Source organism: Streptomyces eurocidicus, from assembly GCF_002891295.1.
In the GTDB taxonomy this organism is placed as follows: Bacteria; Actinomycetota; Actinomycetes; order Streptomycetales; family Streptomycetaceae; genus Streptomyces; species Streptomyces eurocidicus.
Genome location: NZ_LGUI01000014.1, coordinates 1 through 113,929, shown reverse-complemented (window position 1 = coordinate 113,929; position 113,929 = coordinate 1). Strand labels below are relative to the sequence as shown.

Genomic DNA, 113,929 nt, shown 5'->3' with positions numbered 1-113,929 from the left:
CGCAGGTGCAGCACCAGGCCGGGGGAGTACTTGGCGAACGCCGGGTCGTACGCCGGGAACCAGCAGGCGAGCACCGACCGCGAGCGCAGCCCGAAGTGGGCCGCGAGCGGGCGGTCGCCGGCGTAGAGGACCGAGAGCAGCCCCGCGAAGGACTCCGTGCGGGTGTGGAAGAGCTGCTCGACCAGGAGCGATATCCAGGGCCGCGCGAAGCGGTCGCTGCGCCCCGTTCTTCGGTACTGGGCCGACTTCCAGCCGACCAGGGTGCGCAGCACGTCCGGATCGCGCTCGTCGTGGACGTAGCGCACCTCGCCCAGGTCCCGGCTCATCCGGCGCTCCTTGGCGAGCGTGGTGCGGGTGAACTTGGGCGACTGCTTGCGCAGCGTCGCGAGGTAGGGGCCGAAGCCCTGCTCCACGTCGACGACGGGGGAGGCGTACGAGCCGGAGGCCCCCGCCTCGAACGGCTTCTGGCCCTCCACCAGGTGGTCGAACTCCCATACCGACAGGCCGCAGGCGAGCAGCAGCTCGCGGGCGTCCCACTGGAACCCGGGGCCGTGCACCAGTCCCTGTGCGTCCGAGACCCCGAGCCCTATCGCCCGGCCGACGCCCAGCGGGGTCCGCTGGTAGGGGAAGAAGCCCACCGGCTCGCCCTCCTCGCGGACCACCGCTATCCGGGCGGAGGCCCGGCAGCGGCCCACGGCCAGGGCGAACTCCGGTGCGAGGAAAGGATTCGCGAGCTGCGGCGAGCCGTCCGCCGCCGCACGTGACTGCAGGGCTGTCCATGCCGCCCGGTCGGCTGCCGTGAGCTCGCCCGGGCGGTACACGCTGATGTTCACCTCAGGACGTCCGACTTCTCTCCGTGCGACCCCGGTGGCGCCGCGCGTGTGCCAGCAGGAACAGAAGGAGGCTGACGGCCGCGACCGCGGCCACACCGCCCCGCACCGTCCAGACGTGCAGCGCGAGCATGGTCTGCGCGATCAGCAGATCGACGGCCACGGCCCCGCCGACCGCCACCACCGAGCGGCTGAGCGGGTCGAGTCCCCGCAGCGCGGCCCCCACCGCGCACGCGGGCGCGACGATCAGGAAGAACAGGGTGAGCGGTGCTCGCAGAGCTGAGCCGATGTCGGCGAGCGCGAGCACGGCACCGGTCCCCGCGATGGCCGCGGCGGCCCCCGCCAGTACCGGGAGGGAATCCCCGGCCGGCGGTCTCCTCCCGGTGTCGCCGCATTCGTCGATCGAAGGTTCGGACGGACTATTGGGATCGGTGAGACCGGTGGGATCTGTGAAGCTCTGCATTGGCGACTTTGCCCCCCGAAGCGCCGGATGCCGAAGCCTTCAATGTCGCGCAATCGGCGGAGGCCCGTCAAGATGTGAAGGCCGTGCAAACAGGCTCCGGTTACTGCATCCGGGTGGAACCGGAGTCTTTCCGTCGAATGAACTTCGGCGGAAAACTGGCGCCTCGTCAGAAACCCCGCCCGTCGCGAAGTCGATCACTTCCCTTTCCCTGTTGTTTTGACATGGACACTTCCGGCAGCCTTCCGTGGCTGCTATCCAGGACACACCGGAAAACCCTGGTAAAGGAGAGTCCATGAAACTGTCCTGGTTCGTGAGTTCCGTATCGGCGCTCGCTGTGACCGCCGCCCTCGCCCTCGGTGCGGGCGGGTCCGCGCACGCCGCGGAGAGAGCGGCGCAGAGATCCGCGGCCACCGGCTACGTGGCCCTCGGCGACTCCTACTCCTCGGGCGTCGGCGCCGGCAGCTACTACGCGAACAGCGGCGACTGCAAGCGCAGCGCCAAGTCCTACCCCGCCCTGTGGGCCGCGGCCCACACCCCGTCGAGCTTCGCCTTCACCGCCTGCTCGGGCGCTCGTACGGGTGATGTGCTGAGCGCCCAGCTCGGCCCGCTGGGCGCCTCCACCGGACTCGTCAGCATCAGCGTCGGCGGCAACGACGCCGGATTCGCCGACACCATGACGACCTGCGTGTTCAACAGCGACAGCGTCTGCCTCGACCGGATCCAGCAGGCGCGTACGTACATCGCCGGTACCCTGCCGGGGCAGCTGGACAAGGTTTACTCCGCCATCTCCGCCAAGGCCCCCGCCGCCAGGGTCGTCGTCATCGGCTATCCACGCTTCTACCATCTCGGCGGTGGCTGTCTGGGCGGGCTGAGCGAGAAGAAGCGCGCCGCCATCAACGCCGCGGCCGACCACATCGACACCGTCATCGCCAAGCGCGCCGCCGACCACGGCTTCGCCTACGCCGACATCAACGCCACCTTCACCGGCCACGAGATCTGCTCCGGCAAGCCCTGGCTCAACAGCGTGACACTGCCCGTGGACGAGTCCTACCACCCCAACGCCGACGGGCAGTCGGGCGGCTATCTGCCGGTCTTCACCTCAGCCGCCTGAGCGGCCCGCTCCCACGGTGCCGCCGTAGGTCGCACCTCCGTCCGCGCCTTCCGAACGCGCCGCGCCCGACGGCGTGCCCGCCGACGCCGACGGCTTGCCCTGGCCGCTCGGTGAGCCGGGGCGTGAGGGCGAGGCCGGTGGTGAGGCGGCGTCCGTCGGTGCCTTCCCGCAGTCCACCGTGAACGAGACAGGAGAGGAGGTCAGTCGCTGGGGGCTCCTGATCTCGACCGCGATCCAGTCCTTGCCCGGGTCCGACGCGCGGCGCCCGGATTCCGTGTGCCGTACGGTCGTGCGCTGCTCGGTGAAGCGTTCGGTTCGCCAGTCGCCGTCGGTGACTTTACCGCTGCCCGTCACCCAGCGGTAGGTGACCTCCACCGGCACCCGTCCGGCGGTGACGGTCGCGGAGAAGGCCGGCGCGGACGCCTCCGGCGGCGGGCAGGGGCCGGTGTAGCGGTCGCGCACGGCCTCGAGCGCGACCCGCACCGAACCGTCGGCGGAGGTGGCCCCGGCGGACCGGGACGCGCCGGCCCCGGCGTCCTTGCCCCCGCCGCCGGACGAGGTGTCGCCGGACGAGCCGCCGTCGCCGGTGAGCGCCCATATCAACCCGCTCGCCAGCGCGGCGGCGACCAGGACCGCGGCGGCCACCACAAGACCGGTCCGCTTGCGGCCCCCGCCGGCCGGACCCGGCGGGGACGCGGGGCCGACCGGGCCGGTGATGCCGGTGGTGCCGGGGCCGGGCGGCGCGTCCCCGGCGGCGTGTGCCGTGCCCGGCGCCGGGGACGCGGGACGGGTGAGAACGGTCGGGGCGTACGGGACGTCCGGGGCGGGGGCGGCGGGGGGGGCGCCCGCCGCCACGGCGCGCAGCATCCGCTCCGCCTCCGCCGCGCCGAGCCGCTCCGCCGGATCCTTGCGCAGCAGCCCTTCCAGTACGGGCGTGAGGGCGCCCGCCCGGCGCGGCGGCGGGAACACCTGGTCCACCACGGCCCGCAGCGTGCTCAGCGGGGTGTCCTGGCGGAACGGCGAGAAGCCCTCCACCGCGGCGTACAGCGTCACCCCCAGCGACCAGAGGTCCGAGGCGGTACCGGGCGGGCGGCCGAGGGCGCGCTCCGGAGCGAGGTACTCGGGGGAGCCCACCAGCTCGCCGGTCCGCGTCAGGGCGGTGTTCCCCGGCACCGTCGCGATGCCGAAGTCGGTGAGGACCACCCGGCCGTCGTTGGCGACGAGGACGTTCCCGGGCTTCACGTCGCGGTGCAACACGCCCACCCCGTGAGCGGCTCGGAGCGCGGCCAGGACCTCCGCGCCGATGCGCGCCGCGCGCGCCGGTGCGAGCTGCCCCTCCGCCTCCAGGACATCGGCCAGCGACAGGCCGGGGACCAGCTCCATCACGATCCAGGGGCGGCCGTCCTCGGTCGCCACGTCGTGGACCGTGACGACGTTGCGGTGCGCGATCCGCGCCGCCGCGCGCCCCTCGCGCTCCAGCCGCGCGTAGAGAAGGCCCACCTCGTGGCCGGGGAGACCGGCCGGCGCGCGGACCTCCTTCACGGCCACCTCGCGGTCCAGCAGCTCGTCACGGGCCCGCCACACCACGCCCATGCCGCCCTGTCCCAGCCGGTCCACGAGCCGGTACCGGCCCGCCACCAGCCGGGATCCCCGGCCGTCCCCGGAAGCCCCGAAATCCCCGCTCATCGCCGGGCCCCCTCCCGTAAGAGAGCGATTCCGGGTGAATGTACCGCAACGGAGCGTGATCACCCCCGGTTACCCGCATTCCGGCCCGGATCAACTCGCCCACAGTGACGGCAGGTTCACGCCAGGTTCGTCAACGCCCTTGACGTAACGGTGAATCCGCACCGCCGATGCGTGGGTGACGGAAAGGGGCGGTAGGGTTACCCTGCCTGGGCCGGGTGCCTCGTACGGGTGGGGAGACTTCGATGGATCAGATAGCAATGCGCGGGCGGGCTCGAGTGCCCGCCATCAACTGCAAAAGCAGCGCCTCCAGCGCGCGGCTCGACCGCCATCTCGCGGTGCTGGGCGGCCCTGCCGTCCCCCAGCGGGAGACCGAGGGCGCGACCCTGCTCATGCGTGAGCTGACCTCGCGTGACCACACGCGTGCCAAGCAGGGCCGGACCGCCAAGGTCTCGCTCTTCGCCCCCTTGAGAAGGCTGCGCCGCTCGCTGTTCGGCAACCACGGCTGACCCGGCCCCCGACCCGGACCGCGGAGCCCGCCGCGCCGATCCGGACCGGCGCCGTCGGCCGCGCACCCTCTCCCCGGGGCGGTCGCACGGCGCCGTCGGCTTCCCGCTTCGAGGCATCATTTCCGCCGCTCGCCGCCCGGACACCTCCCGACGTGCCGTCAGGCAGAGCCGCGCCCGTACCGGGCGGTGAGCGGCGCCGACAGCGGTCATCCCCGCTTCCGTACGCCGCGTGTGCCCCGAGGGGCTCGAAGGCGTCTCCCCGTGACGTGACGACCGGGGATTTTCCGCGACCCCGTGCGGCTCGACCGACGCGGGGCCACCGGGCGCCCGGCGCACCGATCCGCATGCAGGCGCTCGCCGGGCCGACGCACGCCCCGATGTCCCGCCATTCCCGGCTGCTTCGTCTGATGTCGCCCGTCTACGGTCTCGGTCCGAATGCCCTGCGCTGTTTCGCGTACGCGCTGTGGGCGGCGCAGCCGAGACGCGTGGCGGTCCGGGCGGAGCCGCGGTCACGGCCTCGGCCGGGACGGGCCCCGGCCGCCCCGCGCCGACCGGAGCGAACCCCCGTCACCGCGCTCAGTGCGCGTCGAGCGTGACCGTGAACGAGAAGCGGTCGCCCCGGTAGCGGATGCGGGCCACGTCCACCGCCCGGCCGCGGTCGTCGTAGGTGATGCCGGTGTAGTGCAGGATCGGGCTGAGCAGCGGCACCTGGAGGAGCTTGGCCGTCTCCGGGTCCGCGAGACGGGCCTCCACGGTGTCCGTGATCCGGCTGATCGTCACGCCCACGGCGTCGCGCAGCACCTTCGTCATCGGCCAGCGGGTGAGGTCCGCGAGGTCGATGCGCCCGGCGAGCTCGGGGCGCACCAGGTTCTCCGCCCAGTTCGTCGGCTCGCCCGTCGCCCCGTCGCTGCGCAGCCGCCGGTAGGACACCGCCTCCGCCAGGTCCGGGAAGTGCTCGGCCAGCTCCGCCGGGATCCGCTCCGGGCCGTGCTCCAGGATCTCCGTGCGTTCCCCGGACTGCTGCGCCACGATGGTGTCCACCGAGCCGAGCAGCCGCACCGGCGAGCCCCGGCGGGCGCTCGGTTCGATGAACGTGCCGCGCCGCCGGTGACGGGTGATCAGCCCCTCCGCCTCCAGCTCCTTGAGGGCCTGTCGCATGGTCAGGACGCTGACGCCGTAGTGCGCGGCGAGGGCGTCCTCCGTGGGCAGCCGCAAGGGGTCGCCGGCGCGGCGCCCGAGTATGGAGGCGCGCAGCGACTGGGACACCTGGTACCACAGCGGCAGCTTGCGGTTGAGCGCGAGGGAGTCGGGGGCGAAGGTGGTCACGGAAACTCCCTCACTGGCGGAAATGGCGCTCCAGACCCTGCCACACCCCGTCGTAGCGCGCCTGCAGGTGGCGGGCGGTCCGGGCCTGCTCCGTCACCGTGATCGGCCAACGGGTCTCGAACATGAAGGCGAGGCCGTCGTCCACCTTGTGCGGCTTCAGCTCCGCGGCGCTCGCCTTGTCGAAGGTCTCCCGGTCGGGCCCGTGCGCGGACATCATGTTGTGCAGCGAGCCGCCGCCGGGCACGAAGCCCCCCTTGCCGGCGGCCTTGGCGTCGTACGCCCCCTCGATCAGGCCCATGTACTCGCTCATCACGTTCCGGTGGAAGTACGGCGGCCGGAAGGTGTCCTCGCCCACCAGCCAGCGCGGCGCGAACACCACGAAGTCGACGCCCGCCAGCCCCGGGGTGTCCGAGGGTGAGGTGAGCACGGTGAAGATGGACGGGTCCGGGTGGTCGTAGCTGACCGAGCCGATCACATTGAAACGGCGCAGGTCGTAGACGTACGGCACGAGGTTGCCGTGCCAGGCGACGACGTCCAGCGGCGAGTGGTCGTAGGTGGCCGCCCAGAGGTTCCCGCAGAACTTGTTGACCACCTCGACCGGGCGCTCCACGTCCTCGTAGGCCGCGACCGGCGCGCGGAAGTCCCGGGCGTTGGCCAGGCCGTTGGCGCCGATCGGCCCGAGGTCGGGGAGGACGAAGGGCTGGCCGTAGTTCTCGCAGACGTAGCCTCGCGCGGTGCCGTCCGGCAGCTCCACCCGGAACCGCACCCCGCGCGGGATCAGCGCGACCTCCCCCGGCGCGGCGCGCAGCAGGCCGAACTCCGTGCGCAGCAGCAGCGCGCCGTGCTCGGGGACGATCAGCAGCTCGCCGTCGGAGTCGCTGAACACCCGGTCCGTCATCGAGGCGTTGGCGGTGTACAGGTGCACGGCCATGCCCGAGCGCTGGGTGACGTCGCCGTTGCCGCCCAGGGTCCACAGGCCGGTCACGAAGTCGGTGCCCTCGGCCGGCTCGGGCAGCGGGTCCCAGCGCAGCCGGTTGGGGTCGGGCACGGCGTCGGCGAAGGGCGCGCCGCCGAGGGCGCCGTTGACGGTCCGGGTGAAGGGCGGGTGGGCGGCGGACGGCCGGATCCGGTAGAGCCACGACCGCCGGTTGTTCCGCCGGGGCTCGGTGAAGGCGGTGCCGCTCAGCTGCTCGGCGTAGAGCCCGAGCGGGGCCCGCTGCGGCGAGTTCCGGCCCTCCGGAAGCGCGCCGGGTACCGCCTCGCTGCTGTGCTCGTTGCCGAACCCGGACAGATACGCCGGCTCCCCGGCCGGCGTCCGCGCGTGTCCGTTGCCCGTGTCGCTCATCGCGTGCTCCCAGCGCCGATGGATTCCTATGGGAGACCGTAGGATTCCGCGCCGGGCGCGTCAATGGATCAGCGTCGGCGGGCCGCGCGTCGGCGCCGACCTGTTACCGGCCGTACCGGAACGGATGCCTCTGGTGTGTCCCGGTCATCCCCATTAGGTTGAGACGGCACGGGGGTTCGGGGTCCGGCAGGGCCCCGGGGACCGACACCGCAAGGAGATGGCCAGTGATCGCGCACGACGGCATGTACATCGACGGAGGCTGGCGGCCCGCCGCCGGCACCGACACGATCGAGGTCGTGAACCCGGCCGACGAGCAGGTCATCGGCACCGTCCCGGCCGGCACCGCGGCGGACGTCGACGCCGCCGTGCGCGCCGCCCGCGCCGCGCTGCCCGGCTGGTCCGCCACCCCGCCCGCCCGGCGGGCCGAGCACCTGATCGCGCTGCGCGACGCGCTCGCGGCCCGCGCGGACGAGATCGCGGCCACCGTCACCGCCGAACTCGGCTCGCCCGCCGGTTTCGCCCGCCGGGTGCACACCGGCCTGCCGATCGCCGTCGCCGGTTCCTACGCCGAGCTCGCCGCCACGTACCCCTTCGAGGAGCGGCTCGGCAATTCGACCGTGCTGCACGTGCCGGTCGGCGTCGTCGGCGCCATCACCCCCTGGAACTACCCGCTCCACCAGATCGTCGCCAAGGTCGCCCCGGCACTGGCGGCAGGCTGCACCCTCGTCCTCAAGCCCGCCGAGGACACCCCGCTCACCGCGCAGCTGTTCGCGGAGTGCGTGCACGCCGCGGGCCTCCCGGCGGGGGTCTTCAACCTGGTCACCGGCCTCGGCCCGGTCGCCGGCCAGGCGCTCGCCGAGCACCCCGGCGTCGACCTGGTCTCCTTCACCGGCTCGACCGCCGTGGGCAAGCGGATCGGCGCGATCGCGGGCGGCGCGGTCAAGCGCGTCGCGCTCGAACTGGGCGGCAAGTCCGCGAACGTCATCCTCCCCGGCGCGGACCTGGAGAAGGCCGTCGCCGCCAACGTCGCCGACGTCTGCCGCAACACCGGGCAGTCCTGCAACGCCCTGACGCGCACGCTCGTCCACGAGGACCGGTACGAGGAGGCCGTCGCCCTCGCGGCCGCCGCCGTCGCCGCCTACGTGCCCGGCGACCCGGCCGACCCCGAGGTCCGCATGGGCCCGGTGATCAACGCCCGGCAGCACGCCCGGGTCCGCGACTACATCGCGAAGGGCGTCGCGGAGGGCGCGCGGCTCGTCGCCGGCGGCGCCGAGGCCCCCGAGGGCCGGGAGAAGGGCTACTTCGTCCGCCCGACCGTCTTCGCCGACGTCACCCCGGAGATGACGATCGCCCGGGAGGAGATCTTCGGCCCGGTCCTCACCTTCATCAAGTACACCGACGAGGACGAGGCCGCCCACCTCGCCAACGACACCGTCTACGGCCTGGGCGGCGCCGTCTGGGCCGCCGACGAGGCCACGGCCGTGGCCTTCGCCCGCCGTATGGACACCGGCCAGGTCGACATCAACGGTGGTGGCTTCAACCTCCTCGCGCCCTTCGGCGGCCACAAGCAGTCGGGCGTCGGCCGCGAGATGGGCCCGCACGGCCTGGCGGAGTACCTGCACACCAAGTCGCTCCAGTTCTGACGGTTTCCCGGCGCACCCGGTACTGAGGGTGCCCCCGCCCCCGCCCCCGCAGGAGAAGGGACCGACATGGTCCGCGCCGTGGTACTGACAGCCGTGGGCGAGCCCCCGCGGACGACCGAGATCGATCTGCCCGCGCCCGGCCCCGGCCAGGTGCGGATCGCCCTGGCCGCCGCCGGGGTGTGCCACTCCGACCTCTCCCTGTCCGACGGCACGCTGCGGCAGCCCGTACCGGCCGTCCTCGGCCACGAGGGGGCGGGCACCGTCACCGCCGTCGGCGAAGGGGTCGGGAACGTGGCGCCCGGCGACCGGGTGATCCTCAACTGGGCGCCCTCCTGCGGCGGCTGTCACTTCTGCGGGCTCGGCGAGCCCTGGCTGTGCGCCGACGCCGCCCGGGCCACCACCACCCCGTACGCCACGCTGGCCGCCGACGGCACCCCGCTCCACCCGGCGCTGGGCACCGCGGTCTTCGCCGAGGAGACCGTCGTCCGGGCGAACGCCGTGCTGCCCCTGCCGGACGGGGTGCCGCTCGCCGAGGCGGCGCTGCTCGGGTGCGCCGTCCTCACCGGCTACGGCGCCGTGCACCACAGCGCCCGGGTCCGCGCCGGCGAGAGCGTCGCGGTGTACGGCGTCGGCGGCGTCGGGCTCGCCACGATCCAGTCGGCGCGCATCGCGGGCGCCGGGGCGATCGTGGCCGTGGACGTCTCGCCGGAGAAGGAGGAACTGGCCCGCGCGGCCGGGGCCACCGACTTCCTCGTCGCGGGCTCCGGCGGTGACACCGCGAAGGCCGTCCGCGCGCTCACCGGCGGCCACGGCGCCGACGTGGCCGTCGAGTGCGTGGGCCGCGCGGAGACGATCCGCACGGCGTGGTCCTCCACCCGCCGGGGCGGGCGCACCACGGTCGTCGGCATCGGCGGCCGGGACCAGCGGGTCGTCTTCTCCGCCCTGGAGCTGTTCCACTTCGGGCGTACGCTCGCGGGCTGCGTCTACGGCAACAGCGACCCGGCGAGGGACCTCCCCGTGATCGCCGGGCATGTGCGCGCCGGGCGCTTCGACCTCTCCGCGCTGGTGACCGACCGCATCGGGCTCGACGGCGTCCCGGCCGCCTTCGACGCGATGCTGGCGGGGCGCGGCGGGCGCTCCCTGGTGGTCTTCCCGCAGCCCTGACGGCCTGTGGTCGTCCCGCGGGCCCTGAGCCTCCGCCGGACGGACCCGGCCCGCCCGCTCAGCGGTCCGGCCCGTCCCGTCCCTCCGGCGAGGGCAGCAGGACCACCACGAGCGCGAAACCGCCCAGCGTGACGTCGCGCGCGGCGGCCGCGAGGCCGTTCCACTTCGCGGACTGCCACATCGCGAACCACTCGCCGCCGATCGCGAGGAACCCCATCCCGAACAACAGCAGCATCATGACCAGCCCCAGCGTGCTGACCCGCCGCGCCGCGCCGAACCCGCGCGGCGGGCCCGTGCGCGCCAGCAGCCCGGGCACCCACAGGGCCGCCCCGGCGAGCAACGCCAGCGCGGTGAGCGTCTCCCAGACGATGACGGCGACATAGGCGGCGTCCTGGATCCACCGGTCCGTGACCGCCCGCCACATCAGGTCCTCGTCCCGGAACGTCGTGTCCATCGCCAGGACGTGCCGGACGAACTCCTGGTTGGTGCCGAAGTCCGTGATGTTGCCGAACGCGACCAGCGCCATGTACAGCGCCGCCGTCGCGGTGAGCGCGGCCGCCGCGAACGGCAGCGCGCGGGAAGCGGGGTGCCGGCCACCGTCGGACATCGTGCCTCCCCGCCCCGCCTCCCCGTCCCGCCGCGCCGCCCGCGCCGGACCCGTCCCGTATGCATGCCCGCGCCGGCCGGGGCGTACGCGCGCCGTCCGGCCCGGCCGGACACGGCGGCTAAGCGCTTGCTCAGGCCGGGGTATGGTGTTCGTCGCGCGGGCGGAGGGCCCGTGGCGGGCCGGGAGAGCGGGGCGTGGGATGGGCGCGGAGCCGAAGCGTACCGAGGAGTGGGCCGACGTCACGCCGGACGCCGCGCGACGGCTGGTGACCGCCGCCGTCGCGGCCTTCGCCGAGCGCGGCTACCACGCCACCACCACCCGGGACATCGCCGGCCGGGCCGGCATGAGCCCCGCCGCGCTCTACATCCACTACCGGACCAAGGAAGACCTCCTCTACCGGATCAGCGCCATCGGCCACCGGCTCGCCCTCGACCTCCTCCGGGGCGCGCAGCGACCCGGCAGCGACCCCGCCACCCGCCTCGCCGACGCCGTACGCGCCTTCGTCCGCTGGCACGCGGAGCACCACACCACGGCCCGCGTCGTGCAGTACGAGCTCGGGGCGCTCGGCGAGGAGCACTACGCCGAGATCGTCGGGCTGCGGCGCGAGACGGACGCGGCCATCCGGGGCGTCATCGAGGACGGTGTCGCCTCCGGCGACTTCGCCGTGCCCGACGTCACCGGCACCACCCTCGCCGTCCTCTCCCTGTGCATCGACGTCGCCCGCTGGTTCAACGCGGAGGGCAAGCGCACCCCGGACGAGGTGGGCGACCTCTACGCCGACCTCGTGCTGCGCATGGTCGGCCACCGCGCGCCCTGACGTAAGGTCGTGACGTGCCGCAGATTTCGATCGATGTCCAGGAACTCACCGTCGGCCAGCTGTCCGCGCGCAGCGGCGCGGCGGTCTCCGCACTGCACTTCTACGAGTCGAAGGGCCTGATCAGCAGCCGCCGCACGGCCGGCAACCAGCGCCGCTTCGACCGCGACACCCTGCGCCGGGTCGCCTTCATCCGGGCCGCGCAGCGCGTCGGCATCCCGCTCGCCACCATCCGGGAGGCGCTCGCCGAGCTGCCCGACGAGCGCACGCCCAACCACGAGGACTGGGCGCGGCTCTCCGAGGCGTGGCGGGGCGAACTGGACGCCAGGATCCAGCAGCTGGGACGGCTGAGGGACCACCTGGACAGCTGCATCGGCTGCGGATGCCTGTCGCTGGAGGGCTGTGTGCTGTCCAACCCGGACGACCGCATCGGCCAGTTCGGCAGCGGCTCGCGGCTCCTGGTCGAGCGGCGCGCCTGAGCGGCGTACGGGCCGCGTACGGGCGGTCCCGGTCACCGGGGGCCGCCCGGCGCGTCACCACATCGCCGGACGGCGGCCCGCCCAGGGCCTGGCCTCCTCCAGCTGCGCCGACAGCGAGATCAGCGTCGTCTCCGCGCCGTACCGGCCACCCAGCATGACCCCGATCGGCAGCCCCTCCGCGGTCCAGTGCAACGGCAGGCTCACCGCCGGCTGCCCGGTCGCGTTGTAGACCGGGGTGAAGGGCGTGAACCGGAGCAGGGCGGCGAACTCCCCCTCCGGGTCCCCGTCGTCACGCAGCCCGCCCACCGGCATCGGCGGGGTCGCCAGCGTCGGGGACAGCAGCACGTCGTAACCGGAGCCCGGCGCCTGGAGCCCGTCGGCGATCAGCTGGGTCACCGCGCGCAGCTGGTACAGGGCGGTGGCGAACTCCGGGCCGCCGACCCGCCGCCCCCGCTCCCGCAGCATGCGGGTCAACGGAAGCAGGAGCTCCTCGCGCTCCTCCGGCACCGGCCGCATCGTGGACAGCACCTCCCAGACGCGGCTGAACGCCTCGCCCAGGGTCGGGTCGTCCGGCAGCGCCACCTCCTCGACCGTGTGGCCGAGCTCCCGCAGCAGCACGGCCGTCTCCTCCGCGGCCCGGACGCACTCGGGGTGCGCCCGGGCGCCCGGTACCGGGGGCCGGGTGAACACGGCGACCCGCAGTGCCCCGGGCGCCCGCCGCGCCGCGGCCGCGAACGTCCCGCCCGGCGGCAGCGAGGGCGCGGCGTACGGATCACCGGGTTCCGTCCCCGCGAGGACGTCCAGGAGCGCCGCCGCGTCCGCGACCGTACGGGCCAGCGGCCCGGAGGTGGTGAGTCCGGTGACGTCGTGCAGGATCGGCCCGGAACTCACCCTGCCCCGGCTGGGCTTGATGCCGAAGAGGCCGCACGCCGACGCGGGGATGCGGATGGACCCGCCGCCGTCGCTGGCGTGCGCCAGCGGCGCGAGGCCCGCCGCGACCGCGGCCGCCGCACCGCCGCTCGAACCGCCCGCCGACCGGTCGAGGTCCCAGGGCGTACGGGCGGGCGGCGCGACGTCGTTCTCCGTGTGCGGGGGCAGCCCGAACTCCGGGGTGTTGGTCTTGCCGAGCAGGATCGTTCCCGCGTCCCTCAGACGCCGCACCACATGGTCGTCCACGGTCGGCACATGGTCGGTCAGCGTCGCCGAACCCATCGTGCACCGGACCCCGGCCACGTGGTGGAGGTCCTTCACGGGCACCGGCACGCCGTGCAGCGGGGACAGCGCCCGCCCCTCCCGGCGGGCGGCCGCCGCCTCGCTCTCGGCGTCGGCCGCCTGCTTGCGGGCGATCTCGGGGGTGACGGTGACGAACGCTCCCAGGGAGGCGTCCAGGCGCTCCACCCGGTCCAGGTAGTGCTCGGTCAGCTCGACGGGGGAGATCTTCCCCGCCCTGATGGCCGCCCCCTGCTCCAACGCGGTCAGATCGTGCAGCTGAGTCATGCCGTCCGCCTTCTCGTCGCCCGATGTCGCCGTGCGCGGGCATCCTCGCACCGCGACCGGGCGGCGGTCACCCCCCTTTCCCGGCGGCCGGCTCACACGGCCGCGTACCGGTCGGCGAACGCGCGGCGCCGGGCCGCGATCAGCGCCCCGCGGGAGAGCGCGGGCACCGGCACCACGATGCCGCAGTCCGCGCAGACGGGGCCCTCCATCGGATACCGCTCCAGATCGCAGCGCCATTCGAGCCGCTCCTGGGAGCACACCGGGCAGGCGTCACCGGGGCCCGCCTCCATCGCGGAGATCACCCGGCGCAGCACATCGGCCAGCCGCGGGGCCGGGAAGACCGTGGGGCTCACACAGGGCACGATGTCACAGCCGCCCCAGGTGTTGCGGTGCCAGTCGTCCAGGGCGCTGGGCTGCCGGATGCCGTCGTGCTTCTCGCGCTTGCGGCGGTCGGCGAAGGACGCCTCGTAGGCCAGCCAGACCGCGCGGGCCTCCTCCAGCTCGGTCAGGGCGGCGATCAGCAGGGCCGGGTCGGGGGCCCGGTCGTCGGGGGCGAGCCCCGCGAGGGCGCACAGGTGGTGCCAGGTCGCCCGGTGCCCGTACGGTGCGAAGCGTTCGAGGCACTTGCGCAGGGAGGTCCGCCGCAAGGCGATGGTGTTCCGTGGATTGCGCACCTCTCGTGCGAGTGCTCTGAAACCTGCCACTGCATCCCACCTCCGACTGCGCGGACTCGGACCGACATGGAAGGGACGTAACGCGCCGCGATTCGGATCCCTCGTGGCCGGATCCCGTCGGCGCGCCACGCGGCCGCCTCCGCTCTGCTACCCCGAAGTCGCGCACAGATGTGGAGAGCTCGCACACACCGGCGGGCTTCGGTCAGCGGACGAGCCGCCCCGCCAGCAGGACGGTCCGCGCCAGTTCCGGGTGGCAGATGTCGCTGTGCGCGCCCGACGGCGGCCCGCCGCGCGCGACCACCGCCGACGCGTCGACGTTCACGCAGCCGTCCGCCGGCAGCCCGCCGCCCAGCGCCTCCCGCAGGGAGAGCCGCGCGCAGCCGCCGACCGCCCGGATGCCGCCGTGCCCGAGCGCGCCCCACCGGGAGTCGTCCAGACCCAGCAGCGAGCCGTCGTCCCCGGACATCCGGGACGCGAGCGGATAGAGGACGCCCAGCGCCGTGTCGTGGCGCGAGTGGCAGCACACCACCGGGCCCCGCACCCGGCGGTGCAGCCCGCCGAGGGCGCCGCCGCGGTCCGAGGCGAACGGCAGCCGGGGCGCGAACGCGTAGTGCGAGAAGGCGCCCTGGAGCAGGGTCAGCGAGGCGACGCACGCCGTGTCCGCCGGCAGCCCGCGCAGCGCGAACGACACCAGGCGCGCGCCGAAGCTGTGCCCCGCCAGATGCACCCGCAGGCCGGGGGCGGACCGGGCGAGCTCGCCGAGCAGCGGCCCCAGCCCCGCCTGCCCGACCGTGCCGGCGCGTCGCTTCATCGTGTAGTACGAGGTCTGGCGGAGCAGCTCGTGGGCGCCGTGCCAGAGCTTCTTCGGCCCGCCCCCGAACAGCTCGGGCGGCAGGGCGCCCACGCTCGCCAGGGCCGCCGTGAAGCTCTCGCACACCCGCCGGGCGTCGTCGGTGAGCATGGCGGGCAGGGTGTCGCCGGGGACGTCCCCGAGGTCGCCGCCGTGCTCCTCGTGCGCCGTGTCGGCCAGCCCGCGGGCGAGGCCCACGAACTCGTCGAGGGAGGCCCGGTCCTCCGGCCTGTCCGCCAGCAGCTCGGCCAGCCGGTCGGCCACCGCCTCCGGGCAGGGCAGGATCTCGATCAGCGCCCGCCGGGTGTCCGGGTCGAGCACGGGCGGGCACCCGGCCGCCACCCGGCCCTCCGGGAAGTCCGGGACGGGCTCGTCGGCGAAGCGCATCGACGGCCAGAACACCCCCGCGTAGCCCACTCGCGCCCCGCCGGCCTCCCCGGCCCCGCCGAGCAGGCCCGGGAACGGCGCGAAGAAGCGGTCGTACAGCCGGGTGGCCGTCGACCGCTCGTTGTTCCAACCGTGTGCGAACACCACCAGATCGGTCAGACCCGTCCGCGCGGACCCGCGTATCAGTGCGTCGCGGTCACCCGGCCGGGCGTCCCCGTCGGCGTCGAACGTCAGCTCCCAGTACGGCTCGACACTCATGCCCGCCATGGCAAGTCCCCCTTGAGGCGGTCCGCTGTGCGCGCATCGTCCCGCTGTCAAGAGGGCCTGTCCAGCCTTCTTCAGAGTGTTCACGCTTCCGTGTGGGGCAGGTTTGCCGCTAGGGGGCCAGCAGCCCGGCCTCCCGGACACGGTGCAGGTGGATGAGGATGTCGTACGAGGACGCCAGCGCCGTCATCCGGTCCGGCTCGGGGTAGGACGTACCGATGTTGCGCGTGGGCCGTGCCTCTTCCAGCCACTTCCGGGCCGGGGCGGGCGCGGTCCGCATGTCCAGCGCGTAGTCGCGGTAGGGCACCCGGTCGAGGGTGTGCTCGTTGCTGCCGGGGCGCGCCGGATCCAGCGTCACCACCCGGGTGCGGCCCTTGTCGTCCATCGCGTTGAACGAGCCCCGGTCGAACGTCAGCCGTACGTTGACGTAATCGCGCCCCAGCCGGTCCCGCAGGAACGCGCCCTGCATCCGCGGGTAGTCCTTCGGGTCGTCGGACACGTACGAGACATGGGCGTTGTGCGCCGACAGCACGACCTTGGCACCCGTCCGCTCGTGCCACCAGGCGGTGTTGGCGGCCATCACCTCGTCCCGGTAGCGCATGGTGTCGGCGACGCCCTTCGGGTCCTCCATGTCGAAGCGGTACATCCCGGCCGCCTGTGAGATCGCCCGCGCGTGCTGCACGGCGAGCTCGAACTCCCGCCGGTCGCCGTCCGGCCGCCGCTCTTCCAGCAGACCGAGGGCGGTGCGCGCGTCGGCGGCCATGGCGCGCCGTTCGGCGAGCGGGCGCTTGAGCATGCCCTGCATGGCGTCGGCCACGCCGGCACCGGGCACGGGCCGCTGCGCCCGGTACAGCTCGGTGAGACGGGGCAGCAGCGCGGGGTGGTGCGCGCGGACGTAGTCCGTCACCCGGTCGAAGGGCTCCGGTCCCGCGTAGGCGGCGTCGTTGCCCACGAAGTGGATCTTCCGCGAGTGCTGTGCGTTGTACGCGCGCATCCACTCGAACAGGTCCAGGTACTCACGGGTGTTCCACAGGCGGTACGCGTCCTGGAACTCCTCTCGCATGATCTTCCGGATGTCGCCCTTGCCGTGGACGACGTAGTCGTCGATCCGCAGCCCTGAGCTCCAGTTCGCCTCCAGGGCGAAGGCGGTGAACCCCTTCTCCTCCACGAGATGGCGCAGGACGCGGTGCTTGTTGGCGAAGAACTCGTGCGAACTGTGAGTGGCCTCGCCGAGCCCGACGACCTTGGCGTCACCGATCATGCGCCCGAGCGGCTGGAGATCGCCGGTGGGGCCGTTGGGTTCGGTGGTACGGAGGGGGTGGGCGATGCGGGTGAGGGTGGGGACGGGGTTGGGGTCGGGGTCGGTGGTGGTGGGCGCGGCTGTCGCGGTCAGTGTGCCCAGGGTGGTCAAGGCGAGGGTGAGGGCGAGCAGGAGGGCGGGGCGGCGCGGGGATCGCATGGGGATCCCTTCTCGGTGGGTGGGCGGATGGCTGTCCTTCCACGGTGCGGGGTGGGGTGGCGGGGGAGCCATCCGGTGGGCCCCCGGGGTGGGGTGGGGGTGTCCCTACCGGTGGGGGTGCGCCTGCGGCGGGCTTGTTCCCCTACCCGCCCCTTCCCGAACGGGGCTCTGCCCCGGACCCCGGTCCTCAATCTCCCCCAGCTACCGCTGGGAGGTGCCCCCAGACGGGCTGAGTTGTTGCCCGGAACCGGGCTGAGAGGTTGTTGCCCGGGCCGGGCGGAAAGCCGAGCTCGGACCGGGCGAAAATCCAGCCCGGCCGGCGATTGAGGCCACCGCGCGGAAGCGCGGAAAGGGGGCCCGGGGCCCTCCCCGGTTACGGGAAGGGGCGGGGCTGGGGAAGACGCCCCGCGCAGCGGCCGTTCCACCCGGCGTCAGTACAACAAATACCGCTCCCGAACCTCCCGGAACCCCGCCAGCCCCTCACCCCACGCCCCCACCACCTCATCCAGAGAAACCCCCGCGTCCACCCCCCGCCGCACGGCCTCCGTCCCCGCCAGCCGGTCCACCCACCCGTCCGCCCGCCACCCGAATCCGCCCCACACCCGCTTCGCCGTCATCAGCAGGGCCACCCCCGTCCGTACGGGGTCGTACACCCGCCGGTCGTACACATGGAGCTGGACGCCACCGATCGTCCGCCCCTGGAACTTGGAGAACACCGGTACCGCGTACGCCTCCCGGAACAGCACCCCCGGCAGCCCCAGGGCATTGGCCGCCTCCGCCCACCGGTGGTCGATGCCCTCCGCGCCGAGCAGTTCGAACGGGCGGGTCGTGCCGCGCCCTTCGGAGAGGACGGTGCCCTCGAAGAGGCAGGTGCCCGCGTAGGCGAGGGCCGTGTCGGGCGTGGGCATGTTGGGGCTGGGCGGCACCCACGGCAGCCCGGTCGCGTCGAAGAAGTCGCCGCGCCGCCAGCCCGCCATCCGCACCGTCTCCGGCCGCACGGCCCCGTCCAGGTACTCCCCGTCGAACAGCAGCGCCAGCTCGGCGACGGTCATGCCGTGCGTCAGGGGGAGGGGCTCGCGGCCGATGCCCGAGGCCAGGGCGCGTTCGAGCACCGGACCGTACGCCCCGCGCCCCGTCAGGGGGTTGGGGCGGTCCAGGACCATCAGGCGGACGCCCGCGAGCGCGGCGGCGGTCATACAGTCGTAGAGCGTCCAGATGTAGGTGTAGCAGCGGGTCCCCACGTCCTGGATGTCGAAGACGACCGTGTCCACCCCGGAGCGGGTGAAGACCTCCGCGAGCTGCCGGGGGCTCCGCCCGTAGGCGTCGTACACCGGCAGGCCCGTCGCCGGGTCGTGGTACGAGCCCTCCGAGCCCCCGGCCTGCGCCGTGCCCCGGAAGCCGTGCTCCGGCCCGAACACGGCCCGCAGGTCGACCCGGTCGTCCTCGTGCAGCACGTCCACGATGTGGCGGAGCCCCGCGGTGACGCCGGTCGGGTTGGTGACGACGCCCACGCGCCGCCCCGCGAGCCGGGCGAACCCCTCCTGGGCCAGCCGGTCGAAACCCGTCCGCACCCGGGGCCGGCGAGCCGCCGCGAGGGCCGGTCCCGGCGGGAGCGCCACCGCGCCGCCGGCCGCGGTGGTCAGGACCTGTCGCCGTGTCAGCGGGCGGGCGTACGGGGGCCGTCCCCCGGAAGAGTGCGGCATGGACAGGAACGCTAGCCCGCCGGCGCCCTGGCGGGCACGATTGCGGAGGGCGCGCCTCCAGGCCCGTCCGACCGGGCCGCCGCACCCTTCCGCTCCCACATACCGACTGGTTAGTCTGCCCGTGGAGCGGATCCGAGCCGAGGGAGCGAGCGTGGGCACAGTGCGGGACGCCGGAGTCGTGGTCACCGGAGCGGGAGGCGGCATCGGTGCCGCCCTCGCCCGCAGATTCGCCGCCGAGGGCGCCCGCGTCGTGGTCAACGACCTGGACGTCACCAAGGCCGAGGCGGTGGCCGAGGAGATCGGCGCGATCGCCGTCCCCGGCGACGCCTCCGGCGTCGTGCCCGCCGCCCGCAAGGCCCTCGGCGGCCGGGTCGACATCTACTGCGCCAACGCGGGCGTGGCCCCGGCGGGCGGCCCCGAGGCCGAGGAGGACCTGTGGGAGGCCGCCTGGGACGTCAATGTGATGGCGCACGTCCGGGCGGCCCGCGAACTGCTCCCCGAATGGCTGGACCGGGGCAGCGGCCGCTTCGTCGCCACCGTCTCCGCCGCCGGGCTGCTCACCATGCTCGGCTCGGCCCCCTACAGCGTCTCCAAGCACGCCGCCCTCGCCTTCGCGGAGTGGCTCTCGCTCACCTACCGCCACTGCGGCGTCGACGTCCACGCCATCTGCCCGCAGGGCGTCCGCACGGACATGCTGCGCGGCACCGGCGCGGCCGGCGAGCTGGTGCTCGTCCCCACCGCGATCGAGCCCGCGCAGGTCGCGGACGCCCTCTTCGAGGGCATGGCGGCGGGCCGCTTCCTGATCCTGCCGCACCCTGAGGTCGCCGACTACTACGCGGCGCGCGCCACCGACCCCGACCGCTGGCTGCGCGGCATGAACCACCTCCAGCGCCGGCTGGAGGAAGTGCCGGGCCAGGGGGTGGGCAGATGACCTCGGCCGGTACCGCCCCGCGCACGGGCGGGGAGGCCGACGGCGGCGGGAGACCGGTGCCGCAGCGGCTGCTGGCCGCCGCCACCCGCCTCTTCGCCGACCAGGGCTACGACCGCACGTCCGTACAGGAGATCGTCGAGGCCGCGGGCGTCACCAAGGGCGCCCTGTACCACTACTTCGGTTCCAAGGACGACCTGCTGCACGAGGTGTACGGGCGCGTCCTGCGCCTCCAGCAGGAGCGGCTGGACTCCTTCGCGGAGGCGGACGCGCCCGTGGAGCGGCGGCTGCGCGACGCCGCGGCCGACGTCGTCGTCACCACCCTGGAGAACCTCGACGACACGAAGATCTTCTTCCGTTCGATGCACCACCTCGGCCCCGAGAAGCTCGCCCAGGTGCGGGCGGAGCGGCGCCGCTACCACGAGCGCTTCCGCGCCCTGGTCGAGGAGGGCCAGCGCAGCGGTGTCTTCACCGCCGACACCCCGGCCGACCTGGTGGTGGACTACCACTTCGGCTCCGTCCACCACCTGGGCAGCTGGTACCACGCGGGGGGCGCGCTGGGCCCGCACGAGGTCGCGGACCACCTCGCGGACATGCTGCTGAGGGTGCTGCGGCCTTGAGGCGGCAGCTCCGCCCGGCTCCTGGAGCTCCGCCCGGCTCCTGGAGCACCGCCCGGCTTCCGGATCTCCGCCTGGCTTCCGGAGCTCCGCCCGGCTTCCGGAGCTTCGCCCGGTTCCCGGCGCCCTGCCCGGGGCGCCGCCCGGAACACCGGCCCCGGGGTTCCTGCCCGGTCTCCGGCGTAGGCCCGGCCGCCGGAACCCCTCCGGCGGCCGGCCCGGCGCACCAAGCGCCCGAGGGGTCGGCCCCTACGCGTACCGCCGCAACTCCCGCCGGGCCAGGGACCGCTGGTGCACCTCGTCCGGCCCGTCGGCCAGCCGCAGCGTCCGGGCCGCCGCCCACAGCTCCGCCAGCGGGAAGTCCTGGCTCACCCCGCCAGCCCCGTGCAGCTGCACCGCCTTGTCGAGGATGCCGGCCACCGTCCGCGGCGTCGCGATCTTGATGGCCTGGATCTCGGTGTGCGCCCCCCGGTTGCCGACCGTGTCCATCAGCCACGCGGTCTTGAGCACCAGCAGCCGCAGCTGCTCCACCGCGACCCGGGAGTCGGCGATCCACTCCTGGACGACGCCCTGCCGGGCCAGCGGCCCGCCGAACGCGGTACGGGACACCGCCCGCCGGCACATCAGCTCGATCGCCCGCTCGGCCATGCCGATCAGCCGCATGCAGTGGTGGATCCGGCCGGGCCCGAGCCGCGCCTGGGCGATGGCGAAGCCGCCGCCCTCCTCGCCGACGAGGTGCGCGGCCGGGACGCGGACGCCGTCGAGGACGACCTCGGCGTGACCGCCGTGGGAATGGTCCTCGTAGCCGTACACCCGCATGGCGCGGCGGACCGTGAGGCCCGGAGCGTCCCGGGGGACCAGGATCATCGACTGCTGACGGCGCGGGTCCGCGCCCTCCGGGTCGGTCTTCCCCATGACGATGAAGATCTCGCACGCGGGGTTCATGGCACCGGAGATGTACCACTTCCGGCCGGTGACGACGTAGTCCGCGCCGTCGCGCTCGATCCGCGTGCCGATGTTGGTGGCGTCCGAGGAGGCGACCTCCGGCTCCGTCATCGCGAAGGCCGAGCGGATCTCACCGGCCAGCAGCGGCTCCAGCCACCGCTTCCGCTGCTCCTCGGTGCCGAACTGCGCGAGCAGTTCCATGTTCCCGGTGTCGGGCGCCGCGCAGTTCAGGGCCGTGGGCGCGAGCTGGGGGCTGCGGCCGGTGATCTCGGCGAGCGGCGCGTACTGGAGGTTGGTCAGCCCTGCGCCGTGCTCCGCGCCGGGGAGGCCGTGCCGGTCTGTGAGGAAGAGGTTCCACAGCCCCTGGCGCCGGGCCTCCGCCTTGAGCTCCTCGACGACCGGCGGGGTGTCCCAGGGGGAGGCCAGGGCGGCGCGCTGCTCCTCCGCGACCGCCTCCGCCGGGTACACATGCGTGTCCATGAAGGCCAGCAGCCTGTCGCGGAGCTCTTCGGTGCGCGCGTCGAATGCGAAGTCCATGGTGCGCTCAGCCTTCCTGGAGGGTGGTGAGGCCGTTGTCGATGAAGAGCGGCACGAGCGCGCCTATCCGGTCGAAGCCCGCGCCGACGGTCTGCCCGAGGGTGTAGCGGTAGTGGATGCCTTCGAGGATCACCGCGAGCTTGAAATAGGCGAAGGCGGTGTACCAGGGCAGCGCCGAGACGTCGCGGCCCGAGCCGGCCGCGTAGCGCTCGACGATCTCCGCGGGCTCGGGGTGGCCCGGGGCGCCCCGGGTGGTGCCGACCGGTGAGCCGGGCACGGGCTCCTGCTCGCTGTACATCACCAGCAGGCCGAGGTCGGTGAGCGGGTCGCCCAGGGTGGACATCTCCCAGTCGAGGACCGCCCGCACCGAGTCGTCGGCGCCGATCAGGACGTTGTCGAGGCGGAAGTCGCCGTGCACGACGGTGGCGGCGGGGGAGTGCGGCAGCGCCTCGCCGAGCGCCGCGTGGAGCGTGTCGATGCCGGGCAGGTCGCGGTTCCGTGAGGCGTCCAGCTGCTTGCCCCAGCGCCGCAGCTGCCGCTCCAGGAAGCCCTCCGGCCGCCCGAAGTCCGCGAGGCCGGCCGCCGCGGGGTCCACCGCGTGCAGCTGGACGAGCGTGTCGGCGAGGCCGAGCACCACCCGGCGGGTGCGCTCCGGGCCGAGCGCGGAGAGCTGCTCGGCCGTGCGGAACGGGGTGCCCTCGACGAACTCCATGACGTAGAACGGCGATCCGAGCACGGATTCGTCCTCGCACAGCAGCAGGGGCTCCGGCACCGGGACGGGCGTCGGGTGCAGCGCGCTGATCACCCGGTGCTCGCGCCGCATGTCGTGCGCGGTGGCCAGCACATGTCCCAGGGGCGGGCGCCGCACCACCCAGCGGCCCACCCCGTCCGTGACCGCGTAGGTCAGGTTGGAACGGCCGCCTTCGATCAGCTCGGCGGTGAGCGGCCCTCGCACCAGCCCCGGCGACTCCCGCTCCAGATGGGCGCGCAGCGCTTCCGGGTCGAGCCCCGGGGGGCCGCTCCCGTCCTTCGGGAGGCCGGCCGGCGCGGGTGTCGCGGGGCTGGACGGACGGCTCGGCGAATGGCTCATCGACTGCTCCTCCAGGGGGGATCGAGCCCGCGGACGGTACCGTTCGGGATCATCATGCCGACCAGTCGGTATGTCGTCCAGAGGGCGTCGCTCGCCGACCGGCCCCGGAGCGCGGGCTTCAGGCGTGGCAGACCATCGGCCGTCCGCCGTTCATGGTCTGCATGTCCCCGAGGACAGTGGGCAGGTCGAGCGGGGAGCCCAGCGGCAGGCCGTCCAGTTCGGCGTACGCGCGGTGGATGTTGGCGACCAGCCGCTCGCCCTCGCGCAGCGCCGCGAACTCGCCGAGGTCCGTGGCGCGGGCGACCTCCAGCGGGGTGCGGCCGGCCGCGCGCCCGTCCCGCGCGAGCTCCTCGACCCAGCGGAAGTAGCGCTCCAGCGTGTCGTACACCCCGGGGTCGGTGACCCGGCCGTGGCCGGGCACGACGGTCGTGGCGTCGAGGCCGCGCAGGATCTCCAGCGAGCGCAGCGAGCCGCTGAGGGAGCCCATGAGGAGGAAGGGGGTGCCGCCGTTGAAGACGAGGTCGCCGGTGAAGACGACGCCTTGCTCGGGCAGCCAGGCGATGGTGTCCCCGACGGTGTGGGCGGGCCCGGGGTGGATCAGCCGCACCTCGGTGTCGCCGAGGTGCAGGGTCATCTCCTCGGTGTACGTGACCGTGGGCGGTGCCACGGTCACGCCGCCGTACTCGACGTCCGGCCAGATGGCGTGCAGCTGGAGGCCCGCGGCGAGCGTCTCGGAGCGGCAGGCCGCGTGCCCGAGGACCGTGGCCTCGGGGAAGACGAAGTTGCCGTAGGTGTGGTCGCCGTGGTGGTGGGTGTTGACGACCGCGGTGGGCGCCGCCGCGCCCTCCGCGAGCGCGGCGTCCCTCAGCAGCCGGGCCCGGCGTTCGGTCGCGGCGGTGTCGATCAGCGCCGTACGGCCGCCGCCCGTGACGATCCCCGCGTTGTTCAGACACCAGCCGCCGTCGGGCTGGATGAACGCGCGGACGCCGGGGGCGAGGAGGACGGTGTAGGGCTCCGTCCCCTCCGCGAGGTCCGTGGTGGCGGGCGTGATGGTCATCGTGGCCTCCCCTCGCCGTCCGCGCGGGATGCGCGGATCGGATTGCCCGTCAGAATACGGGCGCGGTCCGTCCGCTTGTGTAGGTGCCGTGTTGGCGGCGGGCGGCCCGGCGGGGCGGCCGCTCTCAGGCGCGGTGCTCCATGCCCGGTCGCAGTCGCTCCAGCAGTCCGTAGAGCGTGGTGCGCTCGTCCTCGTCCAGGGCGTCGAGGGCCGTGTGGGTGGCCTGCATCTCGGCCCGGACGCGGTGGATGGTCTCGCGGCCCTCCTCGGTGGCCACGACGTTCTTCACGCGTCGGTCGGCGGGGTCGGGCTCGCGGCGGACCAGGCCGCGGGCCTCCAGGCGGTCGACGATGCCGGTGACGTTGGAGGCGTCGCAGACCAGGAGGGTGGCGAGGCCGCGCATCGGGACCGGGCCCTTGAGCTGGGCGAGCAGTTTGGCCTGGACGGAGGTCAGGCCGTGGCGGCCCGCGGCGGCGGCGAAGTCCTGCCACTGGGCGGTGCCGAGCGCCGCCACCAGCTCCAGGAGCTGGGCCTTGGTCGGGGGCTGGGGAGTGGGGGCGGTCATGCCGTGAAGTGTACTCAAGAGGTTGAGGTCTTAAAGCATTAACTTGACTACCTGAAGTATCCAGGCCTAACCTCTCTCAAGTTGCTTGAGTACTTCAAGCATCCATGTGCTGAATTACTTCGGTCGTGAAACAACCCGGTCGTGAAGCAACACGAAGGACCCCACCACCCATGAGCTCCCCAGCCACCGCCACCCAGGGCCGGCCCGCCGACGGGCAGCGCAACGAGACGGTCATCGTCTTCGCGCTGAGCCTCGCCGCCATGGTCGTCTCGATGATGCAGACGCTGGTCGTGCCGATCCTCGGCCTCATCCAGAACGACCTGGAGACGACCTCCTCCAACGTCAGCTGGGTCACGACCGCCACCCTGCTCTCCGCCGCCGTCTTCACCCCGCTGCTCGGCCGCTTCGGCGACCAGCACGGCAAGAAGAAGACCCTCGTCGGCGTGCTGATAGTGATGGTCGCGGGCTCCGTCCTCGCGGCCGTCACCCACTCCCTCCTGTGGCTGATCGTCGGCCGTGTCCTCCAGGGCGCCGCGACCGCGATCTTCCCGCTCGCCCTGTCCGTCCTCCGCGAGGAGGTGCGCCCCGCCAAGCTGCCCGGCGCCATGGCCATGGTCAGCGGCACCCTCGCCTTCGGCAGCGGCCTCGCGCTCGTCGCCACCGGCCTGCTCACCTCGGGCGACAACCCCGACTACCGCAGCGCTTTCTGGCTGGCCACCGGCCTCGCCGCCCTCGCGCTCATCGCCGTCGCCACCCTGGTGCCCGCCACCAAGGAGACCACCGGCGGCCGCACGGACGTCCTCGGCGCGCTCACCCTCGCCGCCACCCTCGTCCTGCTCCTGCTGCCCATCACCCAGGGCCACGAGTGGGGCTGGTCCTCCGCCCGTACGATCGGCTGCTTCGCCGGCGCCGTCGTCATGGCCGCCCTGTGGACGTTCGTCGAGCGCAAGGTCGCAGAGCCGCTGGTGGACATGAAGATGTTCGTCCACCGCCCGGTGCTCTTCGCCAACATCGCCGGCCTGCTCGTCGGCTTCGGCTCCTTCGCCCTCTTCATCGGCGTCTCGTACCTCGTCCAGATGCCGTCGAAGATCACGGGCTACGGCTTCGACGCCAGCGTCCTGCGCGCCTCCGTCGAGTTCCTGCTGCCCAGCACGATCGTCTCGCTGCTCGCCGCCCCGGTCGGCGGCCAGCTCGTCCGGCACAAGGGCCCGCGCCTGGTCCTGCTGCTCGCCTCGCTCATCGGCACCGTGGGCTTCGTCTGGATCGCCCTCGACCACGAGCACGCCTTCTCCGTGATCGCCGCCGGCATGTTCGTCGGCGCGGCCATCAGCTTCGGCTACGCCGCCATGCCCGCCGTGATCGTCGCCAGCGTGCCGCACCACCAGACCGGCATCGCCAACGGCATCAACTCCATCTCCCGCTCCACCGGCAGCGCCATCGGCAGCGCGATGATCACCACGGTGCTGGCCTCCAAGAGCATCGAGCACCTGCCGCCGGGTGCGCCGAAGCTGCCCGCCGAGAGCCAGTTCTCGCTCACCTTCGTCATCGCGGGCACGGCGTTCCTGCTCGTCGCCTTTGTCGCCCAGCTGGGCCTGCGGAAGATCCACGGCCCGCACGCCGGCGAGGTGGCGGGCGGCGCCCCCGCGAAGGACGCTGGGACCGCACCCGCCCGCGCCTGACCCCGCCCACCCCCTACGAGGAGCGCAACCACATGAAGGCCATCAGCTACCGCGCCTACGGCGGCACCGAGGTCCTGGAATTCGGCGAGCTGCCCGACCCCAAGGTCGGCCCCGACGCCGTCCTGATCAAGGTCAAGGCCGCCGCGGTCAACCCCGTCGACTGGAAGGCCCAGGCCGGCTACCTCGACTCCGTCCTGACCCCCGTCTTCCCCGTCGTGCCCGGCTGGGACGTCTCCGGCGTGGTGGTGCGGCCCGGGCCGGACGCCACCGAGTTCGCGGCCGGCGACGAGGTCATCGGCTACGTCCGTGAGGACTTCCTCTCCCGGGGGACCTTCGCCGAGTACGTCGCGGCCCCGGTGCGCACCCTCGCCCGCAAGCCGGCCAACCTGAGCTTCGAGCAGGCCGCCGGACTGCCCCTCGCGGGCCTCACCGCCTACCAGGCGCTGGTCAAGGCGCTGAAGGCCGGGCAGGGCGACACCGTGCTGATCCACGCGGCGGCCGGCGGCGTCGGCTCGATGGCCGTCCAGATCGCGGTCCACCTCGGCGCCCGCGTCATCGGCACCGCGAGCGAGCGCAACCACGACTACCTGCGCGGCCTGGGCGCCGAGCCGGTCGTCTACGGCGACGGGCTCGCCGACCGGGTGCGGGCCCTGGCCCCGGACGGCGTCGACGCCGTGCTGGACCTGGCCGGCGGCGAGGCCCTCACGGTCTCCCCGGCCCTCCTCAAGGACGGCGGCCGCCTCGCGTCCGTCGCCGACCCGGCCGTCCTCGGCCTCGGTGGCCGCTATGTCTTCGTCCGCCCCGACGCGGCCGACCTCACGGCCCTGACCGAGCTGGCGGAGAGCGGCGTGCTCACCGTGGAGGTGGCGCGGACCTTCCCGCTGGAGAAGACGGCGGAGGCCCAGCGCCTGAACGCCGAGGGCCACACCAGGGGCAAGATCGTCGTGACCGTCGACTGACGGGACGGCGGTCCGGGGACGACCCCGGCCGGCGGGCGGCTCTCACGAGCCGGGGGACCCGGCGGCCGGGGTCGCTCTTGCCTTGCCCGCGTCCCGCACGGCGCCCGCCGGGAGCCCGGGCCGGCGCGGCCCATGACGCCCGTACGGTCCCGGCACGAGGCGTGCGGAGCTCCTGCGCCCGCCGGGTCACGAGGCTCGTACGGCCTCCACGTCCGGGACGTGAGGCGGGTGCGGTTCCCGAGCCGGCGGGTCCACGGCGCCCGTACGGTCCCTGGGCCCGCGGGGCGGCCACGCCCGTACGGCCCCTACGCCCGCCCCGCCGCGCGCTCCCGCAGCAAGCGGTACGCCTCGAAGCCGTCCGGCACCCACTCCCATTCCCCGAGCCTGGCCGCCACCTCCGCCTCGGAGAGGAACGTGTGCCAGGCCACCTCCTCCACCTGTGGCTCGACCGGTCCGTCCCACCGCACCTCGTAGACCGCCGACCACCACGACTGCCCCTCGGGCCCCTCGTAGAGGAAGCGGAACAGCGGTGTGGGGGCCGGCAGGCCCGGGGCGCCGAGTTCCTCCCGCGCCTCCCGCAGCGCGGCCTCGTCGTAGGACTCGCCGGCCGCCACCACGCCGCCGACGAACATGTCGTAGCGGGACGGGAAGACGAGCTTGCCCGGTGTGCGGCGATGGACGAAGATCCGCCCCGCGCCGTCCCGGGCCAGTACGAACACGCACCGGTGCCGCAGCCCCCGCGCGTACGCCTCACCGCGCGGCGCTTGGCCCACCACCTGGTCCCGCGCGTCCACGATGTCCAGAACCTCGTCCGCCGGCGAAGGGGCCGGGGGCTGCCGCTGATCGCTCATGGGCCCATCCAACCAGCGGCCCCCGCCGGACGGGACCCCGTCCGGCGACCGCGCCTCAGTGCGGCTGGAGGTTCCGCACCCGGCCCGGCTCCGCCGATCCCGACGGCATCGCCGGATGGCGTCCGATCAGGACGATGCCGAGGACGATCGCGGCCAGCCCCGCCGCCTCCCAGGCCAGCGCCCCCGGCGTCGTCCGCAGCCGGTCGCCCAGGAAGCCGACCCCGCAGACGATGCCCGCGATCGGCTGCGCCGCCGTCAGCGCGGGCAGCGACATCCGCAGCGGCGCCGTCTCGAAGGCGCTCTGCACCAGCACCAGCGCCGCGATCCCGAGCACCAGCACCCCGTAGGGCTGCCAGCTGGTGACGAGCGCGGTCCAGCCGCCCTCCTTCAGCCGCTCGCCGCTGAGCCGGGTCAGCGCGTCCTGTACGCCGTAGAGCATCCCTCCCGCGACGGCCAGCAGGGCCGCCTCCGTGCTCATCCGCAGCCGCTTGGCGATCGCCACCAGCAGCATCGCCCCGCCCACCATGAGACCCACGATCAGCCAGTGACGCAGGGGATCGGTGACGGACTCGCCGCCGCGCGGGCGGCCCGCGACGATGAAGGCCGCCACGCCGCCGGCCAGCAGCCACAGCCCGCACCAGCCCGTACGGCCCAGCCGCTCGCGGGTCTGCCAGCGCGACAGGGCCATCGCGAACAGCAGGTTCGTCGCCATCAGCGGCTCCACCAGCGACACCTCGCCGTGACCGAGCGCGATCGCGCCGAGCACCATGCCGACGATCATCAGCCCGATGCCGACCAGCCAGCGGGGCATGCGCATCAGGTCGAGCAGCAGCCGCAGGGAGAGGAAGTCGCTCATCGGGGCCCGCTGGGCGGCGTTCTGCTGGAACACGAAGCCGATGCCCAGGCAGCAGGCGGCCCCCATGGCGAAGGCGAAGACCATCACGTCGCGCACCTCAAGACCGGGTGGTCGTCGGAGACTTGACAGAAAAACGATAGCCGCCTCGGGGGCGGTGCGACGGCTGGGTACCCTTCTTCGCGCCGTCCATCCCTGGACAACGAGCGTTACGGCGGTGAAGTGCCCGGACGGGGGAGAGGGGATTTCCGAACGGAAATTCGTCGAACGTAAGTCCAGTAATCTCGCGCGGATCATCGCTTCCCGCCCCTCGCGTCACCGCAATCCCAGCCATTCGAACGCCAGTTGACGGATGGTCAGATTCAAGATCGACCTTGACGCGGAGCTGTGACTACCGCTTTGCTGTGCGTGACCGGCAGGGTCGGTCCGCGGGCGCCCGCCCCGGCGACCGGAGGGGACGCACGCGTGGAGGAAGCCCGTAGATGACGCCCCCGCCACTGCCGGGCCGCGCGCGGAGCAAGGCCGGCCCATCCTTCGACCCCGCCCTCGACGACGCCGAGCTCGCCACCGCCCGTGACGCCCTGGCCCGCGGCCGCTGGGCCGACGCCCGCAAGCTCCTCGCGGGGACGGGCGACGACTGGGACCGGCGCGGCCACCGTCTGGTGGTCCTCGCCGGAGCCGCCGGCAGCGCCGCCCGGGCCCGCGAGTGGCAGCTCGCCGAACCCGGCAGCCCCGATGCCGCCGCCCTCCTCGCCTGCGCCGCCGTCCGCCGCGCCGTCACCGGCGGGGAGAGCCCCGGCACGGCCCGTGCCGCCTGCCTCGCCGCCGCCCGGACGGCGCCCGCCGACCCCTCACCCTGGCTGGGCGTCCTCGTCCTCGCGCACCGCACGGGCACCGACGGCGAACGCGTCCGTGCCTTCGACCAGGTGCGCGCCCGGTACCGCGACCACCACCACGCGCACCACCTGATGGTCGCCTGCCTGGCCGAACGGCAGCGGGGCGACCGGGACGACCCCCTCCACGAGGTCTACGACTTCGCCTCCTGGGCCGCCGAGCAGGCACCCGCCGACTCGCCCCTGGCCGTGCTCCCCGTCGTCGCCCACGCCGAGCGCTACCGCGTCCTCGCCCGCGCCGGTCTCGAACCCCGCGACCCCGCGCGCTCCGGCCACTGGACGGGCCGCCGTGCGCGCCAGGTCATGAAGGCCGCCTTCGACTGGTGGCTGGAATGGGACGTCGACGACGGCACGGCACACCCCCGCCGGAAGATCGACCTCAACTACCTGGCGCACGCCAAGCTCCACGAAGGCCGCCCGGCCGAGGCGGCCGCCCTGCTCACCCGCATCGGCCCGCACGCCACGCGCGCCCCCTGGTCGTACCCGGACCGGGATCCCCGGAAGGCGTTCCGGGCCGCGCGCCGCACCACCCTCGGCGCCTCCTGAGACGGTGCGGACCTCGCCGACCGCCCCGGGGCGCTCCCCTTCCTACTCCTCCAGTCCCTTACCCACCCGCCGCGAAGCCGTGAACGCGTACAGATCCAGCACCCCCGGCGGTTCCGCGACCCCCGGGCCGCCGCTCCGTACCCACTCCGCGATGTCCGCCAGCGCGTCGTCGTCGTTGACCAGGCCCAGCCACACCGGCCGCCCGCCCGCCGCGCGCCCGGCCGCCGAGGGCTGGACGACCACGACGTTCGCCTGTTCGCAGACGTCCAGGCACTCCGAGGCCCGTACCCGCGCCGCGTCCCCCACGGCGGCCCGCAGCCGGGCGATCTGCCCGGCGTGGTCGACGCCGGGCACCTTCCGCGGATCGCCGCAGCAGCAGCCCCGGCACACCGTGATCCGGCAGGGCGCGGCGGCGGGTGCGGGTACGGCGCGGCGGGAGCGGTTGGTGATCATCGGGCGATGATACGCAGCGGGAGAAGCGCCTGGATGTGACGTGTCCCCCACGGGAAGCCCGTGGGGGACACGTCACATCCAGGGAGGGCCGGGAAGGGGTTCCCGGCCGTGCGTCAGTCGTGCGCCTCCGCCGTCACCGGCTTCGGGATCAGGAAGGACGTCGCGAGCGCGGCGGCCAGGATGGCGACTCCGGCGATCATGCCGGAGGTGTAGCCGGTGGCCGAGGACGGGTCCGAGGGGGCGGTCGCGGTCTTCACCGCGTAGAGGAGGGCGAAGCTCAGGCCCGCGCCCAGGTTGAAGGCGCCCGCGTTGAGGCCGGGGAGGAAGCCCGGGTTGTCGTCGGGGGAGAGGACGATGCCCAGGCCGTTGAGCACGATGTTCGCCACACCCGCGTAGGTGATGCCGACCAGCAGCGAGGCCACCAGCAGCATGACGCGCGAGTGGGACGGGACGGTGAGGATCATCAGCACGACGGAGGCCGCGGCGCCGACGAGCCCGAGCCGCAGGACGCGGCCGTATCCGTGGGTGGCGGCGAGCCGCCCGGCGATCGGGCCCATCGCCAGCCCGGCGAGGGCGTAGGGCGTCAGGGTCCACCACGCGGACTGTTCGGCGGTCATGCCGAGACCCGCTTCGGCGTCCTGCGCGAACGACGGGATCAGCCCGTTCATGACGGCGAAGACGCCGGTCATGGTGAGCACGGTGGTCAGCAGGGTCGCCCAGGTCGCGCGGCGGCGCAGGTGGTGCGTGGCGACCAGCGGGTGGCCGCTGCGGTCCTCGGTCCGCCAGAACAGGGCGAAGGCGACCGCGGCGACGGCCGTCAGGACGCCGACGAGCGTCCAGTTCGCGGCGCCGAGCTTGCCGGCCTCGTTGAGTGCGACGAGCAGCGAGCCGACCGAGACGACCAGGAGGCCGACGCCGGGCCAGTCCATCCGGTTCGCGGCGGGCACCTTGGACTCGGGGGTCAGGGTCGCGACGAGGACGGTGGCGATGACGGCGACGACGGCCATCGCCCAGAAGACGGCCTGGAAGCCGTGGTTGTCGGCGAGGAAGCCGCCGGCGAGGGAGTCGACGCCGGCGATGCCGCCGTTCACCGCGGTGATCGCGCCCAGCAGGGTGCCGTACCGCTTCGGCTCGGTGACCTCGACCCTCAGCATGATCAGGCACAGCGGGACCGTCGGGCCCGACGCGCCCTGGATCACCCGGCCGACGAAGAGCATGGGCACGCTCTGCGCCAGCGCGGCGACCACACAGCCGACGGCCATCAGGGCCAGCATCCCGGCCAGGACCTTCCGGCGGCCGATGACGTCGCCGAGCCTCGGCAGGAAGAGCGAGAACAGGGCGGCCGAGGTGAAGAACGCGGTCTGGGTGAGCCCGATCTCGGCGGAGCTGGCACCGAGGCTGTCCTCGATGCTCTTGAGCGCCGGGCTGAGCATGCTGGCGTTGAGCTGGAAGGCGACACAGGCCGTGAGCAGTGCGGTGACCAGTACCGCCACCCTGGTGGGGCGGCTGCTGGTCGCGCCGGTGGGCCGGTCGCCGGGGGTGCGGTCAGTAGGGGAAGGGTTCATGCCTCGTGGATCTCTGCGAGCGCAGCGAAGCGGCTGCTACCGGGGTGGTCAAAGATACCGACTCCGGTCAAAAGGGTCGTTTCTTCGGGGTGCTGTTCGCGCGGATGGTCGCACGGGCTCCCAAACACAGAAAAGCCCCAGCAAATGCTGGGGCTTTCCTTCTGTGTCCGAGGGGGGACTTGAACCCCCACGCCCGATAAAGGGCACTAGCACCTCAAGCTAGCGCGTCTGCCATTCCGCCACCCGGACCGGGTGTTTCGTCTTCCGGGGCGTTCCCCTTCCGACGAGGAAAACAATACCAAAGATCTGGGGGTGCTCGATCACCCGCTCGGCCGGACCCCGGCGACCCGTCCCCGAGGCCCCCGGGCGGGCCCGTGACCGCCGCCGCGGCGCCCACTGTGACCGGGGGATGTCGGCAGCATTGCGGCCTTGGGCTGAGGCGGACGGAGAGGGAGGATGGCGGTGGACCACGCCGCGGGCCCGTCCGTGACCCGGGCGGGCGCGCGGCAGCGAACCAGAGGAGGCAGCGTGAGCGAGTCGAAGCCGGCCGGCGCCGGGGCGGGCAGGAGCGCCGGGGACGCCGAGAGGGAGGTCGTCGACCTCTGCCGCGATCTGATCCGGATCGACACCAGCAACTACGGCGACCACTCCGGACCGGGAGAGCGCGCCGCCGCCGAGTACGTGGCCGAGAAGCTCGCCGAGGTCGGGCTGGAGCCGCAGATCTTCGAGTCCCACAAGGGCCGTGCCTCGACGGTGGCGAGGATCGAGGGCGAGGACCCGTCCCGCCCGGCCCTGCTCATCCACGGGCACACCGACGTCGTCCCGGCCAACGCCGAGGACTGGACCCACCACCCCTTCGCGGGCGAGATCGCCGACGGCTGCCTGTGGGGGCGCGGCGCGGTCGACATGAAGGACATGGACGCGATGACCCTCGCGGTCGTCCGCGACCGGATGCGCTCCGGGCGCAAGCCCCCGCGCGACATCGTGCTCGCCTTCCTCGCGGACGAGGAGGCCGGCGGTGTCTACGGCGCCCGCTACCTGGTGGACAGGCACCCCGGGCTCTTCGAGGGGGTGACCGAGGCGATCGGCGAGGTCGGCGGCTTCTCCTTCACCGTCAACGAGAACCTGCGGCTCTATCTGATCGAGACCGCCCAGAAGGGCATGCACTGGATGCGGCTCACCGTGGACGGCACCGCCGGGCACGGCTCGATGACCAACAAGGACAACGCGATCACGGAGCTGTGCGAGGCGGTCGGCCGGCTCGGCCGGCACGAGTTCCCGGTCCGGGTGACCAAGACCGTGCGGTCCTTCCTCGACGAGCTCTCCGACGCGCTGGGCACTCCGCTCGACCCCGAGGACATGGAGACGACGCTCGCCAAGCTCGGCGGCATCGCCAAGATGATCGGCACCACCCTGCGCAACACCGCGGCCCCGACCATGCTCGGCGCCGGGTACAAGGTGAACGTCATCCCGGGCCAGGCCGTCGCACACGTCGACGGCCGGTTCCTGCCGGGGTACGAGGAGGAGTTCCTCGCGGACCTCGACCGGATCCTCGGGCCGCGGGTCAGGCGCGAGGACGTGCACGCCGACAAGGCGCTGGAGACGAGCTTCGACGGCGCCCTCGTCGACGCGATGCAGTCGGCGCTCAAGGCCGAGGACCCGATCGCGCGGGCCGTGCCGTACATGCTCTCCGGCGGCACCGACGCCAAGTCCTTCGACGACCTCGGCATCCGCTGCTTCGGCTTCGCGCCGCTCCAGCTGCCGCCGGAGCTCGACTTCGCCGGGATGTTCCACGGCGTCGACGAGCGGGTGCCCCTGGAGGGCCTGAGGTTCGGCGCACGGGTGCTCGACCGGTTCATCGATCAGTGCTGAAACATCGTAAGTTCGTTTCTTCGCCACCGGAAAGAGTGAATGAATTGAGGGTTGCGTAGCCCGATTACCTCCTCGTCGTTACAGGTGTGCGGTCCGCGGCTGGGGCCGCTTGCCAACTAGGAGGAACCAATGCTCAAGAAGGTTGTCGCTGCTGCAGCGGTCACCGGTGGCGTCGTGCTCGCGGGTTCGGGCGTCGCCATGGCCAGCTCGGGTGCGCAGGGTGCCGCGGTGGACTCCCCCGGCGTCGTGTCGGGGAACGTCATCCAGGTCCCGGTGCACGTCCCGGTGAACCTCTGCGGCAACTCGATCAACGTCGTCGGGCTGCTGAACCCCACCTTCGGCAACAAGTGCGTCAACAACTGACGTTGTGCCTCATCCCGTAAAGGGTGTGAAGGGCGGCTCCGGGGTGCGCTGCGTGCGCGCCTCCGGGGCCGTCCGGTCTTCCTGCGCGTGGGCCTCGTGCGCCCGCGCGTGTTCCGCACGGTAAGGCAAGAGAGGCAGTAACGTCATGCGACAGGTGGCCAAGAAGAGCTTGATCACCGCGGCGGCGGCAAGTGGCGTGATCGCCATGACCGGCGCGTACTCCTACGCGGACTCGGGGGCCCACGGCGTGGCCTCCCACTCGCCGGGTGTGGCGTCCGGAAACACCGTCCAGGTCCCCGTGCACGTCCCGGTGAACGCCTGCGGCAACACCGTGAACGTGATCGGTGCGCTCAACCCGGCCTCGGGCAACCGCTGTGCCAACGGCGGCGACCACGGCCAGGGCGGCCACGGCAAGGGCGGCGGCAACCACGGCGGAGGCGGCGCGCACGGCGCGGCCTCCGACTCGCCGGGTGTCGCCTCCGGTAACACCGTCCAGGTCCCGGTGGACGTGCCGGTGAACGCCTGCGGCAACAGCGTCAGCGTCGTCGGCATCGGGAACCCCGCCACCGGCAACGGCTGCGCCAACGCAGGCGGTCACGTCGGCGGTCACGACCACCAGTGGCCGGGACACCCGGGGCACCAGAACCCGCCCCACCACCCTCCGGGCAAGCCGGGGGAGCCGGGGGAGCACAAGCCCCCCACACACCACAACCCGGGACATGAGCAGCCCGGCCACAAGCCGCCTGCCCACCCCCACAAGCCGGCGGACCACAAGCCCGCCGAGCACCCGGCCGGCCACAAGCCGGGCGAACACCCCGCGGGTCACAAGCCCACCGGGGAGCACGGCGCGCACCTCACCCCCGTTGCGCACCACATGACGCCCGAGGTGAAGGACGCCCACCGTGACGGTGGCGTCCTCGCGGCCCCGGCGGCCAAGGCCGTCGAGCTCGCGCACACCGGTGCGGGTCAGCTGGGCATGGCCGGCGCCGCCAGCGCCGGGCTGCTCCTGGGCGGGGCGGTCATCTACCGCCGTGCCCGCGCCGCGCAGAACTGATCCGGCTCACCCCGGACGGAGTACATACGCACACAGCACGGAGCGGGGCCCGCGGCCGCGGGCCCCGCTCCGTATGCGTTCACCACGTGGCGCGCAGCTGGCGGATGATCCGGCGTCGCAGCCGCACCCGGCGGCTGCCGTCGGGATAGAGTCGCAGTCGGTCCAACTCCCAGTGTCTGTACTCGGCGTGGTCGGTCAGCAGGCGTGTGGTCGCCCCTCGGGAGACCCCGCGAGGCACATACACATCACAGAATTCGTATTCCGGCATCGCATCTATTGTGCGGGAACGGCCCCGGTGCGGATAGCGTCTGCACTATGTCTGATGCTGCGCAGCCAACCGCTGCCGAGGTACGCGCCGCCGCCGAGGCGGTCAAAGCCGCGCTGGACCGTCACCTCGCCGCCGTCGAACGCCGGTCGGGCGAGGACGACCCGGCCGTCTACGCCGCGTTCAACGAGCTGGCCGCGACAGCCGAGGCGTACGACGAACTGCTGTACGACGTCTATGACGAGGTGACCCCCTTCGAGATCCCGGGCGACGACACGCTGCCCGCCTACGCGGGGCCGGAGGAACCCAGCGCCCTGAGCGTCCTGATCCGCCGGGACTACGCGGTGGTCGAGCCCCAGCGGCTCCTCTCCCAGGCCCAGCGGGTCGCCGATCTCGATCCGGACATCGCCGCGGACGCGGGGGTGCCGGGTGGTACGGCGGGCATCGTCGGCAGCAGCGTGCACGCCGCGCTCGGCGTGCTGTTCGGCGAGTACGAACCCGACGAGATCGCTTCCCGGCACAAGGAGTTCGGCCTGGAGGAGGGCGACTCCACGCTCTGGGTCGCCGCCGCCGAGGACCAGGCCGAGCCGGGCGAGTGGCTCGGCGCGCCCTTCGACCAGGCCGACCCGCAGCGGGTCATCTGCCGTTTCGACGTGAGCGCCGTCTTCGACGAGGACCTGGATCTCGACGATGACGGCGACGACGCCGACGACGAGGAGCCGGACGGCGGGGGAGGCCCTGGGGGGCCGGGGCGCTGACGCCGCGGGTCCGGGCTCGCCCGGGTGATACGGGGAGCTCGTCCTGGCGCGCCCCCGGGCCGGGTCCCGGGGGCTCAGGGCGCTGACCTCGTGCGTACGGGCTCGCCCCGGTGGTGGGGGAGCCCGTACGCCCCGGGTGTCACTCCGCCGGGCGGCCCTGTGCGCGCAGCAGGGAGCGGAGCCGCGTCGTCCGCTCCTTTCCGGGGACCTCGGCGACGGCCCGGGGCAGCGCCTGGTCGACCCCGTGCACGACCGACAGATGACGCTCCGCCCTGCCGAACGCGGTGCAGACCCACGACCGCGTGAGCGTACGGGCCGCGTCGCCCGGCAGCACCACCACGGCCGCCGGCCAGCGCGCCCCGGCCGCCTGGTGCGCGGTCACCGCCCAGCCGTGCCGGACCTCCTCGCCCACCCGCTCCCTCGGGATGACGACCGGGGTGCCGCCGCAGTCCAGACGCAGCCCTTCCGCGCCCGCGGAGACCACCGTGCCGGTCACCGTCCGGCCGGGCGCCGGGACGTAGGCGACCCGGTCGCCGGGGTCGAAACCGCCGAACCGGCCGGGGCCGGGGTTCAGCCGCTCCTTGAGCGCCGCGTTGAGCGCGCGGGTTCCGGCGGGACCGCCGTGGCCCGGGGTGATGACCTGGGTCCGCTCCGCCGGCACGCCGATCGCGCGCGGGATGGAGTCCGCGACCAGCTGGACCGTACGGTGCACGGCCTCCGCCGGCTCCCGGACGGGCACGATCACGACCTCCTTGCCGGGCGCCTCGACCTGGTTCAGCTCCCCGACGCCGATCCCCGACACGAGCTCGCCGATCGGGCCCGGGTCCGGGGTGCGCGAGACGACCACCGGGCACGCCTGGGCCGCGAGCACGTCCGCGAAGACCCTGCCCGGGCCCGCCGACCACAGCACGCCCGGGTCGCCGCTCAGGACGAGCCGGGTGCCGTCCGCCAGCGACTCGACGAGCATCGCGGCGGCCTCGACGTCGAGCTGCGGCGCGTCCAGCACGGCGAGCAGGCCGAGCGCGAGCGCGCCGTCGACGTCCCGCCCGGGGCCCTCCCGCCCGGCCAGCAGCCCCGCCACGGTGACGGCCGCGCCGTCACCGAGCTCGGCGGCCCGGCGCTTGCCGTCCTCCGTGTGCACGGCGACGCACGCCCGCACCCCCGCCGCCCGCGCGGCGAGGACCAGCCCCACGACCTCGGCCCGGGAGGCGTCGCCCCCGCTGTGCGCCACGACGCCCGCGCCCGCGACCGCTCGGGTCAGCTCGGCAGCGGACGGCGACGCGGCGGCGCCCGCGAGGGCCTCCCAGTCGGGGGAGGGGGCGGAAGGGGCGGTGCCGGCGTCGGCGTCGGCGTCGGCGGGAGCGGCGCCCGCCCGGGGCCGTTCCGCGGCTTCGGCGGCGGGGTCCGTGTCGGCGGGGTCGGTCGGGTGGGCGTCGCCGTCTCCGGACTCGGGCTCGCCGTTGGTGGGCTCCGGAGAGGCCGCGGCACCGGCCGTGGGCGTCTCCTCGTCCGCCGCGCGGGGAGCGGTCTCCCCGGAGGCGTCGGCCTCGGGAGCGTCCGGAGCGCCGGCGGTGTCCGACGGCGCCGTCCCGGCGGTGGCCTCGGCGGCCTCGGCGGCCTCGGCAGTCACGTACGGCTCGTCGCCCGCGGCCCGGGCGGCGGGCTCCGGCTCGAAGTTGTTGATCAGGCGGCCGAGGCCGTCCGCGAGGCTCTCCTCGGCCATGGCGTAGCGGTCCAGCCCCAGCAGCAGCCGGACCGGGACCTCCGCCTCGGGGTCGGCCTCGCGCGCGGCACGGCCGGTGCCCGGGTTCTCCAGCGCCTCCTCGAAGACCAGGACCGCGCCCTCCGCGAGGGCACCCTGCAGGGCCTCGTCCGGGTCCGGCACCGCGTGCCGGGTGAGGGCGGAGCGCAGGACCGACGCCTCCAGCACCGTGTGCCCGGCGTCCGCCGCGCGCTCCAGCAGCCAGACCGTCAGGGCCTGGGCCCGGCGCTCGTCCGCCGGGCCGCACTCGGCGCCGAGCAGGGCCCGCGCGAAGCCGTCCGCCTGCTCGGGCCGGACGCCCGGGACGGCCAGCAGCTGCCAGGGGTCGGTGCGCAGCGCCTCGGCGGCGTGCTCGCCGAGCGCCTCGGTCACCGGGCCGGTGAGCTGCTCGGGAGCGCCACCCGCGGCCAGCACCTCGCGCACGCTTCCGAGTCCCTCGGCGCTGACGGCGGGCGGGCGGGCCGCTCGGGCACGGGGCGGCCGGGCCGCCGGGCTCACGGGCGCGCTCGGGCGCTGCGGAGCCGGCCGGGCGGGGGCCGCCTGCCTGCGCGGCTCGTTGAAGAAGGCCGTGGCGGGCTTCTCGCCGCTCTCGACGGCCCGCACCGCGGCGGCCAGCGCCTCCGCGACGGCGGACCGCTTGGCAGCGGCGCCGCTCTCGGCGCCCTGCGGGTTCGTGCCCTGCGGGTTCGTGCCCTGCGGGTTCGTGCCCTGCGGGTTCGTGCCCTGCGGGTTCGTGCCCTGCGGGTTCGTGCCCTGCGGGTTCGTGCCCTGCGGGTTCGTGCCCTGCGGGTTCGTGCCCTGCGGGTTCGTGCCCTGCGGGCGTGCGACGTCCGTGTGCGCGTCCTCCGGGGCCACGCCCCGCGAGTGCCCGACCTCCGGGTTCGTGGCCTTCGGGGGCGTGCTCTCGGGGGTCGCGCTCTCCGACCCCGCGTCCTCCGACCCCGCGTCCTCCGGGCTCACGCTCTCCGGGCTCGCCTCTTCCGAGTCCGTGGCCCTCGGGCCCGCGGCTGCCGGGCCCGCGGCTGCCGGGCCCGCGGCCTCCGGCGTCGCGGCGGCCGCGACGTCCTCGGCCGTCAGGACGGTCGCGGTCTTCGCCGCACCCGTGCCCGCGTCCGCGGCTCCCGCCGCATCCGCATCCGCACCTGCGGCTCCCGCTGCGCCGCCGCCAGGCGCCTCCCGCTCGGCGGGCGGCGGTGCGGGGGTGGCCTTCTCCGGCTCCGCCGGGGCGGCGGCTTCGCCGGCGAGGCGATCGGTGCTCACAGGGTGCTCCAGTCCTGATCGGGATAGCGGTGCACAGGGGCCGACACGTCGTCGAGCGCCTGGCAGATCTCGTCCGGAAGCGTAAGCGCCTCCACTGACAACGCCGCCCGCAGCTGCTGGGCGTTCCGCGCGCCGACGATCGGGGCGACCACGCCGGGGCGGTCCCGCACCCAGGCCAGCGCCACCTTCAGGGACGTCGTGGCGAGCCCGTCCGCCGCCGTGGCGACGGCGTCCACGACCCGGCTCGCCGTCTCGTCCAGATACGGGGCGACGAAGGGCGCGAGGCTCTCCGAGGCGCCCCGGGAGTCGGCGGGGGTCGCGTGGCGGTACTTGCCGGTGAGGACGCCGCGGCCGAGCGGCGAGGACGGCAGCACCCCGATGCCCAGGTCGAGCGCGGCGGGCAGCACCTCGCGCTCGATGCCCCGTTGCAGCAGGGAGTACTCCATCTGCGTGCCGGCCAGCCGGGTCCGTATGCCCGGCGCGGCCAGCTGCCAGGTGGCGGCCTTGGCGAGCTGCCAGCCGCTGAAGTTGGAGACGCCCGCATAGCGGGCCCGCCCGCTGCTGACGGCGATGTCGACCGCCTGGAGGGTCTCCTCGACCGGCGTCCAGGGGTCGAAGGCGTGGATCTGCCACAGGTCCACATGATCGGTGCCGAGCCGTTCGAGAGAGGCGTCGAGCGCCGAGAGCAGGTGCCCCCGCGAGCCGTCGAACCGCCGGTCGGGGTCGGGCACGCTGCCGGACTTGGTCGCGATGACCAGATCGCGGCGCGGCACGAGCTCCTCCATCAGCTGCCCCAGGAGATACTCCGCGCCGCCGTCCGCGTAGACATCCGCGGTGTCGACGAGGGTGCCGCCCGCTTCCCAGAACGTCTTGAGCTGCTCGGCGGCGTCGTGCTCGTCGGTGTCCCGGCACCAGGTGAGCGTGCCGAGCCCGATCCGGGATACCCGCAGCCCCGTGCGGCCGAGATGCCTTAGCTCCATGAGCGCTGACCCTACTGGCCGCGGCACACCCCGTGGCGCCCTGTGGACAACGCCGACGATCACCCGGCGGGCCGGCCGGCGGCCCGGCGGCGACCGGGTGCGGACCGGGCGGCGGACGCCGAGGCCCCCGCACACCGATGACGTACTCCGGGTCGGCGCGCTACAGTCCCCGGAACAACGACGTTACTGATCGGTAAGGGGAGTCCGCATGGGGCGAATGAGGCTCGGAATCAACCTCGGCTACTGGGGTGCCGGGATGGACGCCGACAACCTCGCGGTCGCCCGCGAGGCCGACCGGCTGGGCTACTCGGTCTGCTGGGCCGCCGAGGCGTACGGCTCGGACGCCCCCACCGTGCTGGCCTGGGTCGCGGCGCAGACCGAGCGGATCGACATCGGCTCGGCCATCTTCCAGATCCCCGCCCGTACGCCCACGATGACGGCGATGACCGCGGCCACCCTCGACTCGCTCTCCGGCGGCCGCTTCCGGCTCGGCCTCGGCGTCTCGGGCCCGCAGGTCTCCGAGGGCTGGTACGGCGTGAAGTTCGACAAGCCGCTCGCCCGCACCCGCGAGTACGTGGACATCGTCCGCAAGGCGATGTCCCGCGAGCGCGTCACCCACGACGGTGACCACTGGTCCCTGCCGCTCCCCGGTGGCCCGGGCAAGCCCATCAAGCTGACCGTCCACCCCGTGCGCGAGCGCATCCCGCTCTACATCGCCGCCATCGGCCCGAAGAACCTGGAGCAGACCGGCGAGATCGCCGACGGCGCCCTCGTCGTCTTCTTCGCCCCGGAGCACGCCGAGGAGACCACGCTCGGCGCGATCCGCGCGGGCCGCGAGAAGGCCGGCAAGGACCTCGAAGGCTTCGACCTGGTCCCGAGCGTCTCCATCGCCGTCGGCGACGACGTCAACGCGCTCGCCGACATCTTCCGCCCGCACACCGCCCTTTACGTCGGCGGCATGGGCAGCGCCAAGCAGAACTTCTACAACAAGCTCGCCCAGCGCATGGGCTACGAGAAGGCCGCCGCCGAGATCCAGGAGAAGTACCTGGCCGGTGACAAGGCGGGCGCCGCCGCGGCCGTACCGCGCGAGCTGATCGACTCCACCACGCTGCTCGGCCCCGTGGAGCGCATCGCCGACCGGATGCAGGCGTACGCCGACGCGGGCGTCACCACGCTGTCGCTGCTGCCCGCCGGCTTCACCCTCGACGAGCGGATCGCCGCCCTGCGGGCCGGCGTCGAGGCGATGGAGCGCGCCGGCCTGGCGTAGCGGGCGGCGGACCTACGGCCGTGGTGGGGGCTCGGGGTGTCTTCCCCGCCACGGCCGGTACAGAGCACAACGCCTGTACGGGCGCGGAGTTACGCGCCGACGCCCCGGAATCCCGCACGGATTCCCCGGAAGAGCCGCACCCCGGTCCCACCCGTTCGGCCCAGCGGCCGTTACGTCCTGTTGCCGACCCCCCGGGGCACTTTTTCCCCTACCCGCCCCTTCCCGAATGTCCTCAATCGCCGGACGGGCTGATTCGTTGCCCGGACGGGCGGAAAATTCAGCCCGTCCGGGGGCACCTCCTGGGGGCACCCCCAGCGGTAGCTGGGGGAGTCTGAGGACCGGGGTCCGGGGCGGAGCCCCGTTCGGGAAGGGGCGGGGCGGGGACAAAGCCCGCCGCAGGCGCCGCCCCACCCCGTCTCACAGCCAGCCGCGCCCCTTGAAATACCGGTGCAGCCAGAACACCAGCCCCGCCATGACCAGTACGACCGCCGGATAGCCCCACGGCTGGCGCAGCTCCGGCATGCGCTCGAAGTTCATCCCGTAGATACCGGCGATCATCGTCGGCACCGCCGCCATCGCCGCCCACGCGGAGATCTTGCGCATGTCGTCGTTCTGCTGGACGCCCATCTGCGCCAGGTGGGCCGAGAGTATGTCCGTCAGCAGCCGGTCCAGCCCGTCCACGTACTCGTTCGCCCGCGTCAGGTGGTCGCCCACATCCCGGAAGAACGGCCGCATGGGCTCCGGCACGAACGGCACGCCCGAGCCCGACAGCCGCGCCATCGGGTCGGTCAGCGGCGCCGAGGCCCGCCGGAACTCCATCACCTGCCGCTTGAAGGAGTAGATACGGGAGGCCGTGTTCCGGGTGTCTCCGCCCATCGGCGCGAACACCTCCGCCTCCAGCTCCTCCAGGTCCACCTGGAGTTCGCCGGCCACCTCGATGTACTGGTCCACGACCGCGTCGCTCACCGCGTACAGCACCGCCGACGGCCCGTGCCGCAGGACCTCCCGGTCCTCCTCCAGCCGCCGGCGCACCTCGGCGAGCGGCGCGCCCTCGCCGTGCCGGACGGTCACCACGAAGGAGTCGCCGAGGAAGAGCATCAGCTCACCGGTGGTGACCTTGTCCGCGTCGTCGTCGTAGACGACCGGCTTCAGGACGACGAACAGCGAGTCCTCGTACACCTCCAACTTGGGCCGCTGGTGGGCCTTCAGCGCGTCCTCCACGGCCAGTGGGTGCAGCCCGAACTCGCTGGTGACCAGCTCGAATTCCTTCTCCGTGGGCTCGTGCAGCCCGATCCACAGGAACGAGTGGCCGTCGGCCCGCGCCTCGTCCAGCGCGTCGGAGAAGTCGGCGGGGCCCTCGGTGCGGCGTCCGTCCCGGTAGATAGCGCAGTCCACGATCACGCAGGGCATTCTGCCGCCGATCGGCCCCGAGTACACCGCGCGGCGGGCCCCGGACGGGAATGACCCGCCTCGCGCGGACCCGGTCCGGCACCGGCCGGGACGGGCGGAACCGCCCCGACGTAGGCTGCGGGCATGCCCACGCTGATCCTGGTCCGGCACGGCCGGTCCACCGCCAACACCGGGGGCGTGCTCGCCGGCTGGACCCCCGGGGTCGCCCTGGACGAGCGCGGCGCCGCCCAGGCGGCCGCCCTGCCGGGCCGGCTGGCCGGGCTCCCCCTGGCCGCCGCCGTCACCAGCCCCCTCCAGCGCTGCCGGGAGACCCTGGCGCCGCTCCTCGCCGCCCGCCCGGACCTGCCCCTGCACACGGACGAGCGCGTCGGGGAGTGCCACTACGGCGACTGGTCCGGACGCAAGATCGCCGAGCTGGTCGACGAGCCGCTGTGGGAGGTCGTCCAACGGCACCCCAGCGCCGCCGCCTTCCCCGGCGGCGAGTCCGTACGCGCCATGCAGGCGCGCGCGGTGGAGGCCGTGCGCGACTGGAACGCCCGGATCGAGGAGGAGCACGGCCCCGACGCCGTCTACCTCGTGTGCTCGCACGGCGACATAGTGAAGTCGCTGGTCGCCGACGCCCTCGGCCTGCACCTCGACCTCTTCCAGCGGATCGCCGTCGACCCCTGTTCGGTCACCGCCATCCGCTACACCCGGCTGCGGCCCTTCCTGGTGCGCCTCGGCGACACCGGCGAGCTGGACGGCCTCGCCCCGCACATGGAGCCGTCGGCCTCGGCGAGGGGTTCCGGGGCGTCCGAGGCGGACGGCGTCGTGGGAGGCGGGGCGGGAGCACCGTGATCGTCCCGCGCAGTAGGGTGGTGACGCGGCTCCGTCCGCCTTCCCACGTGTGATCAGCATCCGGAACAGTCACTTCCTCGCCACTCCACCACCGAACCAAATGGAGCAGGACGTTGTCCCGTCAGGTGTTCCTCTATGACCCGCCGGACCGTTTCGTCGCCGGTACGGTCGGGCTGCCGGGTCGCCGCACCTTCTTCCTCCAGGCCACCGCGGGCGGTCGTACGACCAGCGTCGCCCTGGAGAAGGCCCAGGTCGAAGCGCTCGCCGAGCGGATCGACGAGCTGCTGGACGAGGTCGTCCGGCGCACCGGCGGCAATGCGGCGGTGCCCGCCGTGGCCCCCGCCGAGCTCGCCGACACCGGGCCCCTGGAGACCCCCGTCGAGGAGGAGTTCCGCGTCGGCACCATGGCCCTGGCCTGGGACGGTGACGGGCAGCGCATGATCGTGGAGGCGCAGGCCCTCGTCGAGCTGGCGGCGGACACCGACGAGGACCTGGTCGAGGCCGAGGAACGGCTGCTCCAGGACGAGAAGAACGGTCCGCCGATGCTGCGCGTCCGGCTCACCGGCACCATGGCACGGGCCTTCGCCAAGCGTGCCCTGGAGGTCGTCGGCGCCGGCCGCCCGCCCTGCCCCCTGTGCAGCCTGCCGCTCGACCCGGAGGGACACGTATGCCCGCGCCAGAACGGATACCGCCGCGGAGCGTGAGCCCGCAGGAACTGCTCGCCAAGGGCGAGCTGACGGTGCGCGGCCGGATCCGCGGGGCGTCCAACGCGGTGCTGTACTGCACGGTCGAGTACGACGGCGTGAGCGCCGCGTGCGTCTACAAGCCGGTGGCCGGCGAGCGGCCCCTGTGGGACTTCCCCGACGGGACGCTCGCCCAGCGCGAGGTCGCGGCCTACGAACTGTCCGAGGCCATGGGCTGGGGCCTGGTCCCGCCCACGGTGCTGCGGGACGGGCCGTACGGGGAGGGCATGTGCCAGCTGTGGATCGAGGCGTCCGAGGCACCTGAGGGCGCGGCGGGCGCGTCCGGGGAGACGGAGACCTCCGAGGCACCCCAGGGCACTCAGGGGCTCGACCAGCCCGAAAAGCCCTCGGCGCCCCCGGGCGCCTCCCGTGCCGACGCCCCCGCCGGGGCCGAGGGCGTCGCCCACGGCCCCCTGCTCGCCCTGGTCGACGGGGACCAGCCCGGCGAGGGCTGGAAGGCCGTGGGCTTCGCCGAGGTGGGCGGCCCGGGGGAGGAGCGCACGGCGCTGCTCGTCCACGCCGACGACGTCCGGCTGCGGCGCCTCGCCGTGCTCGACGCCGTGATCAATAACGGTGACCGCAAGGGCGGCCACCTGCTGCCCGCCGCCGACGGCCGGATCTATGCCATCGACCACGGTGTGACGTTCAACGCGGACGACAAGCTGCGCACCCTGCTGTGGGGCTGGGCGGGCGAGCCGCTGACGGAGGAGGCCCTCGACGCCCTGCGGCGACTTTCAGACGACCTGGCTGAAGACCGCCCCCTCACCGCCCGGCTGACAGAGCTCATCACACCGGCCGAAATCCAGGCGCTCCGCGCGCGTGTCGCGGACCTGCTGCGGACCGGACGGCACCGTGAGCCCAGCGGTCAGTGGCCGGCTATTCCCTGGCCACCGGTCTGATCCACTTCGGCCCGCACCGGAAGCGGGCCGATGCACATCGGGCGGAGCCGGCGCAAGAGGGCCTGTTCGGCCAACACCCGAGTCCGGTTCGTATCCGGAACACCCGTCCGGTTACGCTTCTGAACATGCATGCCTGGCCCGCTTCTGAGGTACCCGCCCTGCCTGGCAGTGGCCGCGACCTCCGGATCCACGACACCGCGACCGGTGGACGGGTGACCCTCGTCCCCGGTCCCGTCGCCCGTATCTATGTCTGCGGCATCACGCCGTACGACGCCACCCACATGGGGCACGCGGCGACCTACAACGCGTTCGACCTCGTGCAGCGCGTGTGGCTCGACACCAAGCGGCAGGTTCACTACGTCCAGAACGTCACGGACATCGACGACCCGCTGCTGGAGCGGGCCGTCCGCGACGGCGAGGACTGGACCGCGCTCGCGGAGCGCGAGACCACGCTCTTCCGCGAGGACATGACCGCCCTGCGGATGCTCCCGCCCCGGCACTACGTGGGCGCCGTGGAGTCGATACCGAAGATCGTCCCCCTGGTGGAGCGCCTGCTCTCCGCCGGGGCCGCCTACGAGCTCGAAGGCGACATCTACTTCTCCGTCGCCGCCGACCCCGCCTTCGGCACCGTCTCCGGCCTCGACGCCGAGGCGATGCGGCTGCTCTCCGCCGAGCGCGGCGGCGACCCCGAGCGCCCCGGCAAGAAGAACCCCCTCGACCCCATGCTGTGGATGGCCGCCCGCCCGGGCGAGCCCAGCTGGGACGGCGCCTCGCTCGGCCCCGGCCGCCCCGGCTGGCACATCGAGTGCGTCGCCATCGCCCTCGACCACCTCGGCATGGGCTTCGACGTCCAGGGTGGCGGCAGCGACCTCGTCTTCCCGCACCACGAGATGGGCGCCTCGCACGCCCAGGCGCTCACCGGCGAGCACCCGTTCGCCAAGACGTACGTCCACGCCGGCATGGTCGCCCTCGACGGCGAGAAGATGTCCAAGTCGCGCGGCAACCTCGTCTTCATCTCCAAGCTGCGCCGTGACGGCGTCGACCCGGCCGCGATCCGGCTGGCCCTGCTGGCGCACCACTACCGCGCCGACTGGGAGTGGACGGACGCCGTCCTGAGCGAGGCCGTCGAGCGCCTCGCCCGCTGGCGCGCCGCCGTCTCCCGCCCCGACGGCCCGTCCGCCGACGCCCTGGTCGAGGAGGTCCGCGAGGCCCTCGCGGACGACCTCGACGCACCGCGGGCACTGGCCGCCATCGACCGCTGGGCCGCCGCCCAGACCGCCGACGGCGGCACGGACGAGGGCGCGCCCGGCCTCGTCTCCCGCACCGCGGACGCGCTGCTCGGCGTCGCGCTCTAGCGGTACCGGGCGGCCGGCGACCCGGCCGCCACGCGCGCTCGCGCGCCGACCTTCAGGGGGCGCTCTCCACCGGAGAGCGCCCCCTTTCGTCCGCCCGGATCCGCGTGTGGCGGGGGTGGGACGGGTAGGGCTGTGCTTCCGTGATCCCGGTCACCTCCACGTCCCGGAAGGACGCACACACCATGGCAGGTTCCCTCGCACGCCGAAGACTGCTCGGGGCCGGCGCGGCGCTCGGCGCCTCGGCCGTCGCAGGACCCCTGGCGTCAACGGCCCGTGCCCATGCTCCCTGGCCCGACCGCTTCCCGCTGCCCGACGGCTTCCGCCCCGAGGGCATCACGATCGGCCCCGGCCCGTACGCCTGGTTCGGCTCCCTCGGCGGCGGCTCGCTCTACCGGGCCGGCCTGGCCACGGGGCGCGGCACGGTGGTCACCACCGGCAGTGACACCCCCACCGTCGGGCTGAAGTCGGACCGCCGGGGCCGGCTCTTCCTGGCCGGCGGGGCCACCCGGCAGCTGCGCGTGGTCGACGGCCGCGCCGGCCGCACCCTCGCCACGTACGAGGTGGGCAAGGCGCCCACGGTCGTCAACGACGTGGTGCTCACCCCCGGCGCCGCCTGGTTCACGGACTCCACCCGGTCCCAGCTCTACGGGCTGCCGTTCGGCCCGCGCGGCGAGCTGCCGCACCCGCGCGACATCGTCACCCTGCCCCTGAGGGGCGAGTGGACCGAGGCCCCGGACAACGGCTTCACCACCAACGGCATCGAACGCACCCCGGACGGCCGCGCGCTGCTCGTCATCAACGTCTTCGCGGACGGCGGGACGCTCTTCCGCGTGGACCCGCGCACCGGGGACGCCCGCCGTGTCGACCTCGGCGGCAAGAAGCTCCCCGACGGGGACGGCGCCCTGCTCCTCGGTCGCACGCTGTACGTCGTCCAGCAGATCCAGAACGCCGTCGACGTCTTCCACCTGGACTCCACCGGCCTGCGCGGCCGCGCCGTGGCCAGGATCACCGACCCGCGCTTCCGGATCCCGACCACCGTGGCCGCCTTCCGCGACCGGCTCTACCTCCCCAACTCCCGCTTCACCGAGGAGCCGAAGCCGGACATGGAGTACGACGCCGTGGCGGTGCCGCGGGTGAGGTAGCCGCGGGGTACGGGCCCGGCGGCGCGCCGTCCCGCCGCCGGGTCGCGCGTGCCGCGCTCCGCGTTCCGCCGAGGAGGCGGTGGCCCCGGCCGGCCACCGGCCGAACCGCCTCGTCACCGGGGCGGAGCCGTCCCGGTGACGAGGGCGCCGAGCGCTTCCCGGAGCGCGCCGTCCGAGGTCGGCGTGTGCCGCCGCTCCCCGTCGGCGTCGGGGAGGACCCACACCCGTTCACCGAGATACCGCCCGGGCGGCGGTACGAACAGCTCGGCGCCCTTGCGGTAGGGGGCGACCCCGGGGGAGCGCCGGACGCGCCGGGCCCCGCCGAGCGGGATCAGCCACCACATGGCGTGCTCCACGCCGCCCATGACATAGGGGCCGATGTGCCGGCCGCGCGTCTTGAGGTGGGAGATGACGGCGGTGGCGAGTGTGAAGTCGAGCCGTACGAGGTCCCATTGCCGGCCTGCGACGAGTGGGGCGGTGGTGTTCTCTTTCCAGAGGGCGATCGCGGCGCGTGGGTCGTCGGCGGCCTGGGCCAGCCATTCGGTTGTCGTTGTCACAGGGTCACCCCCGTGCCGGGGAGGCTGCTCGGGCTGAGCTCCGCTGTGGTGGTGCACCGGCCTGTACGTGAGAACATCGTTGGCTCCCGTGGCTGTGCGCAGGGCCGAGCCCTGCGGAGGTGTCCGGCTTGGACGGCCGGACTGCGCACTGGAATAGTCCACCGGTGGACTAGTCAGGTCAAGCCCTGGGAATGAAAGAGCCCCCGCCAACGGCGGGGGCCCTCAAGGGAGTTGACGAACTTCTAGTCAGTCATCGAATACTCGTCCGTCCTGGTCCAGCGGCCGCCCGCGCTGACGCCGACCTCGTACGTCAACGCGCGCCCCTCGGCGTCGTACGCCACGTGCCGGGCCTCGGACACGGCGGCCGGGCCGTCGAGCCGCAGCAGCTCAAGCTCCTCGTCCGTAGCCAGGCGAGCCGTCCACCAGTCGCGGCCCGTGTGGGGCCGACGGCCGGTCTCCCGCTCCACATAGCGCGTGGTGCCTTCCCGGACCCGCTCACGCTGGAGGAGCCTGGGCGCCGCCGTGACCACGTCGGACGTGAACCATGACCAGGAGGTGGCTGTGGGCGTCTCCCCTTCGAAAGTAACGCGGTGCCGCCTGGCCACAGGGTCGCCGGTGTCGATGCCGAGGGCGGTGGCCACCTCCTCGGGCGCGGGCATCGTCTCCGCGCTGACGATCTCCGCGTATTCCCCGGCGGTGTAGACCTGGCCGGTCTTGACGGCCGTCCGGTACCGCTCCCCGGCCGTGCGGGCGAGGGGAGCGCGCTCGCGCACGATCGAACCCGTTCCCTGCCTGGTCTCGATGAGCCCCTCCTGGCGGAGGACGTCGAGCGCGCGGACGACGGTGGCCCGCGCCACCGACCAGCGCTCCGTCAGTTCACGTTCCGAGGGAAGCGTGTCTCCCGGGCTCATCTCACCGCGAACGATCCGACCCCTGATATCGCCCGCGATCTGGTCGTACTTCGGTAGCGCCATGGTTACCCCTGCTCAACTAGTGGACCAGTCCAGTAGTCATGGTGAGGTTGGCCGCCAACACGGGTCAAGGGTGGGCCGCCCGGCGGGCACGTGTACGAAGAGCCGTGGGGTGTCCGGTGGTTCTCTCCCCGACTCCGCCCCTCCCCGCTCCATACGGTGTGCGGATCCGTGACGGGGCTCCGCCCCGGAGCCTGGTCCTCGATTTCTCCCGGCTACCGCTGCGGGTTGCCCCCGGACGGGCTGAATTTCAACCCGTCCGGGCTGCGGAGGGTGCTGCCGTTGGCTGGGGCCGTGGCCGGGCCGCCGCCACGCATCGGCGACGCGCAGGATCAGGCTGAGACCTGAGCTCCTGAGTCGGCCGCGGCGCTTGCGCGGGGCTTTTCCCCTACCCGCCCCTTCCTGGAACCGGGGGCGAGCCCCCGGGCCCCCTTCCGCGCTTCGCGCGGTGGCCTCAAGCGCCGGCCGGGCTGGATTTTGCCCTGTCCAAGCTCGACTTTCCGCCCGGTTCCGGGCAACGATTCAGCCCGTCCGGCGATTGAGGACCGGGGTCCGGGGCGGAGCCCCCCGCGCGGCGGAGCCGCATATCGGATGCTGCGGGAAGGGGCGGGGCTGGGGAAAGGCGGCCCGCAGGGCACCCCTCCCACAGAGCCCCCACCCCGACCGGCGAGGTCACCGCGCGTTGAAGTACTTCGCCTCCGGATGGTGGATCACGATCGCGTCCGTCGACTGCTCCGGATGCAGCTGGAACTCCTCCGACAGATGCACCCCGATCCGCTCCGGCTCCAGCAGCGCCGCGATCTTCGCGCGGTCCTCCAGGTCCGGGCAGGCGCCGTAGCCCAGGGAGAAGCGGGCACCGCGGTACTTGAGGGCGAACATGTCTTCGACGTCCGACGGGTCCTCGCCGCCGAAGCCGAGCTCGGCGCGGACGCGGGCGTGCCAGTACTCGGCGAGGGCCTCCGCGAGCTGGACGGAGAGCCCGTGCAGCTCCAGGTAGTCGCGGTAGGCGTCCGCCGCGAAGAGCTCGGCCGTGGCCTCGCCGATCCGGGAGCCGACCGTGACGACCTGGAGGCCGACGACGTCCGTCTCGCCGGACTCCTCCGGGCGGAAGAAGTCCGCGAGGCACAGCCGGCGGCCGCGCCGCTGCCGGGGGAAGGAGAAGCGGGTGCGCTCGGTGCCGTCCTCGTGCAGCAGGATCAGGTCGTCGCCCTTGGAGACGCACGGGAAGTAGCCGTAGACCACGGCCGCCTCCAGGAGGTTCTCCGTGTGCAGCTTCTCCAGCCAGCCCCGCAGGTGCGGGCGGCCCTCGGTCTCGACCAGCTCCTCGTACGTCGGGCCGCCCGCGCGGGCCTGCTTCAGGCCCCACTGGCCCTTGAAGAGCGCGCCCTCGTCCAGCCAGGAGGCGTACTCCTTGAGCTGGATGCCCTTGACCACCCGCGTGCCCCAGAACGGCGGGGTGGGCACCGCGTTGTCGACCGAGACGTCCGAGCGGACCGAGCCCTCCGGCTCCTCGTCCTCCACCACCGGGGCCGTGGCCCGCTTGGGGACCCGCCGCTGCTTGAGCTCCGGCAGGGTCGCGCCCGGCACCCCCCGCTTGACGGCGATCAGCGCGTCCATCAGGCGCAGGCCCTCGAACGCGTCACGGGCGTAGCGGACCTCGCCCTCGTAGATCTCGTGCAGGTCCTGCTCGACGTACGCCCTGGTCAGCGCCGCACCGCCGAGGATCACCGGGTAGTCGGCCGCCAGCTTGCGCTGGTTGAGCTCCTCCAGGTTCTCCTTCATGATCACGGTGGACTTCACCAGCAGCCCCGACATGCCGATCACATCGGCGCGGTGCTCCTCCGCCGCCTCCACGATCGCCGAGACCGGCTGCTTGATACCGAGGTTGACGACGTTGTAGCCGTTGTTGGAGAGGATGATGTCGACGAGGTTCTTGCCGATGTCGTGGACGTCGCCCCGGACCGTGGCGAGCACGATCGTGCCCTTGCCCTCCGAGTCGCTCTTCTCCATGTGCGGCTCCAGATAAGCGACCGCCGTCTTCATCACCTCGGCCGACTGGAGCACGAACGGCAGCTGCATCTGGCCCGAGCCGAACAGCTCGCCGACGACCTTCATGCCCTCCAGCAGCGTGTCGTTGACGATGTCCAGCGCGGGCCGGTCCCGGAGCGCCTCGTCGAGGTCGGTCTCCAGGCCGTTCTTCTCGCCGTCGATGATGCGGCGCTGGAGCCGCTCGTCCAGCGGCAGGGCCAGGAGCTCCTCGGCCTTCCCCGCCTTCATCGACTTCATGTTGACGCCCTCGAAGAGCTCCATGAGCCGCTGGAGCGGGTCGTAGCCCTCGGCACGCCGGTCGTAGATGAGGTCGAGGGCGACCTTGACCTGCTCCTCCTCCAGCCGGGCGATCGGCAGGATCTTGCTCGCGTGCACGATCGCCGAGTCCAGCCCGGCCTTGACGCACTCGTCCAGGAAGACGGAGTTGAGGACGACACGCGCGGCCGGGTTGAGGCCGAAGGAGATGTTGGACAGGCCCAGGGTGGTCTGCACCTCCGGGTGGCGGCGCTTGAGCTCGCGGATCGCCTCGATGGTGGCGATGCCGTCCTTGCGGGACTCCTCCTGGCCGGTGCAGATCGTGAAGGTCAGGGTGTCGATGAGGATGTCGCACTCACGGATGCCCCAGTCGCCGGTCAGGTCGGCGATGAGCCGCTCGGCGATGGCCACCTTGTGCTCGGGGGTACGGGCCTGCCCCTCCTCGTCGATGGTCAGCGCGATCAGCGCCGCGCCGTGCTCGGCGGCCAGCGCCGTCACCTTCGCGAAGCGCGACTCGGGGCCGTCCCCGTCCTCGTAGTTCACGGAGTTGATCACGGCCCGGCCGCCCAGCTTCTCCAGCCCGGCCCGGATCACCGCCAGCTCGGTGGAGTCCAGCACGATCGGCAGCGTCGAGGCCGTGGCGAACCGGCCCGCGAGCTCCGCCATGTCCGCGACGCCGTCCCGGCCGACGTAGTCCACGCAGAGGTCGAGCATGTGCGCGCCCTCGCGGATCTGGTCGCGGGCCATCTCCACGCAGTCGTCCCAGCGGGCCTCCAGCATGGCCTCGCGGAACTTCTTCGAGCCGTTGGCGTTGGTGCGCTCGCCGATCGCCAGGTACGAGGTGTCCTGCCGGAACGGCACGGTCTGGTAGAGCGAGGCGGCGCCGGGCTCGGGGCGCGGGCTGCGCTCCGTCGGGCGCATCCCGCGGACCCGCTCGACGACCTGGCGCAGGTGCTCGGGCGTGGTGCCGCAGCAGCCGCCGACCAGCGACAGCCCGTACTCCCGGACGAACGTCTCATGGGCGTCCGCCAGCTCGCCCGGGGAGAGCGGGTAGTGGGCGCCGTTCTTGCCGAGCACCGGCAGGCCGGCGTTGGGCATCGCGGACACGCGCGTCCGGGCGTGCCGGGAGAGGTAGCGCAGGTGCTCGCTCATCTCGGCCGGGCCGGTCGCGCAGTTGAGGCCGATCATGTCGATGCCGAGCGGCTCCAGCGCGGTGAGCGCGGCACCGATCTCCGAGCCGAGGAGCATGGTGCCGGTGGTCTCGACGGTGACCTGCACCAGCAGCGGCAGGTCGATGCCGGCCGCCGCGAGCGCCCGCCGGGCGCCGATCACGGACGCCTTGGTCTGCAGGAGGTCCTGGGTGGTCTCCACCAGGACCGCGTCCGCGCCGCCGGCGACCAGCCCCTCGACGTTCCGCTGATAGGCGTCGCGCAGCAGGTCGTACGAGGTGTGGCCCAGCGTCGGCAGCTTGGTGCCCGGGCCGACCGAGCCGAGGACCCAGCGGGTCCGGCCGTCGCCCGCGGCGAACTCGTCCGCCACCTCGCGGGCGATCCGCGCGCCCGCCTCGGACAGCTCGAAGATCCGGTCGGCGACGTCGTACTCGCCCAGTGCGGCGAGGTTCGCGCCGAAGGTGTTGGTCTCCACGCAGTCCACACCGACCGCGAAGTACTCCTCGTGGACCGAGCGCACGATGTCGGGGCGGGTGACGTTCAGGATCTCGTTGCAGCCCTCCAGCTGCTGGAAGTCCTCCATGCTGGGGTCCTGCGCCTGGAGCATCGTGCCCATGGCCCCGTCGGCCACGACGACCCGGGAGGCGAGCGCCTCCCGCAGTTCGGAGGCTCGGGCGGTGCTGGCGGTCGATGGCGTGAACGAGGCCATGGAAGTGCTCCCGGGGTTGCGACGGCTGTCGGCTTTGCGCCCTCTGGTGGAGGACGCACGCCGCAAGCGTAGCTGGCGGCCCCGGGAAATGGACGGGTGTCCCACCGCTTGATACGGGCCGACCAGGACTCGGCCGCATACTCGGTCAGGTCGTCCGGCACTCCGTCAGGTACGGGGCGCGGGCGGCGGTCCGGGCCCTGGTCCGGGAGCCGCGGCCCGGCCTCCGGCGGCGGCTTGGCGTCGGGTTGGCGTGTCTGCTTGGCGGCGGCTTGTCTGGGGCCCCGTCCGGAGGAGCCCGGCCCATGGGCGGTGCCTCTTTCGCTCCGCCGTCCCGCCGGCCCCGCCGGCTTCCCGCGCCCACTCCCGGCCCGCGTCCGTCCGGGGGACCCACCTTCCTTCGGCACAGGGCCCGTTCGAGGGTCGCGAGGCCCCCGGCAGCGGCGTGACCTGGGCAAGTATTCGCCCCGGCGATGATTCGGCGATCATGAAAAGGCCCGCGGTCAGCTACCTCTCGGTCGGCATCGGCCGATAGTGTTCAGCATTGCCGAACGGCATTGGAGGAGGTTGCACGATGGCACGGACCATCCAGTCGCTCGAACGAGCGGCGGCGATGCTACGGCTGCTCGCAGGGGGAGAGCGACGGCTGGGTCTGTCCGACGTGGCCTCCGCACTGGGGCTGGCGAAGGGCACCGCACACGGCATCCTCCGGACCCTCCAGCAGGAGGGCTTCGTCGAGCAGGACCCCGCCTCCGGGCGCTACCAGCTCGGTGCCGAACTGCTGCGGCTGGGCAACAGCTACCTGGACGTGCACGAGCTCCGCGCCCGCGCGCTGGTCTGGGCGGACGACCTCGCCCGGTCGAGCGGCGAGAGCGTCTATCTGGGCGTGCTCCACCAGCAGGGCGTGCTGATCATCCACCATGTCTTCCGGCCGGACGACAGCCGCCAGGTGCTGGAGGTCGGCGCCATGCAGCCGCTGCACAGCACCGCCCTGGGCAAGGTCCTCTCCGCCTACGACCCGGTGGCGCACAGCGAGGCCGCCGAGGCCGAGCGCGAGGCGTTCACCCCGCACACCGTGACCGGCCTGGCCGACTTCGAGGGGGTCCTGGACCTCACCCGGGCCCGGGGCTGGGCGTCCGACGTCGAGGAGACCTGGGAGGGCGTGGCCTCCGTGGCCTCTCCCATCCACGACCGGCGGCGGATGCCGGTGGGCGCGGTCGGCATCACCGGCGCCGTGGAGCGCGTCTGCGAGAACGGCGAGCTGCGGGCGCAGCTGGTCGCGGCCGTACGGGACTGTGCGCGCGCCGTCTCCCGGGACCTCGGCGCCGGCCGCTTCTGATCTTCGGGCCCGGTGGCCCCACGGGTTCCCGCTGCGCGGGTGGCGGTTCCGACGGGTTGTCGCCGCGCGGGCTTTTCCCCTACCCGCCCCTTCCCGAATGTCCTCAAGCGCCGGACGGGCTGAAATCAGCCCGTCCGGCGCTTGAGGACACCGCGCGGAGCGCAGAAAAGGGGGCCCGGGGGCGGAGCCCCAGGTTTCGGGAAGGGGCGGGGCTGGGGAAAAGCCCGCGCAGCGACAACCCCGCCGTGTCCCCTCCGTCACACCTTCGGCAAGATCCCAGGTCGCGGTTCGGTTACTGCCGGGTATCGATCGCCTACTTTCGGCCCCGTGGCCGGGACTTTTCGGTCTCGGGACCCTTGACGCGCCCTTGACGTTGCAGAAAACTGCCGTTCATCGGTCGGCATTGTCGAACACCTAACGACAATATTCGCTATGGTGGACTCTGCCGCGGGCCGATCAAAGCCCTCTTGGAGGGCGCGGACCACCGGAGGGACCCGGGGTTCGCCTTCCCCTGGACGAAGGACAAAGGAGTCGCGGGTGTCCAGCTCCGACATCTTCACCGGTGAGCTCATCGGTACCGCAGTGTTGATTCTGCTCGGCGGTGGCGTGTGCGCCGCCGTCACCCTGAAGCGTTCGAAGGCACAGAACGCAGGCTGGCTGGCCATTACGTTCGGTTGGGGCTTCGCCGTCCTGACCGGTGCGTACATCGGCTCCAAGTCGGGTGCGCACCTGAACCCGGCCGTCACCCTCGGCCTCGCGATCGACGGCGCCGTCAAGTGGAGCGACGTGCCGCTCTACATCGGCTCCCAGCTGCTCGGCGCGATGATCGGCGCCTCGCTGGTGTGGCTCGCCTACTACGGCCAGTTCAAGGCCCACCTGACGGACCCCGAGCTCGTCGCCTCGCTGAACCCCGCCGAGGGCATGGTCGACCAGACCGCGACCCCGCAGGCCGGTCCGGTGCTGGGCATCTTCTCCACCGGCCCGGAGATCCGCAACGCGATCCAGAACCTGGTCACGGAGATCATCGCTACCGCCGCCCTGGTGCTCTTCATCCTCACCATGGGCCTGACCAAGGGGCTCGCCACCAGTGGCACCGGCACCCTGATGGTCGCCTTCGTCGTCGTCGGCATCGGCCTCTCGCTGGGCGGCCCGACCGGTTACGCGATCAACCCCGCCCGTGACCTCGGCCCCCGTATCGTGCACGCGCTGCTGCCGCTGCCGAACAAGGGCGGTTCAGACTGGGGCTACGCCTGGATCCCGGTGGTCGGCCCGCTCGTCGGTGCCGCGCTCGCCGCAGGCATTCACAAGATCGCGTTCTGAGCACCCGCCGAGACCTTCCGAATCCCAGGAGCACACGACACATGACCACCACCGGCACCCACGGCCAGGGCCCGTTCATCGCGGCGATCGACCAGGGCACCACCTCCTCCCGCTGCATCGTCTTCGACCGCGACGGACGCATCGTCTCCGTCGACCAGAAGGAGCACGAGCAGATCTTCCCGAAGCCGGGCTGGGTCGAGCACGACGCCGCCGAGATCTGGACCAACGTCCAGCAGGTCGTCGCCGGCGCCGTCGAGAAGGCGGGCATCACCGCCGCCGACGTCAAGGCGATCGGTATCACCAACCAGCGCGAGACCACGCTGCTGTGGGACAAGAACACCGGTGAGCCGGTCCACAACGCCATCGTCTGGCAGGACACCCGCACCGACGCGCTCTGCAAGGAGCTCGGCCGCAACGTCGGCCAGGACCGCTTCCGCCGTGAGACCGGTCTGCCGCTGGCCAGCTACTTCTCCGGTCCGAAGGTCCGCTGGCTGCTGGACAACGTCGAGGGCCTGCGTGAGCGCGCCGAGGCCGGCGACATCCTCTTCGGCACGATGGACTCCTGGGTCATCTGGAACCTCACCGGTGGTGTCGACGGCGGCGTGCACGTCACCGACGTCACCAACGCCTCCCGCACGATGCTGATGAACCTCCGCAGCCTCGACTGGGACGAGCGCATCCTGGAGTCGATGGAGATCCCGGCCGCGATCCTGCCGGAGATCCGCTCCTCCGCCGAGGTCTACGGCACCGCCCGGGGCGGCGCCCTGGCCGGCGTGCCCGTCGCCTCCGCGCTCGGCGACCAGCAGGCGGCCCTCTTCGGCCAGACCTGCTTCTCCGAGGGCGAGGCCAAGTCGACCTACGGCACCGGCACGTTCATGCTGATGAACACCGGCGGTGAGCCCGTCAACTCCTACAACGGCCTGCTCACCACCGTCGGCTACCGCATCGGCGACCAGGACCCGGTCTACGCCCTCGAGGGCTCCATCGCCGTCACCGGCTCCCTCGTGCAGTGGATGCGCGACCAGATGGGCCTGATCAAGAGCGCGGCCGAGATCGAGACGCTCGCCAGCTCCGTCGAGGACAACGGCGGCGCGTACTTCGTGCCGGCCTTCTCCGGCCTGTTCGCCCCCTACTGGCGCTCCGACGCGCGCGGTGTCATCGCGGGCCTGACCCGCTACGTCACCAAGGCGCACATCGCGCGCGCCGTGCTCGAGGCCACCGCCTGGCAGACCCGCGAGATCACCGACGCCATGACGAAGGACTCCGGCGTCGAGCTGACCGCGCTCAAGGTCGACGGCGGCATGACCTCCAACAACTTGCTGATGCAGACCCTCTCGGACTTCCTGGACGCACCGGTCGTGCGCCCGATGGTCGCCGAGACGACCTGCCTCGGCGCCGCCTACGCCGCCGGTCTCGCCGTCGGCTTCTGGCCGGACACCGACGCCCTGCGCGCCAACTGGCGCCGGGCCGCCGAGTGGACCCCCCGCATGGACGCGGACACGCGTGACCGCGAGTACAAGAGCTGGCTCAAGGCCGTCGAGCGGACCATGGGCTGGATCGAGGACGAGGAGTAATCATGACAACCCCGCAGAGCGTTCCGACGCTGGGAACGCACCCGGCTGCCGGTTTCAACCCGAGCCGCGCCGAGACCCGGGACCGACTGTCGAACGCGACATACGACCTCCTGGTGATCGGTGGTGGCATCCTGGGCACCTCCGTGGCCTGGCACGCCGCGCAGTCCGGACTGCGGGTCGCGATGGTGGACGCCGGTGACTTCGCCGGCGCCACCTCCTCCGCGTCCTCCAAGCTCGTCCACGGCGGTCTGCGCTACCTGCAGACCGGCGCGGTCAAGCTGGTCGCGGAGAACCACCACGAGCGCCGGGTGCTGGCCAAGGACGTGGCCCCGCACCTGGTCAACCCGCTCACCTTCTACCTGCCCGTCTACAAGGGCGGCCCGGTGGGCGCGGCCAAGCTCGGCGCCGGTGTGTTCGCCTACTCGGCGCTGTCCGCCTTCGGCGACGGCGTCGGCAAGGTGATCTCCCCGGCCAAGGCCCAGGCCGACAACCCGGGTCTGCGCACGGACAACCTCAAGGCCGTCGCGGTCTACTACGACCACCAGATGAACGACTCGCGCGTGGCGGTCATGACGGTCCGCGCGGCCGTCGAGTCCGGCGCGGTCGTGCTGAACCACGCCGAGGTCACCGGGCTGCGCTTTACGCACGGCAAGGTCACCGGCGCGGAGCTCAAGGACAGGGTGGACGGTGCCGAGTTCGGCATCGACGCTCGGGTCGTCCTCAACGCCACCGGCCCGTGGGTGGACCACCTGCGCAAGCTGGAAGACAAGGGCGCCAACCCGAGCATCCGCCTGTCCAAGGGCGCGCACATCGTGATGAAGCGCAAGTCGCCGTGGAAGGCCGCCATGGCCACCCCGATCGACAAGTACCGCATCACTTTCGCCCTCCCGTGGGAGGACCAGCTCCTCCTCGGCACCACCGACACCCAGTACGAGGGTGACCCGGCGGACGTGCGCGCCACGGAGGAGGACATCCAGCAGATCCTCGACGAGGCCGCGTTCTCCATCCAGGACGCCGACCTCGACCGCTCCCTGATGACGTACGCCTTCGCCGGTCTGCGCGTGCTGCCGGGCGGCCCCGGCGACGTGGCCCAGGCCAAGCGCGAGACCGTGGTCTCCGAGGGCAAGGGCGGCATGCTGTCCGTCGCCGGCGGCAAGTGGACCACGTACCGCCACATCGGCCGTACGGTCATGGCCAAGCTGGCGAAGCTGCCCGGCAGCCCGCTGACCGAGGAGATGGAGCCCATCTCCAGCCTGGTCCGCCGGACCCCGCTGCCCGGTGTCGCCAACCCGAACGCGGTCGCCCACCGCCTGCTCGTGGACCGCGAGCCCGGCAGCCGGATGGACCCGCTGACCGCCCGTCACCTGGCGACGCACTACGGCTCGCTGTCCTTCGACATCGCGCGCCTGGTCAACGAGAACCCGGAGCTCGGCGAGCGCATCCACCCGGACGGCCCGGAGATCTGGGCCCAGGTCGCCTACGCCCGCGACCACGAGTGGGCGGAGACGGTGGACGACGTCCTGCGCCGCCGTACGACGCTGACGATCCGCGGTCTGGACACGGAGGACGTCCGTACGCGCGTCAAGGACATGCTCGGCGACAAGGGCTGACGCCTTGAGCCGGTCCGTGTGACCGGGTGATCGCTTGATCGCTCCCCAGGGGAGGGACGCACCGCGCGTCCCTCCCCTCGGTGCGTCCGCCCCGGCTCCGTCCCGGGGCGGCCGGAACTGACCGACCTGCGGTCGCGTCATTTTTGGGAAGAAGAAGGGGCGATTCTTTCCATGAAGCGACCGGATTTGAGCAAAATATTTAGCAAGGTGCACATCCGGCGGCCGAGCAAGCGGCTGGTGAAGCGCCTCGCGCTCGCCCTGACCGTGGTGCTCGTCCTGCCCGTCGCGGTGGCGGGCAGCGCGCTGCGCGCCGCCTACGCCGGGGCGCCCGCCGCCGAGGCGGTCACCCGTGGCAAGGACGCGATCTGGCTGGGACACGCCTGGGTCGACGGCCGTAAGGGTGACGCCGAACTGGCCGGCCTCAAGCGGAAGATGGCCGGCACCGGACTGCGCGACCTCTATGTGCACACGGGTCCCCTGGAGCACGACGGCACCCTCCCCGCCAAGGTCTACCCGCGCGCGTCCTGGCTGATCGAGTCGGTCCACCGGGAGCTGCCGGGCGTCCGCGTCCACGCCTGGCTGGGCGACAAGGTCGTCCGTAAGGGCGAGGGCGACGCCGGCCTGCGGCTGGACTCGGCAGCCGCGCGCACCGCCGTGGTGGCGAGCGCCCGGCAGGTGATGCGGGCCGGGTTCGAGGGCGTCCACCTCGACGTCGAGCCCGTACGCTCCGGGGACGCCTCCTTCCTCGCCCTGCTGGAGGGCCTCCGGCCGGCCGTCCGGTCCGCCGGCGGGGTGTTCTCCGTCGCCGCCCAGCAGATCGACCCGGTGCCGGGCATGCACCGGGCGGCACGGGTGGCGGGCAGCCCCAAGTGGTGGACCCAGGAGTACTTCGGCCAGGTGGCCCGCCGGACGGACCAGATCGCCGTCATGTCCTACGACACCGGGCTCCCCGTGGAGAGCCTCTACGGCGGCTACGTGGCCCGTCAGACGGCGCTCGCCCTCCAGGTGACCCCACGGGACACGGACCTGCTGATGGGCCTGCCCTTCTACCACACGGACTCCTGGGGCCACCACGGTCAGGCGGAGACGGCCGCCGCCGCGGTGCGCGGCGCCCGGCTCGGTCTGAGCAGGGAGGACCGCGACCGGGAGCGGTTCGGCCTGGCGCTGTACGTCGACTTCGCGGCCACCGACTCCGACTGGCGGGCCTATCGCGACGGCTGGGGTGCCAGGGGGTGACGAACGGGTGAGGAAGAGCCCGTACAGGGGCTGCGAACAGGGGGCGCGGAAGTCGTAGTCTTGGGGTCGCACGGCAGAAAGAACGCTGCCGGGAACAACACTGCACAGAACGGCAACCGGTGGTCCGGACACGTCCGCCCCGGTCGGAAGGAGGCGCTGGGTGATCGAGCTTGAGGGGGTTCCCGAGCTGATCGACCCGGTCATGATCTGTGCCTTCGAGGGATGGAACGACGCCGGGGACGCCGCCTCCAGCGCCGTCGCGCACCTGGACCGGGAGTGGAAGGGCGAGGTCTTCGGCGCACTCGACGCCGAGGACTACTACGACTTCCAGGTCAACCGGCCCACGGTCTGGCTGGACGGCGGGGTCCGCAAGGTCACCTGGCCGACCACCCGGCTGTCCGTGGTCCGCACGGGCGGCGGCGCCGAAGGCGCCCCGCAGCGCGACCTGGTCCTCGTGCGCGGCATCGAACCGAGCATGCGCTGGCGGTCGTTCTGCAACGAGATCCTGGGCTTCGCCCACGAGCTCGGCGTGGAGATGGTGATCGTCCTGGGCTCGCTGCTCGGCGACACCCCGCACACCCGGCCGGTGCCGGTCAGCGGCGTCACCTCCGACCCGGACCTGGCCCGCACCATGGATCTGGAGGAGTCGCGCTACGAAGGCCCGACCGGAATCGTCGGCATTCTCCAGGAGGCGTGCACCCACGCCGGGGTCCCCGCGGTGAGCCTGTGGGCGGCCGTCCCGCACTACGTCTCCCAGCCGCCGAACCCGAAGGCCACCCTGGCGCTGCTCAACCGCCTGGAGGACCTGATCGACCTGCGCATCCCGCTGGGTGAACTCCCCGAGGACGCGCGGGCCTGGCAGCTGGGCGTGGACCAGCTGGCGGCCGAGGACAGCGAGGTCGCCGAGTACGTCCAGTCCCTGGAGGAGGCGCGCGACACCGCCGACCTCCCGGAGGCGTCCGGCGAGGCCATCGCCCGCGAGTTCGAGCGCTATCTGCGCCGCCGTGACGGTCAGCCCCCGGCCCCCGGTCAGCCGGGTGGACTGGCGGCCGAGCCGGGCCTCGCCGAGGGCCGCGACCCCTCGTACCTCCGCGACACGACCAGCGGCCGGACCCGCCCGTCGCGCCCGGCCGCCAAGGACGAGGACGCGGCGGCCGCCCCGGGCGAGGCCCGGGAGCCCGCCGCGGAGAAGGACGCCGGGAACGACGCGGGGAACGACACGGACAAGGCCGCGGAGAAGGACGCCGGGAACGACGCGGGCAAGGCCGCGGAGAAGACCCCCGGGAAGGCCGCGGAGAAGGACACCGGGAAGGCTCCGGACAAGGGAGCCGGGAAGGGCCCGGACGGCGACGCCGGGCCCGGCCGGGAGCCGGAGGACCCCCGCGACGGGGAGAACCGCGCGGACTGAAACGGAACGGGCCCGGTGGCGGAAGCCACCGGGCCCGGTTCGTCTCCGCGGCACCCGCGCCGTACGAGGGCGCCGCGCGGGCTACGGGCGGCGGCCGGGCTTGCCGCGCTTACCGCCCTTGGCACCACCGGAGGCGCCCCGGGGGTTCTTGCCGGAGCCTCCGGCGCCGCCCCGGGCCCCCTTGCCGGCGGACTTTCCTGCCGTCCTGCCCGTCGCCTTGCCGACCGCGGGCTTGCGCCGTGCGCCCGCCGCCTCGGGCCGCTTGGGCTTCTGCTCCGGCTGGGGCTGGGTGCGGCCCCGCGAGCTGTTGACCGTCCGCCCCCGGACGATCCCGATGAAGTCCTCCACCAGATCGGTGGTCTTCTCCTCCGGCCACGACAGCGCGACCCGCGACTCGGGCACGTCCGTCAGCGTCCGGTAGGTGAGGTCCTTGCGGTGGTGCAGGCGGGCGAGCGACTGCGGGACGGCGAGCAGCCCGATCCCCGCGGCCACCAGCTCGACGGCGTCCGCCGTCGTGGCGGGGCGCTCGAAGGCGGGCAGCCCCGGCGGGCGCTCCCAGCCCAGGGTGTCGTCGAGGGGGTGCAGCACGATCTCGTCGGCCAGCTCCTCGGCGGACACCTCCTCGACGGCCGCCATGACGTGGTCCTTGGGGATCACGACCACGGTCGTCTCGGTGTAGAGGGGGATCGCGCTGAGGTCCGTACGGTCCACCGGCAGCCGGAGGAAGGCCGCGTCGGCGCCGCCGTCCCGCAGCACGCCGGCCACCTCCGCGGCGGACACCTGGAGGAGGGTCAGGGGGACGTCGGGCAACCGCTCGTTCCAGATCCGCACCCATTTGCTGGGTGTCACGCCCGGGACGTACGCGAGCCGGAACGAAGGGGATGCTTCCGAGCCTGTCACCCGGCCAGATTACCGGTCGTGGTCGGAGGTATCGCACACGCTCGCTACTCTTGACACCATGACGTCGCACCAGAACACCCAGACGATGAAGCCCGCGACCGCGGCGAAGAAGCTGGGTGTGTACCTCGAGGCCACCCCCGCAGAGTTCCAGGAGGGCGTCGTCTCGCGCGGCGAGCTGAACGCACTGCAGGCCGACCCGCCGGAGTGGCTGCAGGAGCTGCGGCGCAACGGCCCGCACCCCCGTCCGGTGGTCGCGGCCAAGCTGGGCGTCTCCATCTCCGGTCTCGCGCGTGGCGGGGTCACGGAGGCCCTCACCACCGAGCAGATCGCCGAGCTGAAGGCGGAGAACCCCGAGTGGCTCCAGAAGGAGCGCGCCACCCAGGCCGAGGTCCGCAAGGAGGCCGTGCGGATCAAGGAGAAGAACGCGGAGCAGGACGACCGCTCCTGACCCCGGTCCCGGGCGCCCGGGACCCGTCGCGCACGCACCGTCGCGGAAGGGTCCCCGGCTGACGGAGCGGGCCCCGTACGGCCCGCCGTGCCCAGGGTTCCCCGGAATATCCGAGCGACGCCGGAGCCCGTCCGCCGTACACTGGTCGGTCCGGTGGAGGCCGGTTCGCCACATCCCCGGAAGAGGGAGTGGCGGGCCGGCCTTCGCGTCCCCTCTGGAGGTGTGCACGGATGACCAGCAGCATCCCCGTGGTCGACACGCGTAGCGCGGCGGGCTCGGCCCTGCAGGCGGTCCTGCTCGACATGGACGGCACCCTGGTCGACACTGAGGGCTTCTGGTGGGAGGTGGAGGTCGCCGTCTTCGCCGAGCTGGGCCACCAGCTGCTGGAGGAGTACCGCGAGGTGGTCGTGGGCGGGCCCATGGCGCGCAGCGCCGCCTTCCTGATCCGGGCCACCGGCGCGAAGATCGCCCTGACCGAGCTGACGGTCCTGCTCAACACCCGCTTCTCCCGGATGATCGGCCAGGGCGTGCCCCTGATGCCGGGCGCCCGCCGGCTGCTGGCCGAGCTGGCCGCGCACTCCGTGCCGACCGCGCTGGTGTCCGCCTCGCACCGGGAGATCATCGACCGGGTGCTCACCACGCTGGGCCGGGAGAACTTCACGCTGACCGTCGCGGGCGACGAGATCGAGCGGACGAAGCCGCACCCCGACCCCTATCTGCTGGCCGCGGCCCGGCTGGGCGTGGAGCCCGGCCGGTGCGCCGTCGTCGAGGACACCATGACCGGGGTGACCGCCGCGGAGGCGGCCGGCTGCCGGGTCGTGGCGGTGCCCTCGGTGGCGCCGATCCCGGCCGCGGCCGGGCGTACGGTCGTCGGGTCGCTGGAGGAAGTCGATCTCGGATTTCTCCGCGGGCTGATGACCTCGCCGGCGACGGGCCGATGACTCGAATGCACCGACGCGGACACTGAGCGTGCCCCGGAGAATGTTCAAGGAACTCTGGGCGTCGGCCCGATTGTTTTCCGTGACGAATGGCCGGTTTAATTACCGAGCCGCGACCGAAGTCGCGTGAGTGAGTTTCGTCACCGGGTCAAGGGGCGACGGGTAGGGAATCGATCACGCTCCAGCATCCTTTTCGGGATGGCAGTGCACCCTTGTGTCCTGATTGATGATCTCCTGCGTGAATCGTTCCGGCGTCCGGATATCGGTGAATCGATGGCCGTTATCAGCGCGTGATATCGCGTCAACTTCGCCGTGTCCCGGGGGCAGTGGTGCCGCGCACTAATCTTTTCGCGAGAACTTCACGGCTGCCCGTGGGCCGACGCGTCAGACGTCGGTATCGTCCCGGGAACCGATCGCATCACAGGGAGAACCCCACACAATGAACCGCAAGACGCTGGCGCTGCCGACCCTGGCAGTCCTCCTGACCCCCGTACTCGCCGCCTGTGGCGGGAGTGACGAGGCGGGGAAGGGCGGCGGCGCCATCGTCATCGGCACCACGGACCGGTTCGAGGAGACGACCGACGCCCCGGCGCCGTTCGACCCGGCGGCGGCGTACGACATCGGCGCCTGGAACGTGCTGCACAGCACCTTCCAGACCCTGCTGCGGCTGCCCCGCTCCGGCACCTCCCCGGTCGCCGACGCGGCGTCCACCTGCTCCTTCGGGGACCGGAAGAACGAGCAGTACCGCTGCACCCTGCGCAGCGGCCTGAAGTTCAGCAACGGGCACGCGCTCACCTCGGAGGACGTGAAGTTCTCCATCGACCGCGCCCGGGCCATCAACTTCGAGAACGGCCCGGTGTCGCTGCTCAGCAACATCGACTCCGTCGAGACCCCGAACGAACTCGAGGTCGTCTTCCACCTGAAGTCCCCCGACGCGACGTTCCCGCAGAAGATAGCCACCCCGGCCGCGGCCATCGTGGACAGCGAGACCTATGGGAAGAAGGAGCTCGGCAAGGGCTTCAAGGTCGTCGGCTCCGGCCCGTACACCCTCCAGACGGAGGAGAAGGACGGCCGTGTCGTCAAGGCCGTCTTCTCGAAGAACTCCGACTACCAGGGGTCGGTGAAGCTGCAGAACGACAAGGTCGAGATGCGCTTCTACGACGACGCGAAGTCGATGGAGAAGGCGCTGAAGGACGGCGACATCGACATCATGAACCGCACCCTGGCGCCCGAGCAGCTCAGCCGGATGCGGGGTGCCGCGGACAGCGGCGTCCGCCTGCTGGAGGCGCCGGGCCAGGAGATCAGCTTCCTCGCCTTCAACACCGAGGACCCGTCGGTGAAGAACAAGTCGGTGCGCCAGGCCATGGCGCAGCTGATCGACCGCCAGGCGCTGGCCCGCGACGGCTACGACCGGACGAGCGACCCGCTGTACTCGCTGGTGCCCAGCGGTATCACCGGCCACCAGAACTCCTTCTCCAACAAGTACGGGGAGCCCAGCGCCGACAAGGCCCGCTCCATCCTGCGGGCGGCGAACATCACCTCCCCGGTGCCGCTGACCCTCACGTACACCGACGACCACTACGGCGAGGCCACGGCCAAGGCGTTCCAGTCGATCCAGAAGCAGCTCAACGACAGCGGGCTGTTCAACGCCAAGATCCAGGGCGTGAAGTGGGCGGACTTCCGGCCCGAGGCCGCCAAGGGCAAGTACGCGGTCTACGGCATGGGCTGGTTCCCCGACTTCCCGGACCCGGACAACTTCGTCGCCCCGTTCTTCGGCAAGGACAACTTCCTCCGCTCGCCGTACCAGAACCCCAAGATCAGCTCGCAGCTGATCCCGGACTCCCGTGAGGCGGCGGAGCGCGACACCGCGGCCAAGTTCTTCCACCAGGCCCAGGACATCGTGGCGGACGAGGTGCCCGTGCTGCCCCTGTGGCAGGGCAAGCAGTACGTGGCCGTCCGCAGCAATGTCACCGGTGCCGAGTGGGCCCTCAACTCCGCCTCCGAGATACAGCCGTGGGAACTGGGCCGCGGCGTGTGAGGCAATAGGTTCGTCAGACCGGTACTGCCGACGATCTCATCAGAGACGACCAAGGAAACTGTGAGGAACGTGCACGTGAGGAAACGTGACCAGTGGCTTGCCGCCCCGCTCGGCGCTGGGCTCGCCGCCGCCCTGCTCACCGGGTGCGGTTCGGAAGACGGCAACGCGGGCGGCACCGGTGAGTCCGTGGTCATGGGGATGTCCGACGAGGTCGTCGCCACCGACCCGGCCTCCGGCTACGACCCGGGCTCCTGGATCCTGTTCAACAACGTCTTCCAGTCGCTGATGAGCTTCCCCAAGGGGGGCATCACCCCCCAGCCGGACGCGGCCGAGAACTGCAAGTTCCAGGACGAGGTCAGCCAGACCTATCAGTGCAAGCTGAAGGACGGGCTGAAGTTCAGCAACGGCCACGACCTCACGTCCGAGGACGTCGCCTACTCCTTCCGTCGCACGATCAAGATCAACGACAAGAAGGGTCCGGCGTCCTCCCTGCTGTCCTCCATCAAGGACATCAAGACCCCGGACAAGCAGACGGTCGTCTTCCACCTCAACCGCTCCGACGCCACCTTCCCGCAGAAGATCGCGTCGGGTGCCGGCTCCATCGTGGACCACGAGGAGTACCCGGCGGACAAGCTCCGCACCGACGGCAAGGCCGTCGGCTCGGGCGTCTACAAGCTCGACTCCTTCGACAAGAAGGAGGCCAAGTTCTCGGTCAACAAGTCCTACAAGGGCACGGCCGCCGCGGTGAACAACCGCGGCGTCACGATGAAGTTCTTCCACGGTGACCAGGCGGAGCTGAAGTCCGCGGTCCAGAAGGGCTCCATCGACCTCGCCTACCGTGGTCTGGCCATGAAGGACATCGCCGACCTGGAGGCCGCGGGCGGCAAGCAGCACCTCAAGGTCGTCGAGGGCACCAGTGCCGAGGTCCAGCACCTGGTCTTCAACACCAAGGACCCGGTGGTCGGCAAGCTCGGCGTCCGCAAGGCCATCGCCTACCTGGTGGACCGCAGCACCCTCGTGCGCGACGTCTACAAGCGCACCGCCGAGCCGCTGTACTCGATCGTCCCGAGCGGCGTCACCGGCCACAAGACCCCGTTCTTCGAGGCGTACGGCGACCGCCCCCAGGTCGACAAGGCCGCCGCGGCCCTGAACTCCGCCGGCGTCAAGGACAAGGTCAAGCTCACCCTGTGGGCCACCCCGATCCGCTACGGCCCGGGCACCGTGCCGGAGTTCCAGGAGATAGCCAAGCAGCTCAACAAGAGCGGCCTCTTCGAGGCGGACGTGAAGTCCGTTCCGCTGGAGGAGTACGAGGAAGGCGTGGCGGCCGGCAAGTACGGCGTCTACGTCAAGGGCTGGGTGCCCGACTACCCGGACCCGGACAACTTCACCGCGCCGTTCTTCGGCGAGGGCAACGTCCTCCTCAACAACTACGAGTCCAAGGACATCACCGGCCGCATCCTGGCCACCGCCGCCGAGGGCAGCCGCCCGGCGACCGTCGGCGACTTCGCCAAGGTGCAGACCACCGTCGCCCAGGAACTGCCCATCCTCCCGCTGTGGCAGGGCAAGCAGTACGCGGTGGCGAGCGAGCGGATCTCCGGTCTCCAGTGGACCCTCGACGCCTCGACCGTCTTCCGGTTCTGGGAGATCGGCAAGGCCGCCAAGGAGTAGCGGGCCGGCGCGCGGCCGGGTGGCACCCCACCCGGCCCGCACGGCCCGGAAAACGGTCCGCCCCGTACCCATGCCCGGGTACGGGGCGGACCGTTTTCCCCCGCCGGACGGCGGGAGGGAAGCCGCTACTGCGCGCCGGGGCGCACCAGACCGCTCTCGTAGGCGTAGACCGCCGCCTGCACGCGGTCGCGCAGACCCAGCTTCGTCAGCACATGACCCACGTGCGTCTTGACCGTGGTCTCGCTCACGAACAGATCCGCCGCGATCTCGGCGTTCGACAGACCGCGCGCGACCAGCTTCAGCACCTCGACCTCGCGGTCGGTCAGCGTGTGCAGGGTGTCCGGCAGCGGCTCCTCGCCCGACGGCAGATGACCCGCGTACTTGTCCAGCAGCCGGCGGGTGATGCTGGGCGCCAGCATCGCCTCGCCGCCCGCCACCACCCGGATCGCCTGGACGAGCTCATGGGCGGGCGCGTCCTTCAGCAGGAACCCGCTGGCCCCGGCCCGCAGCGCCTCCACCACGTACTCGTCGAGATCGAACGTGGTGAGCACCAGCACCTTCGCCGGGCCGTTCCGCTCCGGACCGGTGATCTGCCGGGTCGCCTCGACGCCGTCCATCCGCGGCATCCGGATGTCCATCAGCACCACATCGGGCTGGAGCGCCCGCACCTGGTCGAGCGCCTGCAGACCGTCCCCGGCCTCACCGACGACCGCCAGGTCCTGTTCCGCCTCGAGAATCATCCGGAAGCCGGTACGCAGCAGCGGCTGGTCATCGACCAGTAGGACGCGGATCGCCACGGAAACTCCTTCGTTAGACCGCGTCCATTCTGCCCTGACCCGCCCCGCGGGGGGTCATCCGCCCGCGCGCGGGGCCACGATCGGCAGCGGATAGGGCGGGGGAGTGCCCCCGAATTCCGGACAGACGGCCTGGTGGTCGCACCAGCCGCACAGCTTCGTCGGCCGGGGGCGCCACTCGCCCGTGTCGGTGGCCAGCTCGATGGCCTCCCACAGCGCCCGCAGCTTGCGCTCCACGGCCAGCAGCTCCGCCTCCACCGGGTCGTACGTCAGCACGTCGCCGCTGCCCAGATAGACGAGCTGGAGACGGCGCGGCACCCGGCCGCGCAGCCGCCACAGCACCAGGGCGTAGAAGGTCATCTGGAACAGGGCCTCCGACCGGAACTGCGGGGCCGGGGCCTTGCCCGTCTTGTAGTCCACGATGCGGACGTCGCCGGAGGGCGCCACGTCCACCCGGTCGATGAAGCCCCGCAGCGTCAGCGCCGAGGCGCCCGCGCCCTCGATCACCGTCTCCACGTACAGCTCGCGGTCCGCGGGCTCCAGGCGGGTGGGGTCCTCCAGGGTGAACCAGCGCTCGACCAGCCGCTCCGCGTCCGCCAGCCAGGTCGCCAGCCGGTCCGCGTCGTGCGCGCCGTCCTCGCCGGTGAAGAGCCCGGCCAGCTCCGGCCGGGCCGCCAGCAGCTTCTCCCACTCGCCGGGGACCAGCCCCTTCGCCCGGGGCGGGGTGCGCTCGGCGGCCGGGGCGTCGAAGAGCCGCTCCAGCACGGCGTGCACCACGGTGCCCCGGGTCGCGGCCGCGCTCGGCTTCTCCGGCAGCTTGTCGATCACCCGGAAGCGGTAGAGCAGCGGGCACCGCATGAAATCGGCCGCCCGGGAGGGCGACAGCGCGGCGGGGCGCGCGGGAACCCGCACCCGCTCCCCGGCGGCGGCCTCCGCGGGCGCGCCGACGGCGGCGGCCTCCCCGGCCCCAGGGGACGCGGCAGCCCCGGCAGACCCCTCTGAAACGCCCGGCACGGACGGCTCAGCCGGCTGCCCGGCGCTTTCCTCAGTGGCGATACCCATGACAGGAACCCTACGGCCCGTCACTGACAGTCGGACGCATACCATCGACGACAGACCACCTCGCACTGCATGATCGAGACAGCGCACCGCCGGTGCGAGGGCCGCATCCGACGAGGGGACACCGTGGAGAACAGCGGGCAGGGCCGGTCCGGCGGCGGGGGCGCCGGCACCCAGGACGAGCCCGGGGACCGCAGGCCGAAGCGCCCGCGCGAGGGCGGCGGCATCCTCATGGGCCGCCCCTTCGGCGTGCCCGTCTACGTGGCGCCCAGCTGGTTCCTCGTCGCCGCCCTCATCACCTGGGTCTTCGGCGGCCAGCTCGACCGCGTCCTGCCCGAGCTCGGCGGCGTCCGCTATCTGGTCTCGCTCTTCTTCGCCGTCGCCTTCTACGCCTCGGTGCTCGTCCACGAGCTGGCGCACACGGTCGCGGCCCTGCGCTTCAAGCTCCCCGTGCGCCGTATCCAGCTCCAGTTCTTCGGCGGCGTCTCCGAGATCGAGAAGGAGAGCGAGACCCCCGGCCGCGAATTCGTCCTCGCCTTCGTCGGCCCCCTGCTCTCCCTGGTCCTCGCCGGCCTCTTCTACCTCGGCATGCGGGCCGTCGAGCCCGGCACCGTCCCCGGCGTCCTGCTCGCCGGGCTGATGATCTCCAACCTCCTGGTCGCGATCTTCAACCTGCTCCCCGGCCTCCCGCTGGACGGCGGCCGGATGCTCCGGGCCGTCGTCTGGAAGATCAGCGGCAACCCCATGACCGGCACCGTCGCCGCCGCCTGGATCGGCCGCGCGCTCGCCGTCGCCGTCCTCATCGGCCTGCCGCTCCTCACCCGCGCCGCGGGCGGCTCCGAGGACCTCGGCGGCGTGGACTCCCTCACCGACGCCCTGCTCGCCGCGATCCTCGCCGCGATCATCTGGACCGGCGCCGGCAACAGCCTCCGCATGGCCCGGCTGCGCGAGCGCCTCCCCGGCCTCCGCGCCCGCACCCTCACCCGCCGCGCCGTGCCCGTGGAACCCGCCACCCCGCTCTCCGAGGCCCTGCGCCGGGCCGGCGAGGCCGGCGCCCGCGCCCTCGTCGTCGTGGACCCCCACGGCACCCCCACCGCGCTCGTCCGCGAGGCCGCCATCATCGGCGTCCCCGAACACCGCCGCCCCTGGGTCGCCGTCAGCGCCCTCGCCCAGGACCTCAAGGACGGCATGCGCGTCTCCGCCGAGCTCACCGGCGAGGAGCTCCTCGACACCCTGCGCGCCACCCCCGCCACGGAGTACCTGGTGGTCGAGGAAGGCGGCGAGGTCTACGGGGTGCTGTCGACCTCCGACGTCGAGCGGGCGTTCGTGGCCGCCATGGCCCGGACCCCGTCCCCGGGCCGACCGCCGTCCTGAGCCCGTACGCCCCCCGGCTCGTACGCCGCCCCCGGCCCGTCCCCGCGCGGGCCCGGCCCCGGCGTCGTGTCCATACCCCCGCCGGATGGCGGGTACGCTGGTCACATGTCCGAACCGACCGGTGCCGCCCGTCGTCGCGGCCCCTTCCAGGTCGGGGACCAGGTCCAGCTCACCGACCCCAAGGGACGCCACTACACCTTCACGCTCGAAGCCGGGAAGCAGTTCCACACCCACAAGGGTGCCTTCCCGCACGACGAGCTGATCGGTGCCCCCGAGGGCAGTGTTGTCCGTACCACGGGAAACGTCGCCTACCTCGCGCTGCGCCCCCTGCTCCCCGACTATGTCCTGTCCATGCCGCGCGGTGCCGCGGTGGTCTACCCCAAGGACGCGGGGCAGATCCTGGCCATGGCCGACATCTTCCCCGGCGCCCGCGTCGTGGAAGCCGGCGTCGGCTCAGGCTCCCTGAGCAGCTTCCTGCTGCGCGCCATCGGCGACCAGGGCATGCTGCACTCCTACGAGCGCCGTGCCGACTTCGCCGAGATCGCCACGCAGAACGTGGAGCGCTACTTCGGCGGCCCGCACCCCGCCTGGCAGCTCACCGTCGGCGACCTCCAGGACAACCTGTCCGACACGGACGTCGACCGCGTCATCCTCGACATGCTCGCCCCCTGGGAGTGCCTCGAGGTCGTCCGTAAGGCGCTCGTCCCCGGCGGCATCCTCTGCTGCTACGTGGCGACCACCACCCAGCTCGCCCGGACCGTCGAGTCCATCCGCGAGATCGGCTGCTTCGCCGAGCCGTCGGCCTGGGAGACCATGGTCCGCACCTGGCACGTGGAGGGCCTGGCCGTCCGCCCGGACCACCGCATGATCGGGCACACCGGCTTCCTGCTCACCGCCCGCCGCCTCGCGGACGGCGTCGAGCCGCCGCTGCGCCGCCGCCGCCCCGCCAAGGGCGCCTACGGCGAGGACTACGACGGCCCCGGCAGCCAGAGCGGCTCCGCCGAGCGCTGAGTCCGCAGGGCCCCCTCGGGCCCCGCGGCCGGCCCGCTCCGGCCGCACCACCACCCACGGCGCCGCCGCCGGGAACCGCCTCGCGGAACTCGGTGGCGGCGCCCGTTCGTTGGCCCCGCCCGGCCCGCCGGCGGCGGACCCCGGCGTGCGGCAAACCCCCTGTTCCCCGGCGCGGCCCGGTATGGCACGATGCGGATCATCCCCCGCAGTCACCGCTCACAGGAGTCAGCGCGCGTGCAGTCACCGGCAGGACCCACTCCGTCCACCGCCGCGGGTCCGCTCCCGCACGCCCGCCCGCGCCCCGCGCACTGGGCGGTCACCGCCGCCGCACTGGCCGTCGTGATCGCCGTGGCCACCCTGGCCGGACCCGCCGCGGACGGCACTCCGCAGGCCCCGGCGGGCCCCTCCCGGATCGTGCCCGCCCCCGACCCGGACGCCGCGCGCTATCCCCTGGACTGCGGCGGCGCGCGCCCCGAGGTCGTCCGGCGGGCCTCCGCCGACCTCGACGGCGACGGGCGGCCCGAGACCGCGGCCGTCGTCCGCTGCCGCTCCGGCGCCGGCACGGCCCCCAGCGGTGTCTACGTCCTCGCCCCGGCCGCGACGCCCGGCGAGCCGCCCCGCGTCACGGCGACCCTCGTCGACCCGGCCCGGCGGATGAGCGTCACCCGCTTCGCGGTGACGGGCGGCACCGTTTCGGCCACTCTCCTCGGCTACTCCACCGCACGGGTGCCGCGTTGCTGCCCCGACCTCAGCCGGGCCGTCGAATGGCGGTGGCAGGGCGGCAAGTTCGTACTGACCGCCCTGCCCGTCGCGGGGAGTGTGTGAGTCGTCACTCCGCGTCGGGGCCGTAGACCTCGACCTTGTCCGAAACCCTGCGGACGTGGATGCAGTCCCCGGGGCAGTCCTTCGCGGACTCCCGGACGTCGTTGAGCAGCGGCAGCGGCACCCGGGTGGTGGCGCCCTGCTCCTGGAGGAGCTCGTCGTCCGCGCTCTTCACATAGGCCAGTCCGTCGATGTCCAGCTCGAAGACCTCGGGGGCGTACTGGGCGCAGATGCCGTCGCCGGTGCACAGATCCTGGTCGATCCAGACTTCCAGCTCGCCGAGTCCTTCTTCCTGCACGGTCATCTCGCCTGCCGTTTCCTGCGTACGTGAACCAATTGGAGCCAGCCCTGACGGGTGTTGACCGACTCGACGATACAACCGCCCGCTTTCCGATGTTGATGGGTGGGTATTCCCCTGCTGTGAGGACGTGCGCAAGGGTGAAGATCGGACACACTCCGACCGGGTTTGTGATCTAGGGGTTTCAACCTGCACCGGCCCAGGTAGGGTCAGGAAGCGTCCAGCTCCCCTTGGAGGAGGTGAGGACCGTGGCAGCCCACGACGACGACATGAACCGCGGCATCCGGCCGGGACGAGGGTCTGACGACCTCGCGAGCCAGGTTGCCTATTTCGAGCAGGAGATCGCCGTCCTGCGGCGCAAGCTCGCCGACTCTCCGCGTCACACGAGGATTCTCGAAGAGCGGATCGTCGAGCTCCAGACGAACCTGGCCGGCGTGTCCGCCCAGAACGAGCGGCTCGCCAATACCCTCCGCGAGGCCCGCGACCAGATCGTCGCGCTCAAGGAGGAGGTCGACCGGCTCGCGCAGCCGCCGGCCGGCTTCGGGGTCTTCCTGCAGGCGAACGACGACGGCACGGCCGACATCTTCACCGGAGGCCGCAAGCTCCGGGTCAATGTCAGCCCGAGCATCGATCCGGAGGACCTCCGGCGCGGCCAGGAGGTCATGCTCAACGAAGCGCTCAACGTGGTCGAGGCCATGGAGTACGAGCGGGCCGGGGACATCGTCACCCTCAAGGAGATCCTCGAGGACGGCGAGCGGGCCCTGGTGATCGGGCACACCGACGAGGAACGGGTGGTGAGGCTCGCCGAGCCGCTGCTGGACATCACCATCCGCCCCGGCGACGCCCTCCTGCTCGAACCCCGCTCCGGCTACGTCTACGAGGTCATCCCGAAGAGCGAGGTCGAGGAGCTCGTCCTCGAAGAGGTCCCGGACATCGACTACACGAAGATCGGCGGCCTGGGCAACCAGATCGAGCTGATCCGCGACGCGGTCGAGCTCCCCTACCTCTACCCCGACCTCTTCAAGGAGCACGAACTGCGGCCGCCCAAGGGCGTGCTGCTGTACGGCCCGCCCGGCTGCGGCAAGACGCTCATCGCCAAGGCCGTCGCCAACTCCCTTGCCAAGAAGGTCGCCGAGGTCACCGGCCAGCCCGCCGGGAAGAGCTTCTTCCTCAACATCAAGGGCCCCGAGCTGCTCAACAAGTACGTGGGCGAGACCGAGCGGCACATCCGGCTGATCTTCCAGCGCGCCAGGGAGAAGGCGAGCGAGGGCACCCCCGTCATCGTCTTCTTCGACGAGATGGACTCCCTTTTCCGCACCCGCGGCTCCGGCGTCAGCTCGGACGTGGAGAACACCATCGTCCCCCAGCTGCTCTCCGAGATCGACGGCGTGGAGGGCCTGGAGAACGTCATCGTCATCGGCGCCTCCAACCGCGAGGACATGATCGACCCCGCGATCCTGCGCCCCGGCCGTCTCGATGTGAAGATCAAGATCGAGCGTCCGGACGCGGAGGCCGCCAAGGACATCTTCTCGAAGTACCTCACGGCCACCCTGCCCATCCACGCGGACGACCTCGCCGAGCACGGCGGGGACGGCAAGGCCGCCGTGGCCGGCATGATCCAGTCGGTCGTCGAGCAGATGTACGCGGAGTCCGAGGAGAACCGCTTCCTGGAGGTCACCTACGCCAACGGTGACAAGGAGGTCCTCTACTTCAAGGACTTCAACTCGGGCGCGATGATCCAGAACATCGTGGACCGGGCCAAGAAGATGGCGATCAAGGCGTTCCTCGACCACAACCAGAAGGGTCTGCGCGTCTCCCACCTGCTCGCCGCCTGCGTGGACGAGTTCAAGGAGAACGAGGACCTGCCCAACACCACCAACCCGGACGACTGGGCCCGGATCTCCGGCAAGAAGGGCGAGCGGATCGTCTTCATCCGCACCCTGGTCACCGGAAAGCAGGGGGCCGACACCGGTCGCTCGATCGACACGGTGGCGAATACCGGTCAGTATCTGTAGCGCGTCGTCCGGCCGCGGATGCCCTGTCCCTCCCGCTCCGGCGGGGGGACGCCCGGGGCGTCCGCGGCCGGCCGTGTTTTTCCCGGGATCCCGGTCGTGTTTCCGCCAGGATTCCGCCACGGGGACATCGATCGCCCTGGTACGGCACGAACCGGAGCAATGACTGTAATGATCTCCCCACCGCCGCAAAGCCGTTCTAGGCTCTTCGATACCGCCGCGATGCGCAGCGCGGGATCGGGGGCCGCACAGCGAGCGGACGCGCGGCGGTACTTGAGCGCCGACCCCACCAGGGGGCGGCGCCGGGCAAGGAGGGCCGCATGACCGTACGGCGAGTAATGGGCATTGAGACGGAGTACGGGATCTCCGTCCCCGGCCACCCGAACGCCAATGCCATGCTCACCTCGTCCCAGATCGTCAACGCCTACGCGGCGGCGATGCACCGGGCGCGGCGAGCCCGCTGGGACTTCGAGGAGGAGAACCCGCTGCGGGACGCCCGCGGCTTCGACCTCGCCCGTGAGGCGGCCGACTCCAGCCAGCTCACGGACGAGGACATCGGCCTGGCCAATGTCATCCTCACCAATGGCGCGCGGCTGTACGTCGACCACGCGCACCCCGAGTACAGCTCCCCCGAGATCACCAACCCCCGCGACGCCGTCCTCTGGGACAAGGCGGGGGAGCGGATCATGGCGGAGGCCGCCGAGCGCGCCGCCCAGCTGCCCGGAGCCCAGCCGATCCACCTCTACAAGAACAACACCGACAACAAGGGCGCGTCCTACGGCACCCACGAGAACTACCTGATGAAGCGGGAGACCCCCTTCTCGGACATCGTGCGCCACCTGACGCCCTTCTTCGTCTGCCGGCAGGTGGTCACCGGCGCCGGCCGGGTGGGCGTCGGCCAGGACGGCCACGAGCACGGCTTCCAGCTCAGCCAGCGCGCCGACTACTTCGAGGTCGAGGTCGGGCTGGAGACCACCCTCAAGCGGCCCATCATCAACACCCGGGACGAGCCGCACGCGGACGCCGAGAAGTACCGCAGGCTGCATGTGATCATCGGGGACGCGAACCTCTCGGAGATCTCCACCTATCTGAAGCTGGGCACCACGGCCCTGGTGCTTTCCATGATCGAGGACGGCTTCATCGCGTCCGACCTGGCCGTGGAGCAGCCGGTCCGCACGCTCCACCAGGTCAGCCACGACCCCACGCTGAAGCGGCTCATCACGCTCCGTAGCGGGCGTACACTCACCGCCGTACAGCTTCAGATGGAGTACTTCGAGCTGGCCCGCAAGTACGTGGAGGACCGCTTCGGCGCCGACGCGGACGAGCAGACCAAGGACGTCCTGGCCCGCTGGGAGGACGTCCTGGGGCGGCTGGAGCACGATCCGATGAGCCTCTCGGGCGAGCTGGACTGGGTGGCCAAGCGCGAGCTCCTGGAGGGCTACCGCCGCCGCGACGGCCTGGACTGGGACGCGGCCCGGCTGCACCTGGTCGACCTCCAGTACGCGGACGTGCGCCCGGACAAGGGTCTCTACAACCGCCTCGTGGCCCGCGGCAGGATGAAGCGGCTCCTGGAGGAGTCCGAGGTCGAGCGGGCCCGTACGGCGCCGCCGGAGGACACCCGCGCCTACTTCCGCGGCCGCTGCCTGGAGCAGTACGCGGACGACGTGGCCGCGGCCTCCTGGGACTCCGTGATCTTCGACCTGCCGGGCCGTGACTCCCTGCAACGGGTGCCCACGCTGGAGCCGCTGCGCGGCACCCGCAATCACGTCAAGGAGCTCCTCGACCGCTGTCGCACCGCCGAGGACCTGGTCCGGGTCCTGTCCGGGGGCTGAGCGCCGGGCCCCGTCCGGCGGGGCCCGACAGGGGCCGCCGATGGGGTCTGAGAGGGCTGGGTTCAGGGAATCATCACGGTGGTTCCGGGACGTTGTAGCAAGTACGGGGCCGATGTCGGACCCTGCTTGTAGGGTCGGATCTTGTACGGCCGAGCACGCGAAGTACCTCTGATCTTGTACGTCGAACCGAGCGGGGTGAGGGATATGGCGACCAAGGACACTGGCGGCGGGCAGCAGAAGGCCACGCGATCCACGGAGGACGTGGAGGAGCAGGCGCAGGACGCGCAGGTCTCGGAAGATCTCAAGGAGCGGCAGGAGAAGCTGTCGGACGACGTCGACTCCGTGCTGGACGAGATCGATGACGTCCTGGAGGAGAACGCGGAGGATTTCGTGAGGTCGTTCGTCCAGAAGGGCGGCGAGTAGCCCGCCGCGGACGCCGTGGGCGCGGCCCGGAGCGGGCCGGGCCGCTCGGCCCGGTGAGGTACGCGGGCGGCGCGCGCGTGCTCCGTCCCGCTGCTCCGTCCGGGGATATCTATCACGATCATGGGACGGGTAAGGTCCCTCGCGTACGGTGCCTCGGCCGCGACACGGCGCCGGGGCAGTTCAAGGATCGGGCGGACGCGAAGGGCGGGCCGCCGCATATCTGGAAGGAAACGTGTGGAAGCCAACACTCGTAGCACCGGGCGTCTACCTGCTGCCTTCCTGACACCCGGCTCCTCGTCGTTCATGGATTTCCTCGGCTCCCACGCACCGCAGCTGCTGCCGGGCAACCGGGCGCTGCCGCCGATGCAGGGCGCCGTCGAGATCCCGCACGGTACGACGATCGTCGCGGCGTCGTTCCCCGGCGGTGTGGTGCTCGCCGGTGACCGGCGGGCGACGATGGGCAACGTCATCGCGCAGCGCGACATCGAGAAGGTCTTCCCGGCCGACGAGTACTCCGCGGTCGGCATCGCCGGCACGGCGGGGCTGGCCGTCGAGATGGTCAAGCTCTTCCAGCTGGAGCTGGAGCACTTCGAGAAGGTCGAAGGGGTGCAGCTCTCCCTGGAGGGCAAGGCGAACCGGCTGTCCACGATGATCCGCAGCAACCTCGGCATGGCCATGCAGGGCCTCGCCGTGGTGCCGCTGTTCGCGGGCTGGGACGTCGACCGGCAGAAGGGCCGCATCTTCTCCTACGACGTGACCGGCGGGCGCTCGGAGGAGCACGGCTTCGCGGCCACCGGCTCCGGCTCGGTCTTCGCCCGGGGTTCGCTCAAGAAGCTCTTCCGCCCGGACCTGACGGAAAGTCAGACCACCACCCTCGTCGTCCAGGCGCTGTACGACGCCGCCGACGACGACTCCGCGACCGGCGGACCGGACCTCGCCCGCAGGATCTATCCGATCGTCACCGTCATCACCGACGAGGGCTTCCGGAAGCTGACCGAGGCCGAGTGCTCGGAGGTTGTCCGCGCGATCCACGACCGTCGGCTGGAGGAGCCGGACGGTCCCCGAGCCGCGCTCCTCTGAATGCACCCGCCACTGACAGAAAGGGACGGATAGCCGGTGTCGACGCCGTTCTACGTCTCCCCCCAGCAGGCCATGGCCGACCGCGCCGAGTACGCCCGCAAGGGCATCGCGCGCGGCCGGAGCGTCGTCGTGCTCCAGTACACCGACGGCGTTGTCTTCGTCGCCGAGAACCCGTCCCGCGCGCTCCACAAGGTCAGCGAGATCTACGACCGGATCGCCTTCGCCGCGGTCGGGAAGTACAACGAATTCGAGAACCTCCGCATCGGCGGCGTCCGCTACGCCGACCTGCGGGGCTACACCTACGACCGGGACGACGTCACGGCCCGCGGCCTGGCCAACGTCTACGCCCAGACACTGGGCAACATCTTCTCCAGCGCCGGTGAGAAGCCGTACGAGGTCGAGCTGATCGTCGCCGAGGTCGGGGCCGGCCCCGAGAACGACCAGATCTACCGCCTGCCGCACGACGGCTCCATCGTCGACGAGCACGGCTCCGTCGCGGTCGGTGGCAACGCCGACCAGATCAGCGCCTATCTCGACCAGCGCCACCGGGACGGGATGACCCTCTCCGAGGCGCTCAAGCTCGCCGTCGAGTCCCTCACCCGGGACAACAACGGCGGGGAGCGCACGCTCACCGCGGAGCAGCTGGAGGTCGCGGTCCTGGACCGCACGCGGCCGCAGCAGCGCAAGTTCAAGAGGCTGCTCGGGCGCCAGCTGTCGCGGCTGCTCGAAGGGGCGAGCGGGGCGTCCGCGGCGGACGAGCCGGACGAGCCGGAAGGCCCGGCCGAGGGTGCCGAGGGCTCGGAGAGCCCGGAGGAGTGAGTGTCCGAGGGACCCGGGGTGCCGCCCCGGGTCCCTCGTCCTCGATCGCCGGAGGGGTCCTGCCCGGCCCTCACCGAAGGGCCCGGGCGGGCCCGTCCGGCGATCGGGGCCACCGCGCACGGCGCGGCGAAGAGGAAAGAGAAGGGGAGCGTCAGCCCCCGGCCACCGTCGTCGTCCCCCTGACGACGAGCTCCACGGGGAGCACCCGCGGAGCGACCGGCCCCCCGTCCAGCACCCCCATCAGCGCCCGCATGCCCGCCTCGCCCACGCCCTCCGCCGGCAGCCGGACGGTCGTGAGTTCCGGTTCGACCGCCGTGGCCAGGGACAGATCGTCGAAGCCCGTCACCGAGAGGTCGTCGGGCACCCGGAGGCCCAGCCGCCGGGCGGCCTTGCAGGTGCCCGCCGCCAGCACGTCGTCGTCGCAGACCAGCGCGGTCGGCCGGGGACCCGGGCGGGTCAGCGCGTGCTCGGCGGCGTGCAGGCCGTCCGCGACGGTCAGCGGGGCCCGCACCACGGTCAGCTCCGTGCCCGGCGTCCCCCGCAGTGCCTCGGCGAGGGCCGCGGCCCGTACCCGGAAGGTCCAGGAGTCGATGTCCGCCGCGAGGTGGACGAAGCGGCGGTGGCCGAGGGCGAGCAGGTGCCCGGCGACCTGGCGCATGCCGTCCGCGAGATCGAGGTTGACGGTCGTGGCGGCCTCCGCCCGCTCCGGGTCGCTGTCGAGCATGACCAGCGGCAGCCCGCCCTCGCGCAGCGCGGTCAGCGCCTCCGCCGCCATGGACGAGGCGATCACTCCGTCCAGCGTGGCGCGGGCGGAGGCGAAGGGGTCGCGGGCCGGGCCCACGCCCTCGGGGGAGGGGTAGAGGACCACCCCGATGCCCTGCTCGGCGGCCACCCGGGCGGCCCCGGTGTAGACACGGGCGAAGAACTCGTTGGTGAGCGCGGGCACGACCAGCAGTGCGGTGCGGGTGCGGCCGAGCCGGAGGTTCCGGGCCGCGAGGTTGGGGCGGTAGCCGAGGCTGCGCGCGGCGGAGCGCACGGAGTCGGCGGTGCGCTCGGAGACCCGGCCGCGCCACTTCTCGCCCATGACGAGGGAGACGGTGGCCTGCGAGACGCCCGCGACACGGGCGACGTCCCGGCTGGTGGCGCGGGCCCCGGTGCGGGGACCGCGGATGCTGGGCCAGCGCCCGTCGCCGGAGGCGCCGGACCGCTCACCCGCGCTCTCTTCCGCGACCCCGGCCGACCCGGCCGCCCCGACTGACCCGGCCGCCCCCGCCACCGTGCCCCCCTGGGCCTCGTCACTGCCGTCCGTGCTGGTCACTGGCCTGCTCACTGGCTGTCTCCCCGATCGCCCGCCCACAGGGTTGGACCCGTGGGCTGCGGCCATGGTACGTATAACGTCGCTAGTTATACGTAAAACCGGAATGGCTTGGTCGAAAACGACCCGGCCGGAGTGAGATAGAGAGGCGGACCATGGCGTCGGCGGGTGGCGGTTATGTCGAGATGCTCAGAACGAGGCATGCGGCACGGTTGCTGACCGGCACCCTGGTGGGACGCCTGCCCAACGCGACCGCCGCGCTGGCGATCGTCCTCTTCGTCCGTGCCGAGGGCGGCAGCTACACCCTCGCCGGAGCGCTCTCCGCCGTCTACGGCGTGGCCAACGCCTGCGGCCAGCCGCTGCTCGGCCGCGCCGTCGACCTCCACGGCCAGCCGCGCGTCATCCTGCCCTCGGCCGTCCTGGCCGCGCTCGGTATGACGCTGTTCACCGTGGTCGGCCTGGACCCGCTGCCCCTGGCCTACGTGGCCATGGTCGTGGCCGGCTTCTTCACGCCGCCGCTGGAGGGCGGGCTGCGCGCCCTGTGGCCCTCCGTCCTCAAGAGCGAGGACGACATCCATGCGGCGTACTCCCTGGACGCCATCGCCCAGGAACTGATCTACGTGGTCGGCCCGCTGATCGTGATGCGGATCGTGGCCTTCTGGTCCGAGGCGGGCGCGCTGTTCGTCCTCAATGTGCTCGGCCTCCTCGGCGCGCTCGCGGTCGTCACCTCGCCGCCCTCGCGGAAGTGGCGCAGCGAGGCCCGTGAGGCGCACTGGCTGGGCGCGCTGCGCTCCCGCGGGCTGCTGGTCCTCCTCGGCACCTTCTTCTTCATCGGCTCGGCCCTGGGCTCCATAGCCGTGGCCGCGGTGGCCTACGGCGACGACCACGGTGGCGGCGGCGTCGCCAGCTACCTCCTCTCGGCCCTCGGCGTCGGCGCCCTCGTCGGCGGTTCCGTCTACGGCGCCCGGCAGTGGCCCGGCACGCCGGAGCAGCGGCTGCGGGTGCTCGTGGCGGGCCTCGCCGTCGGCTACGTACCGCTGCTGCTGGTCCCGGGCGTCGTCGCCATGACGCTCCTGGCCGGTGTCGCCGGTGTCTTCCTCGCCCCCGCGCTGGCCTGCGCGTTCGTCGTGGTGGACCGGCACGCCCCGCGCGGCACCGTCACGGAGGCGTTCTCCTGGCTGGTGACGTCCTTCGGCGTCGGCGCCGCCATCGGCACCGCCTTCGTGGGCCCCGCGGTCGAGTACGGCGGCGCGGTGGCGGGATTCGTGGTCGCGGTCGGCAGCGGTGCCACCGCCCTGCTCGTCCTCCTGGTGGCCCGCCGCTCCCTGAGCGCTCCCGAAACCCCGGGGACGGTCGTGGCGCGGTCGGAAAATGATCGGAACGGTGCCGTCGAACCCGGTTTCAGCGCAGGGGTTCAGGCGTAATGTTCAGGCATGGACCGCCGCATTTTCGGGCTGGAGAACGAGTACGGCGTCACGTGCACCTTCAGGGGACAGCGCCGGCTGTCGCCTGACGAAGTGGCGCGCTACCTCTTCCGCCGTGTCGTTTCCTGGGGGCGCAGCAGCAACGTCTTCCTGCGCAATGGTGCCCGGCTCTATCTCGATGTGGGTTCGCACCCGGAATACGCAACTCCAGAGTGCGACAGCGTGATCGAGCTGGTCACCCATGACAAGGCGGGCGAGCGCATCCTCGAGGGCCTGCTCGTCGACGCCGAACGGCGCCTGCACGAGGAGGGGATCGCGGGCGACGTCTATCTCTTCAAGAACAACACCGACTCCGCCGGGAACTCCTACGGCTGCCACGAGAACTACCTCGTGGCCCGGCACGGGGAGTTCTCCCGGCTCGCGGACATCCTCATCCCCTTCCTGGTGACGCGGCAGCTGCTGTGCGGCGCCGGGAAGGTGCTCCAGACCCCGCGCGGGGCGGTCTACTGCGTCAGCCAGCGCGCCGAGCACATTTGGGAGGGCGTCAGCTCGGCCACGACCCGCTCGCGCCCGATCATCAACACCCGGGACGAGCCGCACGCCGACGCCGAGCGGTACCGCAGGCTGCATGTGATCGTCGGCGACTCCAATATGTCCGAGACGACGATGCTGCTCAAGGTCGGCGCCACCGATCTGGTGCTGCGCATGATCGAGGCGGGCACCGTGATGCGGGACCTGACCCTGGAGAACCCGATCCGGGCCATCCGCGAGGTCAGCCATGACACCACCGGAAGACGAAAGGTGCGCCTCGCCAGCGGCCGGGAGGCGTCCGCCCTGGAGATCCAGCAGGAGTACTACGAGAAGGCCGTGGACTTCTGCGAGCGGCGCGGCATCCGCACGGGCACGGTCGAGCGGGTCCTGGAGCTCTGGGGCCGCACCCTGGAGGCGGTGCGCGACGAGGACCTGGACCGGATCTCCACGGAGATCGACTGGGTGATGAAGTACCAGCTCATCGAGCAGTACCGGGCCAAGAACAACATCAGCATGTCCCACCCGAGGGTCGCCCAGATAGACCTGGCGTACCACGACATCCACCGCCGGCGAGGGCTGTACTACCTCCTGGAGAAGCGCGGCCGGGCGGCCAGGGTGTGCAACGACCTCAAGATCTTCGAGGGCAAGTCGGTGCCTCCGCAGACCACCCGGGCACGGCTGCGCGGCGACTTCATCCGCCGGGCGCAGGAGCAGCGCCGTGACTTCACGGTCGACTGGGTGCATCTGAAGCTGAACGACCAGGCGCAGCGGACGGTGTTGTGCAAGGACCCCTTCCGGTCGGTGGACGACCGGGTGGAGAAACTGATCGCCGGGATGTAGTCGGGCGGTGTGCCGCCCGTACGGGCGGATGGCGGTGGGGCCGGTGCGCAGGGGCTCCACCGCCGTTGCGTGCCATGGTTAGAGTGGGCCAGTCCGAATGTGTCCGACCGCTGCCCGTCTTGAGGGATTTCTGTGCGCCGAATCGCAGCCCTGTTGATCGCCCCCTTGCTGCTCGTCACCGCTACGGCGTGCGGCAGCGACGATTCCGGCAAGGCCGGTGAGCCCCCCGCGGTCAGCGGGGCGGCCGACAAGAAGCCCAAGATCGACAAGGGTGAGGGCGACCCGCCCAAGGACCTGAAGATCAAGGTCCTCAAGGAGGGCGACGGGCCGAAGCTGCAGAAGGGCGACGCCCTGACGGCCAATTACCTGGGCCAGCTCTGGGACGGCAAGGTCTTCGACAACAGCTGGGACCGGGGCCAGCCGGCCACCTTCGAGATCGGCACCGGCAAGGTCGTCAAGGGCTGGGACGAGGGCCTGGTGGGCCAGAAGCTCGGCAGCCGTGTCGAGCTGGTCATCCCGCCGGACAAGGGCTACGGCGAGCAGGGCCAGGGCGAGCAGATCCCGCCCAAGTCCACCCTGGTCTTCGTCGTCGACCTGAAGAGCGTCACGCCGAACAAGCCGAGCGGCAAGGCCGTCGAGCAGAAGAACGAGGACCTGCCGAAGGTGGGCACCAACACCGACGGCAAGGCCCCGTCGGTGACGGTCCCGAAGGACAAGGACGCGCCGTCCAAGACGCAGTCCGAGACGATCATCGAGGGCACCGGCAAGACCGTCGGCAAGGACGACACGATCCAGACGCACTTCGAGGCCGTGCTCTGGAAGGACAGCAAGCCGCTGGACAACACCTGGCAGCAGAGCGGCATGCAGGCCGTGGCGCTGAAGAGCCTGCCGGGCTGGCAGGAGGGCCTGGCCGGCAAGAAGGTCGGCAGCCGGGTGCTGCTGGTGGTGCCGAAGAGCGCGCTGACCGAGGCGCAGCAGAAGCAGTTCGACTCGGCCGTGGTCTTCGTCGTCGACATCCTGGGCGTCAACTGACCCGGGCCGCCGCCGCCCCCGGTGGCGCTCCGGCCGGGAACCGACTGGGAACCGACCGGGAATGCGCCGGGAGCGTACGGCGTCGGCCGCCCGCACGGCCGGACATCTGCCAGACTTGCACGGTTGTCTACAAGATTCGTTCGTAGGAGCACTTTCGTGAGCATCGACAAGCCGGAGATCGACTTCCCGGACGGCCCGCCTCCGGCCGACCTCGAGATCAAGGACATCTGGGAGGGTGACGGCGCCGTCGCCGAGGCCGGCCAGATGGTCAAGGTCCACTACGTGGGCGTGGCCTTCTCCACCGGCGAGGAGTTCGACGCGAGCTGGAACCGCGGCACGCCGCTCCAGTTCCAGCTGGGCGTCGGCCAGGTCATCACGGGCTGGGACCAGGGTGTCCAGGGCATGAAGGTCGGTGGCCGCCGCAAGCTGGTCATCCCCGCCCACCTCGCCTACGGCGACCGTGGCGCCGGTAACGCGATCGCCCCGGGCGAGACGCTGATCTTCGTCTGCGACCTGGTCGCCGTGGCCGGCTGAGGCCCCCGCCACCGTGGCCGAGGGCCCATGCCTGCGGGCATGGGCCCTCGGCTTTTGTCAGGGAAGCCGTGAGCGGTACGGTCAGCGGTTGAGAGCACAAGTAGAGAGGGCGTCGATGGCGATCGCCAAGGCCGAGCGGCTGATGAACCTGGCGCTGTGCCTGCTGGGCACCCGCCGACCGCTCAGCAAGCGGGAGTTGCGGACCTCGATCGAGGCGTATCTGGAGGCGTTCGGCCCGGGCAGCGGAGGGGCTTCCACGCCCTCGGACACCGCGACCGGCAGCGAGGACGCCTTCAACCGGATGTTCGAGCGCGACAAGGACGACCTGCGCGAGCTCGGACTGATCATCGAGACGGTCGAGAGCGTCGAGGGCGACATCGGCTACCTCGCCCGCCGCGACAGCAACCGCCTCCCCCCGATCACCCTCGACGTCGAGGAGGCCGCCGCCCTGGGCGTCGCGGCCAGGGTCTGGCAGCAGGCCCGGCTGGCCGGCGCCGCCAGTGGCGCCCTGCAGAAGCTGCGCGCCGCCGGGATGCCGCTCGCCGAGGAGGCGTACGAGGGCCACAGCGCCCTCGAACCGCGGATCCCGGCCCACGAGGCCGCCTTCGAGCCCCTGATGCTCGCCGCCCGCGACCGCCGTCCGGTGACCTTCGACTACCGCAAGGCCAACAGCGCCCGCGCCGAGCAGCGCCAGGTGGAGCCCTGGACCCTGGAGTGCTGGCGGGGCCACTGGTACCTGGCGGGCTGGGACCGCGACCGCGGCGCCGAGCGGGTCTTCCGGCTCTCCCGGATCACCGGCCGGGTGCGCTCCCGGGGCGTCCCGTTCACCGCCCCCGTGCCCGACCACGTCACCGTCCGCGAGACGGTCGAGACCTGGGCGGGCGAGAACGCCACCGGCACCGCCCGGATCAAGGTGCGGGCCGGGCACGGCTATCCGCTGCGCGCCCGCGCGACCGCCACCCATGACCTCGGCGACGGCTGGGACGAGCTGGAGATCCCGTCCGGGCACGGCCTGGACGCCTGGCTGGTCGAGTTCGGGCCCGATGTGATCGTCCTCGAACCCGCCGAGCTGCGGGCCGATGTCATCGACCGGCTGCGCGCCGTGGCCAAGGGCTGACCGAAGCAGAAGGGAACGGACCGACTTCTCATGGCCGGAAACGCCATCGACCAGACCCGGCGGATGCTGTCGCTGGTCACCTATCTGCGGGAGCGCCCCGGCGCCCGGGTCGCCGATGTGGCCCGCGCCTTCGGGATCACCGAGGACGTGCTGATCGGCGACCTCGATGTGCTGCCGATGTGCGGCACCAGCTTCCGCGGCGGTGACCTGCTGGACATCGACACCGACGGCGACCGCATCTGGTGGCACAACCCCGACGCCTCGGGCACCAGCACCGGCGAGCCGCTGCGGCTCGCCGCGGACGAGGCGACCGCCCTGCTGGTGGCCGCCCGCGCCGTCGCCACCCTGCCCGGCCTCCGGGAGAGCGACCGGCAGGCGCTGGTGCGCGCCACCGCCAAGATCGAGACCGCGGCCGGGGACACGGCCGCGGCCAGCTCCCGGCTCTCGGTCACCTTCGAGTCCGAGGGCGGTGTCTTCGCCGACGTCGACCGGGCCATCGCCGAGCGCCGGCGGGTGTGGCTGCGCTACTACTCCCCGGCGCGGGACGAGCTCACCGAGCGTGAGGTGGACCCGATCCGCCTGTTCGCCGTCGGCCACACCTATATGGAGGCGTGGTGCCGCCTGTCGGAGGCGCGGCGTACCTTCCGCCTCGACCGGGTGGCCGAGATCCGGCTCCTGGACGAGCGGTCCGACCCGCCGCCCGTGGAGCCGCGTGACCTGTCCGAGGGGCTGGTGCAGCCCGCCGCCGAGGACCCGGAGGTGGTGGTCGAGGTCGGGCCGGGCGGCCGCTGGGTCGCCGAGTACTACCCGCACGACAGCGCCGAGGAGCTGCCCGACGGCGGTCTGCGGATCACCCTGCGCACCCCCGACCCGGCGTCCCTGCGCCGGCTGGCGCTGCGGCTGGGCCGGGACGGCCGGATCGTCACCCCGCCGGAGCTGGCGGAGAGCGCACGGGACGCGGCCCGCGAGGCCCTCACGGCGTACGGCGAGTGAGCGGGGGAGCGGTGGACGCGCGCACCACGGTCGCCGCCGTCTTCAAGGCGGCCTGCCCGGACTGCCGGGGGTGCTTCGAGCTGGCCGCCGGCGCGCTGCGGCTCGCCATCGGGGCGAGCCACCGCACCACCTTCTACTCCTTCACCTGCCCCGACTGCGGCGCCTCGGTCCGTAAGCCGGCGGGGGAGCGGATCGTCGAGCTCCTCACCGGCGGCGGGGTGAGCACGCTCCGGCTGCACTCTTCGGTGTGACGTCCCGGCGGCCCGAGAAGTGCGGCCGGGGCCGCCCGCGGGCCGTCCCCCGGGTCTTCGGCCGAGGCCGTCATCCAGGGGTCACCGGGGCGTGGCACGGGGTGATCCACCCCGGAATATTCCGTTCCGACCGCTTGTTTCGGCCATTTTTGCCGCGTTCTTCGGTCTCTTTCCGTCTTTTTCCGGCCGTCCCACCCGCCCCCGTGGCCGTCTCCTCGCCCGTCCTCCCCACCGCCGTCCCGATAGGCTCGCCCCATGTTCTGGCCCATGCTCGCCATCGCCCTCGCCTTCGGCGGCATCGCCGTCCTCGGCGTCCTCGCCGTCCGGGTCCTGGTGGAGGTGCGGAGACTGGCCGGGCAGGTGTCCGAGAGCTCCCGGCGGATCACCCGTGCCGCGGAGGACCTCGAACGGGCCGCGACACCGCTCGCCGTACAGGCCGCGAACACCCTGCGACAGGACTGATCGGGGCCCGATCAAGGGGCGATGCGCAACCCAACAAGCTCGGGCACAGTCTTTCCTCGGGTCAAGGGGCGGGCGGTACGCTGTTTCGGGTGACCCTGCTGACGAAGCGGAGGGTCGCATCGGGAGTACGCACAGGGATTGCCTCGCGTTTACCCCTGCGCGTTACGATCGCTGCCGTACGACTGATGGACAAATGTCCGATCGGTCGGGCAGCACCCACACCCATGCCGCTTCGGTGAGAAGGTTACGCATATGTTCGGAAGGCTCGGCGCCCCCGAGATCATTCTTATTCTCGTCGTCATCGTCCTGCTGTTCGGTGCGAAGAAGCTTCCGGACATGGCGCGCTCCCTCGGCAAGTCCGCCCGGATCCTCAAGAGCGAGGCCAAGGCGATGAAGTCCGAGGGCCAGGACAACGCCTCCGCCCCGGCCGACCCGCCGGCCGCCGCCCCCCGGACGATCAAGGCCGCCCCCGGTGACGTCGCCGGCGCCCGCCCGGTGGCCGAGCCGAGCGACCGCACCGCGCAGCACTGACCCGCAGCACCGCTTCAGCACTGACCGAGGGATCGGGCCGGCCGCCCCGGGCGTCCGCCTGCCGCACGAGATAGGGACGTGGGTTGCTCAAGCCTGCCCGCAAGAAGGAGAAGGACCCCGAGGGGCGGATGCCCCTCGCGGAGCACCTGCGGGAACTGCGGAACCGCCTGGCCAAGGCGGTCCTGGCCATCGTGGTCGTCGCCGTGATCGCCGCGTTCTACAACCAGCAGATCGCGGACTTCCTGGCCAGCCCCGTGCCCAAGTGCCCCGGCCGCGACCTGTCCCAGAGCCACGGCGGCAACTGCGCGGTGCTGACGTACAACAGCCTGACGGCGCCGTTCGGCACCGTGGTGAAGGTGGCCCTGCTCGCGGGCGTCACCCTCGCCTCCCCGGTCTGGCTCTACCAGCTGTGGGCGTTCCTCGCCCCCGGTCTGCACAAGAACGAGAAGAAGTACACGGTCGCCTTCGTCGCGACGGCCGCCCCGCTCTTCGTCGCCGGTGCCTACCTGGCCTACCTGATCATGCCCACCAGCATGCGGGTGCTGCTGAGCATCACCCCGGACACCGCGGCCAACACCCTCAGCCTGGCGGACATCCTCGACTTCACGGTCCGGATGATCCTGGTCTTCGGCCTGGCCTTCGAGCTGCCGCTGATACTGGTGATGATGAACATGGTCGGCATGGTCACCGGTAAGACCATGGCCAAGTGGTGGCGCGGCGTCGTCATGGGCATCTTCGTCTTCGGCGCGGTCGCCACGCCCAGCACCGACCCGTTCGGCATGTGCATCCTGGCCGTCCCGATCATCATCCTGTACTTCGGTGCCGTCGGGTTCTCCCTCCTCAACGACAAGCGGCGCGCGCGGAGCAACCCCGACCGCCTGCTCGACGACGACGAGGCCGCCCCGCTGGACCTCACCCCGACGCCGCTCGGCGACTCCGAGCCGATGCCCGCCCTCGGCGACCGGACCGAGCACCCCGCGCGCCGCAACGGCTACGACGACGTCACCTGAGCCGGACCTGACACCCCGCCGGACCCGACAGGGTCCGGCGGGTGACCGGCGGCATCGCCCTTGAGGTCTTCCTCAGGGCGATACGCCTGCTGGGAGCCGCATAAAGATCGGGTGGCTGTCGGAGGTCCCCGGTAGGCTCGTACACAAGATGACCGACGACATGTCCCCTGCTGAGCGCTACGCCCTGTCGAGGGCGCGCGCCGCCGAGCAGGCCACCGCGCTCGCTCCCTTCCGCGAGATGTACGAATTCGAGCTCGACCCCTTCCAGATAGAGGCGTGCAAGGCCCTGGAGGCCGGGAAGGGCGTGCTGGTCGCGGCGCCGACCGGGTCCGGCAAGACCATCGTGGGCGAGTTCGCCGTCCACCTGGCCCTCACCCAGGGCCGCAAGTGCTTCTACACCACGCCCATCAAGGCGCTGTCGAACCAGAAGTACAGCGATCTCGTCAAGCGCTACGGCGCCGCCAAGGTCGGCCTGCTGACCGGCGACAACAGCGTCAACGCCGACGCCCCGGTGCTCGTGATGACCACCGAGGTCCTGCGCAACATGCTCTACGCGGGCTCCCAGGCGCTGATCGGCCTCGGCCATGTGGTCATGGACGAGGTGCACTACCTCTCGGACCGCTTCCGCGGCGCCGTCTGGGAAGAGGTGATCATCCACCTCCCCGAGTCGGTGACCCTGGTCTCCCTCTCCGCCACCGTCTCCAACGCCGAGGAGTTCGGCGACTGGCTGGACACCGTGCGCGGCGACACCGAGGTGATCGTCTCCGAGCACCGGCCCGTGCCGCTGTGGCAGCACGTCCTGGCCGGCCGGCGGATGTACGACCTCTTCGAGGAGAAGAGCGGCGCCCAGGGCGCCGCCGGCACCGGCCGCCGTGAGGTCAACCCCGACCTGGTGCGGCTGGCCCGGATGGAGAACAGCCGGCCCTTCGGCGGCCGGGACAAGCGGCGGGGGAACCTCCGCGAGGCCGACCGCGAGCGCGAGCGGCGCCAGCGCAGCCGGATCTGGACGCCGAGCCGTGTGGAGGTCATCGAGCGGCTCGACGCCGAGGGCCTGCTGCCCGCGATCACCTTCATCTTCAGCCGTGCGGGCTGCGAGGCCGCCGTCCAGCAGTGCATGTACGCGGGCCTGCGGCTCAACGACACCGAGGCCCGCGCGCGGGTCCGGGAGATCGTCGAGGAGCGCACCGCCTCGATCCCCGACGAGGACCTGCACGTCCTGGGCTACTTCGAGTGGCTGGAGGGCCTGGAGCGCGGCATCGCCGCCCACCACGCCGGCATGCTGCCGACCTTCAAGGAGGTCGTGGAGGAGCTCTTCGTCAAGGGCCTGGTCAAGGCCGTCTTCGCCACCGAGACGCTGGCCCTCGGCATCAACATGCCCGCCCGCTCGGTGGTCCTGGAGAAGCTCGTCAAGTGGAACGGCGAGCAGCACGCCGACATCACCCCCGGCGAGTACACCCAGCTGACCGGCCGGGCCGGCCGCCGGGGCATCGACGTCGAGGGCCACGCGGTCGTGCTCTGGCAGCGCGCCATGGACCCGGGCGCCCTCGCGGGCCTGGCCGGCACGCGCACGTATCCGCTGCGCTCCAGCTTCAAGCCGTCGTACAACATGGCGGTCAACCTGGTCTCGCAGTTCGGTCGGCACCGCTCCAGGGAACTCCTGGAGACCTCCTTCGCACAGTTCCAGGCCGACAAGTCGGTCGTCGGGATCTCCCGGCAGGTCCAGAAGAACGAGGAGGGCCTGGCGGGCTACCGCGAGGCCGTCAGCTGCCACCTCGGCGACTTCGAGGAGTACGCCCGGCTCCGCCGCGAACTCAAGGACCGCGAGACCGAGCTGGCCAAACAGGGCGCGACACAGCGCCGGGCCGCCGCCGCGGCGGCGCTGGAGCGGCTCAAGCCCGGCGACGTCATCCATGTGCCGACGGGCAAGTTCGCCGGACTGGCCCTGGTCCTCGACCCCGGCCTGCCCGCGGGCCGCACCGACCGGCACCGCGGCCACGACCCGCAGGACGGGCCGCGCCCGCTGGTCCTCACCGCCGAGCGGCAGGTCAAGCGGCTCGCCGCGATCGACTTCCCGGTCCCGGTCGAGGCCCTGGAGCGGATGCGGATCCCCAAGTCCTTCAACCCGCGCTCCCCGCAGTCCCGTCGCGACCTCGCCTCCGCGCTGCGCACCAAGGCCGGGCACCTCGAGCCCGAGCGGCACCGCAGGTCCCGGGCCGCCGCGGCGGACGACACCGAGATCGCCCGGCTGCGCACGGCCATCCGCGCGCACCCCTGCCACGGCTGCGACGAGCGCGAGGACCACGCCCGCTGGGCCGAGCGCTATCAGCGGCTGCTGCGGGACACCCGCCAGCTGGAGCGGCGCATCGAGGGGCGGACGAACACCATCGCCCGCACCTTCGACCGGATCTGCGCGCTCCTGACCGACCTGGACTACCTCCGGGACGGCGAGGTGACCGAGGACGGTAAGCGGCTCGCGCGGCTCTACGGCGAGCTGGACCTGCTGGCCTCCGAGTGCCTGCGCGAGGGCGTCTGGGACGGCCTCAAGCCGGCCGAGCTCGCGGCCTGCGCCTCCGCGCTGGTCTACGAGGCGCGGGCGGCCGACGACGCGGCGCCGCCGAAGCTGCCCACGGGCCCGGCGAAGGACGCGCTCGGCCAGATGGTCCGCATCTGGGGCCGGCTCGACGCCCTGGAGGAGGAGCACAAGATCAACCAGGCGGAGGGCGTCGGCCAGCGCGAGCCGGACCTCGGCTTCGCCTGGCCCGCCTTCCGCTGGGCGTCCGGCCACGGCCTGGACGAGGTGCTCCGCGAGATCGAGATGCCCGCCGGCGACTTCGTCCGCTGGTGCAAGCAGCTCATCGACGTCCTCGGCCAGATCGCGGCGGCGGCCCCGCCCGGCAGCCCGGTCGCCCGGAACGCCCGCAAGGCCGTCGACGGCCTCCTGCGCGGCGTCGTCGCCTACTCCTCGGTGGGCTGACGGCCCCGCGAGGAACGCGAAGAGCCCGTCCCGCGTGTGCGGGACGGGCTCTCCGTCATCGGGGAGGGCGTCACCAGGAGCGGTCGGCGCCCTTCTTGGCGCGGCGCACCAGCGCGTACGTGCCCACGGCGGTCAGCGCGGCGGCCACGACGGCGGACCCGGCGGCCACCCCGATCACGGCCCCGGTGCCCATGCCGTCCTCGGCCCCTTCTTCCTCGGCCTCCAGCGCGGCCTCGCTGGTCCGGTCGACCGCGTCCTCGTAACTCTTCGGCCCCGCGCAGAAGTCGCGGTTCCCGGGGTCCATCTCCGGGACCACGGTGAGGTCGACGGTGTCCACCGCCTCGCCCTCGCCCTGGTCCTTCAGCGCCACCGGATACGTGCCCGGCGTCAGATCGCAGAGGACCATGCCCGCGGCGTGGGCGTACAGGACGCCGCCCTTGCCCTCCCGGAACCGCTTCGCCTTGAGCGTGACCTTCTTGGCGAAGGCCGGCGATTCGAGCGTCACATAGCCGTTGTTCTCGTCGAGCGTGCCCGGCGTGATCGTGACGGTGAAGGCGGCCTCGCGGCCGCGCTGCGTGGGCGCGGCCCCGGACACCTCCCAGGTGGGATCCGCCGAGGCGCCGGCGGCCGCCGTGAGGACGAGCGCGGCCGCCGCCACGCTCGTCAGGGATATCCGGGCACGGGTCGTCATGGGGGCGAGGATAGCCACGCCCCGGCGGAGGGCGGGTGTCAGGCGGCGGACGGGTCCGCGGGGGCGCCTTCCTGCTCCCGCTCCACCTGCTGGTTCCACTCGCGCTTCGACGCCTGCCAGCCGTCCTCGTCGTGGCCCCGGCGCCAGTAGCCCGAGACCGACAGCCGCTCGCGCGGCACCTCGCGCTCCACCCGGAGATAGCGGCGCAGCTCCTTCACGAAGCCGGCCTCGCCGTGCACGAACGCCTGGACGTCACCGGGCGGGAACTCCAGCGCGCACACGGCCTTCACCAGGGCCTCGCCGACCGGGGCGCCCGCACGGTGCAGCCAGACGACCTCCACGCCCTCGGGCACGGTCAGCGGCTGCTCCTCGGCGGCGTCCGCGACCTCGACGAACGCGTGCACGGGCACGCCCGCCGGTATCGCCTCCAGCGCCGCGGCGATCGCCGGCAGCGCGCTCTCGTCGCCCGCCAGCAGGTGCCAGTCGGCGGCCGGGTCGGGGGCGTAACCGCCGCCGGGGCCCAGGAAGTACAGCTCGGCGCCCGGCTCGACGGACGCGGCCCAGGGGCCGGCCAGTCCCTCGTCGCCGTGGACGACGAAGTCGATCGCCAGCTCGCGCGCCTCGCGGTCGAAGGAGCGCACGGTGTACGTCCGGGTGGCGGGCCACTGGTCGCGCGGCAGGTCCCGGCGGACGGCCTCCATGTCGAGGGGCTCCGGGTAGTCGACACCGGCCACCGGGAAGAGCAGCTTCACATAGTGGTCGGTGTGCGCGCCCGCCCCGAAGTCGGCGAGCCCCTCGCCGCCCAGGACGACCCGCACCATGTGCGGCGTCAGCCGCTCGGTGCGCACGACCCGGGCGCGGTTCTGCCGCGGACCCTTCCGTACGGGACGGTCTGCCATGGCTGTCTCCCCTTGACGCTCCGACGACAACTGATTAAGAAAGCGCTGCCCAACTTAGGCAGCCCTAACTTAACACGGTTCAGGCGGCCAGGACGGTGAGCAGCCGCTGCAGCGAGCCGCCCAGGCCCCACCGCGCCGCCAGCTCCTCCAGCGTCATGGGGTCGCGCGGCTCGGTGGGCAGCGCCGCGTCGAACGGCGCCAGCGGGACGTCCGCCGCGACCCGCACCACCTTGGGCGCCACCGCCAGATACGGGCCCGCCTCCACCAGCCGCCTGCGCTGCACCGGCGTCATCCGGACCGCGGGGTCGGCCGCCGCCGCGACGATCCCCGCCAGGTCGCCGTGGGCGGCCAGCAGCTTCGCCGCCGTCTTCTCGCCGATGCCCGGCACACCCGGCAGCCCGTCGCTGGGGTCGCCGCGCAGCAGCGCCAGATCGGCGTAGCCCGCGCCGTCCACCCCGTACTTCTCCTTCAGCAGCGCCTCGTCGACGACCTGGAGCGTGCCCACGCCCTTCAGCGGATACAGCACCCGCACCCCACGGGCGTCGTCCACCAGCTGATAGAGGTCCCGGTCGCCCGTGACGATGTCCACCGGGCCCGCCGCCCGGCCCGTCAGCGTGCCGATCACGTCGTCCGCCTCGTAGCCGGCCGCGCCGACGCGGGCGATGCCCAGCGCGTCGAGGACGTCCTCGATCACCGGCACCTGCGGCGACAGGGTGTCGGGCACCTCCTCCACGAAGCCCGCACCGCCCCCGAGGCCGCCCGCCGGCGCCTCCTCGGCGACCCGGTGCGCCTTGTACGTCGGGATCAGGTCCACCCGCCACTGCGGCCGCCAGTCGAAGTCCATGCAGGCCACCAGGTCGTCCGGGTGATGGTCCTGGACCAGCCGGGCGATGAAGTCGAGCAGGCCGCGCACCGCGTTCACGGGGGTGCCGTCGGGGGCCCGCACGGTGTCCGGCACCCCGAAATAGGCGCGGAAGTACAGGGAAGCGGTGTCGAGGAGCATCAGGCGTCGCGTCACGGACCGATCATGCCGCATGCCACCGACACCGCCGCACCGGACATGTGAACCACATCACTGTTCCGTTTGCCCGGATTGAACCGGGGCAGGCGCGGCCCCGGAGCGGACGCCGTCACCACTCGGAGAAGCGACGGCGGCCCCGCGGACCGATACCGCGCCGCTCCATGTCCCGGCCCCGGAGGGCTTCCGGAAGGAAGGGGGGAGCCGGGGCATCGCTGAGTTCGACCCGAGAGGTTTATGTGTCCAGGCTTCAGGCCGAGCACCTGTACAAGGTGTTCGGCACCCGACCCCAAGCCGCCGTCGAGCGACTCGAAGGCGGCGCCGGCCGCGACGAGCTGCGCGCCGACGGCACCACCGCGGCGGTCATCGACGCCTCCTTCGAGGTCGAGGCCGGCCAGATCTTCGTGGTGATGGGTCTCTCCGGATCCGGCAAGTCCACGTTGCTGCGCATGCTCAACGGACTGTCGGAGCCGACCGCCGGACGCGTCCTCTACGACGGGCAGGACCTCACCGCCCTCACCCCGCGCGAGCTGCGCGCCGTGCGCTCGCACCGCATCAGCATGGTCTTCCAGCACTTCGCGCTCTTCCCGCACCGCAGCGTGCTGGAGAACGCCGCCTACGGCCTGGAGGTCCAGGGCGTGGAGCGCCCGGAGCGCGAGCGGCGCGCCGCCGAGGCCCTGGAGCTGGCCGGTCTGAAGGGCTGGGAGACCTCCTGGCCCGACGAGCTGTCCGGCGGCATGCAGCAGCGCGTCGGCCTCGCCCGCGCCCTGGCCACCGACGCCGACCTGCTGTTGATGGACGAGTCCTTCAGCGCCCTCGACCCGCTGATCCGCCGCGACATGCAGGACCAGCTGCTGGACCTCCAGACGCGGCTGAAGAAGACCATCGTCTTCATCACCCACGACCTCAACGAGGCCATGCGCCTCGGCGACCGGATCGCCGTGATGCGGGACGGCCGGATCGTGCAGAACGGCACCGCCGAGGACATCCTCATGCGGCCCGCCAACGACTACGTCGCCTCCTTCATCCAGGACGTGGACCGCTCCCGGGTGCTCACCGCCGGAGCGATCATGGACGAGCCGGACGGTGACCGCGGCGCGGCCGAGGTGCTGGCCGCCGCGCCCGCCACCGTCGGCGCCGACACCCCCGTCGCGGAGCTGTTCGCCCCCTTCGCCCGCGGCGGCGGCGCCCCCGTCGCCGTCACCGACGAGCGGGGCGGGCTGGCCGGCGTGGTCACCCGCGACCGGCTGCTCGCGGCCCTCGGCGAGGAGCCCGCGATGCCCGCACCCGCCGCCGCCCGCGAGGTGGAGGTGACCGCCGGTGCCTAGGATCCACCTCGGCCAGTGGGCCGAGTCCGCCGTCGGCTGGCTCCAGACCCACCTCGACTGGCTGTTCGACGCCATCAACACCGTGCTGAGCGGGGCGTACGACGGTGTCGTCGCCGTGCTCGGCGCCCCCCACCCGCTGCTGATGGCGGGCATCCTCGCCGTCGTCGCCTGGTGGCTGCGCGGGCTGCTGCCCGCCGTCCTCACCTACGCCGGGCTCGCGCTCGTCGACTCCTTCGGCCTGTGGGACAAGGCGATGGCGACGCTCTCGCTCGTCCTCGTCGCGAGCCTGCTCACCCTGCTGATGGCCGTGCCGCTGGGCATCTGGGCGGCGCGCAACCGCACCGTCAGCGGGGTGCTGCGGCCCGTCCTGGACGTCATGCAGACGATGCCCGCCTTCGTCTACCTCATCCCCGGCGTGATGTTCTTCTCGATCGGCCCCCTGCCGGGCCTGATCGCCACCGTCGTCTTCTCGATGCCGCCGGGCGTCCGGATGACCGAGCTCGGCATCCGCCAGGTCGACGGCGAGCTCGTCGAGGCCGCGCGGGCCTTCGGCACCACCCCGCGCGACACCCTCACCCGCGTCCAGCTGCCGCTGGCCCTGCCCACCATCATGGCGGGCGTCAACCAGGTCATCATGCTGGCCCTGTCGATGGTCGTCATCGCGGGCATGGCCGGCGCCGGCGGCCTCGGCGAGGCCGTCTACGCGGCCGTCACCCAGGTCGACATCGGCGGCGGCGTCGAGAGCGGTCTGGCCGTCGTCATCCTCGCCATCTACCTGGACCGGATGACCGGTGCCCTCAACCAGCAGGTCTCGCCGCTCGGCCGGCGCTCGCTGGCCAAGGCGGCCGCCGCCGCGCGCGGCTCCGCCTCCGCCACCTTCCTGCGCTACCGCCCCGGCACGGCCGTCGCCACCGTCGGCGTCGTCGTCCTCGCGCTCGTCGCCGGCGGGATGAACCTCGCCGGGACCGGAGACAAGCAGACCGTCGCGGCGGGCAAGAACGTCGGCGACGGCAAGAAGATCAAGCTCGGCTACTTCCCCTGGGACGAGGCCGTGGCCACCACCTACCTCTGGCAGAACATCCTGGAGGACCGCGGCTTCGCCCCGGAGGTCAAGCAGCTCGACCCCGGCCCGCTCTACACCGCGCTCGCCCAGGGCCAGATGGACGTGCAGTTCGACTCCTGGCTGCCCACGACGCACAAGCGCTACATGGACGTCTACCGCGACCGGCTCACCGACCTCGGCGCCTGGTACGGGCCGACGTCGCTGGAGCTGACCGTCCCGTCCTACGTCAAGGACGTCGACTCCATCGAGGACCTCAAGGGCAAGGCCGGGCGGTTCGGCGGGAAGATCGTCGGCATCGAGTCCAGCGCCGGGAACATGGGCCTGCTCAACAGCAAGGTGCTCAAGGAGTACGGCCTCGACGGCGAGTACAAGGTCGTCTCGTCCACCACCTCCACGATGCTCGCCGAGCTGGACCGCGCGTACAAGAAGAAGGAGCCCGTCGTCGTCCCGCTGTGGACCCCGCACTGGGCCTACGCCAAGTACGACCTGAAGAAGCTCAAGGACCCCAAGGGCGCCTGGGGCACCGGCGAGAAGATCCACACGGTGGCGAAGAAGGACTTCGCCCAGGACTTCCCGAAGGTCACCGGCTGGCTGAAGAACTTCAGGATGAGCGAGGAGGAGCTGGCCTCGCTGGAGGCCGAGCTGCAGGCCGGCGGCAAGGGCAGGGAGAAGCAGTCGGCACGGCACTGGCTCGACGCCCACCCCGGGTTCGCGGACCGGCTCGCGCCGGTGGGGGCGTAACCCCCACGCCCGGGGGCCCCGCCGGGACGAGCGATTCCGATCACCGCTCGTTCCGGACGGGGCCCCCGGGTGCGTACCGTGGCCGCATGGCCCTCCGCACCGTACGGCGCGTCGTCTCCCTCGTCCCCTCCCTCACCGAGGCGGTCGCCGCCACCGAACCCGGCCTCCTCGTGGGCGCCACCGACTGGTGCGACCACCCCGCCGGGCTCGACGTCGCCCGCGTCGGCGGCACCAAGAACCCCGACCCGGCACGGATCGCCGCCCTCGCGCCCGACCTCGTCCTCGCCAACGAGGAGGAGAACCGCGCCCCCGACCTGGCCGCGCTGCGCGCCGCCGGGCTGCCGGTGCTGGTGACCGAGGTGCGCACGCTCGGGCAGGCGTTCACCGAGCTGGAGCGGGTCCTGGTGACCGGCTGCGGGCTGGCCCGGCCCGGCTGGCTGGCGGACGCCGAGGACGCCTGGCGGGACGTGCGGGCCGGGGAACCCCCGGTGCGGGCCGTGGTGCCCATCTGGCGGCGGCCCTGGATGGTGCTCGGCCGGGACACCTTCGCGGGTGACGTGCTGGCCCGCCTCGGCGTCGTCACCGCCCACGCCGACCACGCCGAGCGCTACCCGCGCGTGCCGGTCGACGAGCTGAACGCGTGCGGGGCCCGCCTGGCGGTGCTGCCCGACGAGCCCTACCGCTTCACGCGCGACGACGGCCCGGAGGCGTTCCCCGGGCTGCCGTGCGCGCTCGTCAGCGGCCGTCACCTCACGTGGTACGGACCGTCGCTCGCGGAAGCACCGACGGTGCTGGGCGCGGCGCTTCGAGCAGCCGGCCACTGACCAGCCCGCGCAGCGTGCGGGTCGCCGCCACCGCCCAGGCCACCACCAGCAGCGCGTACAGCCCGGTGGCCAGGCCGGTGAAGGCCGCGAGCCCGGTGTGCCGGGCCAGGCCCGCGGCACCGGTGACACAGGTGCCGAGGGGGAAGGTGAACGCCCACCAGGTCATCGCGAAGCCCATGCCCCGCCGGAAGGCGCGGACGACCATGGCGGTGGCGAGCGCCAGCCACAGCAGCGCGAAGCCGATCACCGGGACGCCGTACAGCACCGCGAAGGCCGTCGCCGCGTGCGCGTACGGGGCCGCGACGGTGCCCTGCGCGGCGTCGGCGAGGTTGTTCACGGCGGTGGTGGACTGACCCAGCGGGCCGAGCACGAGGATCAGGGTCGGGGTCAGGGCCAGGGGCAGCGGACCGTGGTGCACGAGCCGGGAGAAGACCGCCGGCAGGATCACCAGGGTGGCCAGCAGGCTCATCCCGAACAGGGCGTAGCAGCCCCACACCATCGCCTCCCGCCACTGGCCGGCCGGCAGGTGCGGCACCAGCGCCGGGCCCAGCGCGGCGGAGACCATGGGCGCGACCACGGGCAGCAGCCACACGGGGGAGGCGCCGTCGGCCGCCACCTTGTGCCGGGTGACCAGCAGATACGGGATCGCCGCCGCGGCGGCCAGCCCGATCACGGTGCCCGTCACCCACAGCACGGCGTCGGCGGCCACGGCCGCCCCCTCGCCGACGACCCCCGAGCCCACCGACAGGGTGGCCCCGCCGACCGCCAGCAGCGCCATCGCCAGGCAGCCGTAGAACGGCGCGACGGCCGGGTCGGCCAGGTGCCGCCGGGCCTGGTCCCCGTGGCGCGCCCAGTGCGTGGCGCGCGCCACGAGCAGGACGAGCAGGGCGAGCGCGGCCAGCGCCCACACCGCCTCGTACGCGTCGCGGAGGAGCGGTGCGCGTACGGGCAGCGCGGCGCCGGCGCTCGCGACGATCGCGGTGCCCATGACGGTGGCGTACCAGTTGGGCCCGAGGTGGCGGACGCCCGGGCGGGGGCGGGTGGTGCGGAACGTGCTCATGCCTCCACGGTCCCCGGCCGGGCGGCCGGACGGCAGAGGCCATATGCCTATGAGGGCATAAGCTGGATTTATGACCGAGGAATGGCAGGCTCCGCTCGCCCACCGGGTGCCCGACCTCGGCGCCCTGGAACTGCTGCTCGCCGTGGCCCGGCTGGGGAGCCTGAGCCGGGCGGCGCGGGAGCTCGGCATCACCCAGCCAGCGGCCAGCGGCCGGCTGCGCGGCATGGAGCGGCTGCTGGGCGTGGCGCTCGTCGAGCGGTCCCCGCGCGGATCGCGGCTGACCGACGCCGGGGCGCTCGTCACGGACTGGGCCGGCCGGGTGGTGGAGGCCGCCGAGGCGTTCGACGCCGGGGCGCGGGCGCTGCGGACCCGGCGGGACTCCCGGCTGCGGGTCGCGGCCAGCATGACCATCGCGGAGTACCTGCTGCCCGGCTGGCTGATCGCGCTGCGCGGGCTGCGGCCGGACACGGCCGTGTCGCTGACCGCCGGGAACTCCGCGGCCGTCGCGGACCGGCTGCGCGCGGGAGAGGCCGACCTCGGCTTCGTCGAGGGCCTGGAGGTGCCGGCCGGTCTGGACGCGGTGGTCATCGGCCAGGACCGGCTGGTCGTCGTGGTGGCCCCGGGGCACCCGTGGGCCCGCCGCCGGGCCCCGCTGGCCGCGGCCGAGCTGGCGGCCACCCCGCTGATCCTCCGCGAACGGGGCTCGGGCACCCGCCAGGTCCTGGACGCGGCCCTGGCCGCGCACGGCGGCGCGGCGCCGCCGCTGCTGGAACTCGCGTCCACGACCGCGGCGAAGGGGGCGGCGGTGAGCGGGGCGGGGCCCTCGGTGCTGAGTGAGCTGGCGGTGGGGGAGGAGTTGGGGGTGCGGCGGCTGGTGGCCGTACCGCTGGAGTTTCCGCTGCGGCGGGAGTTGCGGGCCGTCTGGCCGGTGGGGCAGCGGCCCGCCGGTCCCGCGAGGGATCTGCTGAGCTTGACGCGGGGGCCGTCCGGCTGATCGCCGCCGCGGGCTTTTCCCCAGCCCCGCCCCTTCCCGAACCGGGGAGGTCCCCGGGCCCCCGTTCCGCGCTGACGCGCGGTGTCCTCAAACGCCGGACGGGCTGAATTTTCGCCCGGGTCGGCCTTTGCCGAAAGGCCGGGGTAACCGGTCAGCCGCCACTCGCCGCCCGCACCAGCCCCTCCATCAGCCGTACGTCGTCCCGTGCCTCCGGGTGCCACTGCACCCCCACCGCGAAGCGGTCCCCCGCGTACTCCAGGGCCTCCACCGTGCCGTCCTCCGCGTACGCCGTCGGGATCAGGCCCTCGCCCAGCCGGTCCACCGACTGGTGGTGGTGGGTGGCCACCTGGACCGCCTCGGGCAGCAGGCCGCCGGTGCGGGTGTCCGGGACCGGCTTGACCAGGTGGTCGGAGAAGGTGCCCGGCCGGGGGTTGTGGCCGTCGTGGCCCACCTCGTCCGGCAGGTGCTGGCAGAGCGTGCCGCCCGCGTGGATGTTCATCAGCTGCATCCCCCGGCAGATGCCGAGCACCGGCGTGCCACGCCGCAGGGCGGCGTCCAGCAGCGCCAGCTCCCAGCGGTCGCGCTCGGGGACCGGCCGTCCCGTGCGGGGGTGCGCGCTGTGGCCGTAGAGCGCCGGGTCCAGGTCCTCGCCGCCCGCGAGGACCAGGCCGTCCACCCGCCGGAGCACCGCCTCCGCGGCCGCCGGATCGTCCGGCGGCAGCAGGACGGCCAGGCCGCCCGCCCGCCGCGCGTACCGCGGATAGGTGGCGTGGACCAGGGCCGCCGGCGCGTCCCACGCTCCCCAGCGGGCCTGGACGAGGTAGGTGGTGAAGCCGATCAGCGGCTGCGTGCTCATGTACGTCGTGTCCTTCCTGGTAGGGGTCCGGTCATTCCCGGGCCAGCTCGGCCTCCGCGGCGGCGAGCGCCGCGAACTCCTCCTCCGGCGCGCTCGCCACCAGCCGGTGCCGGCTGTAGAAGCCGAAGTAGCCCGCGGCGAGGGCGTACACGCCCAGGGCGATGAACGCGGCGGTGACGTCCACCAGGAACGTCGCCACCAGCGCCGCGCACGCCAGCGCGAGCGCCACGGACGAGGTCAGCACGCCGCCCGGGGTGCGGTACGGGCGGGGCAGGTACGGCTCGCGCCGCCGCAGCACGATGTGGGAGAGCGCCATCAGCGCGTACGAGATCGTGGCGCCGAACACCGCGACGTTGAGCATGCGCGCCCCGTCGCCGGTCGCCGCGGCCAGCGCGAAGCCCAGCGCGCCGGGCACCAGCAGCCCGAGGTAGGGCGCCTTGCGGCGGCTGGTGAGGGAGAGGAAGCGGGGGAGGTAGCCGGCCCGGGAGAGCGCGAACAACTGCCGGGAGCCGGCGTAGATGAGGGAGAAGAAGGAGGCCACCAGGCCGGCCAGGCCCGCGTAGTTGACGATCCGGCCGAGCGTGGTGGGCCGGCCGTCGCTCTGGAGGGCGGCGACGAGGGGGTTGCCGGCGTCCTTCATGGCGTCCGCGCCGCCCGCACCGGTGGCGGCGAGGAAGGTCAGCAGGGCGAGGAGGAGCAGGATGCCCATCGAGGTGGCCATGGCCTTCGGCAGGGTCCGCGCCGGGTCCCGGGTCTCCTCGGCCGCCAGCGGCACCCCCTCGACGCCGAGGAAGAACCACATGCCGAACGGGAACGAGGCCCAGATGCCCAGCAGCCCGAACGGCAGCCAGGACGAGGCGCCGAAGGCGTCCCGGTCGACCGGGATGTCGTGCAGCCGCCCCGCGTCGAAGTCGGTGAACGCCCCCGCCGCGAAGATCAGCAGCGCGGCGACCGCGACCCCGGTCACCACGAAGCTGAACCGCAGGGCCTCGCCCACGCCCCACAGGTGGATACCGATGAACAGCACGAAGCAGGCCAGGTACACCGGCCAGGACGAGGTGAGCCCGAACAGGCCCAGGGACTCCACGTAGTCGCCGATGAAGAGCGAGATCGCCGCGGGCGCCAGGACGTACTCGATGAGGATCGCGGTGCCGGTGAGGAAGCCGCCCCAGGTGCCGAGGGCGCGGCGCGCGAAGCCGTAGCCGCCGCCCGCCGTGGGCAGCACGGAGGCCATCTCGGCGAGCGCGAAGACCATACAGGTGTACATCAGCCCCATCAGCACCGCGGCGACGGCGAGCCCGCCGAAACCCCCGTGCGCCAGGCCGAAGTTCCAGCCGGAGAAGTCGCCGGAGACGACGTACGCCACCCCGAGGCCGGTGAGCAGCAGCGGTCCCGCGCTGCCCCGCCGCAGGGTGCGCTTCTCCAGATAGGCGTCCTCGGGGGAGCGGGGCGTGGGCGGTGCGTCGGGGATCTCCGTACGGTCGGGCATGGGCCGCTCCTGCCTCGCGAGGGTAAAGGTTGTGCGGCATACCTTTGCCAGGCGGATATGGCCGAAGCAACCCTCTTGCGTAAAAGACTCGTTACTTGTGGCTGCTGCTCGACGGGTGCCCGACGGGTTGCCCGACGGGCGGCCGCCGGAAGCCCGCGCCCGCCCCGTCCCGCTACGAGAGGAAGCCCCGCAGGAGCGCCGCCGTCCCCGAGCAGTGCTCGCGCATGACCTCGCGCGCACCGCCCGCGTCCCCGGCCAGCACCGCCCCCACCAGCGAGGTGTGCTGCGCCTGCGAATGTTCCAAGTTACGCACGAGCAGGGGGATGCAGTCCAGCAATTCATTCACCGTGGCCCGGACGGCGGCGTACTGGGTGGTGAGCGTCGGGGAGCCGGAGAGCTCCATCAGCGTCAGGTGGAACCGGGTGTCCACCCGCCGGTATTCGGCCAACGGGGCGTCGTGCGTGGCGTCCAGGGCCGCCCGCAGCCGGGCCGCGCCCGCCTCGTCCAGGCCGTGCGCGGCGCACAGCCCGGCCGCGCCCACCTCCAGCACCTCACGGAAGCGGAGGGTGTCCTCCAGGTCCACCTCCGCGACCCGCCGCCGCAGTTCGGCCGTGCCCGCCCCGGCCGACGCCGCACGGCCGCACACGAACGTCCCGCCGTAACGGCCCCGCCTGCTCTCCACCAGCCCCTGGTCCTGGAGCACCTTGAGCACCTCGCGCAGCGTCACCCGGCTGATCCGCATCCGCAGGGCCAGTTCCCGCTCGGCCGGCAGGCGTTCGCCGGCCGGTACCAGGCCGAGGCGGACGATCTGGAGTATCTGCTCCAGGGCCTCCTCGAAGCCGCTGCCCACGCGGACCGGCCGCAGCACCGGCGCCAGCCGGTCCGCCGAACTCCCGTCCATCGGGACCCCTTCCCAATCAATGGTCTACGGGCCTACCTTAAGGGCTCCGGTCACACCGACAGGAGGCTTCACTGTGGCAGACCGCACGCCCCCGCTCAGCGTCGACGAGCTCCGCGCTCTGGTCGACAGCGGGGAGATCGACACTGTCGTCCTCGCCTTCACCGACATGCAGGGCAGGCTCCAGGGAAAGCGGTTCGCCGCCAGGTTCTTCCTCGACGACGCGCTCGAACACGGCACGGAGGGCTGCAACTACCTCCTCGCCGTGGACACCGACATGAACACCGTCGACGGCTACGCCATGTCGTCCTGGGAGCGCGGCTACGGCGACTTCGCCATGCGCCCCGACCTCGGCACGCTCCGCCGCACCCCCTGGAACCCCGGCACCGCCCTCGTCACCGCCGACCTCGCCTGGCACGACGGCACCCCCGTCCTCGCCTCGCCCCGGCAGATACTCCGGCGCCAGCTCGACCGCCTGGCCGAGCGGGGCTGGAGCGCCCACGTCGGCACCGAGCTGGAGTTCATGGTCTTCAAGGACACCTATGAGGACGCCTGGAACCGTGGCTACCGCGGTATGACCCCGGCCAACCAGTACAACGTGGACTACTCCGTCCTCGGCACCGGCCGCGTCGAACCCCTGCTGCGCCGCATCCGCAACGAGATGGGCGCCGCCGGCATGACCGTCGAGTCGGCCAAGGGCGAGTGCAACCTCGGCCAGCACGAGATCGCCTTCCGCTACGACGAGGCGCTGACCACCTGCGACCAGCACTCCGTCTACAAGACGGGAGCCAAGGAGATCGCCGCCCAGGAGGGCTCGGCGCTCACCTTCATGGCCAAGTACGACGAGCGCGAGGGCAACTCCTGCCATATCCACCTCTCGCTGCGCGATGAGTCCGGCCGGCCCGTCCTCGCCGACGACGAGGGCCCGTACGGCATGTCGGCCACCATGCGGCACTTCCTCGCCGGACAGCTCGCCGCCCTGCGCGACTTCACCCTCCTCTACGCCCCGAACATCAACTCCTACAAGCGGTTCCGCCCCGGCTCCTTCGCCCCCACCGCCGTCGCCTGGGGACCCGACAACCGCACCTGCGCGCTGCGCGTCGTCGGCCGGGGCCACTCCCACCGCTTCGAGAACCGCCTGCCCGGCGGCGATGTGAACCCCTACCTCGCCGTCGCCGGAATGATCGCCGCCGGACTCCACGGCATCGAGCACGAGCTGGAACCGCCCGAGGCGTGCACCGGCAACGCCTACACCGGCGACGCCGCCCATGTGCCGGCGACCCTGCGCGAGGCCGCCGGCCTGTGGGAGGCCAGCCCCATCGCCCGCGCCGCGTTCGGCGACGAGGTCGTGGAGCACTACCTCCACATGGCGCGCGTCGAGCAGGAGGCGTACGACACCGCCGTCACGGACTGGGAGCGCTACCGCTCCTTCGAGCGCATGTAAGGGAACGTCTTGTACGAGCACCACATCGTCAACCCGGCGACGGAGGAACACCTCGCCACCGTCCCGGACGCCACCCCGCGGGACGTCGACGCCGCCGTCGCCCGCGCCGCCGCGGCCCAGCGGGCATGGGCGGCCCTCGCCCCCGGCGACCGGGCCCGGCAGCTGCGCCGCTTCGCCGCCGCCGTCGACGCGCACCTGGAGGAGCTGGCGCTGCTGGAGGTCGCCGAGGCCGGCCACCCCATCGGCAACGCCCGCTGGGAGGCGGGCAACGTCCGCGACCTCCTGGACTACGCCGCCGGGGGAGCGGAACGGCTCAACGGCGCCCAGATCCCCGTCGCCGGCGGACTCAACGTCACCTTCCACGAACCCCTCGGCGTCGTCGCCGTCATCGCCCCGTGGAACTTCCCGCTGCCCATCGCCGGCTGGGGCCTCGCCCCCGCCCTCGCCGCGGGCAACGCCGTCCTCCTCAAGCCCGCCGAGACCACCCCGCTCACCGCCCTCCGGCTGGCCGAGCTCGCCCTGGCCGCCGGACTGCCCGAGGGCCTCTTCCAGGTCCTGCCCGGGGCCGGACCCGTCGTGGGCGGCGCGCTCGTGGAGCACCCCGGCGTCGCCAAGGTCGTCTTCACCGGCTCCACCGCCGTCGGCAAACAGATCATGGCGAGCTGCGCCGAGCGGGTGAAGCGGGTGACCCTCGAACTCGGCGGCAAGAGCCCCAACATCGTCTTCGCCGACGCCGACGTCGAGGCGGCGGCCGCCGCCGCACCCGGCTCCTTCCTCGACAACACCGGCCAGGACTGCTGCGCCCGCAGCCGCATCCTCGTCCAGCGCACCGTCTACGACCGCTTCATGGAACTCCTGGAACCGGCCGTCAAGGCGTTCGCGGTCGGCGACCCCACCGACCCGGCCACCCGGATGGGCCCGCTGATCTCCGCCGCGCACCGGGAGCGCGTACGGTCCTACGTCCCCGAGTCCGCCCCCGCCGCCATCCGCGGCGAGGCCCCGGCGGGCAAGGGCTTCTGGTACCCCGCGACGGTCCTGGAGGGCGCCCCGGACGACCGCGTCGCCACCGAGGAGATCTTCGGTCCCATCGCCGTCGTCATCCCCTTCGAGGACGAGGCCGACGCCGTCCGGATCGCCGACGCCACCGACTACGGGCTCTCCGGCTCGATCTGGACCCGCGACATCGGCCGCGCCCTGCGCGTCTCCCGCGCCGTCTCCGCGGGCAACCTCTCCGTCAACTCCCACAGCAGCGTCCGCTACTGGACCCCGTTCGGCGGCTTCAAGCAGTCCGGCCTCGGCCGCGAACTGGGCCCCGACGCGCTGACCGCCTTCACCGACACCAAGAACGTGTTCATCAGCACAGAGGAGCCCAAGTGACCGACCAGACCCCCGTGTGCCGCCGGCTCGTCGGCCGCACCGCCGTCATCACGGGCGCCGGCAGCGGCATCGGCCTGGCCACCGCCCGCCGCCTCGCCTCCGAGGGCGCGAACGTCGTCTGCGCCGACATCGACGACAAGGCCGGCAAGGCCGCCGCCGAGGAGGTCGGCGGGCTCTTCGTCCAGGTCGACGTCACCGACCCCGAGCAGGTCGAGGCGCTCTTCAGGACCGCCTTCGACACCTACGGCTCCGTCGACGTCGCCTTCAACAACGCGGGCATCTCCCCGCCGGACGACGACTCCATCCTCACCACCGGCCTCGACGCCTGGAAGCGCGTCCAGGAGGTCAACCTCACCTCCGTCTTCCTCTGCTGCAAGGCGGCGCTGCCCTACATGCGGCGCCAGGGCAGGGGCTCCATCATCAACACCGCCTCCTTCGTCGCCGTGATGGGCGCCGCCACCTCGCAGATCAGCTACACCGCCTCCAAGGGCGGCGTCCTCGCCATGTCCCGCGAGCTCGGCGTGCAGTTCGCCCGCGAGGGCATCCGCGTCAACGCCCTCTGCCCCGGGCCCGTGAACACCCCGCTGCTCAAGGAGCTCTTCGCCAAGGACCCGGAGCGCGCCGCCCGCCGCCTGGTGCACGTCCCCGTCGGCCGGTTCGCCGAGCCCGAGGAGATGGCCGCCGCCGTCGCCTTCCTCGCCAGTGACGACTCCTCCTTCGTCAACGCCGCCGAGTTCCTCGTGGACGGTGGCATCGCGGGCGCCTATGTGACCCCTGTGTAAGGTCCATGATCAAGCGCCGGGGCGGGCCACCCGCCGGCCCCGGTGTGTCCTGCCACCCCTCGCACGTAAGAGAACGCATGCGCAAGAAGCCCGCCATCGTCGTCGGCCTCCTGGCCGCCGCGGCCCTCGCCACCACGGTCCCCGCCACCGCCGCACCGGCCCACTCGTCCCGCGCCAAGTGCCCCCGGCTCGACAAGAGCCTCACCTGGGCCGGTGACAACCGCGCCAAGCTGCAGAAGATGATCGACGAGCGGGGCACCTGCTCCGGCAAGGGCGGCCCCCGCCCCGTCGCCGCCTTCGACTGGGACAACACCGTCGTCAAGAACGACATCACGGACGCGACCCTCGCCTGGGCCCTCAAGCACGACAAGATCCTCCGGCCCAAGAGCTGGCGGGACACCAGCGCCTGGCTCACCCCGGCCGCCGACAAGGCCCTCACCAAGGCGTGCGGCACCGAGGTGCGCGCCGGCCGGCCGCTGCCCACCTCGAAGAACGCCGCCTGCGCCGACGAGATCTTCGAGATCCGCGAGAAGTCGCAGACGATGGCCGGCGAGGCCGCCTTCGCCGGCGACTGGAACCACCGCCGCACGGTGCCCGCGTACGCCTGGATCCCCCAGCTGTTCGCCGGCCACACCCCGGGGCAGCTCACCTCCTTCGCCAAGAAGGCGCGCGCCGAGCAGCTCGCCGCGCCGGTCGGTGCCAAGCAGACCGTCGGCACCCACACCCTGGCCGGCTACGTCCGCTACTACGACCAGCAGAAGGACCTGATCCGCACCCTCAAGGCGGCCGGCTTCGACGTCTACATCGTCTCCGCCTCCTCCGAGCCCATCGCCGAGGCGTGGTCCAGCGGCGTCGGCCTCGACCGCGATCACACCATCGGCATCCGCAGCATCACCAAGCACGGCCGTCTCACCACGGAGATCAAGGGCTGCGGCGGCGTCGAGACCGGCCGGGGCGACGCGCTGCCCTACATGGACGGCAAGCGCTGCATGATCAACCAGGAGATCTTCAAGATCAAGGGCGCGGCCGCCTGGCAGAAGCAGGACTTCGCGCACCGCATCGCCCTCGGCGCGGGCGACGCCGACACCGACGTCACCTTCGTCGACGACGCCACCGGCGCCCACGTCGCCATCAACCGCAACAAGTCCGAGCTGATGTGCCGGGCCTTCGACGACGCGGACGGCCGCTGGGTGGCCAACCCGATGTTCATCGACCCGCTGCCGCGCAAGTCCGGCGCCTACCCGTGCGCCACCACCGGCGCCACGCACCCCGACGGCACGCACGGCCCCGTGCGGCGCGCCGACGGCTCGGTCATCCCGGACCAGCTCGACCGGGTCTGACCGGGCACGGGAGCCGGCGGGCATCGGTGCCGCCGGCTCCCGGGCGGGGGTCAGACGAACGTCCGGCCCTCGCCCCGGTACGTGGGGACCGTCGCCACCACCCGGTCGCCGTCGACGAGGTGCAGCGCCTCGAAGCGCTCGCACAGCTCGCCCGCCTTGGCGTGCCGGAACCACACCTTGTCGCCCATCAGCAGGTCGTCCGCGGGCGGCCCGGCCAGCGGGGTCTGCACCTCGCCCGCGCCCTCCCGCCCGTCGAGCCGCAGCCCGGCCGGCAGCCACGGCCGCGGCAGCCGGTCCCGGCCCGCGGCCCCCGAGGCCGGATAGCCGCCGCCCGTCACCGTCACCACGCCCGGCCCCGGGCGGCGCACCACCGGCAGCGCGAAGAGCGCCGCCGGACGGGCCCGGAAGGACGTGTAGTGGTCGAACAGCCGGGGCGCGAACAGCCCCGACCCGGCGGCGACCTCCGTCACCGCCGCTTCCGCCGCGGTGTGCTGCACACTGCCCGTACCGCCGCCGTTGACGAACTCCAGCTCCGCCACGGCCCGTACGGCCCGCACCGCCTCGGCCCGGCGCACCGCCAGCTCCCGGCGGGCCGCCGCCTGGACCAGCCGCACCGCGCCGGACCGCACCGGCCGGCCCGCGACCGCGTCCGCCACACCCGCGATGTGCGCCTCGTACGCCATCAGCCCCACCAACCGGAAGCCGGGCCGCCGCTCGACCAGCCGCGCCAGCTCCGCCAGCCCCGCCGGGGAGTGCACCGGCGAGCGCAGGGCGCCTATCCGCACCCGCCCGCCCAGTAGCCGCAGCGAGGTGTCCAACTCCAGGCAGACCCGCACCTCTTCACGGCCCGCGCGCGCCGCGTCGATCAGCGTCAGCTGGGCCGGGTCGTCCACCATGACGGTCACGGCGGCCGCCACCTTGGGATCCGACGTCAGCTCGGCGAACGCCGCCCGGTCGGCCGACGGATACGCCAGCAGGACGTCCTCGAACCCCGAACGCGCCAGCCACACCGACTCCGCGAGCGAATGGCTCATCACCCCCGCGAACCCGTCCCGCTCCAGCACCCGCTCCAGCAGCGCCCGGCAGCGCACCGACTTGCTGGCCACCCGGACGGGCTTCCCCCGCGCCCGCCGCACCAGGTCCTCGGCGTTGGCGTCGAACGCCCGGACGTCCACCACGGCCAGCGGCGCGTCGAGGGAGGCGGTGGCCCGGTCGTAGCGGGCCCGGTCGGCGGTACGGGCGGGAGCAGCCGGCATGGCCGCAGCCTGCCAGACCACCCTGCCGCCCGGTAGGGGTCAGGTGGGGGAGAACGCGGCCGGCGGGCGGGACCGGATGGTCTTCGGCACCGCCCGCCCCGTAAAGTGGCGGGCACGCCGTGGGCCGTGCGCCACGGCGCGATGTCCGGATACGAACCGGCCTGTCCCGAAGGGCGATCGGGCACGGCGCGCCAGCTCGCGAGGGAGAGCGCAGGTTGAGCACCGAAGCGGACCCCAGGCCGTCGTCCGCTCGCGCGTTGGCCGAACGGCGGCCGTCCGTACCCGCGCAGGCCCTCCCCGTGCACCCGCCACGCACCGCCCCGCTGCCCGCCTCCCTCTTCCCCGATCCGCGTGGCACCGCCACGGAGCCCGCCGCCGGACCGGCGCCCGCCCGGGGCCCCGTCCGCACGGTCGCGGCGGCCGTCTGCCTCGCCCTCGGCGTCGGCCTGATCGGCGGCGCCGTGGCCGCCGGCCGGCAGGCGGAGGCCCCCGGCCGACAGTCCGCCGCGGAACGGGACTTCGCCCAGGGCCGCACCCTGTGGCGGACCGTCCCCGTCGACGAGCTCTTCCCCCGCAGCGTGCGCGCGCCCGGCGCGGGCCCCGGCGGCGCGGACCGCCGCTGGACGAGGGTCGGCGTCGCCCCCGACGGCGACTGCGCCGGAGCCTTCGACCCGCCGCTGGCCCGGGCCCTGGCCCCGGCGGGCTGCACCCGCCTGCTGCGGGCCACGTACACCGACGCCACGTCCACCACCGTGACCACGGTCGGCCTCCTCGTCACGGACACCGACGGGGCGGGCATGCGCGCCCTGCGCACCCGCTTCACCACCGAACGACTCGCCGAACGCACCGATCTGATGCCCCGCCCGTACGCGCCCCCCGGCACCGTCGCCGAGCGCTTCGGCGACGCGCAGCGCGTCAGCTGGCGTATCGGCGTCCTCACCGACGCCCCCGCCGTCGTCTACGCCGTGACGGGCTTCGCGGACGGCCGCACGGACATGCCTCCGCAACCGGCCGCGCAGGCCGTGACCCGCGGCGCGACCACGGCCCCGGCCCAGTCGGGCGCCGGCCACGACGCGTCGGCGCTGGCCGACCGGATGGAGGCGGCCCTGCGGCGGGCGCTGCGAGCGGGGACCCAGGAGGAGAGCCGGTGAGACGGCCCCGGCGTGCGGTCGGCCCCACGGCGGTGGGTGCGCGCCCGTCCGCGCGAGCCGCGACACGGCGGCTCCCCCGTGCCGCCGCCGCGCTCACCGCCGCCCTCGTCCTCGCCGTCCTGTCCGCCGGGCCCGCCGCGGCCGACGGGATACGGGTACAGGAATGGGCCCTCGACGCCCTGCACACCGAGGAGGCGTGGCGCACCACCAGGGGTACGGGCGTGACCGTCGCCGTGCTCGACACCGGCGTCGACGACGGGCACCCCGACCTCCAGGGGCAGGTGCTGCCCGGCAAGGACCTCATCGGCTTCGGAGCCGGACCGGGGGACCGGGCCTGGGCCCGGCACGGCACCGCCATGGCCGGCATCATCGCCGGCCGCGGGCACGGCGAGGGCCGCGCCGACGGTGTGCTCGGCGTCGCCCCCGAAGCGAAGATCCTCCCGGTCCGGGTGATCCTGGAGGACGGCGACCCGGCCCGCCCGAAGGCACGCGGCGCCCGGGGCTCCGCCCTCGCCGACGGCATCCGCTGGGCCGCCGACCACGGCGCCGACGTGATCAACCTGTCCCTCGGCGACGACAGCGCCACCGCGCACCCGGAGCCCCGCGAGGACGCCGCCGTCCAGTACGCCCTCGACAAGGGCGCCGTCGTCGTCGCCTCCGCCGGCAATGGCGGCGAACAGGGCGACCACGTCTCCTACCCGGCGGCCTACCCCGGGGTGATCGCGGTCACCGCCGTCGACCGCTACGGCAACCGCGCCCCGTTCTCGACCCGTCGCTGGTACGCCGCGGTCAGCGCCCCCGGCGTCGACGTCGTCATCGCGGACCCGGACCGCCGCTACTACGAGGGCTGGGGGACGAGCGCGGCGTCGGCCTTCGTCTCGGGCGCGGTGGCGCTGGTGCGCGCGGCGCATCCGGATCTGAGCCCCGCCCAGGTCCGCGAGCTGATCGTGACGACGGCCCGGGACACGCCACCGGGAGGCCGGAGCGATGCGCTGGGCGCGGGCCTGGTGGACCCGGCGGCGGCGATTGCCCGTGGCCCGGGGGCGGCACGGCCCCCGCGGGAGTACGCGGCCCGGTTCTTCGGGCCCGGCCCGCACGATCGCCGTCGGCTGGCGGAGACCAGCATGGCCACGGTCGCCCTGGCGGGCGGTGGGGGAGTGGTGCTCCTGGCCGCGGCGGTGGTGCTCTGGCGACGGCCGTCGCGTCGGTGACGGGTTCTGTGCCGGGTGCGGTGCCGCTGCGCTTGCGGGTTCTGTGCCGGGTGCGGCGTCGTTTCCCGCGGCGGGTCCGCTGCGGGTCCTTTGCCGGGTGCGGCGTCGTTTCCGCTGCGCGGGGCCGGGTCCGCTGCGCGGGGCTTTGAGGTCGGTGCCGGGCCGGAGGGGTGGTCGCCGGGCTGCTTCGCTTTACGCCCGGCGACCACCCCTCCGGCCCGTCCCCTCCTGCGGGTGGGTGGGGGGAAGACGGTGGGGGTTGAGCCGCGGTTGTCGGCTTGCGGTCACCACGGCTTGTTTTTTCCCACCCACTCACGGGAGGGGGTGGGGCGGAGCGGGTCCTTTCGGGACGTAAAGCGAAGCAGTCCCGAAAGGACCCGCGGAGGCCCGCCCCCGCACCGGTGCCACGCCCCGCGCAGCGGACCCGCCCGCGCAGCGGGAGACGGCGCCGCACGTGGCGGCAGGCAGTC

The 113,929-nt window shown here is 72.8% G+C and carries 99 protein-coding genes and 1 tRNA gene (1 of these 100 cut by a window edge); 60 read left to right on the top strand and 40 right to left on the bottom strand.

Features of this window, described 5'->3' with window-relative positions:
- Together AF335_RS32585 and AF335_RS32580 are read right to left on the bottom strand one after the other, a co-directional pair.
- Positions 1 to 833: the 5' portion of a GNAT family N-acetyltransferase gene (locus tag AF335_RS32585; protein ID WP_102922032.1), read on the bottom strand. 262 nt of this gene lie to the left of the window's left edge; only the first 833 of its 1,095 coding nucleotides appear in the window; its start codon is at positions 831 to 833; its stop codon lies off the left edge, out of view.
- Between the two features lies 1 nt (position 834).
- Positions 835 to 1,293 (bottom strand): hypothetical protein, encoded by a 459-nt coding sequence (locus AF335_RS32580; RefSeq protein WP_102922031.1) that lies wholly within the window; start codon positions 1,291 to 1,293, stop codon positions 835 to 837.
- A 292-nt stretch (positions 1,294 to 1,585) separates the two neighbouring features.
- Here AF335_RS32580 and AF335_RS32575 point away from each other — a divergent pair, with 292 nt between their 5' ends.
- The gene (locus tag AF335_RS32575) at positions 1,586 to 2,404 is read left to right on the top strand and encodes an SGNH/GDSL hydrolase family protein (protein WP_102922030.1); all 819 of its coding nucleotides are present in this window, start codon (positions 1,586 to 1,588) and stop codon (positions 2,402 to 2,404) included.
- Here the strand turns inward: AF335_RS32575 and AF335_RS32570 are convergent.
- Entirely contained in the window at positions 2,393 to 4,090 is a 1,698-nt protein-coding gene (locus tag AF335_RS32570) for a serine/threonine-protein kinase (RefSeq protein WP_102922029.1), read from the bottom strand. The two genes, AF335_RS32575 and AF335_RS32570, sit on opposite strands and share 12 nt — an antisense overlap.
- A gap of 242 nt (positions 4,091 to 4,332) precedes the next feature.
- On the opposite strand from AF335_RS32570, the gene AF335_RS32565 reads away from it, so the two are divergent.
- The gene (locus AF335_RS32565; protein ID WP_102922028.1) at positions 4,333 to 4,596 is read left to right on the top strand and encodes a hypothetical protein; all 264 of its coding nucleotides are present in this window, start codon (positions 4,333 to 4,335) and stop codon (positions 4,594 to 4,596) included.
- A 576-nt stretch (positions 4,597 to 5,172) separates the two neighbouring features.
- Here AF335_RS32565 and AF335_RS32560 read toward each other — a convergent pair.
- On the bottom strand, positions 5,173 to 5,922 hold the full coding sequence (locus tag AF335_RS32560; RefSeq protein WP_102922027.1) for a GntR family transcriptional regulator: 750 nt from the start codon (positions 5,920 to 5,922) through the stop codon (positions 5,173 to 5,175).
- Positions 5,923 to 5,932: 10 nt separating this feature from the next.
- Complete coding sequence (gene hmgA / locus AF335_RS32555; RefSeq protein WP_102922026.1) at positions 5,933 to 7,267, bottom strand: homogentisate 1,2-dioxygenase; 1,335 nt, start codon at positions 7,265 to 7,267, stop codon at positions 5,933 to 5,935.
- Between the two features lie 224 nt (positions 7,268 to 7,491).
- Between hmgA and AF335_RS32550 the strand changes: the two genes are divergently transcribed.
- Positions 7,492 to 8,910 (top strand): aldehyde dehydrogenase family protein, encoded by a 1,419-nt coding sequence (locus AF335_RS32550; RefSeq protein WP_102922025.1) that lies wholly within the window; start codon positions 7,492 to 7,494, stop codon positions 8,908 to 8,910.
- Between the two features lie 66 nt (positions 8,911 to 8,976).
- Positions 8,977 to 10,074 (top strand): Zn-dependent alcohol dehydrogenase, encoded by a 1,098-nt coding sequence (locus AF335_RS32545; protein ID WP_102922024.1) that lies wholly within the window; start codon positions 8,977 to 8,979, stop codon positions 10,072 to 10,074.
- Between the two features lie 58 nt (positions 10,075 to 10,132).
- Here the strand turns inward: AF335_RS32545 and AF335_RS32540 are convergent, their stop codons facing one another.
- Positions 10,133 to 10,681: a DUF2165 domain-containing protein gene (locus AF335_RS32540; RefSeq protein ID WP_102922023.1), complete on the bottom strand. Its 549-nt coding sequence runs from the start codon at positions 10,679 to 10,681 to the stop codon at positions 10,133 to 10,135.
- Between the two features lie 199 nt (positions 10,682 to 10,880).
- Here AF335_RS32540 and AF335_RS32535 point away from each other — a divergent pair, with 199 nt between their 5' ends.
- Both AF335_RS32535 and soxR read left to right on the top strand, forming a co-directional pair.
- On the top strand, positions 10,881 to 11,498 hold the full coding sequence (locus AF335_RS32535) for a TetR/AcrR family transcriptional regulator (protein WP_102922022.1): 618 nt from the start codon (positions 10,881 to 10,883) through the stop codon (positions 11,496 to 11,498).
- 14 nt (positions 11,499 to 11,512) lie between these two features.
- Positions 11,513 to 11,974, top strand: a complete 462-nt coding sequence (soxR, locus tag AF335_RS32530; RefSeq protein ID WP_102922021.1) for a redox-sensitive transcriptional activator SoxR — start codon at positions 11,513 to 11,515, stop codon at positions 11,972 to 11,974.
- Positions 11,975 to 12,028: 54 nt separating this feature from the next.
- Here the strand turns inward: soxR and AF335_RS32525 are convergent, their stop codons facing one another.
- The 5 genes from AF335_RS32525 to AF335_RS32505 form a co-directional block, all read right to left on the bottom strand.
- Positions 12,029 to 13,471 (bottom strand): amidase, encoded by a 1,443-nt coding sequence (locus tag AF335_RS32525; RefSeq protein WP_102922020.1) that lies wholly within the window; start codon positions 13,469 to 13,471, stop codon positions 12,029 to 12,031.
- 92 nt (positions 13,472 to 13,563) lie between these two features.
- Positions 13,564 to 14,175: a hypothetical protein gene (locus AF335_RS32520; RefSeq protein ID WP_102922019.1), complete on the bottom strand. Its 612-nt coding sequence runs from the start codon at positions 14,173 to 14,175 to the stop codon at positions 13,564 to 13,566.
- Positions 14,176 to 14,347: 172 nt separating this feature from the next.
- Positions 14,348 to 15,649: a serine-threonine protein kinase gene (locus tag AF335_RS32515; RefSeq protein ID WP_184743609.1), complete on the bottom strand. Its 1,302-nt coding sequence runs from the start codon at positions 15,647 to 15,649 to the stop codon at positions 14,348 to 14,350.
- Between the two features lie 109 nt (positions 15,650 to 15,758).
- Positions 15,759 to 17,105, bottom strand: coding sequence for an erythromycin esterase family protein (locus AF335_RS32510; RefSeq protein ID WP_102922018.1), 1,347 nt, complete (start codon positions 17,103 to 17,105; stop codon positions 15,759 to 15,761).
- A gap of 431 nt (positions 17,106 to 17,536) precedes the next feature.
- Positions 17,537 to 18,808 (bottom strand): exo-beta-N-acetylmuramidase NamZ family protein, encoded by a 1,272-nt coding sequence (locus AF335_RS32505; RefSeq protein WP_102922017.1) that lies wholly within the window; start codon positions 18,806 to 18,808, stop codon positions 17,537 to 17,539.
- Between the two features lie 151 nt (positions 18,809 to 18,959).
- Here AF335_RS32505 and AF335_RS32500 point away from each other — a divergent pair, with 151 nt between their 5' ends.
- Complete coding sequence (locus AF335_RS32500) at positions 18,960 to 19,739, top strand: SDR family oxidoreductase (RefSeq protein ID WP_102922016.1); 780 nt, start codon at positions 18,960 to 18,962, stop codon at positions 19,737 to 19,739.
- On the top strand, positions 19,736 to 20,356 hold the full coding sequence (locus AF335_RS32495) for a TetR/AcrR family transcriptional regulator (protein ID WP_102922015.1): 621 nt from the start codon (positions 19,736 to 19,738) through the stop codon (positions 20,354 to 20,356). Before AF335_RS32500 ends, AF335_RS32495 begins: the two co-directional genes overlap by 4 nt.
- A 246-nt stretch (positions 20,357 to 20,602) precedes the next feature.
- Here AF335_RS32495 and AF335_RS32490 read toward each other — a convergent pair whose 3' ends face one another.
- The 4 genes from AF335_RS32490 to AF335_RS32475 all read right to left on the bottom strand — a co-directional run bounded on the left by AF335_RS32490 (position 20,603) and on the right by AF335_RS32475 (position 24,547).
- Positions 20,603 to 21,835, bottom strand: coding sequence for an acyl-CoA dehydrogenase family protein (locus tag AF335_RS32490; RefSeq protein ID WP_102922014.1), 1,233 nt, complete (start codon positions 21,833 to 21,835; stop codon positions 20,603 to 20,605).
- Between the two features lie 7 nt (positions 21,836 to 21,842).
- On the bottom strand, positions 21,843 to 22,925 hold the full coding sequence (locus AF335_RS32485) for a phosphotransferase family protein (RefSeq protein WP_102922013.1): 1,083 nt from the start codon (positions 22,923 to 22,925) through the stop codon (positions 21,843 to 21,845).
- A gap of 118 nt (positions 22,926 to 23,043) precedes the next feature.
- Positions 23,044 to 23,982: an MBL fold metallo-hydrolase gene (locus AF335_RS32480; RefSeq protein ID WP_102922012.1), complete on the bottom strand. Its 939-nt coding sequence runs from the start codon at positions 23,980 to 23,982 to the stop codon at positions 23,044 to 23,046.
- A 124-nt stretch (positions 23,983 to 24,106) separates the two neighbouring features.
- Positions 24,107 to 24,547, bottom strand: a complete 441-nt coding sequence (locus AF335_RS32475; RefSeq protein WP_102922011.1) for a MarR family winged helix-turn-helix transcriptional regulator — start codon at positions 24,545 to 24,547, stop codon at positions 24,107 to 24,109.
- A gap of 170 nt (positions 24,548 to 24,717) precedes the next feature.
- On the opposite strand from AF335_RS32475, the gene AF335_RS32470 reads away from it, so the two are divergent.
- Both AF335_RS32470 and AF335_RS32465 read left to right on the top strand, forming a co-directional pair.
- Positions 24,718 to 26,226, top strand: a complete 1,509-nt coding sequence (locus AF335_RS32470; protein ID WP_102922010.1) for an MFS transporter — start codon at positions 24,718 to 24,720, stop codon at positions 26,224 to 26,226.
- Between the two features lie 32 nt (positions 26,227 to 26,258).
- Positions 26,259 to 27,185, top strand: coding sequence for an NADP-dependent oxidoreductase (locus AF335_RS32465; RefSeq protein ID WP_102922009.1), 927 nt, complete (start codon positions 26,259 to 26,261; stop codon positions 27,183 to 27,185).
- A gap of 305 nt (positions 27,186 to 27,490) precedes the next feature.
- On the opposite strand, the gene AF335_RS32460 is transcribed toward AF335_RS32465, so the two are convergent.
- On the bottom strand, positions 27,491 to 28,036 hold the full coding sequence (locus AF335_RS32460; RefSeq protein WP_102922008.1) for an NUDIX hydrolase: 546 nt from the start codon (positions 28,034 to 28,036) through the stop codon (positions 27,491 to 27,493).
- Between the two features lie 55 nt (positions 28,037 to 28,091).
- Positions 28,092 to 28,976: a DMT family transporter gene (locus AF335_RS32455; protein ID WP_102922007.1), complete on the bottom strand. Its 885-nt coding sequence runs from the start codon at positions 28,974 to 28,976 to the stop codon at positions 28,092 to 28,094.
- A 395-nt stretch (positions 28,977 to 29,371) separates the two neighbouring features.
- Between AF335_RS32455 and AF335_RS32450 the strand changes: the two genes are divergently transcribed.
- Positions 29,372 to 30,328 (top strand): hypothetical protein, encoded by a 957-nt coding sequence (locus AF335_RS32450; protein ID WP_102922006.1) that lies wholly within the window; start codon positions 29,372 to 29,374, stop codon positions 30,326 to 30,328.
- 42 nt (positions 30,329 to 30,370) lie between these two features.
- Here AF335_RS32450 and AF335_RS32445 read toward each other — a convergent pair whose 3' ends face one another.
- The 3 genes from AF335_RS32445 to AF335_RS32435 form a co-directional block, all read right to left on the bottom strand.
- Entirely contained in the window at positions 30,371 to 30,781 is a 411-nt protein-coding gene (locus AF335_RS32445; RefSeq protein WP_184743606.1) for a (2Fe-2S) ferredoxin domain-containing protein, read from the bottom strand.
- 113 nt (positions 30,782 to 30,894) lie between these two features.
- Complete coding sequence (gene uriT, locus AF335_RS32440) at positions 30,895 to 32,346, bottom strand: uridine transporter UriT (protein ID WP_102922005.1); 1,452 nt, start codon at positions 32,344 to 32,346, stop codon at positions 30,895 to 30,897.
- 164 nt (positions 32,347 to 32,510) lie between these two features.
- Positions 32,511 to 32,595, bottom strand: a tRNA-Leu gene (locus tag AF335_RS32435).
- 279 nt (positions 32,596 to 32,874) lie between these two features.
- On the opposite strand from AF335_RS32435, the gene AF335_RS32430 reads away from it, so the two are divergent.
- From AF335_RS32430 to AF335_RS32420, 3 genes are all read left to right on the top strand, one after another.
- A complete protein-coding gene (locus tag AF335_RS32430; RefSeq protein WP_102922100.1) occupies positions 32,875 to 34,218 on the top strand; it encodes a M20/M25/M40 family metallo-hydrolase in 1,344 nt (447 codons plus the stop codon).
- A gap of 129 nt (positions 34,219 to 34,347) precedes the next feature.
- Positions 34,348 to 34,581 carry a chaplin gene (locus tag AF335_RS32425; RefSeq protein ID WP_102922004.1) on the top strand — a complete coding sequence of 78 codons (234 nt, stop codon included), beginning with the start codon at positions 34,348 to 34,350 and terminating at the stop codon, positions 34,579 to 34,581.
- Between the two features lie 145 nt (positions 34,582 to 34,726).
- Complete coding sequence (locus AF335_RS32420) at positions 34,727 to 35,635, top strand: chaplin (RefSeq protein WP_102922003.1); 909 nt, start codon at positions 34,727 to 34,729, stop codon at positions 35,633 to 35,635.
- A gap of 79 nt (positions 35,636 to 35,714) precedes the next feature.
- Here the strand turns inward: AF335_RS32420 and AF335_RS32415 are convergent, their stop codons facing one another.
- Positions 35,715 to 35,903: a DUF5703 family protein gene (locus tag AF335_RS32415; protein WP_095579155.1), complete on the bottom strand. Its 189-nt coding sequence runs from the start codon at positions 35,901 to 35,903 to the stop codon at positions 35,715 to 35,717.
- A gap of 47 nt (positions 35,904 to 35,950) precedes the next feature.
- Between AF335_RS32415 and AF335_RS32410 the strand changes: the two genes are divergently transcribed.
- Positions 35,951 to 36,658 (top strand): hypothetical protein, encoded by a 708-nt coding sequence (locus AF335_RS32410; protein WP_102922002.1) that lies wholly within the window; start codon positions 35,951 to 35,953, stop codon positions 36,656 to 36,658.
- A gap of 139 nt (positions 36,659 to 36,797) precedes the next feature.
- Here AF335_RS32410 and AF335_RS32405 read toward each other — a convergent pair whose 3' ends face one another.
- Positions 36,798 to 39,680 (bottom strand): helix-hairpin-helix domain-containing protein, encoded by a 2,883-nt coding sequence (locus AF335_RS32405; protein WP_244927222.1) that lies wholly within the window; start codon positions 39,678 to 39,680, stop codon positions 36,798 to 36,800.
- Entirely contained in the window at positions 39,677 to 40,660 is a 984-nt protein-coding gene (locus tag AF335_RS32395; protein ID WP_102922001.1) for an aldo/keto reductase, read from the bottom strand. Before AF335_RS32395 ends, AF335_RS32405 begins: the two co-directional genes overlap by 4 nt.
- Before the next feature lie 217 nt (positions 40,661 to 40,877).
- Here AF335_RS32395 and AF335_RS32390 point away from each other — a divergent pair, with 217 nt between their 5' ends.
- Positions 40,878 to 41,927, top strand: a complete 1,050-nt coding sequence (locus AF335_RS32390; RefSeq protein ID WP_102922000.1) for an LLM class F420-dependent oxidoreductase — start codon at positions 40,878 to 40,880, stop codon at positions 41,925 to 41,927.
- A gap of 417 nt (positions 41,928 to 42,344) precedes the next feature.
- On the opposite strand, the gene AF335_RS32385 is transcribed toward AF335_RS32390, so the two are convergent.
- Positions 42,345 to 43,337: a magnesium and cobalt transport protein CorA gene (locus AF335_RS32385; RefSeq protein WP_102921999.1), complete on the bottom strand. Its 993-nt coding sequence runs from the start codon at positions 43,335 to 43,337 to the stop codon at positions 42,345 to 42,347.
- Between the two features lie 123 nt (positions 43,338 to 43,460).
- Here AF335_RS32385 and AF335_RS32380 point away from each other — a divergent pair, with 123 nt between their 5' ends.
- The 5 genes from AF335_RS32380 (at position 43,461) to AF335_RS32360 (ending at position 48,313) form a co-directional block, all read left to right on the top strand.
- Complete coding sequence (locus AF335_RS32380) at positions 43,461 to 44,174, top strand: histidine phosphatase family protein (protein WP_102921998.1); 714 nt, start codon at positions 43,461 to 43,463, stop codon at positions 44,172 to 44,174.
- A 113-nt stretch (positions 44,175 to 44,287) separates the two neighbouring features.
- A complete protein-coding gene (locus tag AF335_RS32375) occupies positions 44,288 to 44,878 on the top strand; it encodes a DUF3090 domain-containing protein (RefSeq protein ID WP_102921997.1) in 591 nt (196 codons plus the stop codon).
- Positions 44,842 to 45,816: an SCO1664 family protein gene (locus AF335_RS32370; RefSeq protein WP_184743604.1), complete on the top strand. Its 975-nt coding sequence runs from the start codon at positions 44,842 to 44,844 to the stop codon at positions 45,814 to 45,816. Before AF335_RS32375 ends, AF335_RS32370 begins: the two co-directional genes overlap by 37 nt.
- 125 nt (positions 45,817 to 45,941) lie before the next feature.
- Positions 45,942 to 47,171: a cysteine--1-D-myo-inosityl 2-amino-2-deoxy-alpha-D-glucopyranoside ligase gene (gene mshC, locus AF335_RS32365; protein WP_102921996.1), complete on the top strand. Its 1,230-nt coding sequence runs from the start codon at positions 45,942 to 45,944 to the stop codon at positions 47,169 to 47,171.
- 182 nt (positions 47,172 to 47,353) lie between these two features.
- Positions 47,354 to 48,313, top strand: coding sequence for an SMP-30/gluconolactonase/LRE family protein (locus tag AF335_RS32360; RefSeq protein WP_102921995.1), 960 nt, complete (start codon positions 47,354 to 47,356; stop codon positions 48,311 to 48,313).
- A 113-nt stretch (positions 48,314 to 48,426) separates the two neighbouring features.
- Here AF335_RS32360 and AF335_RS32355 read toward each other — a convergent pair whose 3' ends face one another.
- From AF335_RS32355 to metH, 3 genes are all read right to left on the bottom strand, one after another.
- Positions 48,427 to 48,870, bottom strand: a complete 444-nt coding sequence (locus AF335_RS32355; RefSeq protein ID WP_102921994.1) for a hypothetical protein — start codon at positions 48,868 to 48,870, stop codon at positions 48,427 to 48,429.
- 242 nt (positions 48,871 to 49,112) lie between these two features.
- Positions 49,113 to 49,844, bottom strand: coding sequence for a GntR family transcriptional regulator (locus AF335_RS32350; RefSeq protein WP_102921993.1), 732 nt, complete (start codon positions 49,842 to 49,844; stop codon positions 49,113 to 49,115).
- A gap of 669 nt (positions 49,845 to 50,513) precedes the next feature.
- On the bottom strand, positions 50,514 to 54,023 hold the full coding sequence (gene metH, locus AF335_RS32345; protein WP_102921992.1) for a methionine synthase: 3,510 nt from the start codon (positions 54,021 to 54,023) through the stop codon (positions 50,514 to 50,516).
- A 571-nt stretch (positions 54,024 to 54,594) separates the two neighbouring features.
- Between metH and AF335_RS32340 the strand changes: the two genes are divergently transcribed.
- The 6 genes from AF335_RS32340 to AF335_RS32315 all read left to right on the top strand — a co-directional run bounded on the left by AF335_RS32340 (position 54,595) and on the right by AF335_RS32315 (position 62,507).
- The gene (locus AF335_RS32340) at positions 54,595 to 55,359 is read left to right on the top strand and encodes an IclR family transcriptional regulator (protein WP_102921991.1); all 765 of its coding nucleotides are present in this window, start codon (positions 54,595 to 54,597) and stop codon (positions 55,357 to 55,359) included.
- Between the two features lie 537 nt (positions 55,360 to 55,896).
- Complete coding sequence (locus tag AF335_RS32335; protein WP_102921990.1) at positions 55,897 to 56,679, top strand: MIP/aquaporin family protein; 783 nt, start codon at positions 55,897 to 55,899, stop codon at positions 56,677 to 56,679.
- A gap of 41 nt (positions 56,680 to 56,720) precedes the next feature.
- Positions 56,721 to 58,253 (top strand): glycerol kinase GlpK, encoded by a 1,533-nt coding sequence (glpK, locus tag AF335_RS32330; protein WP_102921989.1) that lies wholly within the window; start codon positions 56,721 to 56,723, stop codon positions 58,251 to 58,253.
- Positions 58,254 to 58,255: 2 nt separating this feature from the next.
- Positions 58,256 to 59,863 carry a glycerol-3-phosphate dehydrogenase/oxidase gene (locus tag AF335_RS32325; RefSeq protein WP_102921988.1) on the top strand — a complete coding sequence of 536 codons (1,608 nt, stop codon included), beginning with the start codon at positions 58,256 to 58,258 and terminating at the stop codon, positions 59,861 to 59,863.
- 186 nt (positions 59,864 to 60,049) lie between these two features.
- Positions 60,050 to 61,099 (top strand): glycoside hydrolase family 18 protein, encoded by a 1,050-nt coding sequence (locus AF335_RS32320; RefSeq protein ID WP_425329133.1) that lies wholly within the window; start codon positions 60,050 to 60,052, stop codon positions 61,097 to 61,099.
- A gap of 160 nt (positions 61,100 to 61,259) precedes the next feature.
- Complete coding sequence (locus AF335_RS32315) at positions 61,260 to 62,507, top strand: PAC2 family protein (protein ID WP_102921986.1); 1,248 nt, start codon at positions 61,260 to 61,262, stop codon at positions 62,505 to 62,507.
- 81 nt (positions 62,508 to 62,588) lie between these two features.
- On the opposite strand, the gene AF335_RS32310 is transcribed toward AF335_RS32315, so the two are convergent.
- Positions 62,589 to 63,407 carry a LysR family substrate-binding domain-containing protein gene (locus AF335_RS32310; RefSeq protein ID WP_102921985.1) on the bottom strand — a complete coding sequence of 273 codons (819 nt, stop codon included), beginning with the start codon at positions 63,405 to 63,407 and terminating at the stop codon, positions 62,589 to 62,591.
- Positions 63,408 to 63,465: 58 nt separating this feature from the next.
- On the opposite strand from AF335_RS32310, the gene AF335_RS32305 reads away from it, so the two are divergent.
- The 4 genes from AF335_RS32305 to AF335_RS32290 all read left to right on the top strand — a co-directional run bounded on the left by AF335_RS32305 (position 63,466) and on the right by AF335_RS32290 (position 68,499).
- On the top strand, positions 63,466 to 63,855 hold the full coding sequence (locus tag AF335_RS32305; protein WP_102921984.1) for a DUF5997 family protein: 390 nt from the start codon (positions 63,466 to 63,468) through the stop codon (positions 63,853 to 63,855).
- 230 nt (positions 63,856 to 64,085) lie between these two features.
- A complete protein-coding gene (locus AF335_RS32300) occupies positions 64,086 to 64,796 on the top strand; it encodes an HAD family hydrolase (protein WP_102921983.1) in 711 nt (236 codons plus the stop codon).
- Between the two features lie 436 nt (positions 64,797 to 65,232).
- Positions 65,233 to 66,831 (top strand): ABC transporter substrate-binding protein, encoded by a 1,599-nt coding sequence (locus tag AF335_RS32295; RefSeq protein WP_102921982.1) that lies wholly within the window; start codon positions 65,233 to 65,235, stop codon positions 66,829 to 66,831.
- A 75-nt stretch (positions 66,832 to 66,906) separates the two neighbouring features.
- The gene (locus AF335_RS32290; RefSeq protein ID WP_102922097.1) at positions 66,907 to 68,499 is read left to right on the top strand and encodes an ABC transporter substrate-binding protein; all 1,593 of its coding nucleotides are present in this window, start codon (positions 66,907 to 66,909) and stop codon (positions 68,497 to 68,499) included.
- Between the two features lie 125 nt (positions 68,500 to 68,624).
- On the opposite strand, the gene AF335_RS32285 is transcribed toward AF335_RS32290, so the two are convergent.
- Both AF335_RS32285 and AF335_RS32280 read right to left on the bottom strand, forming a co-directional pair.
- Positions 68,625 to 69,296 (bottom strand): response regulator, encoded by a 672-nt coding sequence (locus tag AF335_RS32285; protein ID WP_087928839.1) that lies wholly within the window; start codon positions 69,294 to 69,296, stop codon positions 68,625 to 68,627.
- Between the two features lie 54 nt (positions 69,297 to 69,350).
- Entirely contained in the window at positions 69,351 to 70,355 is a 1,005-nt protein-coding gene (locus tag AF335_RS32280; RefSeq protein WP_102921981.1) for a RecB family exonuclease, read from the bottom strand.
- Positions 70,356 to 70,478: 123 nt separating this feature from the next.
- Here AF335_RS32280 and AF335_RS32275 point away from each other — a divergent pair, with 123 nt between their 5' ends.
- The 3 genes from AF335_RS32275 (at position 70,479) to AF335_RS32265 (ending at position 73,562) form a co-directional block, all read left to right on the top strand.
- Positions 70,479 to 71,726 carry a site-2 protease family protein gene (locus tag AF335_RS32275; protein ID WP_102921980.1) on the top strand — a complete coding sequence of 416 codons (1,248 nt, stop codon included), beginning with the start codon at positions 70,479 to 70,481 and terminating at the stop codon, positions 71,724 to 71,726.
- 105 nt (positions 71,727 to 71,831) lie between these two features.
- Entirely contained in the window at positions 71,832 to 72,737 is a 906-nt protein-coding gene (locus AF335_RS32270) for a tRNA (adenine-N1)-methyltransferase (RefSeq protein ID WP_087928842.1), read from the top strand.
- 234 nt (positions 72,738 to 72,971) lie between these two features.
- Complete coding sequence (locus AF335_RS32265) at positions 72,972 to 73,562, top strand: hypothetical protein (RefSeq protein ID WP_102921979.1); 591 nt, start codon at positions 72,972 to 72,974, stop codon at positions 73,560 to 73,562.
- Between the two features lie 4 nt (positions 73,563 to 73,566).
- Here AF335_RS32265 and AF335_RS32260 read toward each other — a convergent pair whose 3' ends face one another.
- Positions 73,567 to 73,863, bottom strand: coding sequence for a ferredoxin (locus tag AF335_RS32260; RefSeq protein ID WP_102921978.1), 297 nt, complete (start codon positions 73,861 to 73,863; stop codon positions 73,567 to 73,569).
- A 242-nt stretch (positions 73,864 to 74,105) separates the two neighbouring features.
- Between AF335_RS32260 and arc the strand changes: the two genes are divergently transcribed.
- From arc to prcA, 5 genes are all read left to right on the top strand, one after another.
- The gene (gene arc, locus AF335_RS32250) at positions 74,106 to 75,872 is read left to right on the top strand and encodes a proteasome ATPase (protein ID WP_102921977.1); all 1,767 of its coding nucleotides are present in this window, start codon (positions 74,106 to 74,108) and stop codon (positions 75,870 to 75,872) included.
- A gap of 317 nt (positions 75,873 to 76,189) precedes the next feature.
- Positions 76,190 to 77,701 (top strand): depupylase/deamidase Dop, encoded by a 1,512-nt coding sequence (dop, locus tag AF335_RS32245; protein ID WP_342353982.1) that lies wholly within the window; start codon positions 76,190 to 76,192, stop codon positions 77,699 to 77,701.
- Between the two features lie 204 nt (positions 77,702 to 77,905).
- On the top strand, positions 77,906 to 78,124 hold the full coding sequence (locus tag AF335_RS32240) for a ubiquitin-like protein Pup (protein WP_058045164.1): 219 nt from the start codon (positions 77,906 to 77,908) through the stop codon (positions 78,122 to 78,124).
- 234 nt (positions 78,125 to 78,358) lie between these two features.
- On the top strand, positions 78,359 to 79,204 hold the full coding sequence (prcB, locus tag AF335_RS32230) for a proteasome subunit beta (RefSeq protein WP_102921975.1): 846 nt from the start codon (positions 78,359 to 78,361) through the stop codon (positions 79,202 to 79,204).
- 36 nt (positions 79,205 to 79,240) lie between these two features.
- Positions 79,241 to 80,023 (top strand): proteasome subunit alpha, encoded by a 783-nt coding sequence (prcA, locus tag AF335_RS32225; protein ID WP_102921974.1) that lies wholly within the window; start codon positions 79,241 to 79,243, stop codon positions 80,021 to 80,023.
- A gap of 151 nt (positions 80,024 to 80,174) precedes the next feature.
- Here prcA and AF335_RS32220 read toward each other — a convergent pair whose 3' ends face one another.
- Entirely contained in the window at positions 80,175 to 81,194 is a 1,020-nt protein-coding gene (locus AF335_RS32220) for a LacI family DNA-binding transcriptional regulator (protein ID WP_102922096.1), read from the bottom strand.
- Between the two features lie 299 nt (positions 81,195 to 81,493).
- Here AF335_RS32220 and AF335_RS32215 point away from each other — a divergent pair, with 299 nt between their 5' ends.
- The 11 genes from AF335_RS32215 to AF335_RS32165 all read left to right on the top strand — a co-directional run bounded on the left by AF335_RS32215 (position 81,494) and on the right by AF335_RS32165 (position 93,037).
- Complete coding sequence (locus tag AF335_RS32215; protein WP_102921973.1) at positions 81,494 to 82,762, top strand: MFS transporter; 1,269 nt, start codon at positions 81,494 to 81,496, stop codon at positions 82,760 to 82,762.
- Between the two features lie 9 nt (positions 82,763 to 82,771).
- Entirely contained in the window at positions 82,772 to 84,133 is a 1,362-nt protein-coding gene (gene pafA / locus AF335_RS32210; RefSeq protein WP_102921972.1) for a Pup--protein ligase, read from the top strand.
- Positions 84,134 to 84,265: 132 nt separating this feature from the next.
- Positions 84,266 to 85,165 carry an FKBP-type peptidyl-prolyl cis-trans isomerase gene (locus AF335_RS32205; RefSeq protein ID WP_102921971.1) on the top strand — a complete coding sequence of 300 codons (900 nt, stop codon included), beginning with the start codon at positions 84,266 to 84,268 and terminating at the stop codon, positions 85,163 to 85,165.
- A 156-nt stretch (positions 85,166 to 85,321) separates the two neighbouring features.
- Positions 85,322 to 85,699 (top strand): FKBP-type peptidyl-prolyl cis-trans isomerase, encoded by a 378-nt coding sequence (locus AF335_RS32200; protein ID WP_102921970.1) that lies wholly within the window; start codon positions 85,322 to 85,324, stop codon positions 85,697 to 85,699.
- Between the two features lie 115 nt (positions 85,700 to 85,814).
- The gene (locus tag AF335_RS32195; protein ID WP_102921969.1) at positions 85,815 to 86,816 is read left to right on the top strand and encodes a helix-turn-helix transcriptional regulator; all 1,002 of its coding nucleotides are present in this window, start codon (positions 85,815 to 85,817) and stop codon (positions 86,814 to 86,816) included.
- Positions 86,817 to 86,846: 30 nt separating this feature from the next.
- Complete coding sequence (locus AF335_RS32190) at positions 86,847 to 87,809, top strand: helix-turn-helix transcriptional regulator (protein ID WP_102921968.1); 963 nt, start codon at positions 86,847 to 86,849, stop codon at positions 87,807 to 87,809.
- Positions 87,806 to 88,060: a hypothetical protein gene (locus tag AF335_RS32185; RefSeq protein ID WP_244927221.1), complete on the top strand. Its 255-nt coding sequence runs from the start codon at positions 87,806 to 87,808 to the stop codon at positions 88,058 to 88,060. Before AF335_RS32190 ends, AF335_RS32185 begins: the two co-directional genes overlap by 4 nt.
- Positions 88,061 to 88,315: 255 nt before the next feature.
- Positions 88,316 to 88,522: a hypothetical protein gene (locus tag AF335_RS32180; protein ID WP_102921966.1), complete on the top strand. Its 207-nt coding sequence runs from the start codon at positions 88,316 to 88,318 to the stop codon at positions 88,520 to 88,522.
- Positions 88,523 to 88,774: 252 nt separating this feature from the next.
- Complete coding sequence (gene tatA / locus AF335_RS32175) at positions 88,775 to 89,053, top strand: Sec-independent protein translocase subunit TatA (protein WP_102921965.1); 279 nt, start codon at positions 88,775 to 88,777, stop codon at positions 89,051 to 89,053.
- Between the two features lie 128 nt (positions 89,054 to 89,181).
- Positions 89,182 to 90,063: a twin-arginine translocase subunit TatC gene (gene tatC / locus AF335_RS32170; protein WP_102922095.1), complete on the top strand. Its 882-nt coding sequence runs from the start codon at positions 89,182 to 89,184 to the stop codon at positions 90,061 to 90,063.
- A 148-nt stretch (positions 90,064 to 90,211) separates the two neighbouring features.
- On the top strand, positions 90,212 to 93,037 hold the full coding sequence (locus AF335_RS32165; protein ID WP_102921964.1) for a DEAD/DEAH box helicase: 2,826 nt from the start codon (positions 90,212 to 90,214) through the stop codon (positions 93,035 to 93,037).
- Between the two features lie 70 nt (positions 93,038 to 93,107).
- Here the strand turns inward: AF335_RS32165 and AF335_RS32160 are convergent, their stop codons facing one another.
- The 3 genes from AF335_RS32160 to AF335_RS32150 form a co-directional block, all read right to left on the bottom strand.
- Entirely contained in the window at positions 93,108 to 93,728 is a 621-nt protein-coding gene (locus tag AF335_RS32160) for a hypothetical protein (protein ID WP_146045655.1), read from the bottom strand.
- A 38-nt stretch (positions 93,729 to 93,766) separates the two neighbouring features.
- Positions 93,767 to 94,627: a siderophore-interacting protein gene (locus AF335_RS32155; RefSeq protein WP_102921962.1), complete on the bottom strand. Its 861-nt coding sequence runs from the start codon at positions 94,625 to 94,627 to the stop codon at positions 93,767 to 93,769.
- A 79-nt stretch (positions 94,628 to 94,706) separates the two neighbouring features.
- Entirely contained in the window at positions 94,707 to 95,630 is a 924-nt protein-coding gene (locus tag AF335_RS32150) for a 5'-3' exonuclease (protein ID WP_102921961.1), read from the bottom strand.
- Positions 95,631 to 95,884: 254 nt separating this feature from the next.
- On the opposite strand from AF335_RS32150, the gene AF335_RS32145 reads away from it, so the two are divergent.
- The 3 genes from AF335_RS32145 (at position 95,885) to AF335_RS32135 (ending at position 99,601) form a co-directional block, all read left to right on the top strand.
- Positions 95,885 to 96,973: a quaternary amine ABC transporter ATP-binding protein gene (locus tag AF335_RS32145; RefSeq protein WP_102921960.1), complete on the top strand. Its 1,089-nt coding sequence runs from the start codon at positions 95,885 to 95,887 to the stop codon at positions 96,971 to 96,973.
- On the top strand, positions 96,966 to 98,777 hold the full coding sequence (locus AF335_RS32140; RefSeq protein WP_102921959.1) for an ABC transporter permease/substrate binding protein: 1,812 nt from the start codon (positions 96,966 to 96,968) through the stop codon (positions 98,775 to 98,777). The genes AF335_RS32145 and AF335_RS32140 overlap by 8 nt, the downstream gene beginning before the upstream one ends.
- 86 nt (positions 98,778 to 98,863) lie before the next feature.
- Entirely contained in the window at positions 98,864 to 99,601 is a 738-nt protein-coding gene (locus tag AF335_RS32135; RefSeq protein WP_102921958.1) for a helical backbone metal receptor, read from the top strand.
- Here AF335_RS32135 and AF335_RS32130 read toward each other — a convergent pair.
- On the bottom strand, positions 99,528 to 100,661 hold the full coding sequence (locus AF335_RS32130) for a TDT family transporter (RefSeq protein ID WP_102921957.1): 1,134 nt from the start codon (positions 100,659 to 100,661) through the stop codon (positions 99,528 to 99,530). The two genes, AF335_RS32135 and AF335_RS32130, sit on opposite strands and share 74 nt — an antisense overlap.
- A gap of 70 nt (positions 100,662 to 100,731) precedes the next feature.
- Between AF335_RS32130 and AF335_RS32125 the strand changes: the two genes are divergently transcribed.
- Complete coding sequence (locus AF335_RS32125) at positions 100,732 to 101,655, top strand: LysR family transcriptional regulator (protein WP_102921956.1); 924 nt, start codon at positions 100,732 to 100,734, stop codon at positions 101,653 to 101,655.
- Positions 101,656 to 101,806: 151 nt separating this feature from the next.
- On the opposite strand, the gene AF335_RS32120 is transcribed toward AF335_RS32125, so the two are convergent.
- The 3 genes from AF335_RS32120 to AF335_RS32110 all read right to left on the bottom strand — a co-directional run bounded on the left by AF335_RS32120 (position 101,807) and on the right by AF335_RS32110 (position 104,901).
- Entirely contained in the window at positions 101,807 to 102,511 is a 705-nt protein-coding gene (locus AF335_RS32120) for a gamma-glutamyl-gamma-aminobutyrate hydrolase family protein (RefSeq protein ID WP_102921955.1), read from the bottom strand.
- A gap of 31 nt (positions 102,512 to 102,542) precedes the next feature.
- Positions 102,543 to 104,000 carry an ethanolamine permease gene (gene eat / locus AF335_RS32115; protein ID WP_102921954.1) on the bottom strand — a complete coding sequence of 486 codons (1,458 nt, stop codon included), beginning with the start codon at positions 103,998 to 104,000 and terminating at the stop codon, positions 102,543 to 102,545.
- 172 nt (positions 104,001 to 104,172) lie between these two features.
- Positions 104,173 to 104,901: a FadR/GntR family transcriptional regulator gene (locus AF335_RS32110; protein ID WP_102921953.1), complete on the bottom strand. Its 729-nt coding sequence runs from the start codon at positions 104,899 to 104,901 to the stop codon at positions 104,173 to 104,175.
- A gap of 73 nt (positions 104,902 to 104,974) precedes the next feature.
- Here AF335_RS32110 and AF335_RS32105 point away from each other — a divergent pair, with 73 nt between their 5' ends.
- The 4 genes from AF335_RS32105 (at position 104,975) to AF335_RS32090 (ending at position 109,841) form a co-directional block, all read left to right on the top strand.
- Positions 104,975 to 106,342 carry a glutamine synthetase family protein gene (locus tag AF335_RS32105; protein ID WP_102921952.1) on the top strand — a complete coding sequence of 456 codons (1,368 nt, stop codon included), beginning with the start codon at positions 104,975 to 104,977 and terminating at the stop codon, positions 106,340 to 106,342.
- A 9-nt stretch (positions 106,343 to 106,351) separates the two neighbouring features.
- Positions 106,352 to 107,719, top strand: a complete 1,368-nt coding sequence (locus AF335_RS32100) for an aldehyde dehydrogenase family protein (RefSeq protein WP_102921951.1) — start codon at positions 106,352 to 106,354, stop codon at positions 107,717 to 107,719.
- The gene (locus tag AF335_RS32095; protein WP_102921950.1) at positions 107,716 to 108,501 is read left to right on the top strand and encodes a 3-oxoacyl-ACP reductase; all 786 of its coding nucleotides are present in this window, start codon (positions 107,716 to 107,718) and stop codon (positions 108,499 to 108,501) included. The genes AF335_RS32100 and AF335_RS32095 overlap by 4 nt, the downstream gene beginning before the upstream one ends.
- A gap of 77 nt (positions 108,502 to 108,578) precedes the next feature.
- Positions 108,579 to 109,841, top strand: coding sequence for an HAD family hydrolase (locus AF335_RS32090; RefSeq protein WP_102921949.1), 1,263 nt, complete (start codon positions 108,579 to 108,581; stop codon positions 109,839 to 109,841).
- Between the two features lie 50 nt (positions 109,842 to 109,891).
- Here the strand turns inward: AF335_RS32090 and AF335_RS32085 are convergent, their stop codons facing one another.
- Entirely contained in the window at positions 109,892 to 111,097 is a 1,206-nt protein-coding gene (locus AF335_RS32085) for an amino acid deaminase/aldolase (RefSeq protein WP_102921948.1), read from the bottom strand.
- A 215-nt stretch (positions 111,098 to 111,312) separates the two neighbouring features.
- Here AF335_RS32085 and AF335_RS32080 point away from each other — a divergent pair, with 215 nt between their 5' ends.
- Together AF335_RS32080 and mycP are read left to right on the top strand one after the other, a co-directional pair.
- Positions 111,313 to 112,248 (top strand): hypothetical protein, encoded by a 936-nt coding sequence (locus tag AF335_RS32080; protein ID WP_228773418.1) that lies wholly within the window; start codon positions 111,313 to 111,315, stop codon positions 112,246 to 112,248.
- Between the two features lie 32 nt (positions 112,249 to 112,280).
- Complete coding sequence (gene mycP / locus AF335_RS32075; protein ID WP_102922093.1) at positions 112,281 to 113,459, top strand: type VII secretion-associated serine protease mycosin; 1,179 nt, start codon at positions 112,281 to 112,283, stop codon at positions 113,457 to 113,459.
- Positions 113,460 to 113,929 lie beyond the last annotated feature (470 nt).

Bases quoted from the DNA above. Each gene is read 5' to 3' on its own strand.
- AF335_RS32535 (WP_102922022.1), top strand. From the start codon at position 10,881: ATGGGCGCGGAGCCGAAGCGTACCGAGGAGTGGGCCGACGTCACGCCG.
- AF335_RS32410 (WP_102922002.1), top strand. From the start codon at position 35,951: ATGTCTGATGCTGCGCAGCCAACCGCTGCCGAGGTACGCGCCGCCGCC.
- AF335_RS32460 (WP_102922008.1), bottom strand. From the start codon at position 28,036: ATGAGCGATCAGCGGCAGCCCCCGGCCCCTTCGCCGGCGGACGAGGTT.
- AF335_RS32280 (WP_102921981.1), bottom strand. From the start codon at position 70,355: ATGGGTATCGCCACTGAGGAAAGCGCCGGGCAGCCGGCTGAGCCGTCC.
- AF335_RS32465 (WP_102922009.1), top strand. From the start codon at position 26,259: ATGAAGGCCATCAGCTACCGCGCCTACGGCGGCACCGAGGTCCTGGAA.
- AF335_RS32380 (WP_102921998.1), top strand. From the start codon at position 43,461: ATGCCCACGCTGATCCTGGTCCGGCACGGCCGGTCCACCGCCAACACC.
- glpK (WP_102921989.1), top strand. From the start codon at position 56,721: ATGACCACCACCGGCACCCACGGCCAGGGCCCGTTCATCGCGGCGATC.
- AF335_RS32515 (WP_184743609.1), bottom strand. From the start codon at position 15,649: ATGGCGGGCATGAGTGTCGAGCCGTACTGGGAGCTGACGTTCGACGCC.
- AF335_RS32110 (WP_102921953.1), bottom strand. From the start codon at position 104,901: ATGGACGGGAGTTCGGCGGACCGGCTGGCGCCGGTGCTGCGGCCGGTC.
- AF335_RS32395 (WP_102922001.1), bottom strand. From the start codon at position 40,660: ATGGAGCTAAGGCATCTCGGCCGCACGGGGCTGCGGGTATCCCGGATC.
- AF335_RS32570 (WP_102922029.1), bottom strand. From the start codon at position 4,090: ATGAGCGGGGATTTCGGGGCTTCCGGGGACGGCCGGGGATCCCGGCTG.
- AF335_RS32360 (WP_102921995.1), top strand. From the start codon at position 47,354: ATGGCAGGTTCCCTCGCACGCCGAAGACTGCTCGGGGCCGGCGCGGCG.
- AF335_RS32295 (WP_102921982.1), top strand. From the start codon at position 65,233: ATGAACCGCAAGACGCTGGCGCTGCCGACCCTGGCAGTCCTCCTGACC.
- AF335_RS32155 (WP_102921962.1), bottom strand. From the start codon at position 94,627: ATGGCAGACCGTCCCGTACGGAAGGGTCCGCGGCAGAACCGCGCCCGG.
- AF335_RS32475 (WP_102922011.1), bottom strand. From the start codon at position 24,547: ATGACCGCCCCCACTCCCCAGCCCCCGACCAAGGCCCAGCTCCTGGAG.
- AF335_RS32575 (WP_102922030.1), top strand. From the start codon at position 1,586: ATGAAACTGTCCTGGTTCGTGAGTTCCGTATCGGCGCTCGCTGTGACC.
- AF335_RS32480 (WP_102922012.1), bottom strand. From the start codon at position 23,982: ATGACCATCACGCCCGCCACCACGGACCTCGCGGAGGGGACGGAGCCC.
- hmgA (WP_102922026.1), bottom strand. From the start codon at position 7,267: ATGAGCGACACGGGCAACGGACACGCGCGGACGCCGGCCGGGGAGCCG.
- AF335_RS32420 (WP_102922003.1), top strand. From the start codon at position 34,727: ATGCGACAGGTGGCCAAGAAGAGCTTGATCACCGCGGCGGCGGCAAGT.
- AF335_RS32340 (WP_102921991.1), top strand. From the start codon at position 54,595: ATGGCACGGACCATCCAGTCGCTCGAACGAGCGGCGGCGATGCTACGG.
- metH (WP_102921992.1), bottom strand. From the start codon at position 54,023: ATGGCCTCGTTCACGCCATCGACCGCCAGCACCGCCCGAGCCTCCGAA.
- AF335_RS32350 (WP_102921993.1), bottom strand. From the start codon at position 49,844: ATGGCGCTACCGAAGTACGACCAGATCGCGGGCGATATCAGGGGTCGG.
- pafA (WP_102921972.1), top strand. From the start codon at position 82,772: ATGGACCGCCGCATTTTCGGGCTGGAGAACGAGTACGGCGTCACGTGC.
- AF335_RS32415 (WP_095579155.1), bottom strand. From the start codon at position 35,903: ATGCCGGAATACGAATTCTGTGATGTGTATGTGCCTCGCGGGGTCTCC.
- AF335_RS32300 (WP_102921983.1), top strand. From the start codon at position 64,086: ATGACCAGCAGCATCCCCGTGGTCGACACGCGTAGCGCGGCGGGCTCG.
- AF335_RS32510 (WP_102922018.1), bottom strand. From the start codon at position 17,105: ATGCGATCCCCGCGCCGCCCCGCCCTCCTGCTCGCCCTCACCCTCGCC.
- AF335_RS32150 (WP_102921961.1), bottom strand. From the start codon at position 95,630: ATGCTCCTCGACACCGCTTCCCTGTACTTCCGCGCCTATTTCGGGGTG.
- AF335_RS32130 (WP_102921957.1), bottom strand. From the start codon at position 100,661: ATGAGCACGTTCCGCACCACCCGCCCCCGCCCGGGCGTCCGCCACCTC.
- AF335_RS32090 (WP_102921949.1), top strand. From the start codon at position 108,579: ATGCGCAAGAAGCCCGCCATCGTCGTCGGCCTCCTGGCCGCCGCGGCC.
- AF335_RS32135 (WP_102921958.1), top strand. From the start codon at position 98,864: ATGGCCCTCCGCACCGTACGGCGCGTCGTCTCCCTCGTCCCCTCCCTC.
- AF335_RS32385 (WP_102921999.1), bottom strand. From the start codon at position 43,337: ATGCCCTGCGTGATCGTGGACTGCGCTATCTACCGGGACGGACGCCGC.
- AF335_RS32305 (WP_102921984.1), top strand. From the start codon at position 63,466: ATGACGTCGCACCAGAACACCCAGACGATGAAGCCCGCGACCGCGGCG.
- AF335_RS32445 (WP_184743606.1), bottom strand. From the start codon at position 30,781: ATGATCACCAACCGCTCCCGCCGCGCCGTACCCGCACCCGCCGCCGCG.
- tatC (WP_102922095.1), top strand. From the start codon at position 89,182: ATGCCCCTCGCGGAGCACCTGCGGGAACTGCGGAACCGCCTGGCCAAG.
- AF335_RS32490 (WP_102922014.1), bottom strand. From the start codon at position 21,835: ATGGACTTCGCATTCGACGCGCGCACCGAAGAGCTCCGCGACAGGCTG.
- AF335_RS32505 (WP_102922017.1), bottom strand. From the start codon at position 18,808: ATGCCGCACTCTTCCGGGGGACGGCCCCCGTACGCCCGCCCGCTGACA.
- AF335_RS32325 (WP_102921988.1), top strand. From the start codon at position 58,256: ATGACAACCCCGCAGAGCGTTCCGACGCTGGGAACGCACCCGGCTGCC.
- AF335_RS32495 (WP_102922015.1), top strand. From the start codon at position 19,736: ATGACCTCGGCCGGTACCGCCCCGCGCACGGGCGGGGAGGCCGACGGC.
- AF335_RS32390 (WP_102922000.1), top strand. From the start codon at position 40,878: ATGAGGCTCGGAATCAACCTCGGCTACTGGGGTGCCGGGATGGACGCC.
- AF335_RS32470 (WP_102922010.1), top strand. From the start codon at position 24,718: ATGAGCTCCCCAGCCACCGCCACCCAGGGCCGGCCCGCCGACGGGCAG.
- AF335_RS32455 (WP_102922007.1), bottom strand. From the start codon at position 28,976: ATGGTCTTCGCCTTCGCCATGGGGGCCGCCTGCTGCCTGGGCATCGGC.
- tatA (WP_102921965.1), top strand. From the start codon at position 88,775: ATGTTCGGAAGGCTCGGCGCCCCCGAGATCATTCTTATTCTCGTCGTC.
- AF335_RS32125 (WP_102921956.1), top strand. From the start codon at position 100,732: ATGACCGAGGAATGGCAGGCTCCGCTCGCCCACCGGGTGCCCGACCTC.
- dop (WP_342353982.1), top strand. From the start codon at position 76,190: ATGACCGTACGGCGAGTAATGGGCATTGAGACGGAGTACGGGATCTCC.
- eat (WP_102921954.1), bottom strand. From the start codon at position 104,000: ATGCCCGACCGTACGGAGATCCCCGACGCACCGCCCACGCCCCGCTCC.
- AF335_RS32195 (WP_102921969.1), top strand. From the start codon at position 85,815: ATGGCGATCGCCAAGGCCGAGCGGCTGATGAACCTGGCGCTGTGCCTG.
- AF335_RS32240 (WP_058045164.1), top strand. From the start codon at position 77,906: ATGGCGACCAAGGACACTGGCGGCGGGCAGCAGAAGGCCACGCGATCC.
- AF335_RS32085 (WP_102921948.1), bottom strand. From the start codon at position 111,097: ATGCCGGCTGCTCCCGCCCGTACCGCCGACCGGGCCCGCTACGACCGG.
- AF335_RS32160 (WP_146045655.1), bottom strand. From the start codon at position 93,728: ATGACGACCCGTGCCCGGATATCCCTGACGAGCGTGGCGGCGGCCGCG.
- AF335_RS32215 (WP_102921973.1), top strand. From the start codon at position 81,494: ATGGCGTCGGCGGGTGGCGGTTATGTCGAGATGCTCAGAACGAGGCAT.
- AF335_RS32580 (WP_102922031.1), bottom strand. From the start codon at position 1,293: ATGCAGAGCTTCACAGATCCCACCGGTCTCACCGATCCCAATAGTCCG.
- AF335_RS32120 (WP_102921955.1), bottom strand. From the start codon at position 102,511: ATGAGCACGCAGCCGCTGATCGGCTTCACCACCTACCTCGTCCAGGCC.
- AF335_RS32165 (WP_102921964.1), top strand. From the start codon at position 90,212: ATGACCGACGACATGTCCCCTGCTGAGCGCTACGCCCTGTCGAGGGCG.
- AF335_RS32190 (WP_102921968.1), top strand. From the start codon at position 86,847: ATGGCCGGAAACGCCATCGACCAGACCCGGCGGATGCTGTCGCTGGTC.
- AF335_RS32485 (WP_102922013.1), bottom strand. From the start codon at position 22,925: ATGAGCCATTCGCCGAGCCGTCCGTCCAGCCCCGCGACACCCGCGCCG.
- uriT (WP_102922005.1), bottom strand. From the start codon at position 32,346: ATGAACCCTTCCCCTACTGACCGCACCCCCGGCGACCGGCCCACCGGC.
- AF335_RS32270 (WP_087928842.1), top strand. From the start codon at position 71,832: ATGTCCGAACCGACCGGTGCCGCCCGTCGTCGCGGCCCCTTCCAGGTC.
- mshC (WP_102921996.1), top strand. From the start codon at position 45,942: ATGCATGCCTGGCCCGCTTCTGAGGTACCCGCCCTGCCTGGCAGTGGC.
- AF335_RS32180 (WP_102921966.1), top strand. From the start codon at position 88,316: ATGTTCTGGCCCATGCTCGCCATCGCCCTCGCCTTCGGCGGCATCGCC.
- AF335_RS32370 (WP_184743604.1), top strand. From the start codon at position 44,842: ATGCCCGCGCCAGAACGGATACCGCCGCGGAGCGTGAGCCCGCAGGAA.
- AF335_RS32260 (WP_102921978.1), bottom strand. From the start codon at position 73,863: ATGACCGTGCAGGAAGAAGGACTCGGCGAGCTGGAAGTCTGGATCGAC.
- AF335_RS32540 (WP_102922023.1), bottom strand. From the start codon at position 10,681: ATGTCCGACGGTGGCCGGCACCCCGCTTCCCGCGCGCTGCCGTTCGCG.
- AF335_RS32565 (WP_102922028.1), top strand. From the start codon at position 4,333: ATGGATCAGATAGCAATGCGCGGGCGGGCTCGAGTGCCCGCCATCAAC.
- AF335_RS32525 (WP_102922020.1), bottom strand. From the start codon at position 13,471: ATGACTCAGCTGCACGATCTGACCGCGTTGGAGCAGGGGGCGGCCATC.
- AF335_RS32425 (WP_102922004.1), top strand. From the start codon at position 34,348: ATGCTCAAGAAGGTTGTCGCTGCTGCAGCGGTCACCGGTGGCGTCGTG.
- AF335_RS32450 (WP_102922006.1), top strand. From the start codon at position 29,372: ATGACGCCCCCGCCACTGCCGGGCCGCGCGCGGAGCAAGGCCGGCCCA.
- AF335_RS32545 (WP_102922024.1), top strand. From the start codon at position 8,977: ATGGTCCGCGCCGTGGTACTGACAGCCGTGGGCGAGCCCCCGCGGACG.